Annotated in this window: 108 protein-coding genes, 4 pseudogenes and 1 riboswitch (2 of these 113 cut by a window edge); of the genes and pseudogenes, 36 read left to right on the plus strand and 76 right to left on the minus strand. The window is 32.2% G+C overall.

Annotated elements, in window-relative coordinates; all coding sequences use genetic code 11:
• Positions 1-306: the 5' end (the start) of a CPBP family intramembrane glutamic endopeptidase gene (locus tag AC3WQX_RS06990; protein WP_193626861.1), read on the minus strand. It extends 441 nt beyond the left edge of the window; the window shows 306 of its 747 coding nt (coding positions 1-306); the start codon lies at positions 304-306; its stop codon lies beyond the left edge, outside the window.
• Between the two features lie 51 nt (positions 307-357).
• Here AC3WQX_RS06990 and AC3WQX_RS06995 point away from each other — a divergent pair, with 51 nt between their 5' ends.
• The 5 genes from AC3WQX_RS06995 (at position 358) to AC3WQX_RS07015 (ending at position 5,152) form a co-directional block, all read left to right on the plus strand.
• On the plus strand, positions 358-696 hold the full coding sequence (locus tag AC3WQX_RS06995) for a hypothetical protein (RefSeq protein ID WP_002453833.1): 339 nt from the start codon (positions 358-360) through the stop codon (positions 694-696).
• Between the two features lie 191 nt (positions 697-887).
• Positions 888-1,964, plus strand: coding sequence for a MupG family TIM beta-alpha barrel fold protein (locus tag AC3WQX_RS07000; RefSeq protein WP_049428318.1), 1,077 nt, complete (start codon positions 888-890; stop codon positions 1,962-1,964).
• Entirely contained in the window at positions 1,936-2,823 is an 888-nt protein-coding gene (gene murQ / locus AC3WQX_RS07005) for an N-acetylmuramic acid 6-phosphate etherase (RefSeq protein WP_049428320.1), read from the plus strand. The genes AC3WQX_RS07000 and murQ overlap by 29 nt, the downstream gene beginning before the upstream one ends.
• 12 nt (positions 2,824-2,835) lie before the next feature.
• Complete coding sequence (locus AC3WQX_RS07010; RefSeq protein WP_193626860.1) at positions 2,836-4,299, plus strand: PTS transporter subunit EIIC; 1,464 nt, start codon at positions 2,836-2,838, stop codon at positions 4,297-4,299.
• A complete protein-coding gene (locus tag AC3WQX_RS07015; protein WP_023351272.1) occupies positions 4,280-5,152 on the plus strand; it encodes a MurR/RpiR family transcriptional regulator in 873 nt (290 codons plus the stop codon). The genes AC3WQX_RS07010 and AC3WQX_RS07015 overlap by 20 nt, the downstream gene beginning before the upstream one ends.
• 88 nt (positions 5,153-5,240) lie before the next feature.
• Here AC3WQX_RS07015 and AC3WQX_RS07020 read toward each other — a convergent pair whose 3' ends face one another.
• Positions 5,241-6,659: an amino acid permease gene (locus tag AC3WQX_RS07020; RefSeq protein ID WP_002432870.1), complete on the minus strand. Its 1,419-nt coding sequence runs from the start codon at positions 6,657-6,659 to the stop codon at positions 5,241-5,243.
• Positions 6,660-6,935: 276 nt separating this feature from the next.
• Here AC3WQX_RS07020 and AC3WQX_RS07025 point away from each other — a divergent pair, with 276 nt between their 5' ends.
• Both AC3WQX_RS07025 and AC3WQX_RS07030 read left to right on the plus strand, forming a co-directional pair.
• Positions 6,936-7,289, plus strand: a complete 354-nt coding sequence (locus tag AC3WQX_RS07025; protein WP_023351271.1) for a hypothetical protein — start codon at positions 6,936-6,938, stop codon at positions 7,287-7,289.
• Positions 7,290-7,291: 2 nt separating this feature from the next.
• Positions 7,292-7,477 (plus strand): hypothetical protein, encoded by a 186-nt coding sequence (locus AC3WQX_RS07030; RefSeq protein ID WP_002432292.1) that lies wholly within the window; start codon positions 7,292-7,294, stop codon positions 7,475-7,477.
• A 131-nt stretch (positions 7,478-7,608) separates the two neighbouring features.
• Here AC3WQX_RS07030 and AC3WQX_RS07035 read toward each other — a convergent pair whose 3' ends face one another.
• The 3 genes from AC3WQX_RS07035 to AC3WQX_RS07045 all read right to left on the minus strand — a co-directional run bounded on the left by AC3WQX_RS07035 (position 7,609) and on the right by AC3WQX_RS07045 (position 9,468).
• On the minus strand, positions 7,609-7,797 hold the full coding sequence (locus tag AC3WQX_RS07035) for a hypothetical protein (RefSeq protein WP_002453841.1): 189 nt from the start codon (positions 7,795-7,797) through the stop codon (positions 7,609-7,611).
• Positions 7,798-7,808: 11 nt separating this feature from the next.
• The gene (locus AC3WQX_RS07040) at positions 7,809-8,447 is read right to left on the minus strand and encodes an HAD family hydrolase (protein ID WP_037550110.1); all 639 of its coding nucleotides are present in this window, start codon (positions 8,445-8,447) and stop codon (positions 7,809-7,811) included.
• A 106-nt stretch (positions 8,448-8,553) separates the two neighbouring features.
• Entirely contained in the window at positions 8,554-9,468 is a 915-nt protein-coding gene (locus AC3WQX_RS07045; protein WP_070597509.1) for a bile acid:sodium symporter family protein, read from the minus strand.
• A 260-nt stretch (positions 9,469-9,728) separates the two neighbouring features.
• On the opposite strand from AC3WQX_RS07045, the pseudogene AC3WQX_RS07050 reads away from it, so the two are divergent.
• Positions 9,729-10,259, plus strand: a pseudogene (locus tag AC3WQX_RS07050) (hypothetical protein).
• 103 nt (positions 10,260-10,362) lie between these two features.
• Here AC3WQX_RS07050 and AC3WQX_RS07055 read toward each other — a convergent pair.
• On the minus strand, positions 10,363-11,961 hold the full coding sequence (locus AC3WQX_RS07055) for an alpha-glucoside-specific PTS transporter subunit IIBC (protein WP_037550121.1): 1,599 nt from the start codon (positions 11,959-11,961) through the stop codon (positions 10,363-10,365).
• Positions 11,962-12,173: 212 nt separating this feature from the next.
• Here AC3WQX_RS07055 and AC3WQX_RS07060 point away from each other — a divergent pair, with 212 nt between their 5' ends.
• Entirely contained in the window at positions 12,174-12,935 is a 762-nt protein-coding gene (locus tag AC3WQX_RS07060) for a MurR/RpiR family transcriptional regulator (RefSeq protein WP_002432676.1), read from the plus strand.
• A 62-nt stretch (positions 12,936-12,997) separates the two neighbouring features.
• On the opposite strand, the gene AC3WQX_RS07065 is transcribed toward AC3WQX_RS07060, so the two are convergent.
• From AC3WQX_RS07065 to hutU, 8 genes are all read right to left on the minus strand, one after another.
• On the minus strand, positions 12,998-13,510 hold the full coding sequence (locus AC3WQX_RS07065) for an SRPBCC family protein (RefSeq protein ID WP_002432851.1): 513 nt from the start codon (positions 13,508-13,510) through the stop codon (positions 12,998-13,000).
• Between the two features lie 127 nt (positions 13,511-13,637).
• Complete coding sequence (locus AC3WQX_RS07070) at positions 13,638-14,939, minus strand: Na+/H+ antiporter NhaC family protein (protein ID WP_002432627.1); 1,302 nt, start codon at positions 14,937-14,939, stop codon at positions 13,638-13,640.
• 195 nt (positions 14,940-15,134) lie between these two features.
• Positions 15,135-15,231: riboswitch (SAM riboswitch) on the minus strand.
• 71 nt (positions 15,232-15,302) lie between these two features.
• Entirely contained in the window at positions 15,303-15,893 is a 591-nt protein-coding gene (locus tag AC3WQX_RS07075) for a hypothetical protein (protein ID WP_227489904.1), read from the minus strand.
• A 189-nt stretch (positions 15,894-16,082) separates the two neighbouring features.
• Entirely contained in the window at positions 16,083-16,964 is an 882-nt protein-coding gene (locus AC3WQX_RS07080) for an SDR family oxidoreductase (RefSeq protein WP_030063404.1), read from the minus strand.
• 116 nt (positions 16,965-17,080) lie between these two features.
• Positions 17,081-18,217, minus strand: a complete 1,137-nt coding sequence (locus tag AC3WQX_RS07085) for an amidohydrolase (RefSeq protein WP_023351265.1) — start codon at positions 18,215-18,217, stop codon at positions 17,081-17,083.
• 3 nt (positions 18,218-18,220) lie between these two features.
• Positions 18,221-19,399, minus strand: coding sequence for a SulP family inorganic anion transporter (locus tag AC3WQX_RS07090; RefSeq protein ID WP_193626857.1), 1,179 nt, complete (start codon positions 19,397-19,399; stop codon positions 18,221-18,223).
• A gap of 227 nt (positions 19,400-19,626) precedes the next feature.
• Positions 19,627-20,862 carry an imidazolonepropionase gene (gene hutI / locus AC3WQX_RS07095; RefSeq protein ID WP_193626856.1) on the minus strand — a complete coding sequence of 412 codons (1,236 nt, stop codon included), beginning with the start codon at positions 20,860-20,862 and terminating at the stop codon, positions 19,627-19,629.
• Positions 20,862-22,523, minus strand: a complete 1,662-nt coding sequence (hutU, locus tag AC3WQX_RS07100; protein ID WP_213667921.1) for a urocanate hydratase — start codon at positions 22,521-22,523, stop codon at positions 20,862-20,864. Before hutU ends, hutI begins: the two co-directional genes overlap by 1 nt.
• A 269-nt stretch (positions 22,524-22,792) precedes the next feature.
• On the opposite strand from hutU, the gene AC3WQX_RS07105 reads away from it, so the two are divergent.
• The gene (locus tag AC3WQX_RS07105) at positions 22,793-23,662 is read left to right on the plus strand and encodes a LysR family transcriptional regulator (protein WP_002432524.1); all 870 of its coding nucleotides are present in this window, start codon (positions 22,793-22,795) and stop codon (positions 23,660-23,662) included.
• A 119-nt stretch (positions 23,663-23,781) separates the two neighbouring features.
• On the opposite strand, the gene hutG is transcribed toward AC3WQX_RS07105, so the two are convergent.
• Positions 23,782-24,717: a formimidoylglutamase gene (gene hutG, locus AC3WQX_RS07110; protein WP_492739982.1), complete on the minus strand. Its 936-nt coding sequence runs from the start codon at positions 24,715-24,717 to the stop codon at positions 23,782-23,784.
• Positions 24,718-24,963: 246 nt separating this feature from the next.
• Between hutG and sdpC the strand changes: the two genes are divergently transcribed.
• Positions 24,964-26,040 carry a peptidoglycan release complex CPBP-like subunit SdpC gene (sdpC, locus tag AC3WQX_RS07115; RefSeq protein ID WP_193626854.1) on the plus strand — a complete coding sequence of 359 codons (1,077 nt, stop codon included), beginning with the start codon at positions 24,964-24,966 and terminating at the stop codon, positions 26,038-26,040.
• A 168-nt stretch (positions 26,041-26,208) separates the two neighbouring features.
• Here sdpC and AC3WQX_RS07120 read toward each other — a convergent pair whose 3' ends face one another.
• The 5 genes from AC3WQX_RS07120 to AC3WQX_RS07140 all read right to left on the minus strand — a co-directional run bounded on the left by AC3WQX_RS07120 (position 26,209) and on the right by AC3WQX_RS07140 (position 30,858).
• On the minus strand, positions 26,209-26,895 hold the full coding sequence (locus AC3WQX_RS07120) for a ribose 5-phosphate isomerase A (RefSeq protein ID WP_023351260.1): 687 nt from the start codon (positions 26,893-26,895) through the stop codon (positions 26,209-26,211).
• A gap of 224 nt (positions 26,896-27,119) precedes the next feature.
• Positions 27,120-28,130: an aldose epimerase family protein gene (locus AC3WQX_RS07125; protein ID WP_049428336.1), complete on the minus strand. Its 1,011-nt coding sequence runs from the start codon at positions 28,128-28,130 to the stop codon at positions 27,120-27,122.
• Between the two features lie 29 nt (positions 28,131-28,159).
• Positions 28,160-28,486: a YnfA family protein gene (locus AC3WQX_RS07130; RefSeq protein ID WP_002432587.1), complete on the minus strand. Its 327-nt coding sequence runs from the start codon at positions 28,484-28,486 to the stop codon at positions 28,160-28,162.
• Between the two features lie 244 nt (positions 28,487-28,730).
• Positions 28,731-29,966, minus strand: coding sequence for an ABC transporter permease (locus AC3WQX_RS07135; protein ID WP_213667922.1), 1,236 nt, complete (start codon positions 29,964-29,966; stop codon positions 28,731-28,733).
• The gene (locus tag AC3WQX_RS07140; protein ID WP_047796619.1) at positions 29,959-30,858 is read right to left on the minus strand and encodes an ABC transporter ATP-binding protein; all 900 of its coding nucleotides are present in this window, start codon (positions 30,856-30,858) and stop codon (positions 29,959-29,961) included. Before AC3WQX_RS07140 ends, AC3WQX_RS07135 begins: the two co-directional genes overlap by 8 nt.
• Before the next feature lie 193 nt (positions 30,859-31,051).
• Between AC3WQX_RS07140 and AC3WQX_RS07145 the strand changes: the two genes are divergently transcribed.
• Positions 31,052-32,671 (plus strand): ribulokinase, encoded by a 1,620-nt coding sequence (locus tag AC3WQX_RS07145; protein WP_070597499.1) that lies wholly within the window; start codon positions 31,052-31,054, stop codon positions 32,669-32,671.
• Between the two features lie 44 nt (positions 32,672-32,715).
• On the opposite strand, the gene AC3WQX_RS07150 is transcribed toward AC3WQX_RS07145, so the two are convergent.
• The 3 genes from AC3WQX_RS07150 to AC3WQX_RS07160 all read right to left on the minus strand — a co-directional run bounded on the left by AC3WQX_RS07150 (position 32,716) and on the right by AC3WQX_RS07160 (position 34,373).
• Complete coding sequence (locus tag AC3WQX_RS07150) at positions 32,716-33,462, minus strand: hypothetical protein (protein ID WP_227489903.1); 747 nt, start codon at positions 33,460-33,462, stop codon at positions 32,716-32,718.
• Complete coding sequence (locus AC3WQX_RS07155; protein ID WP_002453866.1) at positions 33,455-33,652, minus strand: helix-turn-helix transcriptional regulator; 198 nt, start codon at positions 33,650-33,652, stop codon at positions 33,455-33,457. Before AC3WQX_RS07155 ends, AC3WQX_RS07150 begins: the two co-directional genes overlap by 8 nt.
• A 127-nt stretch (positions 33,653-33,779) precedes the next feature.
• Positions 33,780-34,373 (minus strand): DUF805 domain-containing protein, encoded by a 594-nt coding sequence (locus AC3WQX_RS07160; RefSeq protein ID WP_023351252.1) that lies wholly within the window; start codon positions 34,371-34,373, stop codon positions 33,780-33,782.
• 204 nt (positions 34,374-34,577) lie between these two features.
• Here AC3WQX_RS07160 and AC3WQX_RS07165 point away from each other — a divergent pair, with 204 nt between their 5' ends.
• The gene (locus tag AC3WQX_RS07165; protein ID WP_023351251.1) at positions 34,578-35,186 is read left to right on the plus strand and encodes a DNA-3-methyladenine glycosylase; all 609 of its coding nucleotides are present in this window, start codon (positions 34,578-34,580) and stop codon (positions 35,184-35,186) included.
• 45 nt (positions 35,187-35,231) lie between these two features.
• On the opposite strand, the gene AC3WQX_RS07170 is transcribed toward AC3WQX_RS07165, so the two are convergent.
• The 3 genes from AC3WQX_RS07170 to AC3WQX_RS07180 are packed head-to-tail and all read right to left on the minus strand — an operon-like array spanning position 35,232 to position 36,911.
• The gene (locus AC3WQX_RS07170; protein ID WP_070597498.1) at positions 35,232-36,038 is read right to left on the minus strand and encodes a DUF4097 family beta strand repeat-containing protein; all 807 of its coding nucleotides are present in this window, start codon (positions 36,036-36,038) and stop codon (positions 35,232-35,234) included.
• Positions 36,035-36,595, minus strand: coding sequence for an HAAS signaling domain-containing protein (locus tag AC3WQX_RS07175; RefSeq protein WP_002453870.1), 561 nt, complete (start codon positions 36,593-36,595; stop codon positions 36,035-36,037). Before AC3WQX_RS07175 ends, AC3WQX_RS07170 begins: the two co-directional genes overlap by 4 nt.
• The gene (locus tag AC3WQX_RS07180) at positions 36,588-36,911 is read right to left on the minus strand and encodes a PadR family transcriptional regulator (protein WP_016898615.1); all 324 of its coding nucleotides are present in this window, start codon (positions 36,909-36,911) and stop codon (positions 36,588-36,590) included. Before AC3WQX_RS07180 ends, AC3WQX_RS07175 begins: the two co-directional genes overlap by 8 nt.
• Positions 36,912-37,241: 330 nt before the next feature.
• Here AC3WQX_RS07180 and gltS point away from each other — a divergent pair, with 330 nt between their 5' ends.
• Positions 37,242-38,450, plus strand: a complete 1,209-nt coding sequence (gene gltS, locus AC3WQX_RS07185) for a sodium/glutamate symporter (RefSeq protein WP_002453872.1) — start codon at positions 37,242-37,244, stop codon at positions 38,448-38,450.
• 129 nt (positions 38,451-38,579) lie between these two features.
• On the opposite strand, the gene fni is transcribed toward gltS, so the two are convergent.
• Positions 38,580-39,629: a type 2 isopentenyl-diphosphate Delta-isomerase gene (gene fni, locus AC3WQX_RS07190; protein ID WP_047796623.1), complete on the minus strand. Its 1,050-nt coding sequence runs from the start codon at positions 39,627-39,629 to the stop codon at positions 38,580-38,582.
• Positions 39,630-39,674: 45 nt separating this feature from the next.
• Positions 39,675-40,622, minus strand: a complete 948-nt coding sequence (gene corA / locus AC3WQX_RS07195; RefSeq protein ID WP_002432313.1) for a magnesium/cobalt transporter CorA — start codon at positions 40,620-40,622, stop codon at positions 39,675-39,677.
• A 107-nt stretch (positions 40,623-40,729) separates the two neighbouring features.
• Here corA and AC3WQX_RS07200 point away from each other — a divergent pair, with 107 nt between their 5' ends.
• Entirely contained in the window at positions 40,730-41,206 is a 477-nt protein-coding gene (locus tag AC3WQX_RS07200; RefSeq protein ID WP_037550161.1) for a thioesterase family protein, read from the plus strand.
• Between the two features lie 2 nt (positions 41,207-41,208).
• Positions 41,209-41,601, plus strand: a complete 393-nt coding sequence (locus tag AC3WQX_RS07205; protein ID WP_492739985.1) for a hypothetical protein — start codon at positions 41,209-41,211, stop codon at positions 41,599-41,601.
• 51 nt (positions 41,602-41,652) lie between these two features.
• Here AC3WQX_RS07205 and AC3WQX_RS07210 read toward each other — a convergent pair whose 3' ends face one another.
• Complete coding sequence (locus AC3WQX_RS07210; RefSeq protein ID WP_023351247.1) at positions 41,653-42,552, minus strand: alpha/beta hydrolase; 900 nt, start codon at positions 42,550-42,552, stop codon at positions 41,653-41,655.
• A 217-nt stretch (positions 42,553-42,769) separates the two neighbouring features.
• Here AC3WQX_RS07210 and AC3WQX_RS07215 point away from each other — a divergent pair, with 217 nt between their 5' ends.
• The gene (locus tag AC3WQX_RS07215) at positions 42,770-43,408 is read left to right on the plus strand and encodes a hypothetical protein (RefSeq protein ID WP_037550164.1); all 639 of its coding nucleotides are present in this window, start codon (positions 42,770-42,772) and stop codon (positions 43,406-43,408) included.
• Between the two features lie 173 nt (positions 43,409-43,581).
• On the opposite strand, the gene AC3WQX_RS07220 is transcribed toward AC3WQX_RS07215, so the two are convergent.
• Together AC3WQX_RS07220 and AC3WQX_RS07225 are read right to left on the minus strand one after the other, a co-directional pair.
• Positions 43,582-45,633: a DHA2 family efflux MFS transporter permease subunit gene (locus tag AC3WQX_RS07220; RefSeq protein ID WP_037550167.1), complete on the minus strand. Its 2,052-nt coding sequence runs from the start codon at positions 45,631-45,633 to the stop codon at positions 43,582-43,584.
• Between the two features lie 12 nt (positions 45,634-45,645).
• On the minus strand, positions 45,646-46,293 hold the full coding sequence (locus AC3WQX_RS07225; RefSeq protein WP_002432737.1) for an HlyD family secretion protein: 648 nt from the start codon (positions 46,291-46,293) through the stop codon (positions 45,646-45,648).
• Positions 46,294-46,424: 131 nt separating this feature from the next.
• On the opposite strand from AC3WQX_RS07225, the gene AC3WQX_RS07230 reads away from it, so the two are divergent.
• Entirely contained in the window at positions 46,425-46,976 is a 552-nt protein-coding gene (locus AC3WQX_RS07230) for a TetR/AcrR family transcriptional regulator (protein ID WP_016898612.1), read from the plus strand.
• 90 nt (positions 46,977-47,066) lie between these two features.
• On the opposite strand, the gene tcaB is transcribed toward AC3WQX_RS07230, so the two are convergent.
• From tcaB to tcaR, 3 genes are all read right to left on the minus strand, one after another.
• Complete coding sequence (gene tcaB, locus AC3WQX_RS07235) at positions 47,067-48,269, minus strand: putative multidrug effflux MFS transporter TcaB (protein ID WP_193626853.1); 1,203 nt, start codon at positions 48,267-48,269, stop codon at positions 47,067-47,069.
• 123 nt (positions 48,270-48,392) lie between these two features.
• On the minus strand, positions 48,393-49,790 hold the full coding sequence (gene tcaA / locus AC3WQX_RS07240) for a membrane-associated protein TcaA (RefSeq protein ID WP_492739988.1): 1,398 nt from the start codon (positions 49,788-49,790) through the stop codon (positions 48,393-48,395).
• 280 nt (positions 49,791-50,070) lie between these two features.
• The gene (tcaR, locus tag AC3WQX_RS07245) at positions 50,071-50,526 is read right to left on the minus strand and encodes a MarR family transcriptional regulator TcaR (RefSeq protein ID WP_193626852.1); all 456 of its coding nucleotides are present in this window, start codon (positions 50,524-50,526) and stop codon (positions 50,071-50,073) included.
• A 185-nt stretch (positions 50,527-50,711) separates the two neighbouring features.
• Here tcaR and AC3WQX_RS07250 point away from each other — a divergent pair, with 185 nt between their 5' ends.
• On the plus strand, positions 50,712-51,674 hold the full coding sequence (locus tag AC3WQX_RS07250; RefSeq protein WP_049428350.1) for a YdcF family protein: 963 nt from the start codon (positions 50,712-50,714) through the stop codon (positions 51,672-51,674).
• Positions 51,675-51,739: 65 nt separating this feature from the next.
• Here the strand turns inward: AC3WQX_RS07250 and AC3WQX_RS07255 are convergent, their stop codons facing one another.
• Both AC3WQX_RS07255 and AC3WQX_RS07260 read right to left on the minus strand, forming a co-directional pair.
• A complete protein-coding gene (locus tag AC3WQX_RS07255; RefSeq protein ID WP_023351240.1) occupies positions 51,740-52,402 on the minus strand; it encodes an ABC transporter ATP-binding protein in 663 nt (220 codons plus the stop codon).
• Positions 52,402-53,457, minus strand: a complete 1,056-nt coding sequence (locus tag AC3WQX_RS07260) for an ABC transporter permease (protein WP_037550194.1) — start codon at positions 53,455-53,457, stop codon at positions 52,402-52,404. The genes AC3WQX_RS07255 and AC3WQX_RS07260 overlap by 1 nt, the downstream gene beginning before the upstream one ends.
• A 132-nt stretch (positions 53,458-53,589) precedes the next feature.
• Here AC3WQX_RS07260 and AC3WQX_RS07265 point away from each other — a divergent pair, with 132 nt between their 5' ends.
• Both AC3WQX_RS07265 and AC3WQX_RS07270 read left to right on the plus strand, forming a co-directional pair.
• Complete coding sequence (locus tag AC3WQX_RS07265) at positions 53,590-54,264, plus strand: response regulator transcription factor (RefSeq protein ID WP_030063514.1); 675 nt, start codon at positions 53,590-53,592, stop codon at positions 54,262-54,264.
• Positions 54,257-55,624 carry a sensor histidine kinase gene (locus tag AC3WQX_RS07270; RefSeq protein WP_049428354.1) on the plus strand — a complete coding sequence of 456 codons (1,368 nt, stop codon included), beginning with the start codon at positions 54,257-54,259 and terminating at the stop codon, positions 55,622-55,624. The genes AC3WQX_RS07265 and AC3WQX_RS07270 overlap by 8 nt, the downstream gene beginning before the upstream one ends.
• Before the next feature lie 133 nt (positions 55,625-55,757).
• Here the strand turns inward: AC3WQX_RS07270 and AC3WQX_RS07275 are convergent, their stop codons facing one another.
• Positions 55,758-57,236, minus strand: coding sequence for a malate:quinone oxidoreductase (locus AC3WQX_RS07275; RefSeq protein WP_023351236.1), 1,479 nt, complete (start codon positions 57,234-57,236; stop codon positions 55,758-55,760).
• Positions 57,237-57,580: 344 nt separating this feature from the next.
• On the opposite strand from AC3WQX_RS07275, the gene AC3WQX_RS07280 reads away from it, so the two are divergent.
• Complete coding sequence (locus AC3WQX_RS07280; RefSeq protein ID WP_049428356.1) at positions 57,581-58,726, plus strand: glycosyltransferase family 4 protein; 1,146 nt, start codon at positions 57,581-57,583, stop codon at positions 58,724-58,726.
• 53 nt (positions 58,727-58,779) lie between these two features.
• Here the strand turns inward: AC3WQX_RS07280 and AC3WQX_RS07285 are convergent, their stop codons facing one another.
• The gene (locus tag AC3WQX_RS07285; protein WP_070597662.1) at positions 58,780-60,381 is read right to left on the minus strand and encodes an L-lactate permease; all 1,602 of its coding nucleotides are present in this window, start codon (positions 60,379-60,381) and stop codon (positions 58,780-58,782) included.
• A 351-nt stretch (positions 60,382-60,732) separates the two neighbouring features.
• On the opposite strand from AC3WQX_RS07285, the gene AC3WQX_RS07290 reads away from it, so the two are divergent.
• The gene (locus tag AC3WQX_RS07290; RefSeq protein ID WP_070597663.1) at positions 60,733-62,412 is read left to right on the plus strand and encodes a CDP-glycerol glycerophosphotransferase family protein; all 1,680 of its coding nucleotides are present in this window, start codon (positions 60,733-60,735) and stop codon (positions 62,410-62,412) included.
• 55 nt (positions 62,413-62,467) lie between these two features.
• Here the strand turns inward: AC3WQX_RS07290 and AC3WQX_RS07295 are convergent, their stop codons facing one another.
• The 3 genes from AC3WQX_RS07295 to AC3WQX_RS07305 form a co-directional block, all read right to left on the minus strand.
• Positions 62,468-63,064, minus strand: coding sequence for a hypothetical protein (locus tag AC3WQX_RS07295; protein ID WP_049428362.1), 597 nt, complete (start codon positions 63,062-63,064; stop codon positions 62,468-62,470).
• Positions 63,065-63,388: 324 nt separating this feature from the next.
• Positions 63,389-65,557, minus strand: a complete 2,169-nt coding sequence (locus tag AC3WQX_RS07300) for a bifunctional glycosyltransferase/CDP-glycerol:glycerophosphate glycerophosphotransferase (RefSeq protein WP_082243233.1) — start codon at positions 65,555-65,557, stop codon at positions 63,389-63,391.
• Positions 65,558-65,956: 399 nt separating this feature from the next.
• Positions 65,957-66,475 carry a GNAT family N-acetyltransferase gene (locus AC3WQX_RS07305; RefSeq protein ID WP_049428364.1) on the minus strand — a complete coding sequence of 173 codons (519 nt, stop codon included), beginning with the start codon at positions 66,473-66,475 and terminating at the stop codon, positions 65,957-65,959.
• A 162-nt stretch (positions 66,476-66,637) separates the two neighbouring features.
• On the opposite strand from AC3WQX_RS07305, the gene tatA reads away from it, so the two are divergent.
• The gene (gene tatA / locus AC3WQX_RS07310) at positions 66,638-66,859 is read left to right on the plus strand and encodes a twin-arginine translocase TatA/TatE family subunit (RefSeq protein ID WP_002432296.1); all 222 of its coding nucleotides are present in this window, start codon (positions 66,638-66,640) and stop codon (positions 66,857-66,859) included.
• Positions 66,798-67,577 carry a twin-arginine translocase subunit TatC gene (gene tatC, locus AC3WQX_RS07315; RefSeq protein ID WP_193626851.1) on the plus strand — a complete coding sequence of 260 codons (780 nt, stop codon included), beginning with the start codon at positions 66,798-66,800 and terminating at the stop codon, positions 67,575-67,577. The genes tatA and tatC overlap by 62 nt, the downstream gene beginning before the upstream one ends.
• A gap of 24 nt (positions 67,578-67,601) precedes the next feature.
• Here the strand turns inward: tatC and AC3WQX_RS07320 are convergent, their stop codons facing one another.
• From AC3WQX_RS07320 to efeO, 3 genes are read right to left on the minus strand one after another with little or no spacing between them, the layout of a single operon-like run.
• Positions 67,602-69,320, minus strand: coding sequence for an FTR1 family iron permease (locus AC3WQX_RS07320; RefSeq protein WP_049428368.1), 1,719 nt, complete (start codon positions 69,318-69,320; stop codon positions 67,602-67,604).
• Positions 69,301-70,527 carry an iron uptake transporter deferrochelatase/peroxidase subunit gene (gene efeB, locus AC3WQX_RS07325; protein ID WP_492739994.1) on the minus strand — a complete coding sequence of 409 codons (1,227 nt, stop codon included), beginning with the start codon at positions 70,525-70,527 and terminating at the stop codon, positions 69,301-69,303. Before efeB ends, AC3WQX_RS07320 begins: the two co-directional genes overlap by 20 nt.
• Positions 70,524-71,378 carry an iron uptake system protein EfeO gene (efeO, locus tag AC3WQX_RS07330; protein ID WP_002453899.1) on the minus strand — a complete coding sequence of 285 codons (855 nt, stop codon included), beginning with the start codon at positions 71,376-71,378 and terminating at the stop codon, positions 70,524-70,526. The genes efeB and efeO overlap by 4 nt, the downstream gene beginning before the upstream one ends.
• 307 nt (positions 71,379-71,685) lie before the next feature.
• On the opposite strand from efeO, the gene AC3WQX_RS07335 reads away from it, so the two are divergent.
• Positions 71,686-72,684, plus strand: coding sequence for an acrylyl-CoA reductase family protein (locus tag AC3WQX_RS07335; protein ID WP_002453900.1), 999 nt, complete (start codon positions 71,686-71,688; stop codon positions 72,682-72,684).
• Positions 72,685-72,739: 55 nt separating this feature from the next.
• Here the strand turns inward: AC3WQX_RS07335 and AC3WQX_RS07340 are convergent, their stop codons facing one another.
• The 6 genes from AC3WQX_RS07340 to AC3WQX_RS07365 form a co-directional block, all read right to left on the minus strand.
• Positions 72,740-73,141: a GNAT family N-acetyltransferase gene (locus AC3WQX_RS07340; protein ID WP_049428377.1), complete on the minus strand. Its 402-nt coding sequence runs from the start codon at positions 73,139-73,141 to the stop codon at positions 72,740-72,742.
• A gap of 24 nt (positions 73,142-73,165) precedes the next feature.
• The gene (locus AC3WQX_RS07345; RefSeq protein WP_070597665.1) at positions 73,166-74,200 is read right to left on the minus strand and encodes an NAD(P)/FAD-dependent oxidoreductase; all 1,035 of its coding nucleotides are present in this window, start codon (positions 74,198-74,200) and stop codon (positions 73,166-73,168) included.
• A 163-nt stretch (positions 74,201-74,363) separates the two neighbouring features.
• Positions 74,364-74,780 (minus strand): DUF2871 domain-containing protein, encoded by a 417-nt coding sequence (locus AC3WQX_RS07350; RefSeq protein ID WP_002432207.1) that lies wholly within the window; start codon positions 74,778-74,780, stop codon positions 74,364-74,366.
• 133 nt (positions 74,781-74,913) lie between these two features.
• Positions 74,914-75,510 (minus strand): YcnI family protein, encoded by a 597-nt coding sequence (locus tag AC3WQX_RS07355; RefSeq protein ID WP_037550230.1) that lies wholly within the window; start codon positions 75,508-75,510, stop codon positions 74,914-74,916.
• 11 nt (positions 75,511-75,521) lie between these two features.
• A complete protein-coding gene (locus AC3WQX_RS07360; protein ID WP_070597666.1) occupies positions 75,522-76,772 on the minus strand; it encodes a copper resistance CopC/CopD family protein in 1,251 nt (416 codons plus the stop codon).
• A 247-nt stretch (positions 76,773-77,019) separates the two neighbouring features.
• Entirely contained in the window at positions 77,020-78,297 is a 1,278-nt protein-coding gene (locus AC3WQX_RS07365) for a YhgE/Pip domain-containing protein (protein WP_030062329.1), read from the minus strand.
• A 162-nt stretch (positions 78,298-78,459) separates the two neighbouring features.
• Here AC3WQX_RS07365 and AC3WQX_RS07370 point away from each other — a divergent pair, with 162 nt between their 5' ends.
• Both AC3WQX_RS07370 and AC3WQX_RS07375 read left to right on the plus strand, forming a co-directional pair.
• Positions 78,460-79,071, plus strand: coding sequence for a TetR/AcrR family transcriptional regulator (locus AC3WQX_RS07370; protein ID WP_023351218.1), 612 nt, complete (start codon positions 78,460-78,462; stop codon positions 79,069-79,071).
• Positions 79,072-79,141: 70 nt separating this feature from the next.
• Complete coding sequence (locus tag AC3WQX_RS07375) at positions 79,142-80,089, plus strand: magnesium transporter CorA family protein (protein ID WP_002432912.1); 948 nt, start codon at positions 79,142-79,144, stop codon at positions 80,087-80,089.
• A 62-nt stretch (positions 80,090-80,151) separates the two neighbouring features.
• Here the strand turns inward: AC3WQX_RS07375 and AC3WQX_RS07380 are convergent, their stop codons facing one another.
• On the minus strand, positions 80,152-81,594 hold the full coding sequence (locus AC3WQX_RS07380) for a sucrose-specific PTS transporter subunit IIBC (protein WP_002432683.1): 1,443 nt from the start codon (positions 81,592-81,594) through the stop codon (positions 80,152-80,154).
• A gap of 165 nt (positions 81,595-81,759) precedes the next feature.
• On the opposite strand from AC3WQX_RS07380, the gene AC3WQX_RS07385 reads away from it, so the two are divergent.
• The 4 genes from AC3WQX_RS07385 to AC3WQX_RS07400 all read left to right on the plus strand — a co-directional run bounded on the left by AC3WQX_RS07385 (position 81,760) and on the right by AC3WQX_RS07400 (position 86,436).
• Entirely contained in the window at positions 81,760-82,128 is a 369-nt protein-coding gene (locus tag AC3WQX_RS07385) for a YbgA family protein (protein ID WP_193626850.1), read from the plus strand.
• Between the two features lie 1,017 nt (positions 82,129-83,145).
• Positions 83,146-85,251: an AraC family transcriptional regulator Rsp gene (rsp, locus tag AC3WQX_RS07390; RefSeq protein ID WP_193626849.1), complete on the plus strand. Its 2,106-nt coding sequence runs from the start codon at positions 83,146-83,148 to the stop codon at positions 85,249-85,251.
• Between the two features lie 62 nt (positions 85,252-85,313).
• Entirely contained in the window at positions 85,314-85,742 is a 429-nt protein-coding gene (locus AC3WQX_RS07395) for a pyridoxamine 5'-phosphate oxidase family protein (RefSeq protein WP_030062327.1), read from the plus strand.
• A 343-nt stretch (positions 85,743-86,085) separates the two neighbouring features.
• Positions 86,086-86,436 carry a DUF4889 domain-containing protein gene (locus AC3WQX_RS07400; RefSeq protein ID WP_002432288.1) on the plus strand — a complete coding sequence of 117 codons (351 nt, stop codon included), beginning with the start codon at positions 86,086-86,088 and terminating at the stop codon, positions 86,434-86,436.
• A gap of 170 nt (positions 86,437-86,606) precedes the next feature.
• On the opposite strand, the gene AC3WQX_RS07405 is transcribed toward AC3WQX_RS07400, so the two are convergent.
• The 3 genes from AC3WQX_RS07405 to AC3WQX_RS07415 all read right to left on the minus strand — a co-directional run bounded on the left by AC3WQX_RS07405 (position 86,607) and on the right by AC3WQX_RS07415 (position 89,172).
• On the minus strand, positions 86,607-87,887 hold the full coding sequence (locus AC3WQX_RS07405; RefSeq protein WP_002432290.1) for a cation:dicarboxylate symporter family transporter: 1,281 nt from the start codon (positions 87,885-87,887) through the stop codon (positions 86,607-86,609).
• A gap of 180 nt (positions 87,888-88,067) precedes the next feature.
• Positions 88,068-88,433, minus strand: a complete 366-nt coding sequence (locus AC3WQX_RS07410; RefSeq protein ID WP_049428394.1) for a DUF3139 domain-containing protein — start codon at positions 88,431-88,433, stop codon at positions 88,068-88,070.
• A 109-nt stretch (positions 88,434-88,542) separates the two neighbouring features.
• Entirely contained in the window at positions 88,543-89,172 is a 630-nt protein-coding gene (locus AC3WQX_RS07415) for a nitroreductase family protein (protein ID WP_002453908.1), read from the minus strand.
• 165 nt (positions 89,173-89,337) lie between these two features.
• On the opposite strand from AC3WQX_RS07415, the gene AC3WQX_RS07420 reads away from it, so the two are divergent.
• Positions 89,338-89,784 carry a MarR family winged helix-turn-helix transcriptional regulator gene (locus tag AC3WQX_RS07420; protein WP_002432941.1) on the plus strand — a complete coding sequence of 149 codons (447 nt, stop codon included), beginning with the start codon at positions 89,338-89,340 and terminating at the stop codon, positions 89,782-89,784.
• Positions 89,785-90,074: 290 nt separating this feature from the next.
• A complete protein-coding gene (locus AC3WQX_RS07425) occupies positions 90,075-90,491 on the plus strand; it encodes an Hsp20/alpha crystallin family protein (protein WP_049428396.1) in 417 nt (138 codons plus the stop codon).
• A gap of 101 nt (positions 90,492-90,592) precedes the next feature.
• On the opposite strand, the gene AC3WQX_RS07430 is transcribed toward AC3WQX_RS07425, so the two are convergent.
• From AC3WQX_RS07430 to AC3WQX_RS07485, 12 genes and pseudogenes are all read right to left on the minus strand, one after another.
• Positions 90,593-91,765 carry a nitrate/nitrite transporter gene (locus tag AC3WQX_RS07430; RefSeq protein ID WP_023351214.1) on the minus strand — a complete coding sequence of 391 codons (1,173 nt, stop codon included), beginning with the start codon at positions 91,763-91,765 and terminating at the stop codon, positions 90,593-90,595.
• A gap of 320 nt (positions 91,766-92,085) precedes the next feature.
• Positions 92,086-92,742, minus strand: a complete 657-nt coding sequence (gene nreC / locus AC3WQX_RS07435) for a nitrate respiration regulation response regulator NreC (protein WP_002432902.1) — start codon at positions 92,740-92,742, stop codon at positions 92,086-92,088.
• Between the two features lie 18 nt (positions 92,743-92,760).
• Positions 92,761-93,795, minus strand: coding sequence for a sensor histidine kinase (locus AC3WQX_RS07440; protein WP_030062322.1), 1,035 nt, complete (start codon positions 93,793-93,795; stop codon positions 92,761-92,763).
• Positions 93,796-93,804: 9 nt separating this feature from the next.
• Complete coding sequence (gene nreA / locus AC3WQX_RS07445) at positions 93,805-94,257, minus strand: nitrate respiration regulation accessory nitrate sensor NreA (protein WP_492740002.1); 453 nt, start codon at positions 94,255-94,257, stop codon at positions 93,805-93,807.
• Between the two features lie 19 nt (positions 94,258-94,276).
• Positions 94,277-94,954, minus strand: a complete 678-nt coding sequence (gene narI, locus AC3WQX_RS07450) for a respiratory nitrate reductase subunit gamma (protein WP_023351211.1) — start codon at positions 94,952-94,954, stop codon at positions 94,277-94,279.
• Positions 94,947-95,522, minus strand: a complete 576-nt coding sequence (narJ, locus tag AC3WQX_RS07455) for a nitrate reductase molybdenum cofactor assembly chaperone (protein ID WP_002453914.1) — start codon at positions 95,520-95,522, stop codon at positions 94,947-94,949. Before narJ ends, narI begins: the two co-directional genes overlap by 8 nt.
• Positions 95,515-97,068 (minus strand): annotated as a pseudogene (narH, locus tag AC3WQX_RS07460) (nitrate reductase subunit beta). The gene narJ and the pseudogene narH overlap by 8 nt, the downstream one beginning before the upstream one ends.
• Complete coding sequence (locus tag AC3WQX_RS07465; RefSeq protein WP_213667934.1) at positions 97,058-100,741, minus strand: nitrate reductase subunit alpha; 3,684 nt, start codon at positions 100,739-100,741, stop codon at positions 97,058-97,060. The pseudogene narH and the gene AC3WQX_RS07465 overlap by 11 nt, the downstream one beginning before the upstream one ends.
• A gap of 215 nt (positions 100,742-100,956) precedes the next feature.
• Entirely contained in the window at positions 100,957-101,895 is a 939-nt protein-coding gene (cobA, locus tag AC3WQX_RS07470) for a uroporphyrinogen-III C-methyltransferase (RefSeq protein WP_049428399.1), read from the minus strand.
• Positions 101,886-102,200: a nitrite reductase small subunit NirD gene (gene nirD / locus AC3WQX_RS07475; protein WP_002432729.1), complete on the minus strand. Its 315-nt coding sequence runs from the start codon at positions 102,198-102,200 to the stop codon at positions 101,886-101,888. The genes cobA and nirD overlap by 10 nt, the downstream gene beginning before the upstream one ends.
• 3 nt (positions 102,201-102,203) lie before the next feature.
• Positions 102,204-104,608: pseudogene (gene nirB / locus AC3WQX_RS07480) on the minus strand (nitrite reductase large subunit NirB).
• 96 nt (positions 104,609-104,704) lie between these two features.
• The gene (locus AC3WQX_RS07485) at positions 104,705-105,424 is read right to left on the minus strand and encodes a sirohydrochlorin chelatase (RefSeq protein ID WP_492740005.1); all 720 of its coding nucleotides are present in this window, start codon (positions 105,422-105,424) and stop codon (positions 104,705-104,707) included.
• 343 nt (positions 105,425-105,767) lie between these two features.
• On the opposite strand from AC3WQX_RS07485, the gene nikA reads away from it, so the two are divergent.
• Positions 105,768-107,243, plus strand: a complete 1,476-nt coding sequence (nikA, locus tag AC3WQX_RS07490) for a nickel ABC transporter substrate-binding protein (RefSeq protein ID WP_049428403.1) — start codon at positions 105,768-105,770, stop codon at positions 107,241-107,243.
• A 112-nt stretch (positions 107,244-107,355) separates the two neighbouring features.
• Here the strand turns inward: nikA and AC3WQX_RS07495 are convergent, their stop codons facing one another.
• The 7 genes and pseudogenes from AC3WQX_RS07495 to AC3WQX_RS07525 all read right to left on the minus strand — a co-directional run bounded on the left by AC3WQX_RS07495 (position 107,356) and on the right by AC3WQX_RS07525 (position 112,110).
• A complete protein-coding gene (locus AC3WQX_RS07495; RefSeq protein WP_064212209.1) occupies positions 107,356-107,892 on the minus strand; it encodes a GNAT family N-acetyltransferase in 537 nt (178 codons plus the stop codon).
• Between the two features lie 171 nt (positions 107,893-108,063).
• Positions 108,064-108,885, minus strand: coding sequence for a formate/nitrite transporter family protein (locus tag AC3WQX_RS07500; protein WP_023351202.1), 822 nt, complete (start codon positions 108,883-108,885; stop codon positions 108,064-108,066).
• A 146-nt stretch (positions 108,886-109,031) separates the two neighbouring features.
• Positions 109,032-109,208, minus strand: coding sequence for a hypothetical protein (locus AC3WQX_RS07505; protein WP_030063344.1), 177 nt, complete (start codon positions 109,206-109,208; stop codon positions 109,032-109,034).
• 84 nt (positions 109,209-109,292) lie between these two features.
• Positions 109,293-109,760 carry an SRPBCC family protein gene (locus AC3WQX_RS07510; protein WP_193626846.1) on the minus strand — a complete coding sequence of 156 codons (468 nt, stop codon included), beginning with the start codon at positions 109,758-109,760 and terminating at the stop codon, positions 109,293-109,295.
• Between the two features lie 161 nt (positions 109,761-109,921).
• Positions 109,922-110,875, minus strand: a pseudogene (locus tag AC3WQX_RS07515) (metal ABC transporter solute-binding protein, Zn/Mn family); the annotation flags it as partial.
• A gap of 259 nt (positions 110,876-111,134) precedes the next feature.
• On the minus strand, positions 111,135-111,722 hold the full coding sequence (locus AC3WQX_RS07520) for a DsbA family protein (RefSeq protein ID WP_049428410.1): 588 nt from the start codon (positions 111,720-111,722) through the stop codon (positions 111,135-111,137).
• Between the two features lie 28 nt (positions 111,723-111,750).
• Positions 111,751-112,110 (minus strand): DUF4467 domain-containing protein, encoded by a 360-nt coding sequence (locus AC3WQX_RS07525; protein ID WP_002432307.1) that lies wholly within the window; start codon positions 112,108-112,110, stop codon positions 111,751-111,753.
• A gap of 327 nt (positions 112,111-112,437) precedes the next feature.
• On the opposite strand from AC3WQX_RS07525, the gene AC3WQX_RS07530 reads away from it, so the two are divergent.
• On the plus strand, positions 112,438-113,688 hold the full coding sequence (locus AC3WQX_RS07530) for an aminoacyltransferase (RefSeq protein ID WP_070597707.1): 1,251 nt from the start codon (positions 112,438-112,440) through the stop codon (positions 113,686-113,688).
• A 49-nt stretch (positions 113,689-113,737) separates the two neighbouring features.
• Here AC3WQX_RS07530 and AC3WQX_RS07535 read toward each other — a convergent pair whose 3' ends face one another.
• The 3 genes from AC3WQX_RS07535 to AC3WQX_RS07545 form a co-directional block, all read right to left on the minus strand.
• The gene (locus AC3WQX_RS07535) at positions 113,738-114,082 is read right to left on the minus strand and encodes an ASCH domain-containing protein (protein ID WP_049428412.1); all 345 of its coding nucleotides are present in this window, start codon (positions 114,080-114,082) and stop codon (positions 113,738-113,740) included.
• A gap of 104 nt (positions 114,083-114,186) precedes the next feature.
• On the minus strand, positions 114,187-114,912 hold the full coding sequence (locus AC3WQX_RS07540) for an amino acid ABC transporter ATP-binding protein (protein ID WP_023351196.1): 726 nt from the start codon (positions 114,910-114,912) through the stop codon (positions 114,187-114,189).
• Positions 114,909-115,343, minus strand: the 3' portion of a protein-coding gene (locus tag AC3WQX_RS07545; protein ID WP_002432695.1) for an amino acid ABC transporter permease. 285 nt of this gene lie beyond the right edge of the window; the window shows 435 of its 720 coding nt (coding positions 286-720); the start codon falls outside the window, past its right edge; its stop codon occupies positions 114,909-114,911. The genes AC3WQX_RS07540 and AC3WQX_RS07545 overlap by 4 nt, the downstream gene beginning before the upstream one ends.

Raw genomic sequence — 115,343 nt, forward strand, 5'->3', positions numbered from 1 at the left:
AAAAGCGATAATAATAATGAACCATCGTCGTTTCAAGTATTGTAAACCTTTTTTAAACCTCTCTCCAAATGTATGGATGTGTAAAAAGTAAAATACAAATATCACAACAACATAAGCCATTAACTGCGCTAATGTACTAATCATCGCTAATTGTAACTGTGACATATGTTTTAGAAAAAGCGCACCTAGCGCCATACCTGCAACGCTAAATAGAAAAAGTCCCACCAATACTACTGCAATTAGACTTAAATCTCTCCACGCAATATCACTAAATTTATATTTTTTCTTAACTTCTTTCTGCCTCATAGACGTTTCCTTTCTATTACTCAATCATTTTTAAAATTTATTGGAGGAATTATGAATTATTTAGAAATCACACGACACATTGAACAACGAATTATAAAATTGCTCTCTCTGACTGAAAATGCTAAATATTATGTACTCAATCATCATAACAAATTTGAAGAAACTTTGAACGTATTTAATCAAGAAGTAGAAGTTGAAAAAATTTGGATAGAATCGCATAAATCAATATTAAGTACCACACCAGAATTAACATCTTACTATTATGTCATTCTTCATTTATCAGAACACCCTCTTATACCAATCAAACAAGGAGACATGCTTTTTTATATTCATATCAAACAACTTTTATTACATGAACAACTTTTAAAAATCAAACCTTCGACTTCCTAATTATTATAAATTTATCTTTAATTTCATTTATCAACGTTTCGATACATTGCACTTATTTAAATTTCATGTAACTTAAAACATCATGTGCTTTAAATTTTAATATTATATTATTCTAAAAATACCTCAAATTGTAAACGTTTAATAATAGCGTTATAATCGTACTGATTAAGTATTTAAAAGGAGTGTTAGATGTGCTTGGCTTCTCAGTTTATTTAGGAAATGCTTTAGATAAAGAGTATATTCTTAACATGGCTTCTATGGGTTATGATGTGATCTTTACATCTTTACAAATCCCTGAAGAAAACAAGCAACATCAGTTGTCATATTTTGGGGAATTATGTCAGCTTCTTTCATCATATAATATCACTTATATCATTGATGTTAATCCTTCTTTACTTAATCCAACGCTTTACAGTTATTTAAATCAATTGCCACATGGGGCATTTTCTATACGTATTGATGATCAATTGGATGTTGAACTCATCCATGAAGTTCAAAGTCATGGTTTCCAATGCTGTCTTAATGCGAGTAATATCACAGAAGATATGTTGAAGCGCATTTATAAACAAGATTATCAGTCTCAACTATTATACTGTCACAATTATTATCCACGACCTGATACAGGTCTTTCATATTCTTTCATTGAATATAAAAATCAACTTATTAAAACTTACGATAAACATGCAAAAATATATGCCTTTATACCAGGAACAGAGCTAAGAGGCCCTTTACATAAAGGGTTACCAACAGTTGAGTCACATCGTTCATCACATCCTTTAGTTGCTACGCATGAATTACAATCCCTAGATATCTCTCATGTTATTATCGGTGACACAGCAATCAATTTATTAATTGCTCAACAATTGTCTGATATGATGCATCGTCGACATTTTACGCTCAAGCTTAAAGACTTGGATCCATCATTTTCTGAGAGAGTCTTAAGAACACATACATCGCGCATTGACGCACCAGAGCATATCATACGTTCTCAATATTCACGTGTTAACAATGATACTCCTATAGATCCTATAGGAATAACTGAAAGAGACATTGGGGATATCACTGTAGATAACCAACTAAATGGGCGATATGAAGGTGAAATTCAAGTCGTTAAAACACCACTCAAAGGACATTCTCATATTAACCATATTGCAACAGTGAGCGATGAAGATCTTCAATTATTAACACTGATTCAGCCTGGAGATACTTTTAAATTTACATATACGAAGGAGAATGACAATGAATCGTTTAACAACAGAAACTCGTAACACTCAAACGATGCATTTAGATGAAATGACTATTCAAGATGCACTACTAACAATAAATCGTGAGGATCAAAAAGTACCAAAAGCCATTGAACAAGTGATTCCTCAGTTATCACAGGTTATAACTAGTGCTATCCAACGTTTTAATCGTGGAGGAAGAATAATCTATATAGGCGCTGGTACAAGTGGACGTCTTGGCGTTTTAGATGCTGCTGAATGTGTACCAACTTTTAATACACGTCCTGAAGAGGTCGTTGGTATTATTGCTGGTGGTCAAAAAGCGATGACCGTCGCAGTAGAAGGGGCTGAGGATGATAGCGAGCAAGGCGCACAAGACTTAAAAGATATTCAGCTAAATGATAATGATATTGTTATTGGAATATCTGCAAGTGGTCGCACACCTTACGTCAAAGGCGCCCTCACTTATGCAAACGATATTCATGCTGATACTGTTGCTCTTTCGTGTAATACAAATAGTGAAATAAGTGCTTGTGCAGAGCATATTTTAGAAGTTAATGTGGGACCAGAAGTTTTAACAGGATCTACTCGTTTAAAATCTGGCACTGCTCAAAAACTCATATTAAATATGATTTCTACAATGACAATGATTGGGGTCGGAAAAGTATATGATAACTTAATGGTGGATTTACGACCTACGAATAAAAAATTGGTCAATCGTTCAATCACCATTATTCAAGATATATGTGATTTAGATGAACAAGCTGCACAAACATTGTATGAAGAAGCGGGAAATCATATTAAAACAGCAGTTGTCATGTATTTATGTAATACAACTAAAGAAGATGCAGAGACGCGTTTATATAAAAGTAATGGAGTGATCAAGCAAGCCATCAACGTTTAAGGGGGAGTTTCCATGAACAAAGAAGAACGTCTTGCTAAAGATATCACTAACGCCGTTGGTGGTAATCATAATATTGATAATATTATTCATTGTATGACTCGTGTTCGAATTAAAATTCATGATTACGATAAAGTTAATTACAATGAATTGAAAAGTATTGATGGTGTTTTAGGTGTTGTTGAAGATGAACGCCTCCAAGTTGTAGTTGGACCAGGCATTGTTAACAAAGTTGCAAATTATATGTCTGAAACAAGTGGCGCACCTTTAGATGATGATACTTCTCATACTGAAAATACAAGCTATAAAGCGCAAGCTGAAGAACAAGCACGACAAAATAAACAGAATTTTCAAAGTCATCGCAAACAAAGTAAATGGAATAAAGTTTTAAAGTCCATTGCTAATATTTTCATACCTTTAATCCCAGCATTTATAGGTGCCGGGTTAATAGGTGGTATTGCAGCGATATTGAATAACTTATTAACAGCTGGAACTCTATCTGGAGATTGGCTTAAACAAGTTGTTTCAGTGCTGAGTGTCATTAAAGATGGGATGCTCGCCTACTTAGCTATCTTCACTGGAATCAATGCAGCGAAGGTGTTCGGCGCTACGCCTGGATTAGGTGGTGTAATTGGTGGTGCAACCTTACTTACTGGTATAACTGATGAAAACCCAATTAAAAATATCTTTACTGGTGAACACCTCGTCGCGGGTCAAGGTGGAATTATTGGCGTTATATTTGCAGTATGGTTGCTTAGTTTAATTGAAAAAAGATTACATAAAATAGTCCCAAATGCTATCGATATTATTGTAACTCCAACTATTTCATTATTAATTATTGGTTTATTAACATTGTTTATTATAATGCCAGTTGCTGGCTTTATATCTGATGGATTGGTGCATGTCATTAACTGGATTATTGGTGTAGGAGGCATATTTAGTGGTTTCATCATTGGTGCTTTCTTCTTACCACTAGTCATGCTAGGATTGCATCATATTTTCACACCAATTCATATCGAATTAATTAATAAAACGGGTTCTACTTATCTGTTACCTATTGCAGCTATGTCTGGTGCTGGACAAGTCGGTGCCGCATTAGCTTTATGGGTTAGATGTCGTAAAAATACTAAATTACGTAATACTTTAAAAGGTGCTCTACCTGTTGGTTTCTTAGGTATTGGAGAACCTTTAATTTACGGAGTCACATTACCATTAGGTCGACCATTCTTTACAGCTTGTATTGGCGGCGGTATTGGTGGCGCTGTTGTTGGTGGTATTGGTCATATCGGTGCTACAGCTGTAGGGCCTAGTGGTATTTCTCTTCTACCGTTAATAGATAATCATATGTACCTCGGTTATATTGCAGGTTTACTTGCTGCTTACGCTGGAGGTTTCATTTTCACTTATTTCTTTGGCACGACTAAAGAAATGAGAAATTCTGATCAAATGGGTGATGAAATTGCCAAACATTTTAAATGAAATTGACAACCAGTACCCCTACCTAACTAAAAATGAAAAAAAGATAGCTCAATTCATACTCAACTCACCTCATAAGGTAGTTAATATGAATTCTCAAGATATAGCAGAAGTTTTAGATACCAGCCCCTCCTCTATAATAAGGTTTAGTAAGAAAATAACTGAAGGTGGCTTTCACGAACTTAAAATTGGTTTATCTAAATTTCTGCCTAAAGAAGCATCTGTATACAATGTTGAACTTGTAGACAATGAAAATACAGATTCTCTCAAAAAGAAAATGCACTCTCGTGCTAAAGGTGCGCTTAACAACGCCAATGAAAAAATTGACGATAAGACGATAGACCGAATTTGCGATTTATTTAAATGTGCAGAAACCATTTTCATCTATGGTTATGGTGCTTCATTTGTAGTGGCTACAGATTTATATCAAAAATTATCTCGCATTGGTTTAAATATACAATTGGTACAAGAAACACATATCTTCACGACCATGTTAGCGACACATAATGCTAAAGACTGCGTCGTATTTATTACAAACAATGGTATGCAAAGTGAAATGCGTTCAATAGCCAAAGTTGTTTCAGACTATCATATACCAGTTGTTACTATTACTAGTACGAAAGATAATCCAGTAGCCAATCGGTCAGATATCGTCTTGTCTTACGGCCAAACTGATGAAAATGAAATGCGCATGGGTGCAACGACTTCATTGTTTGCACAAATGTTTACAATAGATGTACTTTATTATCGTTACATTGCTCTAAATTATCAATCATCCTTAGATTTTATAACACAATCTAAAATGGCTTTGGATAATTACCGTAAACATTTATCAAATATTGAATTTAAACATTAAATAAATAAAAAAAGCGATTTGTCATACTCTAAATTTCTTTATATTAGAGTGTATGAACGAATCGCTTTTTTGTTTAACTATATAGCTATTATTCTAAGCCTTTTTGGTTTTTCTGAGTTAATGCTGCTTTTTTAGCTTGTTGATCCTTTTTATTATAACGAACGAAATAATAAAGTGTCACAACTGCTAGGAACACAATACCAATAACTACAGAAACAACTGTTTCTTTATTAAATAGCATACCGATTAAGACTAAAATTAGGAATGCTATTGTAAGATAGTTAGCAAATGCGCCTCCTGGCATTTTGAACGGATGATTTTTAACTTCTTCAGGATGTAACTTTCTAAAGCGTAAATGACTGAATAAAATCATAAACCAAGGAATCATTCCTGGTAATATAGATGCACTATAAACATAAACGAAAATACTTGCTGCACCTTTAATAAATAAAGGGAGAATGACGTTTAGTAATGCACCGATTAAGATACCGATTGATACTGCAAGTACTGTGTAGAACGGAACACCATTTTTTAATACTTTCGAGAAAATCTTAGGCATTTGTCCTTGCTTAGATAATGTATAAATCATACGGCTAGCACTAAATATACCTGAGTTACAACCTGACATAGCAGCTGTTAATACAACAAAGTTTATTAAACCAGCTGCGAAAGTAATCCCTACTTTAGCAAATGTCGCAACGAAAGGACTTCCTATGTCACCTAATTTGTCCCAAGGATAAACAGAAACGATTACAAAAATTGCACCAAGATAGAAGATTAATATTCTCCAAATAACTCCATTCACTGCTTTAACAATATTCTTTTGAGGATCTTTAGTTTCTCCAGCAGAAATACCAATGAGTTCAACCCCTTGATAAGATCCAATAACTATTGACAGTGCGAAGAAGAAACCAACGATTCCATGTGGCATAAATCCACCATGAGACCATAGATTTGAAATCCCTATTGCATGACCACCATTACCAATTCCGAATAAGATTAAGCCAAAACCTGCGATAATCATTAAAATAATTGTAATAACTTTGATTAATGCAAACCAAAATTCAAATTCCCCAAAGGCTTTAACTGAAACAAGGTTTGCTCCCATTAATAATGCCACTGCTACGATACCAGGTATCCAGTTAGGTAAATTTGGGAACCAATAGTTCATATATTCACCAACTGCGATAACTTCACTCATCCCTACTACAACCCATTGGAATATATTACTCCAAGCCGTCATATAACCCGCTGCTGGGTGTATGTAATCACTTGCAAATGTTGCGAATGATCCAGTTGTAGGATTAAGATAAATCATTTCCCCCATTGCTCTCATAATTAGGAATAAAAATATACCAGCGATTAAGTATGCAAAAATAACTGATGGGCCAGTCCATTTGATTGTACTTGTTGCCCCCATAAACAGACCGACACCAATTGTTCCCCCAAGTGCAATCATTTGCATCTGACGTGCACTTAGTCCCCTTTGTAATTCATTGTTTTCCATAACTTTACCCCATCTCTAAATCTAGATTATTATTTTAATGATAATCTTATTTCCGTAATTATACTACAAATTGACGAAATTGAAACAAAATTTTTACAATTTAATGAAATCGCTTACACATGTATCATAGCAAGCTTTTTGATTTTTGAAAACACCTATTTTGAATATTTTTCTGAAAATTAAAGCTATTTGCATTTTTATTACATAATATGCTTTCTTTCTAATTGAATTATGGAGTATGATATACTTTTTCTAAATAGTTTAAGGAGTTCGGATATGAATAAGGCACTCATTAATCGTTCAATTAAAGTTACATTAATATTTATGATTATATTTTTCCTACTTAATTATTTTACTATGAAACAACCTGATATCATGTCTGTCGTAGGTCGAACACTTCTTGCTACGGTAGCCTTCTTCATTCTTTATTTAGTTGCCTTTACCATTCTAAGTTCTCCAGAACGAAAAATGATTTATGGCACAACCATTCCAATAGCACTTATAATTTGTATATTAGTTGGAGCTTTGTTCTTCACACCTCAAATAGGAATCATTAGTGGTTTAGTTATTGGAATTATAACAGGCGTTATATGGGAGCTTATAACAAGAGGAAATCATGGAGGTAAGTAATCATGACAATAATTATAGGTGTAGTCATTATCATACTATTAGTAATTAGTTTGATACCAAATTATCAAGCAATGAAATTAGCTAAAAACCAAGGTCAGAAACCTACACGATACACAATTATGGTAGGTATAGATTTAATTTTAATCGTACTCATCGCTATAACATTAATTTTAAAAATGAATAGTTAATACAAAATAAAAGTCTATAAATGAATTTTGATAACTAAATTCATTTATAGACTTTTTTAATTTAAGATTCCACTAAGAAAAGATTTCATTACAGTGTTAAATTATCATTTGCTAAAAAATTTATAATTCTTTTAAAGCTTTCCTTGCAATAAAAGAAAATATCCTATGGTTGCAAGTAAAAGATAAACAATAGATCCAATTATGAATGATCTAACTTGAACATGAAATGGTGTACGTTTATTAAAAATAGGACCAAGAACCAGATTCCCTATTGCTAAAATAATTGGACCAGCTATAAAGAAAAGTATAATGTAACCCACGCTTATACCTCCTATTTCTTCTCAAATAAAGATGTCACAATATCTTCAATCGACATATCTTTTCCGACGTAATTAATAGTTGAAAAATTTTGTTCTGCTGTCATCAAATTCGTGTTAACGACAACATCTAATCCTGCCATCATAGCAGCTGTAGCACCATTCAACGAATCCTCAATTGCTAAACAATTTGTTGGATTATAATTAAGGTTTTGAACAGCCATTAAATAAGGTTCTGGATCTGGTTTAACGTTATCAACGTCTTCTCTACCAATAATGACATCAATATAGTTATCTAAACCCAACTTTTTAAATGTTGGATATATATCTTCTCGATAACTACTAGTTGCAATTGCCATAGGTATATGACGCTTTTTAAGATAATCCATTAACTCTTTGATTGTACTGATAATTGGCAAATTACCACTAGTTTGATGATGTTCTTGATATATTTTTTCTTTATTATCTGCGCCTATGGCCTGCTCGAGATGCTGATGTAAATCTGTAGCTGTCCCTCCGATAGATTCTCTATAAAAATCTACTGAAATAGGTTCAGCTTTATGAAATTTGAGATGTTTATTTATTGTCTCAAATAAATGACGTTCTGTATCGATAATTGTTCCATCGAAATCAAAGATAACTGCTCTGTACATTCATTTTTCTCCTTGTAAATGTAGCTATTTATTTCCCATATTAACATAAAAAAATGACTATCGTGACGAGATAGTCATAAGCATTATCAAAGTCCTTACGTAATTTTTAGCGTTTTGACCAATATTTAGCAAGAATAGGACCTGAAATATTATGTACAAAGCTAAATACTGCACCTGGCACAGCTGCTAGAGGACTAAAATGAACAGTTGCCAATGATACTGCAAGACCTGAATTTTGCATACCTACTTCAATTGATACTGCTTTTTGATCACGGCGTTCAAGTTTAAATACACGTGCTAAAATAAAGCCGATAGTATATCCTAGAACATTATGCACTATGACAACTAAAAATATAAGTAAACCAGTTTTAAGAATTTGTTCCTTACTGCCACCTACAACAGATGCAAGAATAAGCGAAATTGCTATTACAGAAACATTTGGTAATATAGCCACAGTTTTCTCTGCAACTTTTTTAGTAATACTTTGGAAAATAAACCCAATTGCTATAGGTATTAAAACGACTTGAACCACTGACCAAAACATACTCAGAAATGAAACCTTTAACCATTCATTTGCAAAAAGATAAATCAATGCAGGAGTCACTATTGGCGCTAACAATGTGGAAACACTTGTAATAGCTACTGATAAAGCTACATTAGCATTTGCTAAGTAACTCATAACATTGCTTGATGTCCCACCTGGACAGCATCCTACTAATATTACACCTATTGCAATTTCAGGTGGGAGATGAAAAATCTTTGCTATTAAAAAAGCCAATGTAGGCATAATTGTAAATTGTAGTATCACCCCAATTATGACCGGTTTAGGTGATTTAAATACCACCTTAAAATCTTTTGGATTAATTGTCATTCCCATTCCTAACATAACGATACCCAAAAGGTATGGCACTAATGTTCCCAAGTGCGCTAATGATTTCGGAAAAACAAATCCTATAATTGCTGCAATCAACATCCAAAATAAAAACGTTTTAGTCGCAAACTGACTGACTCTATTTAACATAATGAACACTTCCCTAAATGCGATAATTTCACATATTATCACAAGACAAAGACAAACTCAATATAATTTTCAGAATTTTCTTATTATTTAACTCGAAATAACTTTTACATTTATATATTTTGTAAAGAAAAGATTACAAAAGAATAAGTTTTTAACTTCGTGCAAAAGTCTTAGTGATTATATAAAAAAAGAGTGGTACAATCTATTTAAACGAACATCGTATGCTTCAGTTATATGCCAAATTCACGGGAGGTCATAACATGTTGATTGATAAATTTGAAACCTACATTATCAATATTGCAGGTTTGAAATCTCGCTCAACGCGAAAAAAATTAACTCATTTATGTAAAGAAATAAAATTTTGTGAGTCATTTCAATTTTCGATTTTCAAACAAAATAACATGTTTGCACTTGAGGTCAGTTTACCTAAGCAACAGTTACCATATTTAATAAGCTTTTTGAGCTTCCACAATTAATCTATTTACCAAATTTTGTCTCCTAAGCATTTCGATGAACTTCTTGATTCAGAACATCTCTATCAATCAGCCAAGCGTTTTGATTTAGCTATCGATGGTTTACAAGATGCTTTCATTAAAGACAAAGTAATTGATATCATGAATATGTTTGCTAACCATCACGATGTAAACTATACATTGAATAACAATTGTGCAAGTGTCGTATGTTCTCCAGAGATATTCGCTCAATTGCTACATACAATTGCAACACGTAATATAGATATTTTATCAGCAAGCTATCGTGCCAAAATGCTTCATAAAGCTAGAATTTCATAATAATTTAAAGACCAGTGTTGTTAATAGCACTGGTTTTTTTGACAATAAAACATCTCAAGAAGATATAATTTTTTCTCCTTGAGACGCTTATTGTGATATTTAATTACTTTTCTTCCTCGTAAACTAAATGTTCAAACGCTTCTCGTACTTGAGGTACAGACATACCGACTACAACTTGCACACTTTTACCACTTTTCACTAAACCGTGAGCCATTTGATTATGTGTAAAATAACTACTATCTTGAACTTTACTTTCATCATTCACTGTTAAACGTAGGCGAGTTGTACAATTTGTTACGTCTTTAATATTCTCTTTACCACCTAGGCCTTTTAAATAGTAAGCTGCTTTGTCATCATATTCGTTCCCAGTTGATTTTGGTTGTTCTGATGAAGCAGTGCCACCTTTCTTATCTTTATAATCTTGTTTAGAAAATAGTTTTACTTCTTCTGTTCCTTTTTTTCGACCTGGAAGTGGTATATCAAATTTAAGAATTAAAAATCTAAATAGGAAGAAGTAGATTCCCACAAATATAAAACCAATCACTACTTGAGCAACATATGTCATCCAGTGATCTTTACCTAACGGGATCCAGTTTGTAGCTAAGAAATCTAGCACACCGCCTCCCATATTACCTACAACACCAAAAGCATACATTAAAGTATCCATTGTAGCTGCCAAGATAGCATGGATCACAAATAAATATGGTGCAATAAATAAGAATGTAAATTCAAGAGGTTCAGTAATACCAGCAACAATCGCTGTTAGCGTTGCAGGTATGAGTAGTGCTGCCACTTTCTTACGATTTTCTTTCGGTGTTGTCGAGTACATTGCAAGCGCAATTCCTAAACATCCAAATACTTTACCATTGCCTTGTAACATAAAACCATAATGGAATTGTTCTTTTAAAGGTTTACTACTTTCAGCAAATTGATTCAAATGCTGTAACCATTCTGCTTTTAAACCGTGATTTACTACCACAGGTCCTACCTCAATTGGCGCGTATATAAAGTGATGTAATCCTGTAGGGATTAATACGCGTTCTAAGAAATGGTATAACCACACGCCAACGTATCCAGAAGCAATGATAAAATGCTGTATTGATGCAATTCCATGTTGAATTGTTGGCCAAACCACACATGTTATTGCTGCAATAGGTAACATTACAAAGAATGAAATGGTAACTACAAATGTGAGGCCTTGGAAAACCCCTAACATTTCTGGCAGTCTTTTACTATAGTATCGATTATGTATCCATGTAATAATCCCTGAAATAATAATAGCCCCTAAAATATTTGTATCTAACGTTTCTATCCCTGCTATAGCTTTTAATCCAGTGACGTTTTCTACGCCTTTCTTTAAGTTAGCACCAAACGTATGAGGCCATTGCGTTAGAATCGCGTTAATAAATGTGTTAAACATTAAATAACCCATCAACGCGGCTAATGCTGCATGCCCAGGTGCTTTTTTAGCTAAAGATAGAGGTAAACCCACAACAAAGACGATTTCCATGTGATTAAAGATGACCCATCCGCCTGACTCTATCACTGACCAGAATTTGAACCAGAATGTATGCTGATCTGCTAAACCGCCCATGATTGTTGGATTTTTGAAAAGTGTCGCAAACCCAAGTACGATACCAAAGAAAGCAAACATCAACACTGGCACGATCATCGCACTACCGAATCGTTTGATAGCATTCATAATTAAAACCTCCACATCCCAATCTATTTCTCACTATCATTTACTTATATGTTTATTAGTAAGTGTTAGTATCTCTAAATAAGTTAATTTCAATATATAGTAAACGCTTACATAATAACAACGACGTTGACGCATTTTGAAACTATTTTGTATAATCAGATTATATTTTCATTGAACGGAAATTTTTTCATGCAAAACAATGAGGTGCTTAAATGATACTAGATGAACGTGTGAACACTCATTTCGATAAATTGAATGATAATGATATACAAATCGCAAGTTATGTTAATACACATATAGAAGAATGTAAAAATATGAAAATTCAAGATTTAGCTGTACATACGCATGCATCAAATGCCACTATCCACCGTTTTACACGTAAACTAGGATTTGATGGCTACAGTGATTTTAAATCATTTTTGAAATTTGAAAATGAAAAAAAGAATCAGCTTCCTTCTGATTCAATGGAACAATTTAAACAAGAAATAGCAAATACCTTTAGTTATTTAGATCGCATTGATTATCAATTATTAACGAATAAAATGCATGAAGCCACTACGATTTATCTTTACGGAACAGGACGCGCTCAAATGAATGTGGCTGAAGAAGCACAACGTATTTTACTTACAATGCATAAAAACATTATAATCCTACATGATGTTCATGAATTAAAAATGGTGTTAAATAAAACTGTTCCAGAGGATTTATTCTTTATTATTTCATTATCTGGCGAGACATATCAATTGACCGAAGTTACACAGCTTCTTCAATTAAGACAGAAATATTTTATCTCAGTAACAACGATGAAAGATAACTCACTCGCTCAACAAGCAAACTATAATATATATGTTTCAAGTAATACATTTTATTTAAATGACGGTACCGATTATTCAAGCTTTATTAGTTACCATATCTTTTTTGAAACACTTTTAAGAAAATATAATGAACGTAAAGAAAAAAATGAATTATTATAAATAAAATCGCAAGCATTATTTGTAACACCTAGGGGCTACTCATTTAATGCTTGCGATTGTTTTTAATTATGCTGTTGTTCTTCTAGTTCTTCTAATATATGTTGCATTTGATCAATCATTAATTCAAAACCATGCGCAGTTGAATCATGATATTCTTTCTTCTTCTGTTTGTACTCCAACGCAGTTAAACGTCTTTCCTTTTCAACTAATGAGCGGTAGTAAAACAACATTTGAGTACCACCATTTTCACGTTCAAAGAATTCTACTTCTATGACATCCTCTTCGGCGCTTAAACCAGGCATACCTATTGTCATTTTAATGTATTCATCCATTACAAGCTCTTCGTATTTACCTTCGATAACATTTTGCTTCCCATTTCTACTATCTACTATACGATATGTACCGCCTTCTTGGACATCCGCTTCAAAAGTCTTATTTGTACGTGGTGTTGTCATGAACCATTGTTTAAGAATCTCCACTTTTGTCCATGCTTCATAAACAACTTCTGGAGTAAATTTTAGTAAACGTTCGATGTCGATTTCTACGTGTTCATTCTCTACATTATATTTTGCCACTCTCTTTCACCTACTTTCACTCTTATTTCTATTTTAACGTATTTAAGCTATGTCACAAACTCTGAAAGCTCTGAAAAAGTTAAAAGGAAGCTAAAATCTAAATGAGTAGCTTCCTTTTAATTTATATTTATTTTTGAGGTTTATCTTTTAAACGAGGGACTCTCAAAATAATAGCCACTAAACCACAGATTCCTAATAAAATTGGATAGATACTATAAGGAACAAGTAAGAATGGAGAAATACCAGCAACACCAGCTGCTGAAATAACTTGAGGACTATATGGGAGTAACCCTTGGAAACATCCTCCGAATATATCTAATATACTAGCTGACTTGCGCGGATCGACATCATACTCATCAGCAATATTCTTGGCTAAAGGTCCTGCCATAATAATAGAAATTGTATTATTAGCAGTAGATATATCCGCGGCACTTACTAAACTGGCAATACCTAATTCTGCACCACGTTTAGATTTAACTCTAGCACGTACAAACTGTAGTAACCAATCTATGCCACCATTATGTTGAATGATACCTACAAGGCCACCAATCAGTAATGCTATCATTGCAATATCTTCCATTCCAATTATACCTTTAGATACGGCACTGAGAAGTCCTTTCCAACCAAAGGAACCATCAATTAATCCTATTAAACCTGCTAAGGCTGTACCACCAATGAGTACAATGATGACGTTTACACCTACAAGTGCGAGTATCAGTACTAATAAATATGGAATAACTTTAATTAAGTTATAATCATAACTTTTGGCATGATCGATTGAAATACCATTCGTTAAGAAAAATAAAATTATAATCGTTAAAATAGCACCTGGTAAAACGATTTTAAAATTAACTCTAAACTTGTCATTCATCTTAGTCTTTTGAGTTCTTACTGCAGCAATGGTAGTGTCCGAAATCATTGACAGATTATCACCAAACATTGCACCACCGACTACCGTAGCCATAGCTAAAGCTGCGGGCACATGTGTTGCTTGTGCGAATCCAAATCCTACTGGGGCTATCGCTGCAACAGTCCCAACTGATGTCCCCATCGAAATAGACACGAACATACAAATAACAAATAGGCCTACAATGATTAAATTTTGAGGAATCAATGATAAACCTAAATTAACAGTAGATGTAACACCACCCATTTTTTCAGCAGTAGTTGAAAACGCACCTGCCAAGATAAAAATTAACATCATCAAGATAATGTTCGAATGTCCAGCACCTTTAGTAAATACTTCTACCTTCTTGGCAAAAGATTCTTTTCTATTCATAAGTAAGGCAACGATTACTGTTATTGTAATTGCAACATTTAAAGGCATAGTTGTAAAATCTCCTGAAATAATTCCTACACCTAAAAAGAGTAATACAAATAGGAGTAATGGGAGCAGGGCCCACGCGTTACCTTTCTTTACTTTCTCCATAAATTTGACCTACTTTCCATAAAAATAGGAGCGAAACAGAAATTTCATTCTCAATGAATCATTTCTTCATTCCGCTCCGGTAAGTGACTTTATTTGAAAACTAACCCAAGTGTGTATCAATAGAGTCAACTCATACCAACAAGTGATTAAAAGATATGTTATTTCACCATTTATACTCTGTTGGCATAGCATTTCAGCTTATCTTCTAACCTTAGCGGTTACTGGAATTGGCACATGATAAAATGTTGCCGAAGCTTCCTAGGGCCAGTCCCTCCACTTCTCTCGATAAGTTATTCGAATTGTGTCTAACGTTACAAGATAATTATAGACACGTCAATACATAAAGTTTATTGTATTTTAAAATTATTCTTCAATCTGTGTAGTGAAAAATTTCTCATAAATCGTGATTGCTAAAGCAACAATAATCAATAACACAATAGCTACACCAAAAACAATCCACCATTTCAAATAAAGACTTATAAATATGAGTAAAATGCTTATAATTGTTGAACATAAAGATACCCTTTTGAAAATTTTTTCAGTTCTAACCGATACAATTTTATATTCACTCATTTCGTCGCCATGAAGAAATTTACCATTTTTTGCTTCACTAATTTTAAGCTTCACTTCAAGGACGTAAGCAATACTTCCAGAACAAATAATGATTAGTAGCATCGTAACATTTGAAAAAGGTTGTGTAATAACCCAACTGAACATTCCAAAATAAGCAAGTGCAGAAACAATTGCTAAAATATAATCAATCACAGGATTAAACCAAGTTATACCTTTTTTTACATTCTCGTTAACTAAATAAACATTAACTGCAGAAATATATGTACAAATAATCACAGCTATAGCTAATATTACTATTAGATTATGATGGCACAATATTAGTGACGGTAAAGCTAAAGCAATTAAGATATTAGGTAACCATCTGATTAAAAAATTCTTCATTTTATAATCACCTTTATTCTATATTTCACCAATCACATACATCTTACATGAAAGCTTCAACTATTATCAAATCACCATTTAATATGGTGAAAACTTTCTACTCTCACACTAAAAAATGGGAACTCAGTCGAGTCCCCATCACCTTAAAATAATCAATATATAATTTACATATTAAAAGTAAATCAATTGTTAGTCGATTTGCGTACCACCTGTTACACCAAAGACTTGGCCAGTAGTATAACTTGAATCTTCTGAAGCAAGTAAAACGTAAGTACCTGATAATTCAACTGGTTGACCGGCACGACCCAGTGGCGTTTGTTGTCCAAATGTAGGAATTGCACTTTGAGGTTGACCTCCAGTAATTTGAAGCGGTGACCAGAATGGCCCAGGAGCAACACAATTCACTCGAATACCTTTCGCACCAAGTTCTTCAGAGAAACTTTTCGTTAATGAAATAATTGCTGCTTTAGAAGCTGCGTAATCATGTAAAATTGGACTCGGATTATATCCTTGAACGGAAGACGTCGTCGTAATTGATGAGCCAGGTTTTAAATATTCTAACGCTTTTTGAACTGTCCAGAATACTGGATATACATTCGTTTCAAACGTCTCTGCGAAAGCTTCAGTATTAAATCCGTGAATATCATCATGATATTGTTGGTGGCCGGCAACTAACGTTACATTATCTAAACCGCCTAATTCATTATAAGCCGTTTCTACCATATCATAGTTAAACTGTTCATCCCTTAAATCTCCAGGAATTAGAATACCTTTCTGACCAGCATCCTCAATCACTTGTTTTACTTCTTGTGCGTCTTCTTCTTCACTCGGTAAATAGTTAATAGCCACATCTGCACCTTCTTTAGCATAAGCGATTGCAGCTGCGCGTCCAATTGCTGAATCTCCTCCAGTCACTAACATCTTATAGCCTTTTAATCTCTCATGACCTTTGTAAGATGTTTCACCACAATCAGGTTGAGGTGTCATTTTCGATTGTAGACCTGGTAACTCTTGCTCTTGTTGATCATAATCAGACGTTTTAAATTTATTTCTAGGATCTTGTGCTGACATCATTCATCATCTCCATATTTAAGATTTAATATTATTTACCCATCATAAAGTATATTTTAATCATCATTTTATCTCTGAAAATGAATTCAATAGCACTTTAAATAGCTACATGGCAACTATTGCCGTATAGATTTACCATTCAATAACTTTTTAACGAGCGTTACAAAATACGTTGGTACTTTCTCTAAAATACGTTCATCTGGGTCATATTTAGGATGATGCAAATCATATTCACTATTTGAGCCAATGATAGCAAAGACACCAGGATAATCTTTCGTATAACCTGAGAAATCTTCACCAATCGTTAGTGGTTCTTCCATCATTTGAATGTTGTAACCTACTTCCTTAGCTGCTTCAATCGCTTGTTGGGTAAGTGTTTCATCATTTACGACAGCACCCGGTAATTGTGTATATTCGAATTTAATGTCTACATTAAATGCTAGAGATAACCCATCTGAAATTTCTTTCATACGTTGCTTTATAAGTTGACGTTTTTTAGAATCAAATGAACGAACAGTACCTTGAATATAAGCTTGATCAGCGATGACATTCCATGTATTCCCACATGACACTTCCCCTATCGTAACGACCGCACTATCAAATGCTGATAAATTACGACTCACAATAGATTGTAGGCTGTTAATCAGTTGACCTACTACAATGACCGGGTCATTTCCTTGTTCTGGTTTTGCTGCATGAGCACCTTTTCCTTGAATATGAAACTCAAAACGATCTACAGCGGAAGTGATTACACCACTTTTAATCGCGAATTCACCAATGTCTAGTGAAGGATAATTATGAAAACCTAAGACTGCTTTAACGTTCTTAAGTACTCCAGTTTCACTTAACTTAATTGCACCATGACCTAATTCTTCAGAAGCTTGAAACAATATTCTCACTCGTCCACTTAATTCGTTTTCAAGCTCTTTAAGTTGAGTTGCTACGCCTAAAATACTTGCCATATGGATATCATGACCACATGCATGCATTACTCCTTCATTTGTAGATGTAAACTCGTGCACAACTTGTTCGTTTATCGGTAATGCATCAATATCAGTTCTTACTGCAATCACCGGTTCACCTCTACCTATTTCAGCCACTAAACCCGTTTCTAAAGGTACATCTAAAATGGTTATATCAAAACTTTCAAGTATACGTTTAAGTCGTTTTGTAGTTTCATACTCTTTATCAGAAAGCTCTGGGAATTGATGAAATGTACGTCTCCAATTAACATAATCTGAATAATTTGGCATAAGCTATTCAGTCCCTTCTTTTTTAAAAAATAAGCGTAAAATGTAGTAAAATAACGTGCCTGCAATAACTCCAATAGCTAAATTATTAGTAATTAAAATTAAAATCATCGTTAATCCCATAACCAATCCACGTTTAACTGGTGCACCTTTAATATGTTGAAAAGTGCGTCTATCAAAGGTATTCAAAGAAATAGTAATGAGTACCGAAGCGAGTACCACCATTGGTATTAAACCAACGAGTTGTCCTAAGACGAACACACATAATAATAAGAAAATACCGGTAGTGAGCGTCGCTACTCGTGTTCTTGCTCCCATACGATAATTAAATTTCGATTGTCCAACTAAACCGCTTGAACCATATCCTCCGAATAAACCAACGATAATATTTGATAACCCTTGTCCTACAATCTCTCTGTCTTTATTAGTTGGATGTTGTGAAATCATATTCATCATATCATTTGTTAAGTTGGTTTGGATTACTGAAATAACGGACATTGTGAAAGCATATTTTAAAGCAATGAAGAAAGCACTCAGTTCAAACATTTCTTGAGGTATATGAATCGATGGCATTGAAAAGTGTATATCCGCCTTATCATGTACGTATTGCAAATTCGGATGAATAAGCCATGTCGCAAATGTTAATACGATAATAGTAATCAGCGGTGCCGGAATTACTTTAATTGTTCTAGATGAAATAAAAATAATTATAAAAGTGAGTGCACTTACCACATAAGTTGCTATTGAGATACCAAATATATACTTCATTTGTGTCCACAATAATAGAAGTCCCAAGGCGTTCATAAACCCCATCACAACAGTATTAGGTATGAGTTTTAATATTTTATCAATATGGCATAAACCATATATAAATAAAATCATTCCCATGAGTATTGTTGCAAGAGCCAAATAATGAACCCCATATTGTTCTACTAAAGGCCCACCTATGATAGAAATACCACTACTTGGTCCTGAAACCATTGCTAACCTTTTACCGAACAAAGAAATGAGACACATCATTAAACCACAACTCATCAGTCCTAACGTTGGCTTAATATGTACTATAAAAGAAAAAGCAATAGCGACCGGTAATAGTGCTAATGCCATGAGTATACCTGCTAAAATATTTTGACCATAATGACCTTTCCATTCCTCTATATAAGCAATTTTATGCAACTCGGTCATTAATACATCCCCTTTTTGCTAAGCTTTAGAGGCTTCATTTCAAACTATTGAACCTCTCATATCGATATAAGTATAATCATTATTTTCACTTTTTCACTATATTATAAACCTCTCGTTTGAATATAAAAAGGCGAGCCCTCAAAGGACTCGCTAAAGACTATAAACGAACGCTTTAACACTTTTTGATAACATAACCGCCTAGCTCATTTACAAGTAACTGATTTACTTTAATCTAACTTAAATTCATTATCCACGATAACTTTACCATCTTTAATCACTTTTTGAGCGTGATTAATACCGAAATGATATGGGATATACTCATGGTTTGGCGCATCCCAAATTACAATATTTGCTTGGTCCCCTTGATTAATCGTACCTGCATCAGCATCAATTGCTTTAGCTGCGTTTACTGTCACGGCATTCCAAACTTCATTTGGTGATAATTTTAATTTCAATGCAGCAATCGCCATCGCAAGTTGTAAATTATTTGTTACGCTACTACCTGGATTGTAGTCAGTTGCTACTGCAATCGCACCACCATTATTCAACATACCACGTGCATCTGCGTAGTCATTTTTATCTAAGTAAAATGTTGTAGCTGGTAATAATACCGCCACAGTATCACTATTTTTAAGTTTAGCTTTACCTTCTTCACTAGAAGCAACTAAATGGTCAGCTGAAATTGCACCTTCATCAATAGCCAACTCTAATCCGCCTAATGGATCAATTTCATCAGCGTGAATTTTAACTTTAAATCCAGCTTCTTTAGCCTTTTCCATATATCGCTTAGATTCTTCAACTGAGAATACACCAGTTTCACAAAAAATATCAGCAAAATCTGCATATTCTTTAACTTCTGGTAATAATTTAATCATTTCTTCTAAGAACGCTTCATTAGATTCAGCTTCTTCAGGCACTGCATGCGGCCCTAAGAAAGTGTGTTTCATGTTTAGGTTATATTTTTCAGCTAAACGGTTCGATACTCTTAACTGTTTTAATTCATTTTCTTTATCTAAACCATAGCCACTTTTACTTTCTACTGTTAACACACCATGTTTAATCATTGTTAGTAAATCATGCTCTGCTTTTTTGAAAAGATCTTCCTCACTAATTTCTCGAGTAGACTTTACAGTTGAAAGAATACCTCCACCAGATTCCAATATTTCTAAATAGGATTTCCCTTGGCGTTTTAATGACATTTCATGTTCACGTGAGCCACCAAAAATGAGGTGTGTATGCGCATCTACAAGTGCAGGAGATACCACTCTACCACTAGCATCAATGACCTCTTTAGCCTCATAGTCATCTGTATGAGATCCAGAGTAAACCACTTTCCCATCTTTAATTACAACTGTACCATTCTCTACAACTTCTAATTCGTCCAACTCTCCCCCTTTTAAAGGTTTGTCAGTAGATTTAGGTAAAATTAATTCTTGAATATTTTGGATTATTAAATCATTCATTATTTATCACCTGCTTCATCAATCATTGGAATTTGGACACCTTTATCTTTAGCCGTTTTAATAGCGATGTCATATCCTGCATCAACGTGTCTCGCTACTCCCATACCCGGATCTGTAGTTAAAACTCGTCCTAATCTTCTATCAGCACGTTCTGAACCATCTGCTACTACTACCATGCCAGCGTGTAATGAATAACCCATACCTACACCGCCACCATGATGGAATGAAATCCAAGAACCACCAGCTGCAGTATTAATCAATGCGTTGAGTACAGCCCAATCACCAACTGCATCACTGCCATCTTGCATACCTTCAGTTTCGCGGTTAGGACTTGCTACTGAACCAGAGTCTAAATGGTCACGTCCTATAACAATGGGTGCTGAAATTTCTCCATCACGTACAAGCTTGTTTAAAGCTAGACCCATCTTTGCACGTTCACCATAACCTAGCCATGCAATTCTTGATGGTAAACCTTGATACGAAATTTTTTCTTCAGCTAAATCTAACCATCTTAATAATTTTTCATTATCTGGGAATAATCTTCTCATTTCTTCATCAGCACGTTCGATATCTTTAGGATCACCACTTAATGCTGCGAATCGGAAAGGTCCTTTACCTTCACAGAAGAGTGGACGGATATATGCTGGTACGAATCCTGGAAAGTCGAAAGCATTTTCAACACCATTATTGTATGCAACTTGACGAATATTATTACCATAATCAAATGCTACAGCACCAATTTTTTGGAATTCCAACATCAACTCAACGTGCTTAGCCATTGAAGCTTCAGATAATTCTACGTATTTTTTTGGATCTTCTTGACGTAATTTCTTCGCTTCCTCAACAGAATAGCCTTGTGGCACGTAACCATTTAATGGGTCATGCGCACTCGTTTGGTCTGTAATGATATCAATTTTGAAACCTTTATCTAAAATTACTTTATGAATATCCACTGCATTACCAACTAAACCAATTGATAGAGCTTCACCTTTGTCTTTTGCCTCTTGAGCCATTTTTAGAGCTTCATCTAAATCCGTAGATTTAACATCACAATATTTTGTTTCTACACGTTTATCAACACGTGTTTCATCAACGTCCACACAAATTGCGACTCCGTTATTCATAGTTACAGCAAGTGGCTGTGCCCCACCCATACCACCTAAACCTGCAGTTAAAGTAATTGTTCCTGTTAAATCACTTTTATATTCTTGATTAGCTAATTCAGCGAAGGTTTCATAAGTTCCTTGAACGATACCTTGTGAACCTATATAAATCCAACTTCCAGCGGTCATTTGACCATACATGATTAACCCTTTTTTATCTAGTTCATTAAAGTGATCCCAGTTCGCCCATTCTGGAACTAAAACTGAGTTTGATATTAAGACACGTGGCGCTTCTTCATGCGTTTTAAATACGGCAACTGGTTTACCAGATTGCACTAACATCGTTTCATCTGCTTCAAGATCACGTAAAGTGTTTTCAATTGCTTCAAACGCTTTCCAATTACGAGCAGCCTTACCAATACCTCCGTAAACAACTAATTCTTCAGGATGTTCAGCAACTTCTGGGTCTAAGTTGTTATATAACATTCTTAATACCGCTTCTTGCTCCCAACCTTTACACTCAATATCTAAACCCTTTTTTGCTTGAATTTTTCTCATATTAATCTCTCCCATCTGGAATAATCATTCAAACCTATTTAAATGAGCTCAGCAACCCTATTTGAAAAATGAACCCCCTTCTAAACGAATATTAATTAAGAAGCTTTAATGCCATTAGAAAATTAATTAAATATTCAAATAATTCAAATTCCAAACATTTAGACTGCTTTAAATATCTTACATTTATAGTATAATGTACTAAGATATAGACAACAAATATAAATAAACTAATTATTTATAACTTAAAACTATAAATAGGGGTGTCACACTTGAAGATTATTCAGCTTGAATATTTTTTAGCTATAGTTAAATATAATAGTTTTACTAAAGCGGCTAATTTCCTTCATATAAGCCAACCTTCGCTAACAGCAACAATTAAAAAGATGGAAGCTGATTTAGGTTATGACTTATTTATGCGTACAACTAAAGACATTAAAATCACTGAAAAAGGCATTCAATTTTATAAGCATGCGACACATATCGTACAGGAATATCGTTCCACAGTTGAAAAAATGTATGACTTAAATATTACATCTGAACCTAGAATTAAAATGGGAATGTTAGAATCCACAAGTCAATGGATGGGTAAAGTGATAAAACAACATCATAATGATTATCCTAATCAACAATATCGTATGTACGAAGTACATGACCGTCATTCATCTATAGACAAATTGCTTAATTTTGATGTTCATTTTGCACTAACGAATGAAGAAATCACTCATGAAGATATCGCATCTATTCCATTGTATAAGGAACCTTATGTGTTAATTACGCCTAAGGATGAATTTCCAAATCAGAAGACAATTACTATTGAGCATCTTCCTCTAATAATGCCAAACAAAAATTCACAAGTACGTGACCATTTAGATGATTATTTCAATCGTATGAATCAACACCCTAATATAGTCTTAGAAGCCGATCGCTTTGAATCAGCAACAAACTTTGTTCATTTAGGATTAGGTTATGCAGTGATACCTCGTTTTTATTATCAATCAAATTTTACTAATGATTTGGATAGTATTAAAATTCGCCCGAATTTAGGACGTAAGATTTTTATTAATTATTTAAATAAGCGTAAGCATTCTGAACAAGTAATGTCTTTAATACAACTTTGTATAGCGTATTGGGATACTTAAATAAACTTATATTAAAAAAAGCCCAATTAGCGTTAAAATTATCTTTGTGACGCTAATTGGGCTGTTGTATATCATGAATATTTATTTTTTCAATATTAGTAATCCATTTTTTAAAGGTATTAAATTAAGAAATGATGAACTAAGTTTGCTACTAGTTTTGCAGTACGATTATCTAAATCATACTCAGGATTCATCTCTGCTATACTAATCGAAGCCACTTTCTCACTAGGAATAATACGTTTCGCTAGCTCAAATACAGTATGAGGATAGATACCTAAAACGGCAGGCGCACTCACACCAGGCGCAAATGCACTGTCTACAACGTCCATACACACAGTAAACATGATGACATCATGATCATGTATAAAATGTTCAATCATATCTTTAATCAGGGGAGAAACTTGGTGTAGCAACTCATCTGCGTACACATATTGAACATTCTTCTCTTTAGCAAAATCGAATAAACCTTGAGTATTACCACCTTGAGAAATACCTAATACCATGTAATCAGCATTATCGTCTTGATCTAGAATCTGTCTAAAACTAGTACCCGACGTAGACTCACCTTCGTCACGAGTGTCAAAATGTGCATCAATATTTATAACACCGATAGACTCATTTGGATAAACTTTACGCGTGGCTAAATATTGTGCATAAGCAATATCATGTCCACCACCAAGTAAGAAAGTTTGTTTATGATTTTGAATTGATTTCGCTGCAAGCTCAGCATACTCTTGTTGCGTATCTATAAGTGAATCATGATCATGTTCTACATTACCGTAATCAATGAGCTCTTCACATTGATTTAAATCTGGCAATCCAGCAAAGGCTTGTTTAATTTTATTAGGTCCTTCTTTTGCACCTACACGACCTTTATTTAATTCAACCCCTTTATCTACAGCATATCCAAGTATACCTACACCTTTGGGGTTATTAGTTTTTTCAACTTTAGTTAAATCTCCAAATTTTACAGTTTGGAAATGTCTAAATTGTCTTGAATCTGTTTCACTATCTAAACGACCTTTCCATAAATCCGGTTCCGCAAGTCTATACATGATATTTCCCCCTTAATTTATTTATTATATAAACTATTTAAAGTATAACTATTGATGTTATCGAATTCAACGCTAGTAGTTAAGTGATACCCTCTATTAAAATTGATTAATTACGATTATCTAACAAAATACTTCAGGACTATTACATTTTTATGATAATTAAAATAGACAATTTAAACATATGCTTGTAAGATGTATAATTGTAAATAAAAGAAATTTGGCTGTTACCTAATGGAGGTTACAAAAATGAAAAACTCTCGAATTTCTGGGTTTCAATGGGCAATGATGGTCTTTGTCTTCTTTGTTATTACAATGGCCTTATCCATTATACTTAGAGATTTCCAAGCGTCCATTGGAGTTAAAAGATTTGTTTTTGACATCAAAGACTTAGCTCCATTTATTGCATCATTAGTATGTATTTTAGTATTTAAGTATAAAAAAGAACAATTAGCCGGATTAAAATTTTCATTCAGTCTAAAAGTTATTGAACGTATCCTATTAGCACTCATTTTACCGCTTATCATTTTTATGATTGGTATGTTCTGTTTCAATACTTTTGCTGACAGTTTTATCCTTTTACAAACATCAGATTTATCAGTATCTTTAATTACAATTCTAATTGGCCATTTATTAATGGCGTTTGTTACTGAATTTGGTTTCCGTTCATACTTACAAAGTGTTCTTGAATCTAAGATGAACACATTCTTTGCTAGTATTATTGTAGGTGTAATTTATTCAATCTTCACCGCAAACACTACTTATGGTATTGAATATGCTGGTTACCATTTCTTATATACATTTATGTTCTCGATGATTATTGGTGAATTAATCAGAGCAACACATGGACGTACAATCTATATTGCGACTATATTCCATGCAGCAATGACATTCGCCTTAGTTTTTCTTTTCAGTGAAGAAACTGGTGATCTTTTCTCAATGAAAGTGATTGCACTTTCCACTACAATTGTAGGCGTATTGTTTATCATTATCAGTTTAATTATTCGTGCCATTGCTTACAAAACAACGAAACAAAGTTTAGATGAAGTGCAACCCAATAATTATTTAGACCACACCGAAGAAGATGATTTTGAAAGTCATAAAAATGATGATTCAAAAAATCATCAATTTGAAAATGATAGCGTTGCTAATAAAGAAGATAATAATTCAGAAGCGAGTTCAGAGCATTCAAACACGAGTGATACAGATTTAAAGGACAGCGCTAAATATACAGAAGATCGTCATTCATCTGTTGTTAGCGATGTAAAGAAAGAAATTAATCAAGTTGAAGAACAAGACATGAGTGATTCAACTAAAAAAGAATAATTAAGTATATTAAAGGCAACTTCTAAATTAATTCAGTAGAAGTTGCCTTTTAATTTTGTTTATTCAAATTCTAAATTTCATTTGCAAAACCATATTTTGATACCAGGATTGATGACAATACACCTATGTAAGTCATTTCAAAAATTTATCTCATCATCTTAACTCAATTTATTTATCCATGATTTTTACGCCATTTTGGGTACCTACAATCACTTGATCAGTCATATCGAGAAAATATCCTGTTTCTAATACTCCTGTTAAATGAATCAAAAATTCATGCATTTCATACGGATCAATGCCTTCTGGTAAATTACAATCTAATATATAATTTCCATTATCTGTTGTAAATGGAACGTCTTCATTCACACGTCTATTCACTTTTACGCCCTTAATACTCTCAATCTTTTTGGAAACTTGATACCAATTAAATTTATCAACTTCAACTGGTAAAACAAACGTTTGACCTAAATAGTCAACGATTTTATTTTCATCGGCAATGACAACAAACCTTTCAGCCATTTCATCAATCACTTTTTCTCTGAACAGTGCACCGCCCCCACCTTTAATAAGGTTGAGATTTGGATCAACTTCATCTGCACCATCTATAGCAAGATCAATTTTTTTTACGTCGTTGACTTCAACAATGTTTATATCTAACTCCTTGGCAAGAAAAGCAGTTTTATTTGATGTGCACACGCCTGTAATTTCGTAATGATGTTGATGAATCAACTCAGCAATTTTAGGTACTAACAACTCAATAGTACTTCCTGTACCGATTCCGAGTGTCATACCATCTTTTATTTGGCTCGTTACATCATCTAATGTCATAAGTTTAAGTTCTTTTACGTCTTTCATTAGCCGAAAGTCTCCTTTTCTCTTTAATCCTTAATATTATTTTACATGACTTTGTTTATTTTTGAATACCCGATTATTTTTAAAAAAGTCTGTACATTATTACTTCATCAATTTTTAAATTTTTGAAAGTGTTGCTGAAACAGCCTTTATATTTTGAGATAATAAATAATTTTAAAACTAAAAAATCGGATACTACTGCTATAAAGCAATGTATCCGATATGAGTTACTTTTCATTGATTTGATAACTTGTTTTAGAAAAATATGGTGTATGGGGGTTTAAAATTGATTGTGCTTTTTCTCCATACATATTAATGTCATTAGGAATATGTTGCGTTTCTACTGTGAAACCAGAATGAGATTTATAAATATTAAAATCGCTGTCCCAATTTTGAGGTTCGTTAAATGTAAATATAACCATATTGGGCATGTCCGTTTCGATCAGAAGTTCAAACTCTTTATTATCTATAGCAAGTTGTTGGTCACCCACTTCAAATGGATGATCTAAACCTTTATAACGTTGCATTTGTTCTTGAAGCTTTTGATTCGTACTATCAAATATATCTTTAAAGAGAATGTGTTCGTCTTCAAATATTTGACTAAAGTTGAGTGGCTCATCGCCTGTCACGATATTTTCATCATCAAGTGTATACATCTTTAACGATGAACTGGACATTCGATGATTATCAACCACATTGTTATCACGATTTAAATTAAAATATACATGGTTTGTAGGGTTGAATAATGTCCTTTTCGTTGATTCAGCTTCATATTGTACAGTCCATCGATGGTCAGCATCATATGTATGCGTTACCTTAATAGTCATATCTCCAGGATAATGATCTTCCATTTCTTTAATTGTTGTAGTGAATATAATTTTAATTTGTCCAATTTCATCAATAATTTCATAATCAAAGATACGTTTATCCAGACCTTTGGAACCACCATGAATATGATGTGGGCTATCATTGTTCTCTAATTCATATGTATGTCCATCTAACTTAAATGATGCATCTTTAATCCTACCTGCATAACGACCAATTGTCGCACCAAAGTTAAATGGATTTTCAAAATAGAATTCATCCGCTTCTACTACATTCCCTAAAATAATGTTATTGTCATGATATTTCCACGATACAATTCTAGCACCGTAGTTCGAGAATACAATTTTTGTTTCATCATTATCGATTTTAATTAAATCAACATCATGTCTTTGATGCTCAACTTCAACTATCATTACATAATCTCCCTTTCAACCACGTTAAATTAAGCTCTGCTAGGTAATAACATGACAAGCACACCGATGATACATATTATAGCGCCTATAACATCATATTTATCTGGCGATTGTTTATCTACTACATAAGCCCAAAACAGGCTCATTATAATAAATACGCCTCCATAAGCTGCATATACTCTACCAAAAGTAGGAAATGATTGAAACGTTGCAACCACGCCGTAAAGTATGAGTATGATGCCTCCCATTAAACCTAGCCAATATGTATGGCCTTCCCTTAACCATAACCATATTAAATAGCCTCCGCCAATTTCACAAAGGCCTGCTAATATAAAAATAAATACTGGATAAAACACGATACAATGCACCACCCTATCAAATAGTCTCATTCTTTATTGTTTAGAGGTAGATAAACTCAAAAGAAATTTATTTAATATGTTAAGTTACATTGTATCAATGTTAAATTCTATAAATCTATCATTAATTTAACGACGATGTTTTCACTTACATATTGTTACACTTTTTCTTTTATTATTCCATAGGTTAACCACATAAAAAGCCAAATATTTGATGAAAATTCAAATACTTGGCTTTACTGAGTTATTTATTTTTAATGAGTCGATGTATAGATTTAAATAATCCTTTCTCAAATGTGAGAACAGAATCTTTATATGTTTTTACTGCTATCCATAATAATAAGATAATCACAATCACTGATAACCCCATGCTGACAATAATTTCCCATATGTCTAGATCAGATGATTGAGATCGTACTAATAATTCGAACGGTGCTAAAAATGGTATAAAACTTGTAATCTTAGTGAGTAACATATCTGGCTTCATGATACTAAATATCGCGATGTAAAATGCAATCATAGCTAATAATGTTAATGGCATTAAAGTTTGATTCATATCTTCAATTCTTGAGACGAGCGATCCAAGAATAGCTGCAAGCAACACATAAGAGAAAATACCTACAATCAGACATAGCCAGCTCACAACAATAATTTGCCATGCAAGGTGATTCATTTGTATATCAAAGTTTTTGAACAATTTCTTTAAATCAAATGCAAATATACATATTAATGCCGTAAGAATAATCATGATAACTTGAGTGAAAGCAACAGCAATTACTGCAGCAATTTTAGCAAGTATATGTACAACTGGTGAAACACTTGTAATTATCATTTCTATCACCCGTGATGTTTTCTCCGTAGCAATTTCCATTGCCACTTGACCTGCAAAGTTGAAAATGATGAAAAATATTAGCATTAATGTTGCGTAAATCAAAATGTAATTTAGCGTTTTTTGGCCAGAATTTAATTGACTATCTTCTTTATCAGACATGATTTTACTATCTACTTGACTTTGCGATTGCAATTGTTTTAACTCTTTTTGGCTTAAGTCAAGCTTTGAGGCAACTAAATGAGATTGCATTGTTGTTAATACTTCAGTAAACCGCTGTTTATCTTCAACATCAACATTGTCCTTACTTAATATAGTACCTGACAATTGATTATCTTTATTTTGTTTGACTATATAGGCTCTATCTAATTTTTCATTTTTAACTAACTTTTCTGCTTTGGTTTTACTTACTTTTTTAAATTTCGCGTCATCTTCAAGACTATGTCCTTGTTGCTTTAACACTTTATATATTTGTTCATTCTGTGTAACTATACCTACTTTATCTGGACCATGATCAAATAACCCCATAATTTTATCTATGTTTGAAAGTCCAACCATGAGCACAACAACGATGGCCATAAATATAATAAATGCTTTTGATTTAATTTTACTCATATAAGTGAGTTTGAATGTTGACCAAAATTTACTCATGTAGTTCACCTACTTTATCGATAAATATATCATTAAGCGATGGTTCTAAGACTTGAAAACGTCTCACGTATCCTTGTTTAATTACAGTATTATAAATCTTTTCCGCAACCGCTTCATTTTCAATCGTTAAACGAACATCATGTTTACGATGCTCCTTTTTCAAGATTCCTGGTATATCATCAAGACCATCTATCTGGTGATCTGATTCGACGATAACTAATTTATTACCATGTTCAGAGCGAACTTTCTGTATATCTCCTGAAACAACAAGTTGTCCTTTATCAATAATACAAACGTCATCACATAGTTCTTCAACGTGCTCCATTCGATGTGAGCTATATATTATAGTAGATCCTTTATCATTTAAATCTTTAACTGCACGTTTAAGTAATTCAACGTTAACGGGATCTAGCCCACTAAAAGGTTCATCTAAAATAAGTAATTCTGGCTCATGAAGCATACTTGCAAGTAATTGAATTTTTTGTTGATTACCTTTAGATAAAGATTGAATACGTTTCTTTCGATTCTCAGTAATTGCAAATCGCTCTAACCAATAATCAATACGTTGTTGAATATCTCTACTTGATAAACCTTTTAAAGTGGCAAGATAAGTGAGTTCTTCCTCTACAGTCATTTTGGGATGTAGGCCACGCTCTTCTGGCAAATAGCCAACTTTGTTATACATATGTTTGTTAATATTTTTCCCTTCATATGTAATATGGCCTGTTGTTGTTTCACTTAAGCCAAGAATCATGCGAAATGTCGTTGTTTTTCCCGCACCATTTCTCCCTAAGAATCCCAACATTTTCCCCTTATCAAGTCTTAGCGAAATATCATTTACTGCTGTAAAATCTCCAAATTTCTTGGTGACATGTTCAATTAACAAACCCATCGTTTCTACTCCTAACACTAAAATTTCTATTTTGAATTCTTTTTCAATATAACATTATTTAATTGCATAATATAAGTAAACTTCATAAAATTAATAAACTTTACAAATAATTTTGAAAGCCCTATCATTATTCACAAACAATTCATCGTTAAATAGACGTTGATTATCTTCATAAAATAAAGGGGTTAGTAAAATGAGCTACAGTATTGGAATTGATTATGGCACCGCTTCTGGTCGAGTGATTCTGGTGGATACATCAAATGGCGATATTATTTCAAGCTATGAAGAGACATATCCTCACGGTACTATTGCTGAATCACTATACGGGGAAACGTTACCGCGTAATTATTTTTTACAAAATGCTGATGATTATCAGTACATACTTGAAAATGGTGTTACGCATGTATTAGAAGAAAGTCAAGTGAATAGAAATGAGGTAATAGGAATTGGTGTAGATTTTACAAGTTGTACTATTGTATTTTTAGATGAACATTTCGAACCTCTACATAGACATGATAATTTTAAAAGTAATCCCCATGCATATGTCAAATTATGGAAGCATCATGGGGCTCAAGATGAAGCAACACAAATGGTTGAAGTTAATCAACAAGAGAATCAGAACTGGCTTGATTATTATGGTTCAAGCGTCAATAGTGAATGGATGATTCCGAAAATACTTGAAATGAAACATAAAGCTCCTGAATTGTTAGAACACACTCATTATATTATGGAAGCTGGAGATTACATTACCAGTTTACTTACATATAAAAATATACGTTCCAATTGCGGTATAGGTTTTAAAGGCTTTTGGAATAGAGAAAATGGTTTTAACTATGCGTTTTTCGAAGCTGTAGACAAAGATTTACCTAATATTGTAAAAGAAAAATGTGAAGCACCAGTAATTAATATTGGAGAAAGCGCAGGCACTTTAGCTGAATATTATCAGGAATTGTGGGGACTTCCCTCTCAAGTTCAAATTTCTCCATACATGATTGACGCACATTCAGGCGTTCTAGGAGCAGGTGCCATTGAACAAGGCGAATTCACAGCTGTTATTGGAACGAGTACCTGCCACCTTATGCTAGATCCTAAACAAGAACCTATTCCTGCAATTACTGGTTCAGTAAAAGATGCTATTATACCCGGTTTATATGCCTATGAAGCAGGCCAAGCCGCTGTTGGTGATCTATTTAGTTACTCAGAACAACTGGCTCCAAAGTCAATTACTGATACTGCCCTTGAAAGTGATGTCCCCTTACTTGAGTACTTGGAAGAGTTAGCAAGTAATATTAATGTAGAAGATCAACATGTTATAGTACTTGATTGGCACAATGGTAATAGAAGTATTCTAAGTGATAGTCACCTTACAGGTAGTGTGTTCGGTTTAACATTACAAACACCTTTCGAAATGATTCATCGTGCTTACTTAGAATCTACTGCCTTCGGTACAAAAATGATAATGAATCAATTTGAAGACCATCATATTCCTGTTCATACCGTTTATGCTTCTGGGGGTATCCCTAAAAAAAGTAAACTCTTAGTCGATATTTACGCCAATGTGTTAAATAAAAAAGTAGTTGTGCTGGAATCATCAAACGCAACAGCATTAGGCGCTGCTATGTTAGGCGCAAATGTTGGTGGTGCTTATTCGACGCTTAAAGATGCTGTAGAGCATATGAAGCAACCTATTCATTACGTTAAAGAACCTGAAAGCGAAAAAGTGAAAGCTTATAAAAGACTCTTTGATAAGTATCGTCAACTTCATGATATTCTTGGACGTGAACATCCAACTTTATCTTATATACACAAATAATAAATAGTGGTCAAAGTAGATATTTTACTTTGACCACTATTATTTTAAGCTTTTTTTATCTTGTGTACTTTGAATAAAGCAATGGCTATAAAAATGACAATTATAAGAAGTGTAATCAAAGGTGCATACGGCATATGGTGCATAACCACTGAAATGATGATATCTACAATGGATATGATTAATAATGCAGGTAATAACCATATACAATTTTTGGCATATTCCATTTCTATTCTCATTCGTTCATACTCATCGCTAAAATTGTATTGAGGGATTAAATTAAGTAACCTATCTGTGGTATTCAGCTTTTCCTTAGCTGGTGCGGTAGGTGTCTTTGATACTTTAATCCTTTTATCACTGAGTATCAAAATTATAAATGGTACAATAAATGGAGTAATTTGCGAAAATTGAAACCTATCGATATGGCCCTTAGTTACTAAAGGCACAATGATTAAATTTACTAAAAGTAAATAAATGCTAGTAATACCGAAAGCTATCATACGTTTTTTTAAACTCATTTTTTTAAGCCACTTTTTCTCTTCTTCATTTCTAACATATATTTCTTTCGATTCTTCACTATACCCATTTGTCATTAACATACATGCTAATACGATGAGACAAAGTAATACACCTATTAAATAAGGTGATAAATAAGACCTCTCAACATCAAAAATAGCTTCAAAATATAACAAAGCCAACATTAAAATAGATACAAGGGCACTTATTTTGGCAAATAAGCGATTAAATTGTTCTAGTTGATACTCGTCTTTGACATTGAATAGCTTGCTAACCATTTTTATCCTCCCAAAACAAATCGTTCAATGTGACATTGAGTTCTTTAGCGATGTTTATACATAATTTCAAAGATGGATTATATCTATCATTTTCTATCATATTAATCGTTTGTCGAGAAACGCCTACTGCTCGGGCTAAAGCAAGTTGCGATATTTTTTGATGTGCTCTATATTGCTTTACTCTATTCAATGTTACAGCCCCTTTTCCTCAATCATAATTACTTTTATCATAATAAAATGAACAATGAATAGTCAATTATATACGACATCCTTACCTAAAAAAACGACCTCATAAAGAGATCGCTTAAAATTTGAAATTATTCATCTTTATCTAATGGATTATGATTTTCGCCATCTAAACTATGATTGAAATCTGTAAATTTAGGACTCGGACCATACTTATTAGTTTCTTTTTTACTATTTAAACATGTCATCACTAAAACATAAATTGAGAAAACCCAGATGAATATATTTAATATCATAATAAAAGTTAAAGCATATCCATTTTCAGACGTATTAGGATTTTCCACAATAATATTAGATATGATATATATGATAAAATTGGCAACAATAAAACAAATAGGTATCAACATTGAAAGTGACAAATCATGAAATCTACGCACTAAAATAGCTAAATTGGGAATTAATGTTGCGAGTGAATAGATTAGATACCATAAACCACCTATAATAAGACACGCTCCACCGAAGAGAAGACTACCTTCTTTATTACTTATTGCACCAGAAATAATAAAAACGTACCCAAGAAATAGTCCTATGATGCCAGGAATCATAAATATTAAATTCCACAACATAGCATACCAAAATTCACTACGTCTTGAGCGTCCTTTGAAGTTCACATAGTTAGACCAAAATAATTTAAGCGCTTGTCCAAATCTCGCTTTTTGTCGCATATTTAAATCTCCTTTATGCTCTGTTATGTAAAAGTGTTTTAAATTTATTTACTCTTTGATAAATTAAGAAGAGTACACTTGGAAAGTAACTAGCATTTTGAGTATATCAAAACATAAGTTTAATCAAAATATATAATTAAATTTATTTCTCAATTTAAAAAGTCAAAAAGAATTCTTATTATAAATTTCTAAGGTGAGATCACAGTGGACTTTATTAATAAACAAACGATTCAAACAGCAAAAGATTTATTAGGGGTTAAAATCATATATCAAGATGAATACCAATATTATTCTGGTTACATTGTAGAAACTGAAGCCTACTTAGGTTTTAAAGACAAGGCTGCACATGGTTATGGTGGAAAGCAAACTCCCAAAGTCACCTCACTATACAAAAATGGTGGGACCATATACGCACATGTCATGCATACTCATTTATTGATTAATTTTGTTACTCGCACTAAGGGTGTTCCAGAAGGAGTACTCATTCGTGCAATTGAACCAGAAGACGGTATTGAAGCAATGAAAGCTAATCGTGGAAAAACTGGATATGAGATAACTAACGGTCCAGGTAAATGGACTAAAGCTTTAAATATACCAAGAGCTATCGATGGCTCAACATTAAATGATTGCAGATTATCCATAGATACTAAAAACAGAAAATTTCCTAAAGAAATAATTGAAAGTGGAAGAATAGGCATCCCAAATAAAGGAGAATGGACTGATAAACCCTTACGTTATACTGTCAAAGGAAATCCCTATGTATCACGAATGCGTAAATCAGACTTTCAAAACCCAGATCATACTTGGAAATAATTAGAAAGCGAGGAACTCGTTAAAAGCATCCTCGCTTCTTTGCATTTAATTCACTTTAATATCTCCTGAATCATTAAATAATTGTAGTTTTTTACTACCATTACCTACTTTTTTATCTTTTAATTCCCTTAACCCTACATAAGAATCACCTGAATCATTATGTATTTTTAAAAGGGTATCTTTAGGCTTTTCTTTATAATGTAATGAAATATCTCCTGAATCATTTTTAATATTTGTATTTACATCAGGTTGCATTTTTTGCAAATTAATATCTCCTGAGTCATTGATCAATTTTATAAGTTTTTTGGAATTAATATTTGATGTTGAAATGTCTCCTGAATCATTATTCACATAAAGCTGATCAAACTTACCTTTGTTAATTGATATATCAGCTGAATCAGCATTCAATTTTGCTTTTTCAACATTAATATTATTTACTTTTAAATCTCCATCACTCGCATTCACAGACAATTTATTAGTTTTTTTAGGAACTGTTATAGTGATATGATTTTCGACATTATTTAAAGGCCTAAAGTTAATCACTGATTCTTTAGTTTCTTCTTTAAGAATCCACTGTTTATCTTTAATGTAACTCTTAACTTTTACATTCTTATCATCACCTCTAGATGTTACTGAGAAGTGATTTCCTTTTTTGATTGTAACATCGCTCATGTCAGAATTGACTTCAATCGAGCGAATATCTTTTTTATATTTTTTTGAGAGATTTGTCGTTACTTTATCGTTGTAGCTATCTTTTTTTTCAAGTTTTTCTCCTTGTGCATACAGACCTATACCACATATAACAACTAAAGCAAAGCCAAAAATAAATAATGTGATAAGAAATTTCTTCATGACTGAACACTTCCTTTCACAACTGAGACATTCCATTTTAGATATTTCACAATCATAATATATATCCATTTAATAATATAAATAGTTATAACTACGACCATTAATCCAATGCCGAACATTAGTCCAGCCATAAAAACATCGTAAAGAATAATTGAACTAAAACCATCAATAAATCCTTTAACAATTAGCATTATTGGTGCACCTAGCATTGAAATAGTGAAGAGAATTAAAGATACAATTGCAAAAAAGATCATGACAGCGGGGAACAATATAATAAAGAAATTGAATAAACTGAGTCCCATAACTGCAATAATCGCAGAAAAAATATTACTTATTGAGCTATTACTTTTTGCTCTCTCGACCGCTGCAGTAGCTCTTAATTCTTTTGCAATAGATTTTGGATTACCTAGTTCTTGAGAAATCTGTTCTTCAGATTTCCCTTCTTGTTTTCCACTATAGAAATGTGTTTCATACTCATTTAGAATATCTTGCTTCTCATCATTATTGATATGTCCTAAATATCTCTTTAGTAACTTTAAATAATGATCTTTATTCATTTGCTTCACTCTCCTCTATAAATTGATTGACTGCTTTAGAGAATAAATCCCATTCATTTTTAAGTATGTCTAATCTTTCCAGCCCTTGTTCAGTAAGACTATAATACTTTCGAGATGGACCTTCTGATGATGGTTGATAATAAGTAGCAAGTTCTCCACTTTTGACTAAACGTCTTAACAATGGATACACAGTCCCTTCCGCAATAGTCATATAGCGTGAGATATTTTGAACTAAAGAATACCCATATTGATCTTCTTTTTTAATAATTAATAAGACAATTAACTCTAGAGCGCCCTTTTTAAATTGAGTGTTCATGTATCTACCTCCTTTATGTATTATTCAGTATTGAACAATACACAGTAGTTGTTATAACTAATATAGCACCCACTACTGTACATTGCAAGGTAATGATTTTTAACATTATGTAAATTTAACGTGCATTTTTTAATTTATTGTTAAACTTGTATTTAATTCAAATTAAAATGTTCTGAATACTAGATATATATAAATAATATTATTTGATTTCCTAGATTTATTTAAATTCTACATGTATAATGGTTATTATGGCTTTTTATAACGCTTACATAATTATATAGATTAAGTATTAAACATAGGTTTTGGGACTACTTCTAAGGGGGCATTTTTATGATAGAGTTAGATGCAATCACAACCTTGTGTTTAGCATGTGTTCTATATTTAATCGGACAATCAATCATTAATCATGTATCGATATTAAGGAGAATATGTATACCTGCTCCAGTTATAGGCGGTTTACTCTTTTCAATTCTCGTAGCCATTCTTGATTCTTTACATATTGTTAAAATCAAACTCGATGCATCATTTATACAAGATTTCTTTATGTTGGCCTTTTTCACTACTATTGGTTTAGGCGCATCATTAAAGTTGTTTAAAATTGGCGGTAAAGTCATGCTTCTTTATTTCATGTTTTGTGGAATCATGGCGATATGTCAAAATATTATAGGTGTATCTCTCGCTAAAATTTTAAATATCCAGCCTTTATTAGGGTTAACTGCTGGCTCTATGTCAATGGAAGGTGGACATGGTAATGCAGCTGCATACGGTAAAACAATCCAAGACATGGGTATTGATTCCGCTGTAACCGCAGCACTTGCTGCCGCAACACTAGGTCTTGTTTTTGGAGGATTAATCGGCGGACCAGTTGTTAAATACTTAATAAAACGATATAACCTTACTCCAGAACATCGTGATGAATCATATAAGAATTATGGTGAAGTAGAATATAACCAATCACTTCATAATAAATTTAAACCAACACAAATATTTTTCATTCAATTTACAATTCTAGTATTTTGTATGGCTTTAGGGACATATATCGGAGATACATTCACTCACATGACTGGCGTCAACATTCCTATGTATGTTGGTTCAATGTTTGTTGCCGTTATCATTCGAAATGTATCAGAATTTGCTGGATTAAACATTGTTGATTTAAAAATTAACGACCAAATTGGTGATATCTCACTTGGTATCTTTTTATCTTTAGCATTAATGAGTATTCAGCTTACCGAAATTTATTCACTCGCTATTCCTTTAATCATCATTGTATTGATACAAGTCGTCTTCATGGTACTATTCTCTATCTTCGTATTATTCAGAGGACTAGGTAAAGACTATGATGCTGCAGTAATGGTTGGTGGATTTATTGGTCATGGTTTAGGTGCGACACCTAATGCAATGGCTAACCTTGACGTTATTACTAAAAAGTATGGTAGCTCACCTAAAGCATATCTTGTAGTTCCTATAGTTGGTGCATTTTTAATAGATCTAATCGGCGTTATTATTGTAATGAGCTTTATACAATTTTTTAGTTAATACGTAACCTCTAATAGCATGAAAACAATCGTGCATATAATTAAACTAAAAAAGGCTGAAAGAAAGCTTCGTAACGAAGCCTTCTTTCAGCCTTTAATTTATATTTTCGTACATTTTATATATTAAACTTTAGCCTCTGTGAATATCTAAGCCACGTTGTTCAATCCAAGAAAGTAGTTTAGGACTAAATACAATATCTTTGTGAGTAAGTGAATCAATATCTTTAGCATCTAACATCGTCATAATTTTTTTCATATGATTTAAGAAAGATTCTACATATTCAATCGTATTAGTAATACCTGATTGCTCTACTTGATTTAAAAATGGTCTAGACATACCAACAGCTTTAGCACCTAAGGCTAAACTTTTTACTGCATCTAAAGGTGTACGTAACCCACCACTTGCAAATACATTTAATTTATCTTGATAATCTGTACTTTCAAGTAGAGATTCAACTGTCGATTGCCCCCATTGGGTTAAGTAATCCATATCTTTATTTGAACGACGTTCATTTTCTATATCAACAAAATTCGTTCCACCACGACCACTTACATCTACATATTGAACGCCAATTTCAGCTAAAGACTTAAAGGTCTCTTTACTCATACCAAACCCAACTTCTTTAACAATTACTGGTACATCCACGCGATTCACAATAGCTTCTATATTATCCATCCAAGTTACAAATTCACGGTTACCTTCTGGCATAACCAATTCTTGTGGTGAATTCACATGAATTTGTAATGCCTGTGCCTCAAGTAATTCAACTGATTGTAACGCCTTTTCAACAGGCACATCTGCACCAACATTACTAAATATCATACCCTCAGGATTAGTCTGTCTTACAATGTTAAATGTTTCTGCCATTTTAGGGTTTCTTAAAGCAGCATGTGTAGATCCAACCGCCATTGCTAGTCCAGTTTCTCTAGCGACTACTGCTAACTTTTCGTTAATTTGCTTCGTCCAATCACTACCGCCCGTCATCGCATTAATATACACTGGGGATTGCATATCAAAGTGAGAAGTATGACTTGTTAAATCAACTTGATCGACATTAATGCTAGGAATGGAATGATGAACAAATCTTAATTTATCAAAATCAGATTGAGGCGCATCATGTTGAGACATAGCAATTTCTACATGTTCATTTTTTCTTTGTTCTCTCAGTGAATCACTCATTGAAATACCTTCCTTTGTTTAAATTCAAATATTTTTGTTAAAGTTTTAGAACCATTTTTTCCTTTTGAAAAAGACGACTAAAACAATTGTTATCACAAGCATTACGCCTAAACATATAAAATAAGCATAATGCCATTTTAACTCTGGCATATAATCAAAGTTCATTCCATAAACACCAGCTATAAATGTTAAAGGTGAGAAAATAACTGATACAAGTGTGAGTATTTGCATAATACTATTCATTCTAAATGAGGTGAATGACTCATAATTTTCTCGAATTTCATTTGTCATTTCTTGAGCTGTTCTAATGACATTTCTCTGTTTAATAAGGTGGTCATCAATATGTTGAATGTACATTGAGTGTTTAGCATCTTTAATGATATTACCTTCACTCTTAATCGTATCAACAACTTCTTGCATTGGAAACATAACTCGTTTAATTTTAATCAAATCTGAACGTAACTGAAAAACGTTTTCCATCACATTCTTACTATAGCGATCATCAACATGACGAGCTTCAAAATTATAAACTTTATCTTCAATACCATATACGAAATCGAAATATTTATCTACCATACTATCAAGTATATGTATCACTATATCCGCGCAATCTAATTCTGAATCATGGTTTTCAGCATTATATTCGGCGACCCTCTTTAAAGATTGAAAAGGTTTATGATGATACGTGACAAGTATATTATTTTGAAGAAATACATTTAATGCGATGGGTGAATAATCTTTATCAATAATACTGTGAAAAATCATATATTGATATTCTTTATATTCTTTGTATTTAACTCGTGGTATACCTGTAATAGCATCATCAATTTCTAAATAGTTAAAATCGAATTTATTTCTTAGAAATTCATTTTCTTTATTTGAAGCATTTTCAAAATCATACCAAATAATTGTCGCATCACTAGGGACGTCTTGAATATTTGATACTTCCGTAAGAGGTTGTGTTAAAGATTGATATCTTACGGTCATTGTCATCTTACTTCCCCCTCCAATTATCTCAGTTACATTCTATCATGAAATCAATCACGTGTATGTGTTAATTTAATTTAGTAAGATAGAGTTATATTCAAGGGGGATAAGAGATGTCTAAAACATTTACTGTAACACGAAAAGTAACTGAAGATTTGATTGATAATAATAACCATATGCATGATGCATATTATAATGTAATTTTTAGCGATGTAATTAATGAGTTTAATTATAGTCATGGGCTATCTCTTAAAGAAAGAGAAGAAAGTCAATTTACAGTATTTACAATAGAAGCACATACTACATATTTAGCAGAACTGTCTCTTGATCAGTCATTCACTGTAGAATTATACCTTTACGACTATGATTATAAACGTACGCACTTATTTTTAAGAATGTTGCATGAAGATGGAACTATAGCTGCTACAAATGAAGTAATGATGATGGGTATCGACAAGAATCAACGGCGCTCTGCACCATTTCCTGAGAAATATATGGAAATTATAGAAGCTTATGATTTAGAACAGGAAAAAATTGAGTGGCCTAAACAAATAGGACATCGCATTGGTATACCTAAGAAAGGAGAATAGTTATGCCTACTAGGAAACGTATAAAAAACGAGCTTATAGATTTGAAAGATGACGTTAAATTTGAGTTGAGTGAGTTAAACAATCAGAAAGAATTAGTCATCAATGGGCCTGCATCTCAACTTTTTAAACGAGCAATTCATATGAGTTATTTACAAGGACAAAAGTTTGCGATTGATGAAATATTTACGCTTATTGATGAGAACCAAATCGATGAAGAATTTCTTATTCAATATAATAATTTTGAAAAATATCTTCAAGATCAAAACTTAGAAAAGAAATTTACTTTTAGTAATTTTACTGACATACCACGTCAATTTGATGATTTTATGGCATCTTTTTACTATTTAAAAGGACAAAATTTTATTGTCACACATATTAATTCGATAATAGAATAACAATAAAGAACAAGGACTTTGGTAGTTTGATTTAACCAAAGTCCTTGTTCTTTATTTCCGAATAGCCTTCGTAATTTGTTTGATGACTTTATGTGATTGTCTTATTGGATATAATGGAAAATCATGCACCATTTTTGGGTATTCATTAAACTCAACATATTGACCATAATCTTCTAGTAAACGTGCGAGCTCTTTCATATCAGGATTTTGTATTTCCTTGCCTCCTCCATACATGTATACAGGAGGTAATCCTCTTAGCTCACCATAGAGTGGTGAAACACGTTTATCCGTTAATGGTAGACCATTAGACCATACTTTCATAAGTTCATTCACACCAAATCGACTTACTAATATATCTTCGTCTTCTAAGTCTTCGGTAATCATTTTATTTGATAGTGTCGCATCTAAAAGTGGTGAAATTAAGAATAGTTTACTTGGAACAGGTTCATTTTCCTCAATTAAGGATTGTACAAATCGCATAGCTAATCCGCCACCTGAACCGTCTCCCATGATGACGATATGATCAACACCAACTTCAGCTACTAATTCATCATAAACTTCCTTAATCGCGTTGTATGTATCTTCTAGGTGATATTCAGGCGCTTTAGGATAAATAGGTAGCACAACTTCATGTAATGTATTTAATGCTAATTTATCTAACAATCTCCAGTGGAATGGTGAGGGTTGCAATGTATTGTATCCCCCATGTAAATACAGAATTTTATTATTAGACTCATGTCTGAAATTAAATCTGAATACTTGCATATCCCCTAAAGATAATTTATCAAGATTTGCTTTTACATTTAATGATGAGGGTTGTTTATGTTTTTTACTATTTTCGTCTCTTCTTTTTTCTAAAAATTGCTCTACCTCATCGTCATTTTCGAAAAATATTGATCTGTTATGAAGTATATATTTATTGACTACTCTATTCATTAAACGATTTTTCATAGCTTGCTTGACCTACCTCTTTTCAAATTTTAAATTTAGAAAACAATTTGTTTAAAGTGCTATATTCATTTTTCTAAAAAAGATATAATATTATATGAGTTAGATGAATCTTAAACCACTTTATGTTTGCGCGTATATGTCTTGAATAAAGCCAATTATAACAAACATAAAGTGAAAATGATAAATATAGGACAGCAAAATTAAAGGAGGCATCTTAGTGTCTGAACCTAATCAAAATCCAAGTAACTTCAACGCTCAATTTCATGAGCAAGAAATACACCGAGGCAAAAGATATGGGAAGAAAAAGCGTTCATGGGTTAGTATTATCATCCATCTGATCATACTCATTTTAACTGCTATAACAGGTTATAGTATGTTGAAACAACCTATTTTTAACCTTGCTTTCGCTAATAAAACAATTAATTTCCATGAAATTCAAAACTTCCAAGATACTCTAACTAAAATCGGTAATTTAAATATTAATTTGGGCAATATGGATGATCTACAAAAATCTATAGATAACCTCATAATGGTGTTTAATATATTCTTTATTCTTTGTTTAGTTAGTATGTTTATTACTGTAATTACAATTATTCTTAATAGAACTTTATTGAAGATTTTCAATTTATTTATTTTAGCAGCTATGTTACTGATTACTTTGTATTTTAGCTATATTATTCATACAATTGCGCAAAAAATTTCTGAATCTCTTAAACAATATTATTTAACTGTTTCTCCAGACCAAGTAATTAATGAAGCTGATGCAATACATAATGCACTCATTTTACTTGCTTGTAGTATTGCACTCTTATTCATTAGTTTATTCTTCCGTAATCGACTAGCACGTATAAGATAATGCAAAAGACCAATCCAGAACTTTTAATCAAGTTCTGGATTGGCCTTTTATTCGTATTAATAATTTAATCCGTTCGCCTGCGCTCTCGCGCATGCATAAGAGCCACTAACAATCTTCCGATTGTAAGTGGCTCTAAGTGTCCCCACAACACATTTTTATCTCTTAATTAGTTTTTACTCTTGGTGAGCTGTTTTATCTTCTGCGTTAGCTTTTTTAGCTGACGCTTCTGCTTTTTTCTTACTTTGTAAGAATAAGCTTAAGATTAATGCGATAGCACTAATAACAGTAGCAATGATAAATGCATCATTAACACCTTCAACAGATGCAAGTTTATTAACATATTGTAATAACACTTTTAATGCACCTGATTCGCCACCATATTGTTGTGCTAATTCACGCATATGATCTTGGATAACAGGATTGGTTTTATCTAATTCATCCCCGAATGCTGCAACATGATTGGTTTGTTGAGTCGTCATTACTGTTACCAATATAGCTGTACCGATAGAACCTGCTAATTGTCTCATTGTATTAACAAATGCGTTACCATGTGAGATCAATCTTGCAGGTAAAGCATTCATACCTGCTGTCATAATAGGCATCATAATAAATGCCATACCGAACGAACGCAATACATATATGCCCATAATATGAAGATATGGCGTTTCTAAGTTCAATTTACTTAATTCCCATGTAGCATAAGTCATAATACCGATACCAAAGATTGCTAATGGTTTAATACCTATAGTATCTAATAGCTTACCAGCTATAGGACCTAAAGCACCCATGACTAAGGCACCCGGAAGCATGAGTAAGCCTGAGTCTAATGCTGAGAAGCCACGTAAATCTTGTAAATATAAAGGAAGTAAAATCATACCGCCATATAAACTCATCATTACAATCATATTGATAACTGTTGTAAGTGTATATGTTGGATATTTTAATACTTCAAGATTTAACATTGGAGCCTTCATTCTTAACTCTCTAATTACAAATAGAACAATGAAGATAATACCAATAACAAACATTGTTACAATTTCCGTAGAACCCCAGCCTTTATTACCAGCTTCGGAGAAACCGTATAATAAAGCACCGAAACCTATTGTACTATAGATAATTCCTGGTATATCGGCTTTAGGATTTGTGGTACGTTGGTAAAGTTTAAACCAAAACATACCTACAATAATTGCAACTAAACCGATAAAGAACATACCATAGAACATGACGTTCCAATGATAGTTTTGAACGATATAACCTGATAGTGTTGGACCAATGGCTGGTGCTAAGATCATAGCTATTCCCATTGTACCCATTGCAACACCACGTTTTTCAGGTGGGAAAATCGTTACAATAACGTTAGAACCTAATGGCATTAAGATACCTGCACCAATGGCTTGTAACACACGTCCTCCCATCATAATTGGGAAGTTAAACGAAATCGCACAGACAAGTGAACCAATCGTAAAGAGCACTAAGCCCACAATAAATAGTTTTCTATACGAATATTTGTTAAATAAGAAAGCACTAATTGGAATTAAAATACCATTGACTAACATGAAACCTGTCATCAACCATTGTCCAGTTGATGCAGAAATATTAAATTCAGTATTAATTTTAGGCAATGCCACATTTAATAATGTTTGGTTTAAAATCGCAATAAACATACCAAATAACATTGCAGCTAAAATCTTACCTCTTGAAATACCTTTACCAAAAATGAAGTTAGATTCTTGGTTTTTAATTTTCTCATTAACTCTACCTTCTACAGAATTAGGGTTAATAGGATTTAAAACTTCATCTGATTCTTCATTTGATTCTGTAGAATGATTATTTTGATTATCGTGTTTCTCTACGTTTTCTTCTTCATGTTGATCTGAACGACGTAAAGAACCAGGATAGTCATCATATCTACTTTCTGAATGTGTTGCATTAGAAGATCTTTGATCTCCCTCTTTAGTAGATTCGAAGTGATGTTTTCTTTTATCATCTTCGATATTATCAGAATGATTTCTGACATGACTTGAAGCATTGTTAGACTCAGATTGTTTATCTAGATCACTTGCTTTAAATTTAGATTGATAACTTTGATTCTTAGAATCCTTAGTCGAACGTTGTTCCGCTTTTTGACCTTTTGCTTTTTTCCTAGATTTAGAAAGAAAAACATTAATAAGACCAATAAGTATGAGCGCTATAACAATATAAACAATAATGAAGGTCGCTGTCATAAAATGACCCCCTTAATTTTTATGGATTTTAACTTCAGCGTTCATACCTGGAACAACATTTTTAGATGGTTCAGAATCTAGAGAAATTTTAACTGGCACTACTTGAGACACTTTAGTGTAGTTGCCGTCACTGTTTGATGAAGGCATTAATGAGAAACTAGCTGCAGTTGCTTCACCAACTTGTTCAACTTTACCTTTGATAGAAGCTTTTTGACCGTCGATATCAACGTCTACATCGTTTCCTTTTTCTACATCAGAAATGTCTTTTTCATCTACGTTAGCAGTAATGTATAAATCATCTAAATTGTATGCATAAGCGATTGGGTTACCAGCTTGAGCCATAGACCCTTCCATACCATCAGTTTTTACGATAGTACCTTTTTGAGGCATTTTGATGCTCATATCTTTAGATTGACCACCTTCACCTTGAGCTGAAACTTCAGCTACTTTATCACCTTTATCAAGTTTATCTCCTTGTTTAATATCAAGAGATTTAATTTGTCCTGAAGCTGGACTTGAGATTTTAATTTGATCTCCGTCTACTTTTGCGTTGTCAGTAGTTACGTAGCTAGTCGCATTGTTCCAGAACCAGAAAGCTAGAACACCTATAACTACTAAGACAATGATAGTAATGACATTCACTAATACCATTTTCTTCATGAATATATCCTCCTATTTGCTTTTAAAATTCACTTTATCTATTATAGAGATGTGAATCTAAAAATAACACCAACAATTTTTATAATTGTGTTGGATAAAAACTTATATAAAAAAATTAATCAGGTGAAACAATGAAGCAACGTGCTAAATATAAAATCATTCAAAGTCTTATTGAATTACTTGAAGAATATCCATTTGAGGACATTACTATCAAAATGATTTGTGCATATAGTAACGTAAATCGCTCAACTTTTTATGATCATTTTCAAGATAAATATCATTTATTAGAACGTATACAAAATTATCATCTCGATAAATATAAAGCTTTACTTAATTCTTTTTATCATGACTTTCATAGCATTAAGCAAGATCAAAAGAAAATGTATAAATTCTTTTTACTTGTTGCGAGTTATATCAAACGTAGGGAAGCCTTTTATAAAGCAACATTAATTACTCATCCTAATAAAGATATTGCTTTGGATTATATTAATGAAACTAGAGATTGTTATGAAAAGGTGATGAATAGATATGAAACCTCAATTCAGAATAAACACATGTTTGTTGTTTATTCTGTAGGAGGTCAAGCCGGTATTATTATCGATTGGTTACGACGTGGTTGTGTAGAGTCTCCAAAAGTCATAGCAGAAGTCTTACTCGCAAATACTATTAAACTGCAAAGGTAAACATTTAAAGCTAAACTGAAGATGAAAAAAGTCTACTTCGAAGTTAATTTTAACTCTGAAGTAGACTGAGATTAAATCATCTTAAACGGTTTAGCTTTTTTTAAATACGCGTCTATTTAAAAGTTGTAATATAATCAGAATTACAGCTGTTATAGCAATAATAATAATGTAGGGTGTTGGATCATTTTCCCCTTTAATACCTACGAGTGGTGACATCAGTCCACCTAATAATGTTTGAAATAGTCCAAGAAGGCTTGAAGAACTGCCTTTTCCACTTTTACTTTCATCCATTGCAATAGAGAAACCAAGTGTTGCTACACCTGTTACAGGTGCTACAAGTATTACAAAGCCAAACGCTAATAACCAGATATTCCAATGATTGATTAATGTCATACTTACTATGATGACACCTAAAATTTGGATTACAGTCATCATTCTAAGTATAGATTGCCTATCAAAGTAATCTACTAACTTTCCGGTCAGTTGACTTGAAATAATTAAAGTAATACCTATGGATGCAAACATGATACTAAACTGTAAAGGCGAAAATCCATATATTTTTTGAACAATAAATGGTGAGGCTGAAATGTAAGTAAATAATAAAACAAATGACACGCCTTGTATCAACATAGGTAATACAAATCTTGGTGTAGCAAATAAATCTTTAAAGTTCTTAAACATTGTGCCAATGTTGCTATTAACACGGTGTTCATTTTCAAGGGATTCTGGAACTTTGAAAAGTGTTCCTATGAACATAAGTAAACCGAAAATGGTCAATATAATAAAGACCATTCTCCAACCAGTAAAACTTAGTATCAAACCCCCAAGTGCTGGTGCGATAACTGGTGCAACACCGTTAACTAACATTAGAAGTGATAAGAATTTGGTTAAATCATTTCCTGAGTATTTATCACTTGCCACTGCTCTGGATATGACTGCACCTGCCCCACCAGTTAGACCTTGTATAAGACGTAATATAATCATCACCCAAATATTCGTAACAAAAATGATTCCTAAACTTGCCAGCGTGAAAATAACCATCGCAATAAGAAGAGGCTTTTTACGACCTTTAGAATCGGAAATAGGACCAGCAAACAAGTTACCGAATGCTAATCCCACCATGAAAAATGAAATTGTTAATTGAGCATTTGATGCTGTTGTATGAAAATCATTCTTAATGTTAGGTAGACCTGGTAAGAACATGTCAATTGACAACGGTCCTATAGCAGTAAGCGCACCTAAAATGATGATAAATAATAGGGAATTGCGATGTTTGGGTTGTGATTGCTCCAAAGTGAAGCCTCCTTTATACCTTTAAAAGGAAATCAAGCATTTATTTTTTCTTATGCTTTTCCTGATAATTAATTATATTACTAAATAGCTATAAAAAAGCCAAATGCATTTTGCATTTGGCTTTTATTCATCACCTTTTGTAAGTTGCATATTACTATTATCAGAGTCAATTTCTAGTTCATAGTCTTTGTTAACAAAGTTACCTGAGTTATCAATTTGTTGAATCGTGGTTTTAATTTTATCTCCGCTTCTACTGGCACTTAATACTTGTGGTGATAGCATTGAAACAGTTGTATGATTTGCAAAGTTATTTTTCATTTGTTTATAAATAGAAGAATTCTTTTTAAAATAACTTGATATAAAATCAAAATTATTCATATTAAAAGCTGAATTAATCGCCATTGAGTAACCACTGAAGAACTCCGTTAATTTATTTTTGAGACTGTTCTCTTCTTTTTCTTTTTTCTCAACATAACTATTGATTTTATCACTTTCAAAATTTAATGTCACAGTCGTATTATTTTTTAAATCATCAGCACTAATTGTTTTGGTTTCTGAACTAAATTTTCTACCTTTTGCTTTACCTGTGGCAGATATAGTAATATCTTTCGTTTTCGGATACGGACCATACTCTTTAGAATTTGAGTATGACATTTCACGATCATTAATTTTTACTTTTTCTGAACTATCACTTAATTTACTTGCACCTTTTAATTTGATATTTAAATAGGTCTGATCAAAATCTTCCGAAGCTTCTACTGTCTCAGAACTACTTTCTCTAAAATCAAAATTTAAATAGCCATTGAATGTACCATTCTTAGTAATCTTTTTAGCAGGCATGTGATAAGTACCCGGTATGAAATCACCTAATGGTGTATTCTTGTGTGCATCTGCAATGACAGTTTTGCGTTTACCACCTGTTTTAAATTCATATTTTGTTTCTTCTTTAGGTTTAATAATTGGTTGTTTCGTGGGTGCAGTAAAGCTCATATTATCAAAGAACAAATATCTCGTACCATTTTTACTAATTCTCAGTACGTCTTGACCACTTCTCGTTTGGATATACGATGCGACACTTGAATTATTTTTATTCAATTTGTCCACTGTCTCTCGAATATTACTAATAAAACTTTTCATACCTACTTCGTTTTTAATATATTTAATATATTCTTTCGCCTCATCTGGATCTACTTTATTATCTTTAGTACTTAATAAAGTTGCTACTTTTTGCGTATCATTATTATCTACTGCATTAAAAAGAATCTTAGCTTGTGCATCTGGAGAATTAAAGTTCTTTAATAGGAAAAATAAAACCACAATAAGTATTAAAATAAAAAAGACGATTCCTAGTGGAACAATTCTACGTAATTTGAGGTTCGTAGCGTTATTATTTTGCGATTGAGATGATTGCTGTTTAGTTTTATTTTTTCTTTTCTTATCTCTTGATAATGATTGCCCACAATTTGGACAGCTTTCATTATCACCACTAACTGTATGTCCACAGTTTGGGCATTGATTCATTATATCACCTCTTATTCCCACACTACATTCACTTAATTTTTATATTATATAATTATTTTATCCACCTGGTTTATTTTACAGATTTTGATTTAAAATTACAATTTCTAATATATGTAGTTTTCATTTTATTTTAATTAAAAAGCATTTACGCACTTATTCGAATTATATTAATAAAACAGCTTAAGTTAAATACATAATTAGTCCTAAATACATAAAATAATTTACACTTTTCATTATATTCCTATCAATGATTCAGTGTATAGTCTGATTCTCAGAATATTTATAATTTAGAATTAAACGATTTGATACGATGATCAATGACCTCTAAAACATGTCTAACTTTTTCTATTTCCTCTGTTGAGAAATCACTTGTCATATCATTAGCAATATTACTTATGATTGCTTTTCTTTTTACAATATATTCTTTGCCTTTTTCTGATAAAATTACAATTTTTAAGCGTTGGTCAGTATTGGCATTTGTTTTTTCGAGTTTAACTAAGTCAGCATCTAATAATTTTTTAACTCTTCTACTTACTGCTGCTTTATTGACGCCTTGTTTTTCAGTAATTTGACTCACTGTTAATGATTCATTACTTACCATATTCAACACATTAGATTGCTCTATAGAAATGCCATATTCAATTTGTAAATCTTTAAGTAGCTTTGCAGTTAATGTATTTACGTCATTTATGAATTTTTCCAAAAAAATGATATGATCTTCTATTCGTCTTACCATGTAGAATCTCCTAATTTATTTTATCTATTTATATAAAAAAATTATTTTTCATACTTTTAAATAATAGCAAGAATACTATCAAATTGAAACCTCTAATGAGCTCATGTATTTTATAGCTAAAAGATTGCTAATTATGAATAGCTAGTCTACATTATATATACAATAAATGTAGAGGTAATCCATTCATGATATCAATTATACTAACAATCATTGCTTTTATCCTTATTGCATCTTTGTATGTCAATCAACCACTCACTCTTAATTTAAGAGCTTATATTTCTTCTATTATTATCGGATTTATCATTACAATTTATCATTTAATTCATTTAACTATTCCGTATGATTTAACAAGCTTAATGTTGATTGCTTCATTATTTATTCTCATTAAACATCGACATTTATTTAACTTTAAACGTGGACGTCTATTTTTGAAACACATGTTTATTTACCTTTATCGCATCATATTATTCCTATCAGCATGTATATATATCAGTACGGTAGACATCCCAATTATTAATGGATTGGCCTTATGGTTCGCCACCATCGCTTATAGTACTATATTCGCTTTTATTTGTTATATTTCTTGGTCATCAGCTTATGGTAGTCATTTATGTTCTAAAAATGTAGACCTAATTATGGTACTAGGAGCAGGTATTTTTACAGAGGAAGTCACTCCTATGCTTGCTGAACGGTTAAATTGCGCAATCAAAGTTTATGAATCTCAAAAGCATTCTCCATATATGTTAGTAAGTGGTGGGCAAGGTCCCGATGAACCCATTACTGAGGCGCTAGCAATGAAACGCTATCTCATCGCGAAGGGTGTGCCGGAGAAACGTATTCTAATGGAAGAACAATCTACTAATACGTATACCAATTTTCAATATTCAAAGCCAATCATAGAAGGACATTTTGGAAGACGGGCACAATTCTTATGTGTTACAAGCCAATTCCATATTTTAAGATCATTGCGTCTTGCTAATAAAGTAGGTTTAGAATTCTATGGTCTCGGGAGCCATACACCCTATCATTTTTTCAGTATAGCGCTTATCAAAGATTTTTTAGGATTAATGTATCAATATAAAGTAATTCTAACTATTTATTTTGCGATTATCTTTTGGGTAAGTCTTATACGCATGATCATCGTCTAAGAAATGAATAAGCGAGATAACGAAAATTACTATTCAAGTAGACTAACGTTACCTCGCTCTTTTTATTAGTTGATTATTTTACCGTCATAAAGTTCTATAACACGGTCTGCATATTTAAATAAACTTTCATCATGTGTAATCATTATACCAATCATACGTTTGTCACTAATCTGTTCTTTAATCATTGCTACGACATCTCTAGCTCTCTCTGCATCTAAACTTGCGGTAGGTTCGTCAGCTAGTATGATTTTAGGATGATTCATAAACGCTCTCATAATCGCTACACGTTGTTTTTCTCCACCTGATAACATATAGGGATAGCTTTTCACCCTATGTGTTAAACCAATCTCATCAAGTAATTCATTAGCCCGTAACTTTGCTTCTCTTTTAGACATTCCCGCTTCTTTACCAACAGTGATCAGTTGTTCTTCTACAGTGAGGTACGGGATGAGATATGACGCTTGAAATATAAAGCCGATGTCGTTGAGCCTCATTTTAGTATTGTTGTTGTTATTAAATAAAGGGCTTTCTTCATAGATGAGTTTACCAGATGTAGGTGATAATAAACCGCCTAGTATCGTTAATAATGTAGTTTTGCCGGAACCAGAAGCACCATTTAAGATAACGAATTCTCCATCCTGAACTTCAAAATTGATTCCTTTTAAAACTTGCGTTTCAGATTCATTTTCTCCAAAAGTTTTAACAATATTATCTACCATTAATGTCATTATTCATTTCCCCCTATCGCTTCTATCGGATCAATTTTTAAAAGTTTAATGAACGAGAGTGACGCGCCAATTAAACCAACGAATAAAAATATTATTAATACAACTAACATGTTGCTCACTTCTAAATGAAATGGCATTGTAACCGGTAAAATTTGATTTATTAATATAATTAAAGCTTCAGATATAATTACACCAATCAGAGTAATTACTGAAATTTGAACGATTAATGAAATAAGTAAATGTGGTGTGGAAATGCCTATAGCTTTAAGTATTCCTATCTCGGAAATTTTCTGTATCGTCATTACATAAAAGAATGCGCTTAATACTATTGCTGTGATAATAAATAAACTATAAATCATCATTTTCAATGGACTTTGCTCAGCTTTGTAGCTAGCAATATGATTCGTTAATTCTTGTGCTTTTACATGTTGCACACCTTTAATTGAATTGATTTCATGCTTCTGTTTACTAGATAAATGACTCAATGAATAAAATGAAGCCACACCATTATTTTTATTTTGAAATACGTTTTGATTCATAAGAATCACATTACTATGCGAATACATAGCATCTTTAAGAATTCCTACGACTTTATATGGCTTACCTTCTTTGGTGAACTTCACTTTATCTCCTTTTTTAATCCCTTTTGCGATAAGTTTTTCATTCACTACAATTTCATTTTTATGATTTGGATATGTTCCAGATTTTAGATTAAATTTATTTTCGGTCGTATAGTTTAATGCAACGACATTTTCTTCATTACCTTTTATATTTAAAGTTTTTGACATCATTTTTATTGGTTGCTCGTTAACGATTTTGTTTATTTTAAATTGTTGTTTAGAGTTTAATGAAGATTTTTCTAGTTGTGGTTCCTTCATTTTCTGAATAATAAATTGGTTCCCTTTGAGGTGATCAAATAGAGAAATGTTTTCCCTGGCTAGTCCTTGAGCCAACCCACTGATAAATAAAACCATCGTAGACATTAAAAATACGATAAGCATTATAAGAATAAATCTGAATTTATAAAATTTAATTTCCTTCCATGCTAAATTCATTTATAGTCACTCCTTTATCTTTGTCACCAAAATTTTAAGAAGTGAATGTGAACTGAATATGAACGAACTTCGATATGTTAAATTAAAATTGAAAATAGTATAATAAATAAAAAACTTAGGAGCGAAAAGATGATGGCGAGCTGTTTAGTTGTTGATGATGATCGAAAAATATTAGATTATGTAAAATCTCATCTAATAAATGAACATTTTGAAACACACGCTTTTTTAAGTGGTGAGGAGGCACTTCATTTTCTTGAAAAAGAGAATGTCGACATAGCTATCGTTGATATTATGATGAATGGCATAAATGGTTTCGAATTATGTAAAACTTTAAAAGAGGATTATGATATACCCGTTATTATGTTAACGGCAAGAGACGCTTTAAGTGATAAAGAACGTGCTTTCTTAAGCGGGACAGATGACTATGTAACTAAACCATTTGAGGTGAAAGAATTACTATTTAGAATCAAAGCGGTGTTAAGAAGATATCAAATCAATGCTGAGTCTGAACTTAAACTTGGAAATTTAACACTCAATCAACCATATATGGAGATAAGCGTTGATGCTAAAACGATAAATCTTCCTAATAAAGAATTCCAATTATTATTTTTATTAGTGTCTAATCCAAAACACATTTTTACTCGAAATGACATCATTGAAAAAATTTGGGGCTTTGATTATGAAGGTGATGATCGAACTGTTGATGTACACATTAAAAGACTCCGTCAAAAGTTGTCTAGATTAGGTGCATCAATTTCAATACATACGGTCCGTGGACAAGGGTATAAGGTGAATCAAGATGTTTAAAACACTTTATTCTAGAATTGCAATCTATACCATCACAGTGATACTTTTTAGCGCCTTTATAAGCTTTGTCCTTACAAATATCTATTATCATTTTAATTTAAAAGCCTCTAATGATGCTAAAATTATGAAAACCTTAGAAGAAGCACGCAATTATGAAAACGCACAAAACACTCAATCACTCTCCTCTTATTTTAAACATTTGGGAGATATGAATTATCAAATACTTACTGTAGATAATCATGGTACAAAACATTTTTATGGAGAACCATTCCGTCGAGATACATTACCACAATCTGCTATTCAATCTGTAATGAATGGTAAAAATTATCACGGTATTAAAAATAAGCCATTTGAATTATTTGTCACAGGTTTTTTCGATAATGAAACGGATAACACGGTAGGCTTACGCTTTAAAACTAACGATAAACCAGTTGCGGTATTTATGCGTCCTGATATTGGTGAAACATTTAGTGAGTTTAGAATATTTTTAGCCGTGTTACTTGGGCTATTACTTGTCATCTCAATTTCATTAGTTATTGCTTCTACGTATTCAATTATTAAACCCGTTTCTGCTCTGAAAAGTGCAACCCATAGACTGATGAAAGGCGATTTTCAAACTCCTATCAATCAAACACGTCAAGATGAAATTGGCACCTTACAATCAAGGTTTGATACAATGCGCAAACGTTTAGGACAAGTAGATGAAATGAGACAACATTTTGTCCAAAATGTATCTCATGAAATCAAAACTCCACTGACACACATTCAAAGTATATTAACTCAACTACAATTTTCTAAAAGTAAAGAAGAAAGACAAATGCATGTTAATGAGCTATTTAATATTACTACTCAAGTCAGTGATTTAACGCAAGAACTATTATTACTATCTGAATTAGATAACGCAGAACATTTAACTTTAGATAATCGCATCCACTTAAATGATTTAATTAAAGATATTGTCAGACATGAGCAATTCCATATTGAAGAAAAAGATTTAGTAATTATGACAGAATTAGATGAGGTATATTTCCTAGGAAATGAAAGACTTATTCATCAAGCGTTAAGCAATCTTATCATTAATGCCATTAAATACACACCACAATATGGCTTAATCCAGATACATTTATCAATAGAAGCTTCCAATATTATTTTTACCATCGAAAATGAGGGCGCAGTCAGTGATAAAGATATGTCTCACATTTTCGAAAGATTTTATAAATTAAACAATGATCAGAGTAGTAATGGTTTAGGTCTCGCAATTACAAAATCCATCGTAGAATTGCACAATGGTACTATTTCTGTTCAATCTAACGACGCTACAATCTTCACAATTCAATTACCAATTAAAAACACTGTATAAACTAACTCCTAACCATGTTTTAGTTTATACTTTATCTTCATAAAAAAGGCTCTAAGATGATTTCAAGTTTGAAACCATCTTAGAGCCTTTGTTTTTAATTGACTTACTTTATCATTAACTTAGCTTCTACAAATTATTTAACATTTAAATACTTTGTAATTTCTTTATTTACGGCATGGTATACATCTTCATGTTCTGAGAGTTTCAAGCCAAATGAAGGTACCATTTCTTTGATTTTAGATTCCCAACCACTAAATTCTGATTGATAACAACGTTGTAATACATCAAACATAATATCTACTGCTGTTGACGCACCTGGTGAAGCACCTAAAAGAGCTGCTAGTGTACCATCTTCAGAAGTAATAACTTCCGTACCAAACTGTAGGTTACCTTTAGATTTATCAGTATCTTTAATCACTTGAACACGTTGTCCTGCAGTAATTACTTCCCAATCCTCGTCTTTAGCTTCAGGGAAGAACACACGTAAGTCATCAACACGTTCTTCATTAGATAACATTAATTGAGATACAAGATATTTAGTTAAATTAAACTCTTTAACACCTGCACTTAACATCGTTACTATATTATTTGGTTTAACAGATTTAATTAAATCTAAATATGAGCCAGTTTTTAAGAATTTAGGTGAGAAACCTGCGAAAGGTCCAAATAATAAAGAACGTTCACCGTTAACAAAACGTGTATCTAAGTGAGGTACAGACATTGGAGGTGCTCCCACCTCTGCTTTACCATACACTTTTGCATGATGCTGTTTAATAACATCAGGATTTTTACATCTTAAGAATAATCCACTTACTGGGAAACCACCAATGTGTTTAGATTCTTTAATACCTGTTTTTTGTAATAAAGGTAAACTAGCGCCACCAGCACCGATAAATACAAATTCCGTTTCATAATTTGTTATTTGACCAGATGTTAAATCTTTAATAACAACATTCCAATTACCATTATCCTGTTTCTTAATGTCTTGAACTTCATGCTTATAATTCACTTCGACATGTTTCTCTTGTAAATTGCTAATTAATTTTTTCGTTAAAGCACCAAAATTCACGTCTGTCCCTGTTTCATCATAAGTGATAGCAATAGGCTCTTCTGACTTACGCCCTTCCATCATTAATGGTACCCATTTCTTAATTTTTTCAGGATCTTCAGAGATTTCCATTTTTTCGAAAAGAACATTCTTTTGAAGACTATCTACACGACTTTTCAAGAAACGCACATTATTTTCGCCCTTAACAAAACTCATGTGTGGTACAGATTGGATAAACTTACCTGGGCTATCTAATTGACCCGTACGTACTAAATACGTCCAAAACTGTTTAGACACTTGGTATTGTTCATTAATCTTTATCGCTTTAGTGATATCAACTGAGCCATCTTTACCTTCTTTAGTATAATTCAGCTCGCATAATGCTGAATGCCCTGTACCAGCGTTATTCCAAACGTTTGAACTTTCCTCACCAGGTTGGTCCAATCTTTCAAATAATTTAATTTCTTTCTCAGGTGATAATTCTTTAAGTAATGTTCCTAATGTTGCACTCATAATGCCGCCACCAATTAAGATGACATCTGTTTTGCTATGTTGTGTACTCATAACAAATACAGTCCCCCTTTTCAATGAATAAATGGAACGATTGACTCTAATGGATTTGTTTTAATATAGATTTCTATATTAAAGCGCTTTCTAAACCTATAAAAAATATATCCCAAGAGTTATTTAAGGAAGACTTGATTCTCCCTCATCATAACCATTGATTAAACTAGTTTAATTATATACTATAAATTGCTATTCACAAAAGGATAAAAAGTCAGATATCTATAAATTGTTAAACTCTTACCCTTAAATAATGCTATTAATCCATTCTAACATATTACCTTTAGTAGTCTGACTAATGTTATAATGAACTACAAGATTATAGAAACAATGAGGTGTTTTACATGAAATCGTTCACGTTTTTCATGCATAATATATATGCTATGGGTGGAACAGTAAAATCTATTTCCCAGCTCGCTAATACTCTGTCTAAAAAAGGTCACTCAGTTACAATCATCTCAGTATTTAGAGGCGCTCAATCGCCCTATTTTAAATTAAACAAAGATATTAATATTAAAGTATTAGTTGACTATCGTTTTAAAGCCAAAAATTTCAAAGCGATTGTCGCTAATCGTGTAAAATCTTACACTCCACTTTTAAAACCGCAAAAAATTTCTCAACATGAACCAGGATTTAATCAGTTTTCAAGTTATGTCGAAAAGAAAATGATTAAAGCCATCAAAAATGTGTCTTCAGATGTATTAATTGGTACTCGTGCGAGCTTCAATATTTTAATCTCAAAATATGCCAAAACTCATATCACCAAAATAGGTATGGAACACATGAATTTTGATGCTCATCCTGAGCAATATCAAAGAGAAATTATTGCTGCCTATAGAAACTTAAATAAAGTCACTACATTAACTGAAAGTGATCAAAAAAACTATCAATCTCGACTTAAAACTCCTGTATACGTCGTACCAAACATGGTAACTGAGAAAAAAATTGCTGCGCCGAAGAAAAATATTATCTTGGCCGCTGGTCGTTTAGAATATGAAAAAGGATTCGATTTACTTCTTGAGAGTGTGAGACTTATACAAGATTATTTAAGAAGTTTAAACTATGAAGTACATCTTTATGGGGATGGAAAAGAACAACAACAATTACAAGAATTTATCGATCAATATAACTTAAGCGATATTATTCAAATCAATGCGTCTACACAAGAATTAAATAGTAAATTAGCGCAAAGCAAAATTGTTGTTGTACCTTCACGTAATGAAGGTTTTGGGATGATTATTTTAGAAGCGATGCTTCAGGATAATATAGTTATTAGTTTTAAAGGCAATGTAGGTCCTAAAGCTATTATAAAAAATGGCCATAATGGTTATCTTGTAGAGTATGAAAATGTATCACAATTAGCCAAGCAAATTGATTTAACAACACATAATTATAATGAACTTGATCATATTATTCAAAATACCAAAGAAACCTTAAAATTATATCACCCGGATTCAGTATATGAAGACTTTATGAATATGTTCAAATAATTAAACATCTCCAAGCCTACTAAGAACTTTTAAAGGCTTGGAGATGTTATTTTTTATAGTAATAATGATAAGATGAATGTCCATAAACATACGAATACGAGTAAACCGATACTGTATCGTAATGTCATTTTAAGTAACTCAGATTCTTTACCAACCTCTTTAACGGCAGCTGTTGCAATCGCTATAGATTGTGGTGAGATGAGTTTGGCTGCCACACCACCTACAGTATTTGAAGCAACAAGCAATGATCCACTAGTACCTATTTGTTGAGCAACTGATGCTTGAATAGGTGCAAACAATGAGTTGTTGTTGACGACGGAACCTGTCATGAATACGCCAATCCATCCAAGTATAGGTGATAAGATTGGGAAGACACTACCTGCTTTAGAAATACCTTGACCCATCGCACTACTTAATCCACCATATGTTGTAATTTTTGAGATTGCCAGAATAAAGCAAATAGTAAGGACTGGTAGCCAAAGTTCTTTAAAAGTGACACCAAATAAACGACCAGCATCTCCAAAGTTTACTTTCTTAGACATCAATATAGTAATAACGATCGTTAGTAGAATAGCTGTACCTGTTTGGCCAATAATATTAAGTGATAATACAATTGGTTTGTGTGCTATATCACTGAATGTACCTGGTAGATTAAAGTTAAACACAAGTGATGATAATTTACCTTTTGGTAAGAATAACCCTTTAAATGATGGAGAACTCCATATCATGACAATGATTGTTAAAATAACGAATGGGCTCCATGCATATAATATTTCCTTACCTTTATGATGTTTAACTGGTTCTGGTTCAACATCTTTTTGAATTCTAAAGATATGTTTAGGTTGGAACTTTTTAGAAAATAAAGCTAAAGCTAGCATAGATGCAAGTGGCGGAATAATATCTGCTAACTCTGGTCCATTGAATACAGTTAATAGTGCTTGTAAAACTGTATAAGTGACAGAAACAACTAAAATAGATGGTAATGTTTCTTTAATACCTTGGAAGCCATCAATAATAAAAATTAATAAAAACGGAATAAAGAAGTTAATAATGGCTAATGTCAGTGTTGCGGTTTGTGAAACACCCATAGCTGTAACATTTCCCGGTAAATGTAATGTATCGACCACTCCAACTGGTATACCTATTGCCCCAAAGGCACCTGACGCTGCATTAGCTACTAAACATAACATTGCTGCTTGAAGTGGTTTAAAGCCAAGTTGTGATAATAATAAAGCACAAATTGCAATTGGCACCCCAAAACCTGCAGCACCCTCTAAGAACGCATTAAACGAAAATCCTATCAGTAATAATTGAATACGTTGGTCTTGAGAAATACTTGTTATACTATCTTGTATAGTTGAAAATTGCCCAGACTCTAAAGTAATTTTATAAAGTAATACCGCCATCATTACAATATAACCAATAGGTATCACCCCTTGGAAGAAACCTTCTACAACTGCACCAGAAGCGATTCCCACTGGTAATTTGAAAAATGGAATTGCAATGAGCAATGTCACTACAAGTGTAGTTATCGCTGCATAAATTCCTTTCATTTTGAAAACTGTTAAACATAGTAAAAATAAAATGATAGGTATTGCTGCTACTAAACTTGATAATATTAAATTACCAAATGGATTAAATGTTTGTACTAACATATTTTGACTCTTCTTTCCTAAAAAATTTTCTATGAATTTAACTAGCAACATACTAATTTTAAACAGTTAACAAAAATTAAATAAAAATTAGTATGTCATCCCCACAAATATTTGTGAACTTTTTCACAAGAAAAATATATCATCTTTCTTTTAAAAATACAATAGACTTTTTATAGTTTATTCAAGAAGATTTCAAAACCTCAAAGTTTAATATTTTCCTAAAAAAAATATAGTACTAAGTTTTTAGATTTATTACATTGAAAGTCATTTTTAAGCATTGAATTCATGAATTATAGTGAGCCACATGATAAAATAGTAGTAATAAAAGTTTAATAGATAGAAGGAAAACGAATGATAAAACAAATAAACATTTCACATATGGAGAAGTTGGAAGGACTATTAGAAAAAGCTTTACATGAGGGTTACACACATTTTGTACCCTATTCAAATGAAATTCAGATTCATCAATCAATGTTAAAATCCATTGAGCTACCTTCAACTTCATTTGTTGTCGATTATACAATACATAATACGTATCTTAATGATTGTAGATACTTTGGTAAAACATATATTAACTTTGAAGATTGGGTACAAAATATTAATTTATATCCTAATGTTATTTACGAAATCAATTCAGTGCTTAAGATATTGAATAAATTTGAGGTTGAAACGATATTTGACTTAGCTTTATTTACTATTCTTAAGGGCCATGTAGCTGTAGAAGGACATGTGGCACTTGATTTTAAAGACTCCCTCCGAACAAGCAAGGTATTCTGGAGAAGTTTTGACCGTAATGGATTAAATTATAGAGATCAATTCTTTCTTAATAAAATTGCATATGAACATCAACGTAGAATCCCTTTCACACGTGTACCTTTCAATGATCATGATAGTATACGTTATTCTGATTCCGTGTTATTAAGTACTAAATTCAAAGCACCAAGATGGCTCGTAAATCCAATTAAAAATTATTCATTACGTAAACATAAGGAAATTAGTTATATTTATGATAAAGATGATTCTAAAATTAAATCACATGTCGTATTTTTAGGTTTTGATTATCATTATAGAGGAAATTCTAAGTATCTATTTAATTACTTTGTAAAACATAACGCTACAGTAGAATCATATTTTATTACTGATGATAGAACTGGCCCACATTTCATATCTCCTAATGATGAGAGTGCAAAGGAAGTCATTGAAACTGCTAGTGTTGTAATCATAGAAAGCTATCTACCTGATGATGTTCGTCCTAATGGAAAGGTCATTCAATTATGGCATGGAACACCTATTAAGCGTCTCTTTTTAGATAGTAAAGAACCGCATCAAAATCTAAACATTTATAACTATCGAGCACGTAAATATAATAAATGGGTCCATCAAGATTATCTTGTCGTTGATTCTACAGAGGTTGTAAAATATTTTGAATCTGCTTTTCCGAGTCATAAATTAGATATCCTACCTATCGGTTATCCAAGAGTCAATTATTTATTAAATAAATCTCAAGATCTCACCCTAAGAAAAAGAATTATCAAAGGGTTACAATTAGATACCTCTAAGCCAGTTCTGTTGTATGCCCCAACTTGGAAATCAAATACATCTGAAGAAGATATACTACCTTTATCTGATAAGTTACTCAATAAATATAATGTAATATTCAAAGGGCACGTTGAAAGTAAAGATAATTACATTCCTGATGGCGTGATTGTCCCACCTGAAAGTGTAGAAACACAAGATTTAATTATGATAGCTGATATTGTTCTAACCGACTACTCTTCTATTATTTTTGATGCACTCACTCTTAATAAAAACGTATGTTTATATACGCCAAATCATGCTCAATATGTTGAAGAACGTGGTGTATATGAAGATGTACTCAATAGCTTAAAAGAAGTATGGTATACAGATGCAGAATTACTTACAAATCATTTAATTTCTGATTCAATACCACATGTAAATAGTAAATATATTAATAGACAAAATCATTCATTAGACAAACTTAGTCATTTAATAGCTCAGCAAATACATTGATAATTACTTAAATAACGCGCTCACTTTTAAATTAAGTGAACGCGTTATTTATATACTATTGATGATAGTTTGGATCTATAAGTGTTGGTTGACCTTGACGATTCACTGTGACTATTGAATAACTATTGTCTTTTGAGGCATCTTTAAAGCTAAATACATATCTAAATCCATCATTAGTAGCCTCGAGTGAGTAGTCATTATATTTTTTATGTGAGTTACCAAACATGTTTGCCTCATTCTTTGCTATATCTAGTGCTGTTTCAAAATTTGGAAGTTGTTGTAGTGCTTGACCTTCATTTCCATTAAATGGAGACAAGCTTCTAGCGACCTGTGTCGCGTGGTTGCTTTGATAAGGTGCAACATAGTCCTTATTTTTACTATTATCTTGGTTAGATTGAGGTTGCTGTTTTGATGTATTAGTATTTTCAGTTTGTGAATCAGACGACGAAAGTTCATTATTACTACTAGATTTAGATGTACTGTCTTTATCTTTATGATTTTTAGACTTATCCTTTGAATCAGTTTTAGACTTTTTCTCTTTTTGTTCCTTCTTCGAACTATCATCATTTTTCTCATTTTCATCACTTCCACTATGAGAACATGCTGCTAGTATTAATGTTAGAACTGTGATACTTGCGAATAATCTCTTCATGAATCTCTCCTCCAGCTTTTGAATCTATCTACCATTACTCTCATTTTATAACATCGTATTTTTATAAAAAGCATAAAAAAAGAGTATAATATTAATTCCTTATTAATATTATACCCTATATTTATTAATTGAGTATTAAATTTATATACAGACTATAAGAAGTCCTCTCCCATCTAATTAGTATCAAATAAACATTTTCAAATTACTTTCGAGACACCTGTCCCATATATTGATTTAACTTTCAAATGAATTTTCTTAAGTTTAGATACAAAACAGACTGTGACAATAAAATTAGTCACAGCCTTATATATAAATATTATATTTCTACTTGTTTTCTTCGATATCTTTGTGAATAAGCTCTCCGATATATTGAGAAGCTTTACCATCATCAACTGAACAGAATCTATCATAAAAAGCATCAATTTGGTCTTGATATTCATCTTGAACTTTATCTAAGTCTTTGAGTTTTTTAGCCAATCCATATGGTTCAGTATAAATTGGACCTGGTAAATCTTTCATATAGTCCATGTAGAATCCACGTAATCCTTTATCATATTTATCAATGTCATATGCAAAGAAAAATTGAGGACGTTTTAAAATACCATAATCAAACATAACAGATGAATAATCAGTGATTAAACAATCACTTACCAAGAATAACTCTGAAACATCGTTATAATTAGACACATCAACTGCAAAGTTTTCATATCCTGTTAGATCAAGAGCATTAGAGATAAGATAATGCATACGTAATAAGATAACGTAATCATCCCCTAGCTCATTGTATAGATTTTCTAAATCAATTTTTAACTCAAATAAATATTTACCCTTACTAACAAATTCATCATCTCTCCAAGTTGGAGCATACATAATTACTTTTTTATCACTTGGTAAGTTAAGATTTGTCTTGATTTCATCGATATAGTCTTGATCGTTTGCACGATTCACTAATACATCGTTTCTTGGATAGCCTATTTCTAATATTCTAGGTTCATCCATCCAGAATGCACTTCTGAAAATTTCTGAAGAATATCTATTAGGCGAAATTAAATAATCCCAACGTGACGTTTCACGGTTGAAGTTTCGTTTATATCTTGAAGTTGTTGTACCAGGCATACGAACGACTTTCATATCATTTGCAAGTCGTTTTAATGGCGTACCGTGCCAAGTTTGAATATAAGTTTGGTTATCCTTTTTGTTTAAATATAACGGTGTACGTGCATTTGATACCCAATGACTTGCTTCAGAGTATGCTTGATAGTATTCAGCAGAACCACGTTTCACTTTTTTAGCATTACCTGGAATTACACTCTTATCAGGTTTTTTAAGTGACCAAACATAATTGTAATTTGGATAGTATTTTTGCATATATTCATATATATATTTCGGACTATCACTATAATTTTTACCACCAAATGCCTCGAAAACAATCGTTCCTTGATTAACATTTTCTTCTTTATCAGTAAGTTCATATATAGAACGATCTTTATTTTTTCTTCTGAGTAAGACATTTTTAACATGACGCAATGTCTTTCTAAATTGGTTCACTTTAAAAGCATTCTCTGTATCTTGATTCATCAATAAAACCGTTTCTATGATATTGATAAGTTTTTGATGTTTAACTAGTTGGACGTTAAGATATTGTGCTAATTCAACAAGTGTATCTTTGTGAGCCTCGTATCTCGCTTTAATATCATAATGAGTTGGATCAAAATCACGGGAAATTCTATTTTCCATTTTATTAATAATAAATGTTCGCGTCATTTTATTCGAAGTACGTTCTAAAGCATCATAGAAGCTCTTTACATATTCTTCAAAAAGAACATCAAAACTTTGCTCACTTAACGTTACTGTTTCAAAAGGATCGTAAACTTCTCCACGGAAGTAGAACGGGAAGTTAAAAATACGCATAAACTTATTAACATACTTCATATATTCAAGCGTAAATGACCAATCAGTATAAATACTTAAATCTTCGTTGAATTTCAGATGATGTGCTTTGACGATTGCAGTTCGGAATATTATATTACAAGCTGTTTGCTTTCTTAAAAATGAATTAACGTTCGCGTCAGCATTGTAATACTCAACTCTAACACGATCTAAATCAACGTATTGAGGACGTTGAAGTGTAAATGAATGAATAGGCGCTATCAAGCCATCAGTATAATTAAATTTATCTAGATAAAATGTGATTGCATATGAGGCTAAAACGTCATCTGAATCAAGAAACATAAAATAAGGTGTTTCCACTTGTTCTAGAGCAACATTACGTGCATGTGCATGTCCTTGATTACTCTCTAATTTGATATAATTAATATCTTTATCATAATCTTTTAAAGCTTCATTCATTAATTGTTCACTATTGTCAGTAGAACCATCATTAACGATAATCACTTCAAAATCTTGAGTTCTCTGTTGTTTAATACTTTCAATACAACTTTTTATGTACTCTTCTGAGTTGTAATATGTGACAATAATTGTCAGTGTACTCATTTTATACGTCCTTTCTAATAACTCTATATGAATATAACGTGATTTGGCAGACATGCTATTAGATTTTATAAATCTAATATTTGTAATTCCTCTTTCACTTTGTATTACGTATTTAATTCTTCATAAGTGAAATGCTTAGGATAATTAAAACTAGTATACTCATTAAAATAAAATGTACGATTATCATAAACACATTTTAATTCAATGATTAACTGTCATCATAGCAACTGAAACATTGACGATAATGATTACTAGTTATAATAAAATCAACGCCTTGCTTTTACTAAAATTTTACGTAAAATTCATAAAAATTTAACGTGATAATTATATCTAATTTTTAATACCTACGCTAATAATAACAAGTTCAACGTTCTAATTTTATATACTTTTTGGTATATTTTAAATTAAACTTTTTTCCATAATTAAATCTTTATCTACGACATCACCAGTATAAAATTCATGTGAACCTGTAACGACAAACCCTCTTTTTTCATAAAATCGAAGTGCTTGTGGGTTGTGCTCCCATACACCAAGCCAAATCTTAGTTTTATGATATTCCTTTGCTTTTTTGACAGCCAAGTCAATGAATTTTTTACCTCTCCCGCCACCTTGATATGCCTCATCGAAATAGATTCGTTGAATTTCTAAATAATCTTCTCCCTTTTTTTCTGTTTGGGCATGATTAATATTTAATTTTAAATATCCTACTACTTTTTGTTCATCTCTAAAAAAATAGTGAAATGAATCTTTCTCTTGAAGTTCACGAGATAATTGATTAATGTTATACGCCTCTTCAAAAAATTTATTAAAATCTCTATCATCATAAGACGATTTAAATGTATGATAAAAAGTTCTCTTAGCTATATCCTGTAATATTTCAACTTCATCACTTCTTACCTCACGGATACTCTCACTCATACCAAACAACCCCTTTTTGTCGTTTAAACTACTTTAACTTATTTTATCGGACGAGTCACGCTTTTTTGTTTTATAATACTATCATTTTTCTATTGATAATCTTTATCAATGAGTATAAAGTTATAGATGAAAATTGTTTAAAAAATAGAGTGAGGTTATTATATGTTTGAAAATATGTTTGTCGTAGGTATCACTGGTCCTACAAGTTTAGTCGTAATCGCAATTATCGCATTAATTATTTTTGGACCTACAAAATTACCACAATTTGGAAGAGCTGTTGGTTCAACGTTAAAAGAATTTAAATCCGCAGCAGAACATATTGATGAAGATTCACACGAGACTCCCAGTAAAGCTTCTAAATCACAGCGAGAACAATCAAAATAGTTCTTCACTATTAGAGCATTTTGGAGAGTTACGTCACAGGCTTGTCATTGTATTGATCGCACTTATCGTTTCAGTCTTCTTAGTTTATATTTCATCACATTGGTGGATGCAACCTTTTATAAAATATATTAAACGAGCACATGTTACTTTACATACCTTCTCGTTTACCGAAACGATACAAATTTATGTAATGATTATTTTCACAGTAGCAATATGTTTAATTGTACCTATTATTTTCTATCAGCTATGGTCTTTTATAGCACCAGGCCTACATGTTTATGAGCGACAATTTATTTATAAATATAGTTTTTTCTGTGCTTTATTATTCATTATAGGAGTAGCCTTCGCATTTTTTGTTGGCTTTCCAATGATTATTAATTTCTCTGAAAAACTATCTCATATGCTCAATATAGACCAAGTTATTGGATTTAAAGCATACCTAGGAGAGCTAATTAGATGGCTCCTCGTTTTTGGATTTATATTCCAATTACCTATATTATTTATGGGATTAGCTCATTTTGGACTTATAGATGTTAATCAGTTAGGTCATTATAGAAAATATGTTTACTTTGCTTGTTTTGTAGTAGCAAGTATTATCGCACCACCTGATTTAATATTAAACTTAGCATTAACACTTCCATTAATTCTCTTATTTGAAATCAGCATGTTTATCGTAAAATTCACTTATAGAAAACAAAAAATCACAAATGAACTCTAAATGAGTCTCATTTGTGATTTTTCTTTATTGTTGATTCTTTTTACGTTGTTTAAATACAAATAATAGTATTAAAATAACTAAAATGATTTGAGCTACTATTGTTTCGACACTAGGATAGAAACCAATCCAACTCACTGTAGGCAAACCTTCGATACTATGTTGAGGTATCCAACCTAGTAATTGAGCTTTTTGGATACTTACACCTAACATTTTAAATGTCATAATGAAGATTAGTATTGAAAGCACTCGAAATATATAGTGAACTGGAATTAACTTGACAATAAATCTAAATAGTAAAGCGAAGATGATTAAAATTACAATCGCTATTACTATTCCTATTATAAAGTCTTGCGTTTTAATACTACCAATCATACCCATATAGAATATGATAACTTCAACACCTTCACGAAGTACTGATATCAAGCCGATTGTTCCCAATAAAACAAGGTTACCGTTACTAATTGCATTTTGGTACATCGACTGAATCATTTTATTCCAACGTTTTGCACTTGATCGATTATGCATCCACACACCAACCACATACATTAAAATAACGGCTACGATACCAAGTACCGCTTCCATACCCTCACGAATAATACCATTATTGCCAATTGTTGAAATCAAAACAACTGCTAACGCTATACTTAATACTAATCCTAAGAGTGCACCACCTATCACACTAGATGTACCTTTATGGTCTTTCACCTTGCGGGTCATGGTTGTTAAGGTCATGACGATTAATAGTACTTCTAAGCCTTCACGTAAGAAGATTACCATTACATCAACGAAAGTATAATCTCCTGTTCCAACCGTATCTTTAATATCATTATTGATCTCTTTTAAACCGTCTTTGACACGCTCTTTGTTGCTGTCATCTAAAATACTTTGATAATAAGGTATTTTATCTTCAATAGTTGTATATAAGCTATTATTCTTAGTTTGAATTTTACCTTCGACATATGGCCAAATTTGAATAAATTTAGATAAAGCCGCATCCGTTTGTTTTAAATCATTTTTATTGATACCAGTTATCGCCTTATCTAACTCATCATTCAATTGTGACACTTTGTACTTACCATTTTCTTCTGATGATTGTTTTTGGTCCACAGTATCTATACTTGATTTGAACGTATCCCAAGCGTTCTTAACTTTCTTTGGATCTAATGGTTCCTTTTGTATGGCTACACGAAGTTGCATTAAATTCACTTCAATCGTCCCATATTTCCCTTCATCGTAATTACGAATGACAGTTTCATGACTAGTCCAAATTTGGTTCAAACTATTATTAATGGATTCGAGTTCTGAACGATTTTTATTTTTAATCGCTTTTTGAATAGGTTCATCTTTGGCGTCTACTGCTTGCTTTAATTCTTTAATTTGACCTGATGCATCTTTAGAACTTTGTGTATTTTCATATGTAATTAATGCTTTAGTTAAGTCTGATAACTTATCAGCTTGATCATCTGAAGTTTTAGCACTTTCAACTTCCTTCAGTTTATTCTTGACTGCTTTACCTTCTTTATTATCTTTTACTTTTAAAGCATTAATTTCTTTTCTAACTTGCTTGATAGCTTTTTTCTTATCGCTATCCTTTTTTGAATTATCACTAATCGTTGATTTAGCATCCGTAATTGAAACATATACTTCACTCATTGAGGCATTTTCAGCATGTACTGGTGCTATTTTAAATAAACTTAATATTAGAATTAAGACGATAAGTATCTTAATCGAATAGTGTTTCACCGAGGTATCCTCCCTTTTTCACACCAGGTAATACGATAAATGTTGCGGAGGCACGATGTGTAATGTATTCATTTAATTTATCTTTATGACCTAAATGGTTTTGAATATCAATAAATTGTTGAGTCGCCTTTTGGAAACTAATAAATAATAACCCTGTTTCTAAAGCTCCAGTTTTGTCATTTGTTCCTGCAGTGTAGTTATAAGCACGACGTTTAATGGACGTCTTCGCTTCATGCGCTAAACGTGCATGAGCATCTGCAGGAATTACATACTCTCCACTACTATCCTTTGCACCGAGATCCATTTCATCAAATTCTTTCTTACCAGTTAGCGGAGCACCAGAGATTCGTTTACGTCCAAACGTCGCTTCTTGTTCTTCGAGTGCAGTGCGGTCCCATGTTTCGATATGAATCTGTATGCGTCGAATAATACAATATGTACCATTTTTAGCCCAACCGTCATCAATAAATACATAATCCTTGTACTCGTCAGTATGGCGAGGGTTAACAGTCCCATCTTTAAATGCCATTAAGTTACGTGGCGTTTCATGAAGTTGTCCTGAAACAAAACCTGTTTGAGACCATTTAACTTGTACAATATCTCTAAATGGTCTTATTAAGTTATGGATAGCATGGAAAGTAACTTGATCATCCATTGAACATGCTTGAATCATGATATCTCCATCACTAAAATCATCCGATAATTGATCATTAGGGAAATGTGGTAAATCTTTATAATTTTTCGGTATCTTGTCTTTCATACCAATCTTTTTCAAGAAAGATTTACTTACTCCGAACGTAAGCGTTAATTTACTCGCACTTAAGCCAATTGCTTCACCAGTATCAACAGGTGGTAATAATGGGTTACTACTCTCTTTACCGACAGAATCTCCGTCCGTCATCTGCGCTGCCATTTTCGTCCACTGTTTGAACATATCTTTGATTGCAGCTTTATCTTTCGATTTTAAATCTAAAGCTACAAAGTTAATTGAGCGTTGTGTGGGTGTAGTAATACCGGCTTGAACTTTGCCATAAAACTCATATGCATCTTTCTCTTCATCTTCTGGTGTATCAAACATTGATTTAAAAGAGAATATACTTCCTACTCCACTTGCACCAATGACTACACCAGCGCCACCTATGCCTAACATTTTTAGAAATGAACGGCGTGACATTTGTGATGATTGGTCTTTGTCTAGTTTACTCATTCTGTAACCACAGCCATCTTACTTAATGGTTCACCTAAAGCATTTACAGCATCAGCCAATGCTTTTCTATCTTTCTTAGTTACATCATTATAAGATTTATAACCATCACCGTCTTTATATTTATCAAGTAATTTATTTACCTTGTCAAAGTTCTTTTGAATATTTGAACTTAACTTTTTATCTTTTTTCTCTAGAGTAGGTTTAAATAACTCATATATTTTTTGCGCGCCTTCAATATTAGCTTTAAAGTCGTACAAATCAGTATGAGAATAAATTTCTTCTTCACCTGTAATTTTAGATGTTGAAACTTCATTTAATAAATCTACTGATCCTTGAAGCATTAATTTAGGTGTAATATCTAATGTATCAGCTTTTGCATGTAATTCTTTAGCATCTTTTAACAATTGATCAGCATCCTTTTTAGTTGTACTGTCAATTTTATTATCTTGATAAAGTTGTTTTTCAATTTTATGATATCCAGTCCATTGATCTTCTTTTTTTTCTTCTTTCATATCTGCTAAACGAGCGTCAATCTTAGGATCTAAATCACCGAAAGCCTCGGCAACTGGTTCTGAACGTTCATAATACATACGTACCTTAGGATATAATTCTTTAGCCTTTTGCATATTGTTATCTTTAATTGCATCAACGAATTGTTGCGTACCTTTTAAGAATTGATCGAGTTGCTTATCTGTGTACTTTTCATACTTCTTAGTAGCTTCATTTAATTCCTTTTTATTACCACCACTACTATTATTTGTTGAACTTGAACTATCTTTACTATTATTGTCGTTTCCACATGCTGCTAACATTAACGTTGATGCTAATAAAATAACCGGTAACTTTTTCATTACTTCACCTCATAGATTGATAAATAAATGATTAACCTATTGTGACTCACATCGAGTTGGAGTTAAAGTTCTCAATTGATAATCATTATCAAGAATATTATATTCGTGGGTGATATTTGTGTCAATAACAACTCTTTTGATTTTTTATCTAAAAATCCTTTTAAATTTTAAAGAATTTAGGAGACATTTATGTGTTATTTATTTTTAAAAATAAAATGACTGGGTAAACTATGAATAAGGGAATTTAGAGTTGACGATTACTATAATTTTTAGAATTTAAAAAGATACTTATAGGAGTGGCTATACTATGGTAGAAAAGTTTCAAGCATTTATAGTTGATCAAGACGACAAAGGTAACGTTTCTCATGATTTTAAAAAGATAAGTAAAGAGGATTTACCTGAAGGTGACGTTCTCATTAAGGTTCACTATTCTGGAATTAATTATAAAGACGCTTTGGCTACACAAGATAACAATGCAATTGTAAAAAGTTATCCTATGGTGCCTGGTATTGATTTGGCTGGTACTATTGAAGAAACGAATGCACCTGGATTAGAAGTTGGAGATGAAGTCATTGTTACAAGCTATGACTTAGGTGTAAGTCATTATGGTGGTTTCAGTGAATACGCACGTGTGAAATCAGAGTGGGTTATTAACTTACCAGAGGGACTTACTCTAGAAGAAGCTATGATTTATGGAACTGCTGGATATACAGCTGGCTTAGCTATTGAAAAATTAGAAAAAGCTGGCATGACTATTGAAGGAAAAGAAGTTTTAGTAAGAGGAGCAACAGGTGGCGTTGGCACACTTGCTATGCTTATGTTAGAGAATCTGGGATATGACGTGATAGCTAGTACCGGACGAAAGAATGTTGACGCTGATTTAAAAGAACTTGGTGCTACTGAAGTAATCAATCGCCTACCAGATAATGATGAAAAAGCATTGGCATCACGCACTTGGCAAGCAGCCATTGACCCTGTCGGTGGTCAAAATTTACCTTATATTGTTAAACGTTTAGATAATAATGGCAGTGTAGCAGTAATTGGTATGACTGGTGGCAATGAGTTTGAAAGTTCGATTTTCCCATTTATCTTAAGAGGTGTAAGTATTATTGGCATTGATTCAGTTTTCACACCAATCAAGTTACGTCGTCGTGTATGGAGAAGATTAGCAAGAGATTTAAAACCAAATCAACTTCATGATATTAAGCATGTCATTTCTTTTGATGAACTTCCTCAAGCTATTGATAAAGTGATTAACCATGAAAATACTGGTCGCATTATAATAGATTTTAATGCTTCAAAATAATTAATATAAGAAAAAGAGCGCGAGTACACCTCATAGTCTACTCGCGCTCAAATCTTTAATACTTGATATACATTCCTTTTGAATATGGCTCGGTACTTATGAACCCAAACTTTTCATAAAGTTTATCAGCTGGATAATCTGCCATTAAACTTATATATGTTCCTTTTTCAGCCACTCGATCAATATACTTCATAATTTCTTCCATTATAGTACGCCCATGTCCCAAACCTTGGTATTCTTTATTTACTGCGATATCTACAATCTGAAAAGCAGTACCACCATCTCCTATAACACGCCCCATACCAATGAGCTTATTGTCATCATAAATAGTGACATTGAAACAGGCATTGGGTAACCCCTTTTCAGCAGCTTCAATTGACTTAGGACTCATACCAGCGTTGAGTCTTAAATCACAGTATTCTTGAACTTTAGGTGCTTCAAAATTAATTTCTACCATCACTATGCTATCCTTTCAATAAACTTAGTATAGATATTGGTTCACAATATCTTTGTTTGATTCCTTAAAGATATCGTTATGACTTGATACATAACCTTCAGTTGCTGCATGAGGTTCGATGTACGTCTTAGCTAAATTAGCAGCATTACCAGCATCACTGAATGCGCTCGCAATTAAATGTACTTTAGCATCATGGTGCACGATATCGCCACATGCGTAAATACCCTCTATACTAGTAGTCGTATTCCCAAAGCCTTTAACTCGGTATTCATCATAAAGTTCAAATTGTGATGTACAATCTTTGAGTAATGGATTCTCATGATCAAAGCCATGACTAATTATGACTTCATCAAAAGCTTGAGTTTCGATTTTACCGCTCTCAACATTCTCCAGTTTCACTTGATGAATACGTGTATCATTGTCATTTCCAATAAGTTGTTTAATTTTAGTGTTTGGCAGTAATTGTACACCAAGTTCTTTAAGAATCCCATTCATAGCTTCATAACCACTTGTTTCTGATTTTCGATAAATCACCGTTACGCTTTTGGCAATTTTCGCAATATCTCGCGCCCAATCTAATGCAGTATTTCCTCCGCCAGAAATAAGGACATCTTTATCTCTAAATTTTGAAAATGACTGAACGACATAGTGAAGATTGGTAAGTTGATAACGTTCTGCACCTTTAATATCAAGCGGTTTTGGATTAATGATTCCTCCTCCAATAGCGAAAATAACTGCTTTGGATTCATAAATGTGCCCTTCACTTGTTTCAATTTCAAAATGTCTTTCTGAAACTTTACGTATATCAGTAACACGTTCATTTAAATTTACTTTAGGATTAAAATGTAAACCTTGTTCAATCATATCTTCTATAATCTGGTAGCACGGTTTAGGTGCAACACCACCAATGTCCCAAATAATTTTCTCCGGATAAATTTGCATTTTACCACCTAACTTATCTTGCACATCAATGATTCTAACTGACATCCCTCTCAACCCAGAGTAGAAACTTGCAAACAAGCCAGCTGGACCGCCACCTATAATCGTAACGTCTTTCATATTGCTTCCTCCTGTAATATGTAAAGCATATAAATTAATTCCCAGTGATAATTATTATCATTTATTTCATCAATATTATACTATATGTGAAATGCGTATTGAAGATATTCATATTAGCACTACATAAAAAACTCGTGAGTCATTAAAAACTCACGAGTTAAAATTAATCCTTAGGTTCAGTAATAATTGCTTGTCTAAGTAAAAAGAATAATAATAACAGTCCTGCTAGCATTCCCGTATGACCTATACCAGCAAAGCCTGCTAAAGCTTCTGGTGAATATTTTGCACCAATCACTTGTAAAGTACCTTTATAAGTCATCATGCCTATTGTCACTATGACACCTAAATGATAGACGATAAAGAACCAATTAAATAAATAATAACTACTTAATTTAAATACCTTTTCAAGTGGTAATAAAAGTAAGAACATAAACATTCCGAGTATAAGTGTATGAGTATGTACTAATGCTAATTGTGTATCACCCGTAAAATGATGCGCTTTAGTTAATTCTCTGTAATAGAAACCACTTAATAGTCCTATAATCATATAGAATAAAAAAGAATATAGTAATCTACGCATGATGAATCCTCCCTCACGGTTATATTATAGAACATATTACTAAATATTAAAGTGACAAAATCACGAAGAATAGAGATGATTACAAAAAATTCCTAAAAAGATAAAGTAAACTTTTTAGGAATTTTTGAGCTCTTTATTTTTTATTACGTGCATGTTTAAATAGAGCAACTAATGAAATAATTATTGCAAAGATGGACACAATCCATAAAGCGATTGAGCCTCCACCATTTGAAGTAGATGCTTCAGATTTATTACCATTTGAACTTGCACCTTTTTTCACAGTAGTAGTTGGAGCAGGATGTTCGCTATTTTCTTTACCAGTCCATTTTACAACATCACCGTTATCATACGTTTGATATGCTTTCCATTTAAATGTGCCCTCATCTTCAGGATTAGCTGCTACAATCGGAAATTCTATAAACTCGTTAGGTCCTATTCCTTTACCAGTAGCTTTCCATGTAATTTTTGTGATATTGCCTTTCTTATCTTTTTTAAATTGATGTTTAAATCCTTCAACAGGTGCAACGTTTGCTACGTTGACACCTTTAGGGACATTCAATTCAACTTTGACAGTGTTATTATCTTGCTCAACTGGAACCCTCACATCATATTTGTCATAAGATCCTGGTTCACTTTGGTTGGGATTAAGTGTCACGTGCGCATCGGCGTATTTAAAACATCCAATCGCAAAAAATAAAACAATTGTCATTGATATCAATTTGCGTAACATGATTTTCCTCCTTAACTTGGGATATTAATTTGACTCATCATCACACCGGCAAAAATTAAAATAATGCCGATAATAAGTTCTGTAAATAGAGTTACTTTGTTTACATGATTTCTTTTACCTAAAGCACGGTATGTTTGGTAAAATCCTAAAATCATCATGATTAATGTACCAATCACTTTAATAATGATAAATACTGTCCAAGCTTGTATATTATTCCATATAGCTAAGACATTCGTTTCATCAATAGCCATCAGGACACCAGAAATTATCAATATAGCTACCGCTGTAATATTCGTTTTCAAAAGCATATGTCTAACATTTGTTAATTGATTGCCACGTCCATTTTTAGCGTAACAAATCAGATAGACTAACGCGCCTAACCATAGTGTCATTCCTGCTAAATGTAGCGTTCTAATTACTATAGACCAAAGTGGCACATGTTGTGACCACGCATGACCAGACATTGCTACAGCTAATATCATTGCAAACGACACAAGCCAGTACCATAATTTTTCCATATCTTTAAGAACCATTAATATAAATAATACAATAAGCGCAATTGAACTAATGATATATGGAAATTGCATAATGACGTTAGCTTTAAAAGATAAAATATCGTTTAACACATCTGATGTGAGTGTCATCATATAAACGAGTATCGACATAAGAATCGACATCCCCATTATCCATGCGACACCGACCTGTTTAGGTAATATGTTAAATTGCTTTAATCCTCGACGTTTAGCAATACCATTCATCCAGAACAAGCCAACTAAAATAATCGTTGCACCTTCTGTAAGGTATCTAAATACACCAAACCAAAAGCTTGGTTGTTCATAAAAAGAATCAGAGGTATCAACATTTTTAGCAGTCACCTTGCCTACTGAAAACTCAAATTTATTACTCACTTCATGACCATCTGCTGAAATCGCATGCCATTCAACTGTATTTGTCCCTTTAGCAATTTGATCTCCAGGAAATTCTAAAGTTTTTGACCATCCTGAAGTTGTAGGTTTAACTTCACTTATTTTTTTACCTTTATCATTATATAAAGTTATATTTGAATACTTTGCATTGACTGGCTCATTATATTCCAGCTGTATGTCTTCTGGTTTATCTTTAACAACTCCTCTATCTTGCGGTGTTGTTTTTTCTAAAGTTGCATGTGCAGAAGCTTGTTGCTGAAAGGCTGGAACCAATGTCATTAATATTATAACTATCAATGCAATCATGTACTTTGTCATTTTACTATGTACTAACATTGAAACCTCCCCATATAAGTGCTTTTAAATTTTGCCCTGTTCCCAATAATATAGCTTACATTTCCACTTAACAATAACAATTCTAATTTTTCACTATTTCGACAAAAAAGAAGACAAGTAAGAAACCTTATCCTCTAACGTCTCTTAAACTTGTCTTTTAAAATTATACTTCTGGAAGCAACTCTTCTTTATCAACTACTAAATAAACAACGTTAGCTCATTATAAACTAACGCTGTTTAATTCATATTATGAAGGTATTTCAGTACGTTTAGTACTATGTTTTCTAACTATTGCTGCGATTAAACTTGAAATGATACCGAAAATCATAAAGCCAATTAGCATCCAAACTGTACTGTTTAACTCAATTGCTTTATTCATATAAATAAGCTCTTTGAGTGTAGTAGTGTAGTGTGTAAATGGATTCCATCCATAAGCCCATTTTTGATATCCTTCTGGGAGCATTTGTTTTGGTAAAGTAACCATTTGCATACTGAAGAACATGAGTAAGATGAAGATAGGTAGAGATTTCATACCTAACCAAACCATAATTCCTAGTATTAATCCAACAAATCCCATTATTGCTAGAGCAATGAACAAAGCAACTCTATTAGGATGATCGAAATGGAATCCTAATACACCTTTCATAAAGTACACATATGCAAAGCTGCCTAGGAAAGCTGCAAGTACTGCAGTTACCATTTGTCCTACAGATGCAATAATTCTATGTTGTATCGCAAAGTTATTACTAGTTCTAAACGCATAGAATAATAACACTGAAGTAATCATTGAGCCCATCCAAACTGGCATAAACATTAAGAATGGTGCATTACCGCCACCTTGATGATCTTTAACTTTATTTACTTTGTGATCATCAACTTTAACTGGATTAGTAATGCCTTGGATATCTTTAGGACTTACATCTACGTTCTGTTTTTGAAGTGTAGATAAACTTTGTTTAGTAATTTGTTTATTTAAGTTTTGTCCGACACCTGATAGTACATTTGTAACAATGTTTGATGCTTGTAAATTTGAACCTTGGCTTACAATCGTTTTAAGTTTTGCTTGTTTTACATCAACACTTTGATTACCCATTTTTTCTTTCATTTTTTGAGCTTGTTGTGCTGGAATTTCACCAGATTCAACTTTTTCTTTCATCTCTGACTTTTTACTATCCATAACAACTTTTTGAGTTTTACTCATTGCATTTTTTGAAAAGTCTTTTTCAAATACAACTGCCCCATAATATTTCTCATTATCGAATCCTTTTTTCAAATCAGATTCTTTATCAACTTTAACCCATTTAATTTTATCTGAATCACTATCTAATAATTTATCTTCTATTTTCTTACCAATATCAACTTTATTACTTTGAATAGTTGTACCTTCATCATTATTGACGATGGCAATTGGTAAATCTTTAGGTTTTGGATTAAATGCTGGATAAAATGCTAGTGAAAAAATAACTAAGATTAAAATCGCAGCAATTGGTGCTAACCATAATAATTTGCTTTTAAAGATATTCATGAATTGACCTCCTTTTTTTATTGAACAATGTGTTGAATATTTTTTACGTTGTCTATTATAATAGGTAAGAACAATTTAACAATAATCAATTTAATAAAATACGTCTGTTATTGAACACTTTGTTGTAAATTGTCTATTAAATCATTGGGAGGTTATATTTAATTGAAAGAAGATAGGCGAATAAGAAAGACAAAATCTTCCATTAAGAAAGCATTTACAACATTATTACAATACAAAGAGCTCGATAAAATTACGATTAGAGATATTACAACTGAAGCTGATGTGAATAGAGGAACCTTCTATTTACATTATGAAGATAAATATATGTTGCTTTCAGATATGGAAGATGAGTGTATTTCAGAGCTAGCTCATCTAACGGATTTTAATCAAATAGATGGGGACACTGTTGAAGCTATTTCAGAACTCTTTATAGATAGAGTTCTTACTAAAATCCTTCAACATATAGATGATAATTTAGATTTTTATCAAATCATTCTACAGTTAGATCGTCGAAGTAAACTTGAAGAGAAAATAAGTTTATTAATTAAACAAAATATGAATCGATATATGAGTATTAATCATGAAATAGATGGTATACCAGAGATGTATTTTCATAGCTATGTCGCAGGCGCTACAATAAATACTATTAAATATTGGGTTTTAGACCCAAATCGTATTTCAGTTGATGAATTAACACATCATATTTATAAAATTGTTTATAATGGACCATTACGAATTATGGCAGAATATAAATATAAAATGAATCATGCCTAACTTAATCGTTCAAATACTATCTAACTGTTAATCAAATTGAATATAGAAGACTTTGAAAGGAATTATAGTTATGATTACTGCTTATAAACATGAAAGTATAAATTCAAATGAAATCATTGAAACTAAAGTGGATCATAGCGCGTCTTGGATTAACGTTGTTGAACCTGAACGTGAAGAAATTGAAGAATTAATGGAATTCTACAACATTCCAGAGGACTTTATCCGTGACCCATTAGATTCTGAAGAAAGTGCACGTATAGAATATGACGAAGATACTGGCTATTCACTCATTATTATCGACTTACCTATTGTCAACTCTACAAACCGTCGCGTACTTTCGTTTGTTACTATTCCACTAGGTATCATTATAGGTAATGGCATTATCATGACCGTTTGTGATGCCGAAAATGAATTTCTTGAAAATTTTGCAAGACAAGATGATATTAATTTAAAATTTCATAGTCGCTTTGCACTTGAAATTTTATTAACAATTGCAAATCACTATAATAGAAATTTAAGATTATTAAATAAATCGCGAATTCGTATCGAGAAAGATTTAAAGAATAACATTACTAACAAACAATTATTTAAACTTATGGAAGTTGAAAAAAGCTTAGTTTATTTCTTAGCGGCATTAAAAGGTAATGATACAATTATTAAAAAACTATTTCGTTTACCTGCAATCAAACGCTTTGAAGAAGATGAAGAATTACTTGAAGACTTAGTAATCGAAAATAATCAAGCTATTGAAACAACCGAATTACATCAACGTATCCTTGAAAGTATTACAACATCTTATGCTTCATTACTATCTAACGACATGAATACAATAATGAAGACATTAACACTGTTTACTGTATTACTTACTCTTCCTACGCTCGTGTTTAGTTTCTTCGGTATGAACGTACCATTACCTATAGACGACCATAGTTATGTTTCATGGGTAATCGTTGTAGGTATATCATTGATACTTGTTGCAATAGTGAGTATCTATTTATGGCGTAAACAAAAGCTTTAAATCATATTTTATATAAAAAGTCCCACTTGAATTTGATTTTAAATTCAAGCGGGACTTTTTAATTATTTAGCTGCAGCTTTATAGGTCTTTCTTTTCGATAAAACAAATGTAACAACGATTGACACAATAAAGGCAATCATCATACCTATGAGATAGTGTAACCAACCTGCATGCGCTGGATTAATAGATATAAATCCTGGTAAACCTGCAGTACCCAGTGCAATAGCTTTCACTTTGAAAAATGAAATATAAGCTGAACCTAATCCAGATCCCACAACAGCACCTATAAATGGATATCTTAATTTAAGATTGACACCAAACATCGCTGGTTCCGTAATACCTAATAATGCAGAAATTCCAGCTGCAGATGCCACACCTTTTAGTTTTTTATTATGTTTAATTATAAAGAATGCTGCAATGGCTGCACCACCTTGAGCAACATTAGACATAGTAGCAATTGGAAAGATGAACGAACCTCCTGTTTTGGTGGCGTCAGCAATCAAGGTCGTTTCAACTGCGATGAAGCTATGATGCATGCCAGTAATTACAATTGGTGCATAAAGTAAGCCGAATATGAGACCTCCTATAGCCCCACCAAAATCATACAACCAAGTTAGTCCATCTGATAACCAATATCCTAATTGACGTGTAATAGGTCCAACGAATAAAAATGTGATAAAAGCTGTAACAAATATAGATAACAATGGTGTCAGTAAATTATCCAAAACAGTCGGTATCACTTTACGTAGCCACTTTTCAATTGTAGCTAAAATATACGCAGCAACTAACATGGGAAGCACTTGTCCTTGATAGCCCACCTGATTAATATGTAATCCAAAAATATCCCAATGGGGAATAGCTTTCCCTGCTTCCACTGCTTTAGGAAAATCATAAGCGCTCATTAAACTAGGATGAACTAATATCATGCCTAGTGCGGCACCTAAGAAAGGATTACCCCCAAAACGTTTAGCTGCACTAAATCCTATTAAAATAGGAAGTAAAGTAAATGGTGCATTTGCAAAGACGTTTATCATTTCAGCCAAGCCAGCGAATTGACTGTGAACATCAATGAATGATTGTCCTTTATAGAACAAATCTTTGGCAGTTAGAATGTTATTCAATCCCATCAATAAACCACCAGCTACAATTGCTGGAATAATAGGAACAAATATATCAGACAACATTTTCACAAATTTTTGTAAAGGATTCATATTTTTAGTCGACTTATCTTTAACATCTGATGTCGTTGATGCCTCTTTACCAGTAATTTTCTCTAATTCATTAAATACTTTGTTAACAGTCCCAGATCCAATAATGATTTGATACTGTCCCCCAGTTGAGAAAGTTCCCTTTACTACATCCATATTATTTAGCGTTTCTTCATCTACTTTGCTTTCATCATTAAGAACTAATCTTAATCTTGTAGCACAATGTGCAATAGCATCAAGGTTTTCTTCCCCACCTATTGCTTGTAATATATCTTCAGCAGATTTCTTATAGCTCATTAAATAAGCCTCCTTATTTAGAAACCGGTTCCATTTATTTAACTTTATTGTAACCGGTTCCAAACTTTTACGCAATAGCTCATCAATCGTTTATTAGTAATAATATTAATTTAGAAACTTAACTTCTGGGTAACCTTAATAATATAAGATGAGGTGAATAATTTAATGAAAGAACGTGGAAAAATAGAAAAGCTTTGGCGAGAAGAGAAATATCGCGTATTACTACATGTTCAAAATGCCTATAACAAAATTAGAGCACTGCTAAAAGAATCACCCTCTCTTGAAGAAGTACAATTTCAAATTAATGAAGCAATTAATCATTCTCCAACAACTGGCTCAATAATTAATGCCTATGAACACATGTGGGGTTATTTTAAAATTATAGCAACTGATAATGAAAAACATAAGGCATTGATGTTAAAGGATGACTTTATGAATCATCAAATTGAATTGGACGCCCTACTAAGTTATTTGAGTCAACTTGCTAATAAGTATGACATTAAATACCTTCAAGAAAGTACAGTACTAAATTAAAAAAAGACCTAGGTGAAAACACCTAAGTCTTTCGCAATAATGTACGTGTTATATTATTTCTAAAAAGAGTAATTGTCTAAGTTGTTTCACACTGTAATAGCATTAAGGCTTGTTAATAAAACACTAATGGAATATCTTGCCTTATAGCTATGTCATTCGAATAATTAAAACATTAAGCTGATAATTAATAAAATATAAAACTTTACCATGACACTACACGAAATATATTTCTTTAATTTAATAGTACTTCGGGGGAGAGTAATTTTAATTAAAAATCTTCTAATTGTTGCTACTAAACAATTGTTGTTGATCGATTATACTTTAATGTGCATAGATGTTGATTCCTGTTGTTGAAATAGTAAGTATTTCATGTGTTTCAATAATTTGTCTTAACATTAATTAGTCTTGATGTTGATTCCTGATGTTTGAGAAGAATGAATTTTATTCTTGTTGATCTTATTCTTCGATGTTATGCATTCTTCTTATTCCATGGTGTCATTTCTTTCTAGATGACTTAACTTGAGTTGGTTGATGAATAAGTTTCGAGAAAATTATTAAGTATAACTGAATTTTTCTAGTTGTTTATTCTATTAGTATAGTTAAACAATTAAATAATAGAAAATGTGTGCTATTCTTTGTTGTCTCTCTCTTTATGCTGTTGATTCTTGATGTATTAACATACATAGTACATTTATTGCTACGATTTCCATCCAAAAATTAATTCACTATAAAATTAATCGCAAATCGTCTAAAAATTTACATTAACTTCTTTTTAGAATTTCAATTGGGTCGAAATCTATATTTATTATGTACTAAAAAATTCGTTTGCACTCTATCCAAAATTTTCAAAATAAGAACTCTATATTTCTAAATAATTATTTGTATTGTGTGCTACTTATAATTTTTGATTGGTTGCTTAACTTTACAAGGAAAAATTTTTATATTTCTCTATTACTATTTCAAGACGAATCGATTATAATAACATTTATTATTCTATAAGGAGCACAGTGCCGAATTATGACATGTCATTTAAATATTTATCAACAGTATCATTCACCCCCAACTCGAAATATCAATCGAATCATTTTAATGTTCTCACTTACAAATCATCTAGAAATTACGATTAATGGTGAAACTAAAGATTTAGATAATCATATTGCTATTATTAATCAAGCTGATATTTTTTATGTAAATCAATCCTCGAACTTGGTTATGCTCTCTATTCCTGTATTTTATTTCTATAGTGAGGATGAAAATTTCTTCAAATGTTATTTTGATCGACATTTACTTCAATCTAGCGGTTTTGTAAAAAATATTATTTTACAATCAATTCATCATTATATGAACGAAGAAGAGCAAGATACTCAAGCTATTTCAAAAATTATTCAGACTTTATTTAAGGAAACAGTGATAAGATACAAGGAAAAATATATCCCTCAAGTTGCTATCAATCATCCAATATTTATCCAAGGACTTAGCTACATTCATTCCAAAGTTTCAGATACGTTATCATTACGCGAAGTTGCAAATTATTGTAATATTTCTGAATCATATTGTTCAAATTTATTTGTTCGCTACTTAAATATGAACTTTAAAGATTACTTTACAAGTTTAAAAGTCATTTATGCCATAAAATTGCTATTATCTACAGATGATTCAATCAATGCGATTTCTGAACGCTCTGGTTTTAGTAGTCATACGAACTTCACTAATCAATTCAAAAATCATCTAGGCTTTAGTCCCAAACAATTCCGTTCTATGATCTCTAAAATTTCATTAAATCCAGTAATGGATTTTAGCCAAACTCATTTTTTAGATTACAAAGATTTAATCAATCAATTTGAATTTAATGATCAATTAGCAACTGAAATTACTGAGATAGATCTTAATCAATTTAATCCTAAAGATCATACCAAAAGCTCTAAAGCATTTATCCGATTTGAAAACTTTAACAAATTATTCCAGTTCGTTTTTAACGAGTACTACGATATCGATTTCTCTTATTTGCCACAACCCGTAGTATTTATCCAAGATATTAACGATATCGCAATTAGTCATATTAACCTTAATTTGTTAAATCGTTGTTTTGAAAAGTTATTCGAAATGGATATCGGTCTAGCAATGCAAATTAATTCTACGCAACAATTTGAAGCAATTAATCAAATCATATTATCATTTTTACAAAGCAATCAAGATTATAAGAATAATAAAAAGCTAGTTAAACTCATGCTTGTTTTTAATTCAGAATATATGACTGTAAACGAAATCCATTTATGCCATTTAAAAATTAAAAATAAAAATCGTGAAATTAGGTATGGTATCACCGTTGAAGGTTTACTTCGTGATTCGCCTTCCATTGATCAAACTTACGATATAATGAAACGTCTTAACTTTGATTACTATTTCATTGACATTGAGAATCTTCAAACTAAAAATTTGTTATTAACCAAACGTAAGACATATCATCATTCATCTACTCATTTTGAAAATTACAAGCAATTTATGCTAGATTCAGGAATTCCAACTACAAATTTTGTATACAATAATTTATCACTTAAGTGTTTTAAGTATACTAATAATGGCACTAATCCATTACAGTTATCAGATTTAGTATGTCACCTTATCGCCCTTATGAGATACGGTGGTGGCATAAGTTATCAACTTATCGACGATCACTCACAATATATAGCTTTATTTAACAATTATGGTAGCCCTTTACCTTTAATGCACATTTATAAAATGGGTGATTCATTTGTCGACGAACCTTTAGAACTTGGGAATAACTATCTAATAAGCCGTAAAGATGGAAATTATCATATCTTATTATTTAATAAAATCAATGATCGTTATTTATCTGATAGTAAACAGAAGTTCATTTTCAAAAATAATTTAAAACAGAATTCACTCATTATTATAAAAACGTTAAATAATGAGCACGGTTCAATCCAAAATCTACTTCCTAAAAGCAAAGAATTATTATATATAGAACGTAATATACTTGAAGAATTAGATAAATGTAATCGCCCTAAAACAGAATTAGCTATTCAAGAAGAAAACAACAAACCATTCCAAATGACTTTGAAGCATGATGAAGTTAAATATATATGTTTTAAACCCATTTAAGTGTTACAAGTGTCTGAGTTTATCATCATCAATGAATGGATATAGTAACTATTAAGGAGATGATGATTTTGGATAAACAAAAAGCAACTCAAGCAATTGAAAAAGTATTAGAAACTTCTAAAGTTGGCGTATTATCAACTGCTTATAATAACAAACCTAATAGTAGATATATGGTTTTCTATAATGATGATTTAACTTTATATACTAAAACTAGTATCAATTCAGTAAAAGTTGATGAAATTGAAGATAATCCACACGCTTACATTCTTTTAGGCTACAATGAGACAACTAATAATAGCTTTGTTGAAATTGATGCTCAAATTGAAGTAGTTAAAGATCAGAAAGTCATTGATTGGTTATGGGAAACACAAGATAAGACATTCTTCGATTCTAAACAAGATCCAGAATTGTGCGTCTTAAAAGTAATTCCTAAATCAATTAAATTAATGAATGATGATGAGTTAGATACTCCTATCACAATTGAAATTTAATATTTTAAAAGATACCGGAGAGGACAATGACATTGATTTGTTCCTCTCCCTATTTGTTTTTAAAATTTCTTTTGTAAGAAACTCTGTATATTGGTGGCCTTACCAGTAAGGTTTAATATATTTGTAAGAAGAATAATAAAGACGTATTTTCAATTTAGTTATCTATTCCGAATGTTTTAAAATACTAAAATAGTTTATATATTAGCCAAGTTTTACGTTTTAAATATTATAATTTTATGAATTTTGAAAGTGTTTTATTTCGTGATTTTTGAAAATATGATTGCAATGTAATCTCAAGTTCTGTATAAATGAAGTAACAAAAATAAAGGAGTTTTATTCAACTATGAAAAATAAAAAAGCTTTAGGTTTTGGACTTATCGCAATTATGCTTGTGCTGTGTATCGTACTTGTCATTATGATGATGGTAGGTGGTAAAAAAGATACATACTACGGTATTATGAAAAATAGTACTACTATAGATAAAATGATTAGCGAAAAAGATGAAAAAATTGAAAAGAATGTTAAATTACCTTCGAACGCTAATGTTTCTGTAAAAAAAGAAGACTTTGTAATGATCTTTAAAGATGAAAAGTCAGGAAAAATCACAAAAGTTAAAAAAGTAAAACACGATGATGTACCTCATGGTTTAATGTCTAAAATTCATGATATGAAAGGCATGAACCACGGCATGTAAACGAATATTGAAAGAATTAAAAAGACCTTGAAGTGGAATAATGTTCCCCACCTCAAGGTCTTTTTAATTTATTTATGTATATTGTTTTCATTTGTCTTGCGACAAATGCATAAGCGAATCTAAAAACTTAAGTTTTAAGATTCGCTAAAAAAAATGTCAGATATAGATTTTTATAGTGAATTAAGATACTTTTGGCCTTTTTCTTTATCGTATACCTTCTCCCATTTCGCAACAACAATCGTTGATAAAGCGTTACCCATTACGTTAACGCATGTGCGAACCATGTCTAGTAATCGGTCAATTCCGATAATTAATGCAAGACCTTGTGCTGGCAAGTGCATAGAGCCTAATGTTGTTAATAAAACTACAATAGAAACACCTGGAACCCCAGCCATACCTTTAGAAGCAATCATTAACGTAGCCATTAACACTATTTGTTCTGTTAACGATAAATGTACATCATACATTTGAGCTACAAATAATGCTGCAATTGATTGATATAATGCGGATCCGTCTAAGTTGAATGAATAACCTATTGGAATAACGAATGACGTTACATCTTTTGGCGCACCAAAATTTTCCATTTTCTTCATAATAACTGGTAATACTGCTTCTGAACTTGAAGTTGAAAATGCTAGTAACAACTCGCTTTTTAAAATTTTCATGATTGAGAAGATACTAACTCCAACCATTCGAGCAACAATTCCTAATACAACTACAACAAAGAAAATCATTGCTCCAACTACTACTAATAGAAGTTTTAATAATGGAACTAAAGCTGATACTCCAAATGTCATAACAGTTGTACATATAAATGCAAATACTCCTATTGGAGCAAGTTTTAAGATTTTATTAATCATCCAAAACACTGCTTCTAATGTGCCACTTAGAAAACCTTTAACTGGTTCAGCTTTTTCTCCTATTGCTGCGAGACCTAAACCAAAAAATACTGCAAAGAATATAATTGGTAATAAATCACCTTTAGCTAATGATTCAAATAGATTGGTTGGCACAATATTTACAATAGTATCAATTAAATGATTACCGTATGTAGAAGCTTGTTCAGCTGAATGTGCAGAAGATTGATATTTAGAAATGTCACCTTTAGGTAGTTTATTATAATCTAATCCGGCACCTGGTTTGAACAGGTTACCAATTATAATACCTAACCCAATAGCAACTGTCGTTATAATTTCAAAGTAAAGGATTGCTTTCCATCCATAACTGCCTACCTTTTTCGAATCCCCTAAATTCGATATAGACAAAGCAAGTGCACAGAATACAATCGGAATAATGATCATTTTTATTAAATTTAAGAATATGTCACCAAAAGGCTTTATATAATTTGCTAAATTATCTTGTCCAAATAATAAAAGTCCTACGATGACACCTAGTACCAAAGCAATAATAACTTGCGTTGGTAAACTTATTTTTCTCTTGAATAGAGCCATAATGCAAACTCCCCTTCATCTGACATCACTTAATTATATCAGATAATATTAAAATAGCTACTTAAATTTTAAAGCTATTAATAAATAAAATATTTATGACTTGAAGTCAAATATGTTCTTAATAGTGAAAAAACACACGACTTCAAAGTGAATCATGAAGTCGTGTGTACTCTAAATTATTTATTTTGATGGTTTATAATTTTTATCAAAATCACTATGTTTCGCTTTCTTTATGCTTTTCTTCGTTTCACTATCAAAGCCTTCTACAAATATACCTTTATTCGTACTAATTGGTTGCATAACATAAGTGACATTAGATTCGCCTTTGAAAACGATTTCTTTGTAATACATCCCTTTTTTAGCACTATATAAGTTATCTTGCTTTTTAATTTTATCTTGTAAATGATGTTCTTTGATATAACTATCCATAAGTTCGATATTTTTATGACCTTGATAACTTTTTAGACCAAAGAAAAATACTATAGCTAAAATAAGTGAAATGATTAATATAATAATTATTCTTAAAATGACTTGTTTTCTACTCATGATAGAAACTCCTTTTATACTTATCTTATTAAGTATGAACTAAAAGTTGGTTATATAAAAGAGATTATTCAACATTGTAACAAAATGTTCTCATCTCATGAATATTACTTTATAAATATTCTCTCACTTCATGAACAGGTAATCTTACAGAACCATGAGCTTCTTGAGCTTTTTTACCAATAGCAATTGCTAATACTGGGACATATCTATCTGAATCATAACCAATAATCTTAGCGATATTTTCTTTATCAAAGCCACCAATAGGATTTGTGTCATATCCATAAGCTTTAGCAGTTAGCATAAATTGCATAGCCATTAAACTACTATCAATATTTACAATGTCCTTCATACCTTCTCTTGACAAACTTTTATAATAAGGAAGAATCCATTCTAACATTTGAGTTTTAATTTCCTCTGTCATATGGGCTTGGTCTACTGCATCATTATAAATTTGTTCAGCTTTTTCGTAATTTTGTAAATCTCCGAAAATAATCACCATAGCCGAAGAAGTAGTAAGTTGTCTTGAATTAAAACCAAAAGCTTCTTTGATTTTTTCTTTTCCTTCGTCACTCTCTACAACAGCAATTCTCCATGGTTGCATATTAACTGATGAAGGCGCCTTTGTAGCTTTAGTAATCATTTCATCCATTTCTTCATGAGGAATTTTATATTCACTATCGAATACCTTTACTGATTTTCTTCCGTTAAGTACTTCATTGAAATCATTTAATCTTGTCATGAGATAATACTCCTTTATTCTGTATTTATTTGAGTTTCAAAATCAAACAAAATATATTCAAATGTCGTCTAAATTTAATTTAAAACAATTTGATTATAGTGATGAAATCGGCACTTGACAAGTCATACACTTCATAATATTGTTACTTTAACAAGGAGTGATTAATTGTATGTAGAGAATAGTTATTTAAGTAAACAATTATGTTTTTTATTTTATGTTTCTTCAAAAGAAATCATAAAGAAGTACACAAATTACCTCAAAGAGTATGAATTAACATACACAGGGTATATTGTACTAATGGCGATCGAAAATGATGAGAAACTTAATATTAAAAAACTAGGTGAGCGAGTCTTTTTAGATTCAGGCACACTGACACCACTGCTCAAGAAATTAGAAAAGAAAGATTACGTTGTTCGAAGTCGTGAAGAGAAAGATGAACGAAATCTTCAAATTTCACTAACAGAACGAGGTAAAGAAATTAAAAAACCGTTATCTGAAATATCAATGAAAGTCTATAGTGAATTCGATATTAATCAAGATGAAGCTAAAGAATTAATTGAAAACTTGCAAAATTTTGTATCTAAAAATTTTGACAATAGTATAGAAAAGTGATACTTGTAGAGAAAAAGACAAAAGTAGACTTTTTGAAAATCTTAGGCAAATTCAACTTCAGCATTAACGACACAATTTAATAACATCAGTATGTATAGTAAGCTTTTGTCTTATTCTCTCGTACAATTTTTGACTTTTTTTATCCCCTAATTCCTACTAAACTTATAGAATACCTATTTATTATTAAGTGTTATCACTTTACCTCTTTTCGCTCTCTTAATATAATGTAGTTGAAAAATTATTCTAATATATTCTAACTACTCATTTAACACTTTAAGGAGTGAATTCTAATGAATAATAATGATTTTTTCAATAATAATTTCTTCAAAAATGATCCTAGTGAATTATTTAAAGACTTAGGGAAACAAGTATACAATCAATTTTCATCAAGAGCATTTCCTACTAATATTTATGATAAAAATGGTGCTTATGTATTAGAAGCTGAACTTCCTGGTTTAAGCAAAGAAGATATTTCACTTAAATTTGAACAACATATTTTAACTATTAAAGCATACAAAAAAATCAATAATGAAAATTATAAATCACAACTTAATGAACGTTCTAATGGTGAATTAGAAAGACGCTTTGAATTCGATGAAATTGATAAAGAAGGTATAGTAGCTAATTACACTGATGGCGTATTATATGTCACATTACCTAAACAAATCAATGAAGATGACAAAGCTACTACAATTTCAATTCAATAATAATAAAAGAACCCTCAACTCTGAAAAAAAGTTGAGGGTTTTTACTGTATAATATGCATAAATATGTTAAATACAATTATTTATCTACATATTAACTAACATTAGTCACTATAGAGTGTTGTACCTATTTCAGTTTCTTTTTTATATAAATGAACCATTGTGATTAAAGCGATAAGTGCAAATAGTACTAATAAACCAAATGCAAGATGACTTGAACCTGTTAGTCCTGTGACAAATGTAATCACTAAAGGTGGGAAGAAACCACCCAAACCTCCCATCATAGAAACAATTCCATTTGCAGAGCCTGCTTCTTTCGAGAAATAAGAAGGTACTAACTTAAACACGAGGCCATTACCTATACCTGCACAAACGCTTATAGTTAAACAACCAATAGTAAAATAGATGATTCCATCGAATAAAGTTAAAATTAAACCTCCAATAATCATTATTACAAAATCTATAATGAGTACTTTCACAGCATTAAATTTATCCCCTAAAACGCCACCAAGTGGACGTAAAAATGTTGCAAGAGCTATAAAAATACCGGATCGAATCCCTGCATCTACCTTATCGATAGTAAAATGATGCACTAAATAATTTGGTAAGAATAATCCAAATGCCACAAACGCACCAAATGTTATGAAGTACCAAAAACTCAAATAGTATAATTTATAATTTTTAGCCAATACTTTGACTTGAGATATTAACGGTACTTTGACTTTAGGTTCTTTATTATCTCCCAATAAGAACATTAATACTGCAAACAAGCTGATAATGATTAAATAACTTCTTACGGTATTTTGCCACCCTATTAATCCTGCCAAAACAGGTGCACAAAAAGATGAAATTGCTGTTCCTATATTGCCCATTCCATAAATCCCGTTAGCTAAACCAACTTTATCTTTTGTAAAATATTTAGGTAGCGCAGTTACTCCTACTGAGAATATCGCCCCACCGACTCCAAGAAAGAAGCCACAAATTATAAGCATCGTCGTACTTTGGGCTTGTCCTAAGAAAAATATTGGGAATAGCAATACTATAAAACTACTAAAGAATACCCATTTGGCACCTATAATATTTGTAAGATACCCAAAAGGAACTCTTAAAACTGATCCTAAAATAACAGGTATAGCTAAAATAATAGAAATTTGACTAGCAGAAATTTTAATATCTTGAGTGATAAATGGCATTAACGGAGATATAATACTCCACGCCATAAAACCTACTATCAAACTAAACGTTTGTAATGTAAGCTGGTAAACTCCTTTTTTCATTTCTTTTTCACCTTCATTAAGTTGATAGAATAATGATTAGTACCATGTCTATTTTTAAGAGAGGTCAAAATAATGAAATCTATAAATAATACATACGGGAATAGACATAGTACTAATTACAACTTTATTTTAGTTTTATTGTGAAAAAATGAACATAAGGATTTACCCTTAATATACTCAGCTTTTTCCCTATAAAAAGTATTAAAAGTTAACTCTAAAAAATAAACATCGTATGATACCTGCTAATTTTAAAGCACAAAAAATCCTAAAAAATGATGAGCTTATCATCTTTTAGGACTTGATTAATCAACAGTATGTTTTTAAAACTCGAGTAATTTCTTTTTTAATGCATATTCTACAAGCTCAGGTTTGCTCTTAAGGTTGAGTTTATTCATAATGTGCGTTTTATGTGCTTCAACTGTTTTCACTGAAACAAATAACTTTTCAGCTATATCTTTATTACCATAACCTTTTGCAATAAGCGGTAGAATTTCAAGTTCTCTTTTTGATAATATCTTAAAGGGATCTGAAGAATAACTCACTTCTTCCTGATGAGATTGATTAATAAACTCATTTACTAAAGAAGTGGTCATCTTCATATCTACATATGTTTCTCCTTTATATACTGTTCTTACAGCTAAAATTAATTGCTCATCAGGTGCATTTTTTAAAATATATCCTTTCGCTCCACTTTTTAAAACGTGAAATAGGTATTCCTCATCATCATACATCGTTAAAATAAGAATCTTAGTTTCTGGAAAACTTTCTGAAATTTTACTTGTAGCGACTAACCCTGATTCACCAGGTGGCATGCTCAAATCTAAAATTAAAACATCTGGTTTATACTCTAAAACCTTTTGATATGCTTCAACACCATCAGCTGCTGTTGCGACAACTTCCATATCTTCTTGGTAGTTTAATATCATCGAAAATCCTGTTCTTACTACAGCGTGGTCATCTGCTATAACGATCTTCACATTCATTCCCCCACTATTTTAAATAGGTATGTCTAGTGTGACTATGGTTCCTTTATTGAGGTGTGATTCAATATTAATATTTCCATTTACTAATTCCGCACGCTCTCTCATACCGTAAAAGCCTAGTCCTGATCCTCTGGGCTTGTCATCCAAATTAAAACCTTTACCTCTATCTACTACTTCCGCTAACAAGCGATGTTCACTTTTACTAATATGAACCTCTATTTCATTTACTTCTGCGTACTTTAACGCATTTAGAACCGCTTCTTGAATCACACGATAGACAACAGTTTCAACTTCATTATCAAACCGTAATCCTTTAATATTGGAATGGTAATTAATTTGAATACCATAATTTTCTTCAAATTGCTTAAAGTAGGAATTAAAAGCGGCTTCTATGCCTAAATCATCTAATGACGAAGGACGTAGTTCCACTGATAGATTACGAATGTCATCAATGAGTTGCGACACTAAACCTTCTATTTGTTGCGTACTTTCAACAACTGTTTCATCTTGAAACTTGTATTTTAATAGTCGTAGTTCAACATCAATATTTAACATTTCTTGAATCACGCTATCATGTAACTCACGAGAAATGCGCTTTCTTTCATTCTCTTGGGCTTGTATAGATTTGTGAAGCATTTTCTGTTGATACATTTTCTCCTGTCTTTCAATTTGTGGAGAAACATTTTGCAAAGTAAAAGCACTAATTCCTCTTTCATCATCAATAGTTTGATAAGTAGCTGTATAAGGTTCTATTTTATTGTCCTTTGTCTTCATAAATACTTGGAAGTTTGATTTCTGCAAATGATTCGCTTCTAAAAAGCATTCTTCACATGACTGTAAATCATATTCATTGGAATATCCTTCACAGCGATTGCAAATGGCATGCGTCATTGCTTTATAATTATCTTCTTCAGATAATATATCTCTAGCAGCTCCGTTCATTGCAATAATTTTGCCAAGACGATCGACAAAGACAATCTTTTCAGTCGTAGTATCATAATATTTATGCAACAAGTCTTCTACATTTAATTCAAATTTATTTAGCATCATATTCACCTAATTCTTTTCTGTAAAAAACCCTATTTGACTTTGAATATCAAGTTGTTCTAAAGACTGTGGCAGAGGATGATGATTTCTTTGACCTAACAATAATACTCCATACATTTGATGTTCAAGCCATAGTGGAACTGCTACAACAGCTGTTAACGATTCATTCAAAATAATTGGAAAGGCAATTTTCTCTGCTTGAGTTAGTGCTGTATCTACATCAGCAATTACCATGCGTTTTCCAGTTTTCATTACAGTCCCAGCTAAACCTCTTCCTTTTCTTAATATAATTAATTTATATCGTTCATTCGTATTACCTGAAACATATTTCCATTTGATTGGCGATGATCTAAGCGATCGTTCATACATCGCAATCCCCCCAAAATCATAACCACCATCTATTCTCAATCGGTCTAAATTATTCTGTAAACTTTGATTGTTTAATAAGGATTCTGGTCTCAATTTTCCCATCCTCTCGTCATCAAACTTTATTCTTGCGGTAAATAATATATCTTCTGTTCATATATGAAATCGGTACACTCCATACGTGGACTAATCTTGTAAATGGCCAACAAGCAAATATTGTAAATCCTAGTAAAATGTGCAATTTAAAAGACCAAGGGACGTGAATCATAAAATCAGCATTAGGTGTAAACATAAACAGATGTCTAAACCATATCGCTATAGTTTGACGATAATCAAAATCAGGTTGAACCGCGTTGGTAAAAATTGTTGAATAACAACCCATAATTAATATAATCACTAATAAAATATTAACGAAAATATCAGAAGTTGAACTAAGTTTCCTAACATTTTTAATAGTTAATCTTCTTGAAGTAAGAAGTATCATTCCTAACAATGTCATTATACCAAAAATACTACCAATATATACTGCTCCTATGTGATAGATGTGATCATTGACACCTATAGATTCAAGCCAATTTGCTGGAATCAACAAACCTACAACATGACCAAAGAATACTGGAATCACGCCAAGATGAAACATCAAACTTCCCCATTTTAACTGTTTCTTTTCAATTAATTCACTTGATTTAGCCGTCCAAGAAAATTGATCATATTTATAACGAGCAATATGTCCAATAACAAAAATACTTAAACATAAATAAGGATAAATGACCCATGTAAATTGATTAAGCATGATTTCCCACCTCTTTATTAGAAACAATACATGCTTTTAAAGTTTGTCTTAACGCTTTGATGACATACGCATAAGGATTGTTATTTTTAGCAAGATGATTAGCCATCTCATAAGTTCCATCCTCAATAATCATGATGATTAATTTTAAATTGTCTTCTGCACGAACATCATTTTCCCAGCGAGCTACTTGCAAAAATTGAAGCATTAATGGTAAGTAATCCGATAATTCATTGTCTATCATTTTAAGACCAAACATTTCATATAACACTTTAAGTTTAGCTAACATTTGCCCACGTTCTTTTTGAGTATCAAATCGATTATATGTCATGTAAAGAGGATAGTTTTTACTGAAATCAAATGTATCTGTATAAATTGCTTTAATTTCTGACAAAGAATAATTCATTATAATTTCTCTAAATGCACATAAATCTTCGTATGCTGGGTGAGATGCTTCAATTGTTTCTTGAAACACATTAGGGTGAAAGGTTAACTTTTCTGGAAAGTTAATTTGTTGGCCCAAGTAACCTAAACTTTCTTGATATTGAGCTAATTTCTGAAGATTAATCACGGAAAATCCCTCCATAGAAGTTATCATTGTATATCTCTTGTCCTGATTTACCTGAGCCAACTGCTACACCACAACCTTCACAATTTGCACCAAAGTATTCTCCACCATAACCTTGACTACCTTGTGCTCTATAGGTATCTAAATATGTTTCTTTGTGCGAAGTTGGAACAACAAAACGATCTTCATATTTGGCAATTCCTAATAAACGATACATGTCATTTAATTGACTTTCTGTTAAATTCAATCGTTCAAGCTTAGACACATCGAATGGTTGTTGAGTCACTTTCGCTCTCATATAGCTTCGCATCATCGCCATTTTTTGTAACCCTAATTTTATTGGTGCTACATCACCAGCAGTTAATAAATTAGCTAAATATTCAATAGGTAATCGCATCTCTTCTATTGCTGGGAATATCATATCTGAGTTATTTCCAGCATTTTGCCCTTCAAAATAGCTCATAATTGGACTTAACGGTGGACAGTACCATACCATCGGCATCGTTCTAAATTCTGGATGTAATGGAAAAGCCATCTTATATTCCACTGCTAATTTATACACTGGAGAATTTTGAGCTGCAGTAATCCATTCATGACTGATACCTTCTCTTTCGGCTTCGGCAATCACCTCTTCATCAAATGGGTCTAAAAATAAGTCTAGTTGTTTTTCATATAAATCCTCTTCATTAGTTGCAGAAGCCGCTTCTTGCACTCGATCTGCATCATATAACATCACACCTAGGTATCTCATTCTACCTGTACATGTTTCAGAACACACTGTTGACATGCCCGCTTCGATTCTAGGAAAACAAAACGTACATTTTTCTGCTTTATTCGTTTTTCAATTAAAATATACTTTTTTATAAGGACATCCTGTCATACAATAACGCCAGCCTCGACAAGCGTCTTGGTCAACTAATACAATCCCATCTTCATCTCTTTTATACATTGCGCCTGAGGGACAAGAAGCAACACAACTTGGATTAAGACAATGTTCACACAAACGTGGTAAATACATCATAAACGTTTCATCAAATTGAAATTTGATATCTTCTTCAATTTGTTGAATGTTAGGATCTTTAGGACCTGTAACGTGGCCACCGGCTAAATCATCTTCCCAGTTAGGCCCCCACTCTAAGTCAAGCTTGTCACCAGAAATGAGAGAGTGTGCCTTAGCAACAGGAGAATGTTTCCCCTCCTTAGCAGTAGTTAAATGCTCGTAATTATATGTCCAAGGTTCATAATAATCTTTAATCAAAGGCATATCTGGATTGTAAAAGATTTTACCTAAAGCAATTTTTGACCATCTATTTCCAGATTTTAATTCAAGTTGACCTTTCTTATTTAACACCCAACCACCTTTATAATGGCTTTGATCCTCCCAACGCTTAGGATAGCCAACACCAGGCTTTGTTTCTACATTATTAAACCACATATATTCAGCACCAGGTCTGTTAGTCCAAGTGTTTTTGCATGTCACACTACATGTATGACAACCAATACATTTGTCTAAGTTCAGCACCATTGCTATCTGCGCTTTAATCTTCAAGCCAATTCACCTCTTTCATTTTTCTTACCGCAACATATACATCTCTTTGGTTTCCAATCGGACCATAGTAATTAAAGTGATAACTAATTTGAGCGTAACCTCCAACTAATTGTGTAGGCTTTAGGTGAATTCTAGTAGGTGCATTATGAGAGCCTCCACGAGTATCTGTAATTTCTGAACCAGGTGTTTCAATATGTTTATCTTGTGCATGATACATAAACATTGTTCCTTTAGGCATACGATGTGATGTTACAGCTCTCGCAGTTACAACACCATTTCGGTTGTACACTTCTAACCAATCATTGTCTTTAATGTCATGTTCTTCTGCATCTTCGTTTGATAGCCATACTACAGGCCCACCTCTAAATAGCGTTAGCATACGTTCATTGTCCTGATAAGTTGAATGAATATTCCATTTACCATGTGGGGTTAAATATCTAAGTACTAAAGCATCTTGCCCACCTTTAACCTTCTTATCTCGTGTTCCAAATACCATTGGTGGTAATGTTGGTTTATAAACGGGTAAGCTTTCTCCAAACTGTTGAAATATTTCATGATCGATATAATAGCTTTGTCTACCTGTTAATGTTCTAAATGGTACGAGTCTCTCAATATTAGTTGTGAAAGGAGAGTATCTTCGACCATTTTTATTTGAACCTGGAAATACCGCCGTTGGAATTACTTCTCGTGGTTGTGATGTTATATTCAAAAATGAAATCTTCTCTGAAGCACGAGCTTGAGAGATATCCTTCAATGGCATTCCAGTTTGATGTTCTAAATCTTCATAAGATAGTTGTGATAATTTCCCATTAGTCGCAGAGGAAATATTTAATATTGCATCTGCGACTTTACGTGCAGTGTCAATTCGAGGTCGATGATTTCTTACCGAATTTTTATCATTATCATTCCATGTACCGAGCATGCTTTTCAGTTCTTCATACTCATCTTTTACGCTGAAACTTACTCCATGAGCACCTACGTTGGCTTTTTCAAGTAAAGGACCAAGCGTGACAAATTTATCGTAAATTTTAGTGTAATCACGTTCTACAATGGCAAAGTTGGGCATTGTTTTTCCTGGAATACCTTCAATTTCACCTTTCGACCAATCTTTAACAATTCCAAATTCAGAACCTAATTCTTGTTTAGAATCATGACCTAGAGGTGTTGTTACAACATCTTTGAATGTTCCTGGTAAATAATCCTTTGCCATTTCTGAAATTGCTTTACTTAAAGTTTTATAAATATCCCAATCTGAGCGTGATTCCCATAAAGGATCTATCGCAGGATTAAAAGGATGTATAAATGGATGCATATCTGTTGAAGATAAATCGTGTTTTTCATACCAAGTTGCAGCTGGTAGAACGATATCGGAATATAAAGGCGTCGCAGTCATTCTAAAATCTAATGACACTAATAAGTCTAATTTACCAACAGTATCTTCTCTCCATTTAATTTCTGAAGGTTTATCATCTTCATTAGGTTCAGCCATTAAACCTGACCGTGTGCCTAATAAATGTTTCATGAAATATTCTTGTCCTTTAGCGGAACTGGATATTAAGTTTGATCTCCAAACAAATAGTGTTTTAGGATGGTTCTTTCTTAAATCTGGATCTTCAATTGCAAATTGAGTCTCTTTATTTTTTATTGAGTCAATTGCTTTTTTAAGAATAGCCTCATTAGAGTCGTTCCCTTCCTCTTTGGCTTCTTCTCCGAACAACAGACTATTTTTATTAAATTGAGGATATGAAGGTAGCCAACTTAATCGGGCAGCTGTCACATTGTAATCTGCTGGATGTTGATGTTTAATATTCTCAGCTAATGGTGATTTAAATTGATCAACATTTGATTCCTCATATTTCCATTGATCTGTTGCAAAATAGAACCAACTTGTACCATTTTGTAAACGTGGCGGTCCTTGCCAATCCTTAGCAAAGGCAACAGTATTCCATCCTTCAATAGGTCGACACTTTTCTTGACCTACATAATGTGCCCAACCGCCTCCATTGACTCCTTGACATCCACAAAGCATTACTAAATTTAAAATCGAACGGTAAATCGTATCTGAATTAAACCAGTGATTAATGCCTGCGCCCATAATAATCATAGACCGTCCATCTGTATCAATTGCATTTTGAGCGAATTCTTTAGCAACTTGAATGACTAATCCTCTATTGATACCAGTAATAGATTCTTGCCATGCTGGTGTATATTTGGATTTAACGTCATCATAGGATTGAGCTTCAAGTTCATGGTTAAAACGTTGAATACCATATTGACTCGCCATAAGGTCATAAACAGTTGATATATATACTTCTTGATCATTAGACAATCTAATCTTGCGAGATGGAATAGGTCTCTTAAACACGCCGTCACCCTTACTATCAAAGTATGGGAACTGGATAGTTTGTAATTCATAATCTTCTTCAACCATAGATAAAGCCGGATTAATTTTTGTTCCATCTTCATTCTCTAATTTTAAATTCCATTTCTTACCTTCTTCCCAACGCTGGCCCATCGTTCCATTTGGTACTACTAATTGTTGACTTTCACAATCAAAAATAACTGGCTTCCATTCACTATTCTCACTATCAATACCTAAATCACTTGCTCGTAAAAATCGACCTGCTTTATAACCATTTTCATCTTGATCTAACATAATCACGAACGGCATATCAGTATATTGCTTCGCATAATTGATAAACATATCGTTAGGTTCATTTTCATAAAATTCCTGTAAAATAACGTGCGTCATAGCTTGCGCTACTGCAGCATCTGTACCTGGATGAGGCGCAAACCAATTGTCAGCAAATTTCACGTTTTCTGCATAATCTGGTGCAACTGAAATGACTTTAGTCCCTTTATATCTTACTTCAGTCATAAAATGTGCGTCTGGTGTTCGTGTTAATGGTACATTGGATCCCCACATGATAATGTAAGCAGCGTTATACCAATCACTCGATTCAGGTACGTCTGTTTGTTCTCCCCATATTTGAGGTGAAGCAGGAGGTAAGTCAGCGTACCAGTCATAGAAGCTAAGCATTTCTCCGCCCAATAGATTAATAAATCTTGCTCCTGAGGCATAACTAATCATAGACATTGCAGGTATAGGAGTGAATCCTGCAATTCGGTCAGGACCATCTTTTTTAATCGTATATAAAATTTGTGCTGCAATAATATCTGTTACGTCTCTCCAGTTTGCTCTAACATGACCACCTTTTCCTCGAGCTTCTTTATATGCTTTAGCTTTATTTTCATCTTCTACTATAGAGGCCCATGCTGCGATTCGATTGCCGTTATTTTCCTCTAATGCTTGAGTCCATAAATCTAATAATTTCCCTCTAATGTATGGATATTTTACTCTTAGAGGACTGTACTCATACCATGAAAATGAAGCGCCTCTTGGACATCCACGAGGTTCAAATTCCGGCATATCAGGTCCGCAACTTGGGTAGTCAGTTTGTTGATTTTCCCAAGTAATCACTCCGTTTTTAACAAATACTTTCCACGAGCATGAACCAGTACAATTGACGCCGTGAGTCGTTCTAACTACCTTATCATGGCTCCATCTTTCACGATACATTTTCTCCCATTCTCTACTCTTTTGCTCTAAAACTGACCAATTTCCATTAAACTTTTCAGTAGGCTTAAAGAAATTTAATCCAAATTTTCCCATTAATGACATCCTTCCACTTTGAATGCTTTTATCATTTCGCATTTATATCGTAGTATTCGTGTTCACAATGATTGTACATTTTTTCACAAAGTTTTAATATTAGGGAAATACCTAATTGAATAGTTTTAATCCCTAAAAAAGGGACGACAATATTGAATTCGAGTGAATCCAATTTGTCGCCCCACGCTTCCGAGGAGTATCAAAATTAATTCTATTTATACTTGAATATAACTAATATCGTGTTGGTCCATTATATTTTTGTATAATACTTGTTGAGTATGATGGTAACTATTATCAAAATTAAGTAAACAATTCTTCCCTTCTTCATACAATGCTTCAGCTTTTAACATAGCAGTTTCTTTATCTCCATTAATCACGTACAAAATATGATTGATATCTTCCATGGTGCTATCCAATACCATTTTATCTATTTCATTCACCAATGGACCTAATATACAAATTCCCGGTTGTCCCTCTGAATTATCTTCATTTAATAGTTGTTCAATCGTACTTAGATTCCCGGTAATCACTTTTTGATTATAGCAAGTAGCATTAAAAACGATAGCTATTGGATAATCTTCACTAGTATAATTTTTAATTTGTTCGATGATTGCACCTAGTCGTTTAATTCCCATGTAAATGGCCAAAGTTCCACCATTCATTAAATTTCTTATATCAATATCTTTATTAGTAGACTCTTTAAAATGTCCAGTTGAAAAAGTTACACTCGGCGCTATTCCTCTCATAGTTAATCCTATATTGAGAGAGGCCACTGCAGCACTTGCTGATGTCACGCCTGGTATAATTTCATGTTCAATGCCATATGATTTTAAAGTATTAATTTCTTCAGTAACCCTGCCAAATATAGCAGGATCTCCACCTTTTAAGCGTACAACACATTGGTATTTTTCAGCCATTTGAACTATTTTTTGATTGATATCCTCTTGTTGAATGTGTTTGCAGTAAGGTTTTTTCCCTACATCAATCAGTTCAGTTTGAAAACTTGAATACTGTAGAATAAGAGGATTGACTAAACGATCATAGAGAATGACATCTGCATTTCTAATGATACGTTCTGCTTTTTTAGTTAATAAATTAGGGTTACCAGGTCCTGCCCCAATTAAATATACCTTTCCCATTGATTTTAAAGACATATATAAACCTCATTATCGATAACCTCAACAGTATAGGTTTGGACACAACCTGAATCTGGCTCTTGTACTTTTCCAGATAACAAATCTATTTTTTGGTCATGTAAAGGACAGTAAACATAATTTCCACTTACAGTCCCTTCAGACAATGGACCTTTTTTATGCGGACAGATATTACTTACAGCGTAAACATCTCCCTTTTCAGTAAGAAATATTCCAATTTCTTTATTATCTACAATGACTTTTTTACCTATAAGTGGTGTTAACGCATCTAATGTTGTAACTTTCACCTTTTCCATTGCTTTCATCTCTTACACCTTCTCAACTTCAAAGATTTTTTGTGCATTTTTATTTTCTACAATGGCTTGCCATGGTTCATTTTCTATAGCTTTTTTCGCTTCCATAATTCTATTAAATAATTCTTCTTGTCTTTCTTTATCTAATAAAACTTCTTTCACATTTTCAAAACCTAATCGACGAATCCACGGTGCAGTTCTCTCGGCATAAATACCAGTTTCTCTATAATATTGCATTAAAGCACCGCATAATTGAATGACTTCATCTTCAGTTTCTACTGTTGTTAGTAATTGTCCGACTGTAACATCAGTACCTCCATTGCCACCAATATATATTTGGTATCCATTTTCAACTGAGATGACACCGAAGTCTTTCACACCAGATTCTACACAACTTCTAGGGCAACCGGAGACGCCCATTTTAAACTTATGAGGTGTATCAATATATTCGAAAGTTTTTTCGAGACGAATACCTAGACGAGTTGTGTATTGTGTACCAAAACGGCAAAATTCTTTTCCGACACAACTTTTTACAGAACGCGTTTTTTTACCATAAGCGGAAGCTGAACGCATCCCTAAATCCTTCCATACATTAGGTAATTCTTCTTTGTTTAAGCCATATAATCCAATACGTTGTGATCCTGTTACTTTTACGAGTGGCACATTGTATTTCTTAGCAACTTCTCCAAGTTTAATAAGCTGGTCTGGATCTGTTACGCCCCCTCTCATTTGAGGTATGACAGAAAATGTACCATCATTTTGTATATTGGCATGATAACGCTCATTTGCAAATCGAGAGTCTTGTTCATCTTGATGCTCAAATGGATATACCATATTTAGATAATAATTAATTGCAGGACGACATTTAGGGTATCCATTTTTATCTTTAAAATTCAACACATGTCTTACTTCCTTGGATGTTTTAAGACCTTTAGCTCTGATTTGAGTCACAATTTGATCTCTAGTAAGTTCTGTACAACTGCATATTCCTGAAGGTTTTGCAGCTACAAAGTCATCCCCGAGTGTATATTGAAGTATTTCTCCTATTTGTTTTTTACATTTACCACATGAATTACCTGCTTTAGTAGATTGGGTTACTTCATTGACAGATGTAAGACCTTCTTTAGTAATAGCGTTCACTATCGTACCTTTATTGACACCATTACAACCACAAATTGTTTCATCATCTGCCATATCAGCAATTGAAACTGAACATGTATCATCACCTTTGTGTAATAATGAGACAAGCGTATAATCTTCGAGGGATTCATGTTTCTTCATCATATTATAAAATCGAGATCCATCATCTGTATCTCCATAAAGTACTGCTCCTACAACTTGTCCTTGATTTAAATATACCTTTTTATAAATATTGTCAATGCTATTAAAAATCTCGATACCGTGTATGTCATCATTTTCAACAATCTGACCAGCACTGTATAAATCACAACCAGAAACCTTTAAAGAAGTGAAAGTTGTTGACCCTTTGTAACCTTCTGTTTCATTTCCAGTTAAATAGTCAGCAAGAACTTTACCCTGTTCATAAAGTGGTGCAACTAAACCATAAACTTTACCATTGTGTTCAGCACATTCTCCAATTGCATAGATATTTGAATCGGACGTTTGTAGAAAATCATTGACTACAATACCTCTTTGAACATCTAATCCAGCATCTTTAGCCACCTCTGTATAAGGTCTAATTCCTACAGCCATAACGACTAAATCTGTCTCAATCACACGTCCGTCCGCTAATTCAACAGCTTCAACATCCTCATCACCTATAATGCGTTTTGAGTTGGCTTGCAATTCAAATTTCATGCCTTGCTTTTCAAGATCCGCCCTCAACATATCGCCAGCTTTTCTATCCAGTTGCATCTCCATTAACCATTCAGCAAGATGAAGTACTGTGACATCCATACCTTGGTCTAATAAACCACGTGCGCACTCTAATCCAAGTAGCCCACCACCGATGACAATAGCTTTTTTCTTTTTACTAGCGATATCGATGATTTGTTCTGTATCTTGTATCGTTCTCCACCCGATAACACTCGGTAAGTTAGACCCCTCAATGGGTAACACAAAAGCTTTAGAACCTGTTGCGAAAATACAAATATCATATTCTAGTTCTATACCTTTTTGTGTAATAATTTTTTAGATTGTCGATTTACCTTTTCAACTGGGTCATTATTGATAAGTGTAATATGATTTTCTTCATACCATTCATAACTGTTCATAATCGTCTCTTCGACAGTCATTTTATTTTGTAAAATATTGGATAACATAATTCGATTATAGTTTGGATAAGGTTCTTTACCGACTACTGTGATATCATAGCGATTCGCATCTCGACTAATCAGTTCTTCTATAGTTCGTATACCTGCCATACCGTTACCAATCATTACTAATTTTTGTTTAGACATATATATGCTCCTCTAATGTAAAAATTAATCTATAATTTATTACTAAAGGATTGGTAAAAGAGTCTAAACTAAGGAATCTAAGTATTTAGTGATTATTTATACAGCTAATTGTTCTATACGTGCGCGAATAATTAATTTTAAAATGTGGTCAAAATTAATAGATGGTGTAATATGAAGATTACAATGAATATCCATTTCTGATATTAAACGCTTAACTTTATTAACTAAACGGCCATCAAATAAAAATAGCGGTACGATGATTAAATCATCGTATTTTTTAGATATTTCATCCAAATCATTTTTAAATGTCATTACACCATATAGTGCTCTCGCGTATACTGGTTTATTTGAATCAATACTTTTCACAAATTCTTTTAATTCTTCATGGGCTTTTGTGAAACGACCACTACCGTTACCATGTGCAATGATGACTGTTGCTACATTCGCATTAGTTGGTAAGTCTACATCTGCCATTCTTCTTTCAACTAAATCCTTCATATAAGGATGCGTACCAAGTGGCTCACTCATTTCACTATTAATATGAGGATATTTCTCTTTCATGCTTTTTAAAATCTCAGGTATGTCGCCTATATAATGCATCGCTCTGAATATAAGTAAGGGTACAATTCTAAATCGTGTCACACCTTGCTTAATCATTTTTTCCATAGTCAATTCAAGATTTTGTGTATCACTTTCTAAAAATGCAAGCTCATAATGATAATCTTCATCTTTTAAAAGTGTAGTAATAAACTCCTCTAGTGCCTCATTTTGTTGACCTTTCCTCATACCGTGTGCCACTAAGATATTACCTATCACTATTACCAATCCTTTCATCTGCATTGTATAATAATTTTTTGATTAATTGTGATTTTATTCACATTATTTTTGAAAAGTAGGGAATACCCTTATCTCAAACATGAGGGGAATTCCTCATAATAAATGTCATGTCATTAAATCTGACGAAAATTTTAAATTTTTCTTTATAAGTTATATAATCAATATATTGGTAGTTAACAAATATGTCTAAAATTAAAAATAATAAGGTTTAACATCATAACGCAATCACTTCAAACATAAATACTAAATAAATGTTACTTTTAATGTTAGACATAAGTTGCTTCAATAAATTCAATGTTCATGTTAAGAAAGGACTTGTTTAATGAAGAAAATTTTAATCCTTACCATATTAGTATCTTTTATTTTAGCAAGTTGTGGAGGGAAATCAAACTCTGATAAAAATACATTAAATGTTGAAATTCCCTTGAAAACAAAATCAATCGCCCCCTATGAAACCGATATTCCTGTTAAAGTAGGTGCTTTGGAATCACTTTTCAAAATGTCAAAAGACGGTAAAGTTAAACCATTACTAGTTAAAAGCACACATCAAAAATCTGATAACACCCTCGAATTGACATTAAAAGATAATATTAAATTCCAAAATGGTCATAAATTGACTGGGAATGCTGTGAAATCAAGTTTAGAAGAGGGAATGAAAAAAAGTGATTTATTAAAGGGGTCATTACCTATTAAATCAATTTCTGCTAAAGGTCAAAAAGTGACGATTACTACAGAAGAACCTTATCCAGAATTAAAATCAGAACTAGCCAGTCCGTTTGCGGCAATTTATGATACTAAAGCCAAAAGTAAAGTTACCGACAAACCAGTCGGAACAGGTCCATACCAAATAGATAACTATAAACGCGCACAGAAGCTTGAACTCACAAAGTTCAAAGATTATTGGCAAGGAAAACCAAAACTCAATAAAGTAAATGTCACTTATCATGAAGATGGTAATACACGCGTTGATAACTTATTATCTGGTAAATCGGATTTAACCACAGATGTTCCTATCGATCGTATAAGTGATGTAAAAAATTCTAAGAAAGCTAATATCCAAAATACATCAGGTTTCCGAACACATCTACTGTTATACAATCATCAAAGTAAAAAGATTAATAAAAATGTTCGAGAAGCATTAGACATGGTTATTAATCGTAAAGAAATCGCTAAAAACATTTCTAAAAATTATGCTAAGCCTGCCTCAACTCCATTTAATGATCGATTAAAAAATGTGGAAAACGATAAAGTTCAACCCCAAGATATTGAAAAGGCTAAAAAATTATTAGCACAAGAAGGATTTAGTAAGTCACATCCACTTAAAATTAACATGGTCACATACGATGGTCGTCCAGAATTACCTAAAATTGGCCAAGTGATCCAATCAGAAGCTAAAAAAGCTAATATTGATATTCAGTTACGTAATGTAGATGATATAGATGGTTACCTTAAAGATCCAAAAGCTTGGGATGTGTCTATGTATAGTTATTTAACTATACCTCGAGGAGATACTGGCTATTTCTTCAATACTGCATATTTGCCTAACGGTGCACTCAATAAAGGACATTATAATAATAAAGAAGTCACTCAACTTATTAAAAAATTAAACACCTCTTTTGGTGAAAAACAACGTGCATCAGTTACCAATGAAATTTTAGAAAAGTCTAAAGGAGACATTCCAAATAGTTATATTACGTACAATGATCAAATTGATGGCGTAAGTAGTAAAGTTAAAAATTTCAATGTCACTCCTGAATCAATTTACCTTATTGATTACAAAGTAAGTAAAAAAGAATAATTATATAAAAACTCCCTATAAAGTATTCAATTTGAAATGTCTACTTTATAAGGAGTTTTTTATTTTACTAATAAAGACTTTTAATACTTAGACAATGATACTCATAGTTGTCTTAAAATGGTGGTTGCCCTAATATTTGTTCTTCAAAACGTTCAGGGATTAAAATTTTACGCATTATGACTCCTAAATCACCATCATCATTTTCATGTTCAGCATATACTTCATAGCCTCTTTTTTCATAAATTTTAAGTAACCAAGGATGGAGTCTTGCAGAGGTACCTAAAGTTACAGCTGCCGCTTTTAATGTATCTCTTAAAAAATCCTCTTCAACATAACGTAGCAATTGACTACCATAGCCCTGACCATCATAAGATGGTTTAGTCGCAAACCACCATATAAAAGGATATCCAGAAATACTTCTCACACTGCCCCAAGGATAACGTACAGTAATTGTAGAAATAATTTCATTGCCCTTTACCATAACAAAGGTCGTATTGTTTTCTAAATTATTTTTAACCATTTCTAAATCTGCATTGACTGAAGGCCAATCAATTCCTAGCTCTCTTAATGGTGTGAAAGCATCATACATTAATTGATGTAGCTCCTCTGCATCTCCCATGTTGGCAATTCTTATATTTGTCTCTGACATAATTTCACTCCCAAAATCTAACATTCTACTTGAATAATAGGCTAACTTTTAATCAAACGAACGTCCATTGATTAAGCTTAAGAAGCTCAGACTATATTTAAAGTTGTTTTCAATTTTAACCATCTTTTTAAAAAAATAAGCAGATCCATCTATATGAACCTGCTTAACCAATTATTCAGTTAAACTATCACGTTTCCCATTAAGATACGCGTAAACTAAACCAACACATATACCGCCACCGATATAGTTACCAATAAATGCAAAAACAATATTCTTTAACACGTCTAACCAAGACAATGCCTCGATATTAAAGAATATCATTCCTGCATAAAGACCTGCGTTAAATACTACGTGTTCATAACCCATAAATACAAAGACAATCACACCACAAGCGATGAAAAACGCTTTTGCTAAGCCCTCTTTAAATTGTAGAGAAATGAAGATGCCAATATTGATAAAGAAATTACAAAATATACCTTTAATTAATATACTCAACCATGTAGATTCAACTGTTTTCTTATGTACCAGTGTCGTTAAACTATTGGTCATCTCTGGTGTCATTACATGAGAAAATTTAAGTAAGAAGAATAGTATAAATCCACCGACAATATTTCCTATGAAACAAAAGATGAATATCCACGTCACTTTCTTCATACTTATAACTTTATAATACCAGCCGACGGTTAAATACATGAAATTACTTGTAAGTAATTCAGAATGAGTTAATACAACAAGCACTAGCCCTAAACTAAATGAAATTGCACCCATCAAATTGATTAAGCCGTCAATATGTGTTGAAGCAAATTGGGTTTTGATTGCTAACATAAACACTGTAACAATTGAAAGTAAAAAACCGGCCATCATTGATTTTAAAGCATATCGACTCGGAGTTTTATCAGCCATAACCTCTTTCATTTGTACTTGCCCGGCAATATTTTGAACAATTGTCTTTGTTGCATGTGTATCTTGAACATTTTTATTATTATGTATCATGCGATCCTCTCCTTAATTAAACTCAACATTTATAATAATACATTATATTAATTCATCTATGTATTGTGTATCTCTATAATAAAATTTCTAATAAAAATATCGCCCTGTACCTAGGGCGATATAAAGCTATTCACCTTTAGTTATAGTTAATGTTTACGTTGTGCTAAAAAATGTAAACTATACGCGAAAATGCCATAACCCAATGCAGTTCTTAAAATAAATCTCAGCATTTTATTAGATACACAATTTGAGTTAATTACGATAGACGAGATGCCTGTAGTAAATGTGTACAATCCCAATACTTTTAAATATCTTTTTTTCATAATAATACCTCTTTAACAAATAATTGATTTCTATACCAATTATAATTGAAAAAAAAGCGACTGACTCTGACAGATTTTTGACAACTAAGATTTAAGTAACTTATCTAATTGATCTAAAGTTGAGTCCATCCCTTGCTCAACGCCCATATCTAATGCTTGTTGAGCTGCTTCTTGAGTTGGAAATACTGATGTTGAGGTAACTGTTGTTTGGCCATTTTGCTCTTCAAAATTCATGAAAATTTGCATACCAGGCATTGAAGTATCTTTCTCACCTTTAGAATTAGCAAAGTAATCTAGATATTCAATATGATTAGGTTTGTCTACTTTTTGATATTCAATAACAGTATAACTTGTCATGTTAGGCGCTTGAATCGCGAAAAACGCCTCTCCACCCTCAACAGCGTTAAAATGATAAACCTCTATTGAAGCGCCTTTAGGATGAAACCACTGTTCAAATAATTCTTTCTTAGTATAAGCATCAAATACTTTTTCAATAGATGCTTGAAATGTTCTAGAAAAAATAATTCTATTTTTTTCTTTTTTAATTGGCATAACGAACCCTCACACTTTATCTTTTATTTTAATGATTATATAGTAACAAAATTCGTCAAATAACAAATAATAAAATGCCCCCACTCATATGAATGGAGGCTCTCAATTTAACCAACGTAATAAAAAACCATGCTTCGGTGGTTAAGAATTAATTATTGTTCTTTCACATTACTTGATAATGACTTTTCTAAGTTTTTAATATTTTCTCTCATTAATTTTTGATAAGACAAGTCTTTTTCTTCTTGTTGATCTTTATTTAAAGATTCCATGTTGTAAAACTTAAGCGGTTTAGCATCTGTTTCTTTACGAATTGTATCTGTAACTTTATTTGCTACATTATCCTCATAAAGAATATATTTCGCTTTACTAGCTCTTATCTCTTTAACAATTTGAGTTAATTCTTTTTGCGATGGATCCTCTGCATTCATATTTTGAACACCTTCTTGCTTAAATCCGTATCTATGAGCTAGATAACCGATTGACTCATGTGAGATAAATACAACATTATCTTTCTTGTCTTTAGTTACTTTCTTCATTTCTTTATCTAAATTAGCAAGTTCTTTGTTAAGTTTTTTGTAATTCTTTTCATATTCTTTCTTATGTTTTGGATCTTTCTTAATTAAAGCATCTTTGATTTCTTTAGCGAATGTTTGATCCATTTTTGGGTCTAGCCAAATGTGCGGGTCATATTCACCATGATGATGATGTTCGTGTTCCTCATGCTCTTCTCCATGATGGTGATGATCAGGAAGTAAACTACTTTTACTTAATTTATCTTGTAAAGATAATTTCTTATCTTTATCTTTGATTGTTCCTGCTACTTTTTTAGCAACTGGATCTAAATCATCACCTGTATAGATAAATAAATCTGCCTTACTCGCATTTAAGATATCCTTTTGTGTTGGCTCATAGGTATGTAAATCAGTACCTGCTGGATAAATTGATTTAACGTTTACATGTTTACCACCAATTTGTTCTGCAAAAGATTTAAGTGGATAAACTGTAGTATTGATAGTAATCTTACCATCTTCTTTTTTATTATTATCATTTCCACACGCCGTTAAAATGAGGGCAAATAAAGGGAGAATGACTAATAAACTCAATAGTCTTTTCATAAACAACCTCCTAAATAGTAATTATTACGATTTAAAAGTATATACTTTTATTTCTGAATTGACAAGGGCTTTTAAAAATATTTCTCACAATCATTTGGAAAATAGAACTATTGGTAGTTTTATTGTGCATCATCTGCAAGTAACTTTTAAAAATAAAAAATGCCGACAAAAGCTTAAGCCTTGTCGACATTTGCAAAGAAGATTGACATATTATATTCTTTAAAATTATTTATGCCCTACTCTTCATTAAAGAAAATTACTATTCTAAAAGTTTTTGATAACTACTAAAATCATATGGATCTTTAACTTTTTTACCTTCAATGAATACTGTAGGAGTTTGTTTTATATGATGTTCCTTACCTAGTTTTTTATCTTTTTCAGCAGCTTTCCATGATGTTGAATTTTTAGTTTTATAATTTGTTTTAATCTTATCTTTAGTTTTATTACTAATGTTTAATTTATCAATTTGTTTATCTATTAATGTATGTGTAATCCATTTCTTATCTTCGTCTTTTTGATGTTCAAACATTAACTTTTGAAATTGGAGTGAATACTTTGGTGCATAATGATTTACTGCTTGTTGTGCTCTTGAACCAATAATTGAGTCCTTTCCTATAAAGGCAAGGTTCACATATTGAAACTTAACTTTATTTTTATCAATATATTTATTTCTCAACTTTGGCATCACTTTATCTTCTACTTTTTTACAATATGGACATTTAAAATCTCCATACATAACTATTAATGGCTTGCCATCTTGTTTAGCTTTAATAGAACTTGGTTGTTTTGAACACCCATATATAAAAATGATGGTTAAAATGGCTATAATTCCAATTAATTTTTTCATTAGTACTCCCTTTGTAGCTATACAACGATTAATTCATGTTTTCTTCCTTGTAATCAGGTTCATGTTCTTCATAATAACCTTTGGAGTTAAAGTTTTCTTTGTAATGCGCTTTTTTGCCTTTAAACTCATATGTGTAATAATGCACTTCAGCATCATCACTCAAAGGTTTATATGCAAGAATAACGTATTTACCTTTTTTAAATACATAAATATTCGCATCTTTCTTATCAAAGTGTTTTACTTCATCTCCTGTATCGTGCTTAGCTATTTTTTCTTGTTTTTTGTCTTGCATTTTTACAGCTTTATCAATTTTATCAGTATATTTACCACTACTACATCCCGCCAATATAAGTGCTACTACTGATAAAGCAACTGCTAATTTCTTCAAACTACTCACTCCTACCTTTTCAACCTATTTTATCTATAGAAAAAATAAATTACCTTGAAAATCTATACATTCTTCATTTATTGTCCCATGTTAGATTCCATTCTTTCATTATAAATATTATCACATAATGAGTGTTACAACGAAGCTAGTTGTTTTTATTTTTTGTGATTTTTCTATTAATTAAATTTAAGTTGGGGTAAATTTATCTCATACAAAAGTATGATGCAATGTTTTGTGTTATTATGTGTAATGATGACTTGGGTTTGGTAAAATAGATAAATCATGACAATTTAGATAACTAAATAGATTTAGAGGGGAAGATTAATGATGAAATTTGTTAACTTATCTTCTGAAGAATTCGATCAATTTACTTCAGAAAATTTTTCACATTATACACAATCAAGTATACATTTTGATAACCGTAATAAAATGAAAGGCGATGTTCATCTTGTAGGAGTTAAAGATGAAGATGACAAAGTCATTGCTGGTTGCCTTTTAACAGAGGCACGCTCGCTTAAATTCTTTAAATATTTCTACACACATAGAGGTCCAGTAATGGATTATAATAATCAATCATTAGTTCGTTTCTTCTTTAAATCTCTTACAGATTACTTAAAAAAACGTAACTGCTTATACGTTCTTGTTGATCCTTACCTACTAGAAAACTTGAGAAACGCTGATGGTGAGATTATCGAATCATTCGACAATCGACCATTCATCAAAACAATGGAAGATTTAGGTTATAAACATCAAGGTTATACAGTCGGCTATGATACAATGAGCCAAATTCGTTGGCTATCAGTATTAGATCTTAAAGACAAGACTGAAGATCAACTATTAAAAGAAATGGATTACCAAACACGTCGTAATATTAAGAAAACTTATGAGATGGGTGTTCAAGTTAAAACACTTCCTATAGAAGAAACAGACACATTCTTTGAATTGTTCCAAATGGCTGAGGAAAAACATGGTTTCAAATTCCGTGAAAAACCTTACTTCGAAGATATGCAAAAAACGTATGAAGATCATGCAATGCTGAAACTTGCTTATATAGACTTACAAGACTACCTAAATACATTACAAGAAAAACATGATAACTTAGAAAAACAACTAAAAGAAGTTGAAAAAACATTAGAAGAAAATCCAAATTCTAAGAAAAATAAAACTAAACACACGCAAGTAAAACAGCAATATGATAGTAATGAACGTAAAATTAATCAAACTAAAGATAAGATTGCTAAAGAAGGACAAGTACTTAATCTAGCCGCTGCGTTATATATTTATAATGACCATGAAGTATATTATCTCTCTAGTGGTTCAAACCCTAAATATAATGCTTATATGGGTGCTTACCGTTTACAGTGGGAAATGATTAAATTTGCTAAAGAGCATGATATTAATCGTTATAATTTCTATGGTATCACTGGAGACTTTAGTGAAGATGCTGAAGACGCAGGTGTACAAAAATTCAAAGAAGGTTTCAATGCTGACGTTTATGAATATATTGGTGATTTTGTTAAACCAATAAAACCTATATTCTACAAACTAAAAGAAATCTTAGAAAATCGCAAATCATAAATTAAAAAGGATCACATCTAAACTCCCCTTTAGATGTGATCCTTTTATATTATACAAGCTCTATTTTTAAAGCAACTACACCATAATTTAATTCATCAGTTTGGTTATAGATGGAATAAATACTTGCTACTTTTTGCGCCAAGGTCGCGTCTGTCTCATAACCTATTTCAGCATTATCATAGTAGTTAAATAACTTTTGAAATGTATCAAAAACTCGCTTTTCAGTTACTTTGACTCTCATTTTTTTCTCCGAGTCGTCTATATTTGTAAAGACAATCGTGTCACCAATTTTAACTTTTTGTCTTTTCTCATCATTCAGTCTAATTTCTACCGTTTTCCTATGATTACGAATGGCTTCGAATGGCTCCACATTTAACTTCATCGAGTGTTCCATTATTTCACTCCTCAAATCTTCTTTGTGAAAATTAATTTATAATTATTTTAACATAAAAAAGCTATGCAAACGTCAAATAACCGTCAGCATAGCATATATCAAACTTATTTAATTACATTTAAAAAGCGTTTTAATTCCTCAGTTTGAGGTTGATTAAACATTTCGTCTGGCGAGCCTTGCTCAGCAATTTTACCTTCATGAATAAAAACTGTATGATTTGAGACTTCCCTAGCAAATCGCATTTCATGCGTCACAATGACCATCGTCATACCTTCATCAGCGAGTTCTTTAATCACCTTCAAAACATCATTAACTAATTCTGGATCAAGTGCTGATGTAGGTTCATCAAATAGCATGACCTTAGGATTCATTGCTAATGCTCGAGCAATGGCAACACGTTGTTGTTGTCCACCTGATAAAGCATGAGGACGTTGGTCTTTCACGTGATCAAGTCCAACTTTTTCTAATAATTCCATTGATTTACGTTCGGCTTCAGACTTTTTCATTTTCTTAACCGTAACAAGTCCTTCCATCACATTTTCTAAAGCAGATTTATGTGGGAATAAATTATAATTTTGGAAGACCATTCCAGACTGTTTGCGCACTTCGATTTGAGATTTTTTATCCTTTTCAGTATAAGTTTTACCATTAACATAGACTGTACCATCTGTTGGAATCTCTAAAGCATTCATCATACGAAGTAACGTTGTCTTACCAGAACCTGAACGCCCTATTAAAGTTACAACTTCACCTTTATCTACAGTTAAATCAATGCCTTTAATCACTTCGGTCTCATTAAAAGACTTATGGATATTTTTTAATTCAATCATGAGCGATACCCTCTTTCAATGCGTGATTCATACCATCCTTGAATAATTGAGATGATAAAGCATACAACCCAGTACATAATTGCTACTAAAATATAAATAGTTAAATATTCGTATGAAGTAGACGCAACTTCTTGTGCTTTTCTGAACATTTCAGCCACAAGAATGAAACCTAATAGTGAAGTATCTTTAATTAATCCTAAAAATGTATTACCTAATGCTGGTATAGAAACACGTATTGCTTGAGGTAATATAATTCGTTGAACTGTTTGGCGATAATTCATTCCGATTGAATACGCCGCTTCAGTTTGCCCTTTAGGAATTGAAATAATACCACCACGAATAATTTCAGATGCATACGCTCCCACGTTGAATGATAAACCTATTATAGCAGCTACAACCGGTGCTAAAGTCCATTGATTATCCGCATCATT

Source organism: Staphylococcus sp. FW104-15G4D (assembly GCF_058790135.1).

Excerpts from the sequence above, each read along its gene's own strand:
- AC3WQX_RS06995 (WP_002453833.1), top strand. The coding sequence starts at position 358 with ATGAATTATTTAGAAATCACACGACACATTGAACAACGAATTATAAAA.
- murQ (WP_049428320.1), top strand. The coding sequence starts at position 1,936 with ATGAATCGTTTAACAACAGAAACTCGTAACACTCAAACGATGCATTTA.
- AC3WQX_RS07010 (WP_193626860.1), top strand. The coding sequence starts at position 2,836 with ATGAACAAAGAAGAACGTCTTGCTAAAGATATCACTAACGCCGTTGGT.
- AC3WQX_RS07020 (WP_002432870.1), bottom strand. The coding sequence starts at position 6,659 with ATGGAAAACAATGAATTACAAAGGGGACTAAGTGCACGTCAGATGCAA.
- AC3WQX_RS07025 (WP_023351271.1), top strand. The coding sequence starts at position 6,936 with ATGAATAAGGCACTCATTAATCGTTCAATTAAAGTTACATTAATATTT.
- AC3WQX_RS07030 (WP_002432292.1), top strand. The coding sequence starts at position 7,292 with ATGACAATAATTATAGGTGTAGTCATTATCATACTATTAGTAATTAGT.
- AC3WQX_RS07040 (WP_037550110.1), bottom strand. The coding sequence starts at position 8,447 with ATGTACAGAGCAGTTATCTTTGATTTCGATGGAACAATTATCGATACA.
- AC3WQX_RS07045 (WP_070597509.1), bottom strand. The coding sequence starts at position 9,468 with ATGTTAAATAGAGTCAGTCAGTTTGCGACTAAAACGTTTTTATTTTGG.
- AC3WQX_RS07055 (WP_037550121.1), bottom strand. The coding sequence starts at position 11,961 with ATGAATGCTATCAAACGATTCGGTAGTGCGATGATCGTGCCAGTGTTG.
- AC3WQX_RS07060 (WP_002432676.1), top strand. The coding sequence starts at position 12,174 with ATGATACTAGATGAACGTGTGAACACTCATTTCGATAAATTGAATGAT.
- AC3WQX_RS07070 (WP_002432627.1), bottom strand. The coding sequence starts at position 14,939 with ATGGAGAAAGTAAAGAAAGGTAACGCGTGGGCCCTGCTCCCATTACTC.
- AC3WQX_RS07075 (WP_227489904.1), bottom strand. The coding sequence starts at position 15,893 with ATGAAGAATTTTTTAATCAGATGGTTACCTAATATCTTAATTGCTTTA.
- AC3WQX_RS07080 (WP_030063404.1), bottom strand. The coding sequence starts at position 16,964 with ATGTCAGCACAAGATCCTAGAAATAAATTTAAAACGTCTGATTATGAT.
- AC3WQX_RS07085 (WP_023351265.1), bottom strand. The coding sequence starts at position 18,217 with ATGCCAAATTATTCAGATTATGTTAATTGGAGACGTACATTTCATCAA.
- AC3WQX_RS07090 (WP_193626857.1), bottom strand. The coding sequence starts at position 19,399 with ATGACCGAGTTGCATAAAATTGCTTATATAGAGGAATGGAAAGGTCAT.
- hutI (WP_193626856.1), bottom strand. The coding sequence starts at position 20,862 with ATGAATGATTTAATAATCCAAAATATTCAAGAATTAATTTTACCTAAA.
- hutU (WP_213667921.1), bottom strand. The coding sequence starts at position 22,523 with ATGAGAAAAATTCAAGCAAAAAAGGGTTTAGATATTGAGTGTAAAGGT.
- hutG (WP_492739982.1), bottom strand. The coding sequence starts at position 24,717 with ATGTATAGACTTGCGGAACCGGATTTATGGAAAGGTCGTTTAGATAGT.
- sdpC (WP_193626854.1), top strand. The coding sequence starts at position 24,964 with ATGAAAAACTCTCGAATTTCTGGGTTTCAATGGGCAATGATGGTCTTT.
- AC3WQX_RS07120 (WP_023351260.1), bottom strand. The coding sequence starts at position 26,895 with ATGAAAGACGTAAAAGAACTTAAACTTATGACATTAGATGATGTAACG.
- AC3WQX_RS07125 (WP_049428336.1), bottom strand. The coding sequence starts at position 28,130 with ATGATAGTTGAAGTTGAGCATCAAAGACATGATGTTGATTTAATTAAA.
- AC3WQX_RS07135 (WP_213667922.1), bottom strand. The coding sequence starts at position 29,966 with ATGAGTAAATTTTGGTCAACATTCAAACTCACTTATATGAGTAAAATT.
- AC3WQX_RS07140 (WP_047796619.1), bottom strand. The coding sequence starts at position 30,858 with ATGGGTTTGTTAATTGAACATGTCACCAAGAAATTTGGAGATTTTACA.
- AC3WQX_RS07145 (WP_070597499.1), top strand. The coding sequence starts at position 31,052 with ATGAGCTACAGTATTGGAATTGATTATGGCACCGCTTCTGGTCGAGTG.
- AC3WQX_RS07150 (WP_227489903.1), bottom strand. The coding sequence starts at position 33,462 with ATGGTTAGCAAGCTATTCAATGTCAAAGACGAGTATCAACTAGAACAA.
- AC3WQX_RS07160 (WP_023351252.1), bottom strand. The coding sequence starts at position 34,373 with ATGCGACAAAAAGCGAGATTTGGACAAGCGCTTAAATTATTTTGGTCT.
- AC3WQX_RS07170 (WP_070597498.1), bottom strand. The coding sequence starts at position 36,038 with ATGAAGAAATTTCTTATCACATTATTTATTTTTGGCTTTGCTTTAGTT.
- AC3WQX_RS07175 (WP_002453870.1), bottom strand. The coding sequence starts at position 36,595 with ATGAATAAAGATCATTATTTAAAGTTACTAAAGAGATATTTAGGACAT.
- AC3WQX_RS07180 (WP_016898615.1), bottom strand. The coding sequence starts at position 36,911 with ATGAACACTCAATTTAAAAAGGGCGCTCTAGAGTTAATTGTCTTATTA.
- gltS (WP_002453872.1), top strand. The coding sequence starts at position 37,242 with ATGATAGAGTTAGATGCAATCACAACCTTGTGTTTAGCATGTGTTCTA.
- fni (WP_047796623.1), bottom strand. The coding sequence starts at position 39,629 with ATGAGTGATTCACTGAGAGAACAAAGAAAAAATGAACATGTAGAAATT.
- corA (WP_002432313.1), bottom strand. The coding sequence starts at position 40,622 with ATGACAATGACCGTAAGATATCAATCTTTAACACAACCTCTTACGGAA.
- AC3WQX_RS07200 (WP_037550161.1), top strand. The coding sequence starts at position 40,730 with ATGTCTAAAACATTTACTGTAACACGAAAAGTAACTGAAGATTTGATT.
- AC3WQX_RS07205 (WP_492739985.1), top strand. The coding sequence starts at position 41,209 with ATGCCTACTAGGAAACGTATAAAAAACGAGCTTATAGATTTGAAAGAT.
- AC3WQX_RS07210 (WP_023351247.1), bottom strand. The coding sequence starts at position 42,552 with ATGAAAAATCGTTTAATGAATAGAGTAGTCAATAAATATATACTTCAT.
- AC3WQX_RS07220 (WP_037550167.1), bottom strand. The coding sequence starts at position 45,633 with ATGACAGCGACCTTCATTATTGTTTATATTGTTATAGCGCTCATACTT.
- AC3WQX_RS07225 (WP_002432737.1), bottom strand. The coding sequence starts at position 46,293 with ATGAAGAAAATGGTATTAGTGAATGTCATTACTATCATTGTCTTAGTA.
- AC3WQX_RS07230 (WP_016898612.1), top strand. The coding sequence starts at position 46,425 with ATGAAGCAACGTGCTAAATATAAAATCATTCAAAGTCTTATTGAATTA.
- tcaA (WP_492739988.1), bottom strand. The coding sequence starts at position 49,790 with ATGAATCAATGCCCAAACTGTGGACATACAGTTAGTGGTGATAATGAA.
- tcaR (WP_193626852.1), bottom strand. The coding sequence starts at position 50,526 with ATGGTAAGACGAATAGAAGATCATATCATTTTTTTGGAAAAATTCATA.
- AC3WQX_RS07250 (WP_049428350.1), top strand. The coding sequence starts at position 50,712 with ATGATATCAATTATACTAACAATCATTGCTTTTATCCTTATTGCATCT.
- AC3WQX_RS07255 (WP_023351240.1), bottom strand. The coding sequence starts at position 52,402 with ATGACATTAATGGTAGATAATATTGTTAAAACTTTTGGAGAAAATGAA.
- AC3WQX_RS07260 (WP_037550194.1), bottom strand. The coding sequence starts at position 53,457 with ATGAATTTAGCATGGAAGGAAATTAAATTTTATAAATTCAGATTTATT.
- AC3WQX_RS07265 (WP_030063514.1), top strand. The coding sequence starts at position 53,590 with ATGGCGAGCTGTTTAGTTGTTGATGATGATCGAAAAATATTAGATTAT.
- AC3WQX_RS07270 (WP_049428354.1), top strand. The coding sequence starts at position 54,257 with ATGTTTAAAACACTTTATTCTAGAATTGCAATCTATACCATCACAGTG.
- AC3WQX_RS07275 (WP_023351236.1), bottom strand. The coding sequence starts at position 57,236 with ATGAGTACACAACATAGCAAAACAGATGTCATCTTAATTGGTGGCGGC.
- AC3WQX_RS07280 (WP_049428356.1), top strand. The coding sequence starts at position 57,581 with ATGAAATCGTTCACGTTTTTCATGCATAATATATATGCTATGGGTGGA.
- AC3WQX_RS07285 (WP_070597662.1), bottom strand. The coding sequence starts at position 60,381 with ATGTTAGTACAAACATTTAATCCATTTGGTAATTTAATATTATCAAGT.
- AC3WQX_RS07290 (WP_070597663.1), top strand. The coding sequence starts at position 60,733 with ATGATAAAACAAATAAACATTTCACATATGGAGAAGTTGGAAGGACTA.
- AC3WQX_RS07295 (WP_049428362.1), bottom strand. The coding sequence starts at position 63,064 with ATGAAGAGATTATTCGCAAGTATCACAGTTCTAACATTAATACTAGCA.
- AC3WQX_RS07300 (WP_082243233.1), bottom strand. The coding sequence starts at position 65,557 with ATGAGTACACTGACAATTATTGTCACATATTACAACTCAGAAGAGTAC.
- AC3WQX_RS07305 (WP_049428364.1), bottom strand. The coding sequence starts at position 66,475 with ATGAGTGAGAGTATCCGTGAGGTAAGAAGTGATGAAGTTGAAATATTA.
- tatA (WP_002432296.1), top strand. The coding sequence starts at position 66,638 with ATGTTTGAAAATATGTTTGTCGTAGGTATCACTGGTCCTACAAGTTTA.
- tatC (WP_193626851.1), top strand. The coding sequence starts at position 66,798 with ATGAAGATTCACACGAGACTCCCAGTAAAGCTTCTAAATCACAGCGAG.
- efeB (WP_492739994.1), bottom strand. The coding sequence starts at position 70,527 with ATGAGTAAACTAGACAAAGACCAATCATCACAAATGTCACGCCGTTCA.
- efeO (WP_002453899.1), bottom strand. The coding sequence starts at position 71,378 with ATGAAAAAGTTACCGGTTATTTTATTAGCATCAACGTTAATGTTAGCA.
- AC3WQX_RS07335 (WP_002453900.1), top strand. The coding sequence starts at position 71,686 with ATGGTAGAAAAGTTTCAAGCATTTATAGTTGATCAAGACGACAAAGGT.
- AC3WQX_RS07340 (WP_049428377.1), bottom strand. The coding sequence starts at position 73,141 with ATGGTAGAAATTAATTTTGAAGCACCTAAAGTTCAAGAATACTGTGAT.
- AC3WQX_RS07345 (WP_070597665.1), bottom strand. The coding sequence starts at position 74,200 with ATGAAAGACGTTACGATTATAGGTGGCGGTCCAGCTGGCTTGTTTGCA.
- AC3WQX_RS07350 (WP_002432207.1), bottom strand. The coding sequence starts at position 74,780 with ATGCGTAGATTACTATATTCTTTTTTATTCTATATGATTATAGGACTA.
- AC3WQX_RS07355 (WP_037550230.1), bottom strand. The coding sequence starts at position 75,510 with ATGTTACGCAAATTGATATCAATGACAATTGTTTTATTTTTTGCGATT.
- AC3WQX_RS07360 (WP_070597666.1), bottom strand. The coding sequence starts at position 76,772 with ATGTTAGTACATAGTAAAATGACAAAGTACATGATTGCATTGATAGTT.
- AC3WQX_RS07365 (WP_030062329.1), bottom strand. The coding sequence starts at position 78,297 with ATGAATATCTTTAAAAGCAAATTATTATGGTTAGCACCAATTGCTGCG.
- AC3WQX_RS07375 (WP_002432912.1), top strand. The coding sequence starts at position 79,142 with ATGATTACTGCTTATAAACATGAAAGTATAAATTCAAATGAAATCATT.
- AC3WQX_RS07380 (WP_002432683.1), bottom strand. The coding sequence starts at position 81,594 with ATGAGCTATAAGAAATCTGCTGAAGATATATTACAAGCAATAGGTGGG.
- AC3WQX_RS07385 (WP_193626850.1), top strand. The coding sequence starts at position 81,760 with ATGAAAGAACGTGGAAAAATAGAAAAGCTTTGGCGAGAAGAGAAATAT.
- rsp (WP_193626849.1), top strand. The coding sequence starts at position 83,146 with ATGACATGTCATTTAAATATTTATCAACAGTATCATTCACCCCCAACT.
- AC3WQX_RS07395 (WP_030062327.1), top strand. The coding sequence starts at position 85,314 with ATGATTTTGGATAAACAAAAAGCAACTCAAGCAATTGAAAAAGTATTA.
- AC3WQX_RS07400 (WP_002432288.1), top strand. The coding sequence starts at position 86,086 with ATGAAAAATAAAAAAGCTTTAGGTTTTGGACTTATCGCAATTATGCTT.
- AC3WQX_RS07405 (WP_002432290.1), bottom strand. The coding sequence starts at position 87,887 with ATGGCTCTATTCAAGAGAAAAATAAGTTTACCAACGCAAGTTATTATT.
- AC3WQX_RS07410 (WP_049428394.1), bottom strand. The coding sequence starts at position 88,433 with ATGAGTAGAAAACAAGTCATTTTAAGAATAATTATTATATTAATCATT.
- AC3WQX_RS07415 (WP_002453908.1), bottom strand. The coding sequence starts at position 89,172 with ATGACAAGATTAAATGATTTCAATGAAGTACTTAACGGAAGAAAATCA.
- AC3WQX_RS07425 (WP_049428396.1), top strand. The coding sequence starts at position 90,075 with ATGAATAATAATGATTTTTTCAATAATAATTTCTTCAAAAATGATCCT.
- AC3WQX_RS07430 (WP_023351214.1), bottom strand. The coding sequence starts at position 91,765 with ATGAAAAAAGGAGTTTACCAGCTTACATTACAAACGTTTAGTTTGATA.
- AC3WQX_RS07440 (WP_030062322.1), bottom strand. The coding sequence starts at position 93,795 with ATGCTAAATAAATTTGAATTAAATGTAGAAGACTTGTTGCATAAATAT.
- narI (WP_023351211.1), bottom strand. The coding sequence starts at position 94,954 with ATGCTTAATCAATTTACATGGGTCATTTATCCTTATTTATGTTTAAGT.
- AC3WQX_RS07465 (WP_213667934.1), bottom strand. The coding sequence starts at position 100,741 with ATGGGAAAATTTGGATTAAATTTCTTTAAGCCTACTGAAAAGTTTAAT.
- cobA (WP_049428399.1), bottom strand. The coding sequence starts at position 101,895 with ATGTCTTTAAAATCAATGGGAAAGGTATATTTAATTGGGGCAGGACCT.
- nirD (WP_002432729.1), bottom strand. The coding sequence starts at position 102,200 with ATGAAAGCAATGGAAAAGGTGAAAGTTACAACATTAGATGCGTTAACA.
- nikA (WP_049428403.1), top strand. The coding sequence starts at position 105,768 with ATGAAGAAAATTTTAATCCTTACCATATTAGTATCTTTTATTTTAGCA.
- AC3WQX_RS07495 (WP_064212209.1), bottom strand. The coding sequence starts at position 107,892 with ATGTCAGAGACAAATATAAGAATTGCCAACATGGGAGATGCAGAGGAG.
- AC3WQX_RS07500 (WP_023351202.1), bottom strand. The coding sequence starts at position 108,885 with ATGATACATAATAATAAAAATGTTCAAGATACACATGCAACAAAGACA.
- AC3WQX_RS07505 (WP_030063344.1), bottom strand. The coding sequence starts at position 109,208 with ATGAAAAAAAGATATTTAAAAGTATTGGGATTGTACACATTTACTACA.
- AC3WQX_RS07510 (WP_193626846.1), bottom strand. The coding sequence starts at position 109,760 with ATGCCAATTAAAAAAGAAAAAAATAGAATTATTTTTTCTAGAACATTT.
- AC3WQX_RS07520 (WP_049428410.1), bottom strand. The coding sequence starts at position 111,722 with ATGAAAAAATTAATTGGAATTATAGCCATTTTAACCATCATTTTTATA.
- AC3WQX_RS07530 (WP_070597707.1), top strand. The coding sequence starts at position 112,438 with ATGAAATTTGTTAACTTATCTTCTGAAGAATTCGATCAATTTACTTCA.
- AC3WQX_RS07535 (WP_049428412.1), bottom strand. The coding sequence starts at position 114,082 with ATGGAACACTCGATGAAGTTAAATGTGGAGCCATTCGAAGCCATTCGT.
- AC3WQX_RS07540 (WP_023351196.1), bottom strand. The coding sequence starts at position 114,912 with ATGATTGAATTAAAAAATATCCATAAGTCTTTTAATGAGACCGAAGTG.